This window comes from Xanthomonas phaseoli pv. dieffenbachiae (assembly GCF_008639345.1).
Taxonomy (GTDB): domain Bacteria; phylum Pseudomonadota; class Gammaproteobacteria; order Xanthomonadales; family Xanthomonadaceae; genus Xanthomonas; species Xanthomonas phaseoli.
On record NZ_CP041380.1, the window covers coordinates 2,124,646 to 2,239,988 of the forward strand.

Sequence of the window (115,343 nt, forward strand, 5' to 3'; positions counted from 1 at the left end):
GTGCTGGAGTCCTGGGAGGGAACGGCGCGTGGGGCTTGCACGCCGGGCGGGCGTACGGCGGTGATCTTGACGGCGTTGTTGCCATTGGAAACGCCGAATTCGCCGGTGAATAACGGGATGTCTTCCACGCACAGCGGCACCTGGGCGGGCAGGTCGATCGGCAGGATGTCGCCGACCTTCAAACCGGTGAGCTGGCGCAGGCTCATGCGCTTGCTGGCCAGCACACTGGAGAGGGTGACCTCGGCGGTATCCAGCTGCTCGCGCAGCATCACGTTCCAGGAGTCGTCGCGGTCGTTGCGGTCGCTCTGGATGCCGGCATCGAGCAGTTCGCGGATCGGCTCCAGCATCGAATACGGCAGGGTGATGTGGATCTCGCCGCCGCCGCCTTCCAGCTCTACATGGAACCGGCACACCACCACGTACTCGCGCGGGGTGACGATGTTGGCGAAGTGCGGGTTGATCTCCGAGTTGATGTACTCGAAGTCCACGTCCATCACCGGCGCCCAGGCTTCCTTCAGGTCGGCGAAGGTCTGCTTGAGCATCAGCTGGATCACGCGCATCTCGGTGGCGGTGAATTCGCGGCCTTCGATGCGGGTGTGGAAGCGGCCGTCGCCACCGAAGAAGTTGTCCACCACGGTGAACACCAGGGTCGGTTCGAACACGATCAGGCCGGTGCCGCGCAGCGGCTTGAAACGGATCAGGTTGAGGTTGGTCGGCACATACAGCGAGTGCATGTACTCGTTGAACTTGACCAGGTCGATGCCGCGCACCGACAGGTCGGCCGAGCGCCGGATCAGGTTGAACAGGCCGATCCGCCACAGCCGCGCGAAGCGTTCGTTGACCATCTCCAGGGTCGGCATGCGCCCACGGATGATGCGGTCCTGGCTGGACAGATCGTATTGGCGCGCCTCGCCGGGCAGCGGCTCCGGCTCGGTGTTGACCGCGCCCGAATCCACGCCATGCAGCAGGGCATCGATCTCGTCTTGGGAAAGCAGATCACTGACGCTCATCGGGCAGGCCTTACTGGGTCACGAAACTGGTGAACAGCAATTCTTCGACGCACTTCTTGCCGGTCTCGCTGGTCATGACCTTCTGCGCTTCGGCCAGGGCGGACTTCTGCAGCTTCTGCTTGCCGGCCAGGTCGGCCACGTCGGTGGCCTTGACCTGCGACAGCAGCATCAACAGGTGCGCGCGGATGGCCGGCGCGTTCTCGGTGATGAGCTTGAGCTCTTCGGGGTCGCGGGTGACCAGCTGCACTTCGACCTGCAGGTACTGCGGGCCATCGCCGGGGTCGGCCAGGTTGACCACGATCGCCGGGTCCATCGGGAAGTACTGCGCCGGCTTGGGCACTTCGGCCACCTTGGGGGCGTCGTGCTTGCCGCCCTTTTCCTCGCCCGTGTGGCCCAGGAAGAACCAGGCGCCGCCGCCAGCGGCGGCCAGCACCACCACGCCGATGGCGATGAGCAGGATGGGCTTCTTGCCGCCCTTCTTCTTCTCGCCCTTGTCGTCTTTGTCGTCGGTCTTCTTGGATTTTTCAGCCGCTGCCACGTTCTGCTCCAGGGGAATGCTCACCCTGTCGATGCAACTGGCATGCCAAAACCGCGTCGGTTTCCTGGCGCGGGCTGCGTGAGAACCAAAAAACCCCCGCAGGCCTTGCGCTGCAGGGGTGGAAGGGGCGTCATCGGCCCCCGGCCGGGGGGCGAGGATCAGCGGTGCCGGGGTGTGCCGGCGGGTCGTCTCAGGCGTAGGCGTCCAGCAATCCACGCTGGCGTAACACCACCGACGGAATTCCGACGGGCGGAGCGTCGTCCAGGGTCAGGCCGTTGCCGCTGTCGTTGCCGCCATTGCGATTGCCCGAGGAGTTGCGCTGTTGCTGGCCGACATCGGCCTGGCCAAGCTGGAAGCCGTTCTGGCCGAGCATTTCGCGCAGCCGCGGCAGGCTCTGTTCCAGTGCCTGGCGGGTGTCGGCATTGGCGGCGGTGAAGCTGGCGTTGACCTTGTCGCCCTCCAGATGCAGGCGCACCTCGACCGGGCCCATCTCGTTCGGGGTCACCTTGATGTGGGCATGGCCGATCTTCTGGTCGGCCAGCCAGCTCATGCGCGCACCGATGGCGTCGTCGAACGTGTCGCTGCCCAGCTCCGGAGTGGGGGTGGGCGAGGCGCTGAAGATCGGGGCGGGGTCCTGCAGGCGGGAGAGTGCCGGCGCAGTGGTGGTCGGCAGCACGAACGCCGGGGCGTCCGGCGCTGCCGCGGCGGCGCTGTCGTCGGCGGCCGGTTCCAGCGCCTTGGCGGCCATGCTCATCAACGCGGCGGTCTGCGCATCGCCGCTTACGGCGGTGGTCGAGGTGGGTTTGGCGCCTGCGGCGGCGGCCGGCACCAGCGCTCCCAACGCGGGCAGGGTGGTGCCCGCGTTGGCAGTGGCGGCGGCTGCGGTTGCATCGGTAGGCGTTGCGGTAGCCGTGCCCGCGGCAGTGGCTGCGCCGGCCATGCTGGCCGTCAGCGCCGCTGCTGCGGCTGCCAGCACGTCGCCGCCCGGCAGCGCCTGCGCCAGCAGGCCCATGCCGAAGCCACCCAGGCCAGCCGGCGGCCAGCCGGCATCGGTTGCGGTGGTCGTTTCTGCGGGCGCCTCTTCACTGCTCGCGGCGGCCTTGGCGGGGGTGCCCGTCTTGCCGGCAGTGGCCGCTGTGCTCTTGTCGGTGGTTGCCGCGTCCTTGGCGGTACTTGGCTTGGCCTGCTTGGCATCGCCGTCCTGCGCCCGCGGCCGGGCAGTGGCATCGCCGGCCGCGTCGTCGTGGGCGTCCTCGTCGCTGCGGTTCCTGTCGGACTGGTTGGGCTTGGGCGCGGCCTGCTTGGCAGGCACGCGCTCGGGTGCCTGCGGCGGGGCCTGGTTCGGCGTGTTGGCCGGATTGAGCATGCGCGCAAACTGGTCCTGGCCCGCGTCCGGTTCGGAGGAGGGGTCGCTGTAGCTGGATTTCTTGCCAGTGCCGGCAAGCGCACCAAGGCCGGCGGCGAAGGCGGACAAGGGGTTCATGCGGATTCTCCGTGGGTGTCTTGGCTGCGGGCCAGGCGCGCACGACGCGCGCCGAGGTCGTCCATCTCACGCTGGTCGCGGCGTTCGATCACTTTGTTTTCCTGGGCACGGTAGCTGGCGGCCAATTGCTCCAGCACCTGCTTCTCGCGGCTGGCCAGCAGCAGCCGGGTGCGTTCGGCTTCGACCTTGGCGATGTTGCTTTGCACGGTCTGCGCCTGCTGCAGCACGGCGCTGTCCAGGCGGTCCAGGAAGGCGCGGCGGTTGCTCAGCGCCACGGCGCTAGTGCCGGCCATCTGGCTGTTGGCGTATTCCTCGGCGTAGCGGCGCAATTCTTCCAGGCGCGACTGGTGGGTCTCCAGGACGCGCTGGCGCTCGGCCAGGTCGCGGGCGACCTTGTCTTCCTGTTCCTGCGCGCGGCGCAGCAGTGGGTCGATCCGTTTGGACTGCATCATGGATTAGTTCTCGGGTTCGACCAGTTGTTGCAGGGCGGACAGGCTGTCGCTCAGCAGCGAGGCCTTGTGCACGTCCTGGCCGAGGAATTCGACGATTTCCGGCCAGCGTGCCAGCGCCTCGTCGGTGGCCGGGTCGCTGCCGCGCTGGTAGGCGCCGATGGCGATCAGGTCGCGGTTGGCGGTGTAGGCCGACAGCAGCCGCTTGAGCTTGCGGATGCGCAGGCGCCAGGTGTCGTCGGCGATGTCCTGCACCACGCGGCTGACCGAGGATTCCAGGTCGATGGCCGGATACAGGCCGCTGTCGGCGACCCGGCGCGAGAGCAGGATGTGGCCGTCCAGGATGGCGCGGGCGGCGTCGGCAATCGGGTCCTGCGGGTCGTCGCCTTCGGTCAGCACGGTGTAGAAGGCGGTGATCGAGCCGCGGCCCTTGGCGCCGTTGCCGGCACGCTCCACCAGCGCCGGCAATTTGGCGAACACCGACGGCGGGTAGCCGCGGGTGGTCGGCGGCTCGCCGACCGACAGGCCGATCTCGCGCTGCGCCTGCGCAAAGCGGGTCAGCGAGTCCATCAGCAGCAATACGTTCAAGCCCTGGTCGCGGAACCATTCGGCAATGGCGGTGGCGCGGTAGGCGCCATGCAGGCGTGCCAGCGGCGGGCGGTCGGCCGGTGCGGCCACCACCACGGCGCGGCGCAGGCCTTCTTCGCCCAGGGTGGTTTCGACGAAATCGCGCACTTCGCGGCCACGTTCGCCGATCAGCCCGACCACGATGACGTCGGCCGAGGTGAAGCGGGTCATCATGCCCAGCAGGGTCGACTTGCCGACGCCGGAGCCTGCGAACAGGCCCACGCGCTGGCCGCGGCCGATCGGCAGCATGGCGTTGATGGCGCGCACGCCGACGTCCAGCGAGGTGGTGATGGGTTCGCGCGCCAGCGGGTTGATCGACACGCCGGCCATGCCGATGCTGCCTTCGGCGCGGATCGGGCCCTTGCCGTCCAGCGGGGTGCCGTCGCTGTCGATGACGCGGCCGAGCAGGCCTTCGCCCACTTCCACGCCGCCGCGGCGCCGCGAAGGCACCACCCGCGCATTCGGCAACAGGCCATGCAGTTCGGCGCTGGGCATCAGGTAGGTGCGTTCGCCGGCGAAGCCGACCACTTCGGCGTCGACCCAGCCGCCATCGACCTCGACCTTGCAGGTCGCGCCCATTGGCGCTTCGCAGCCGGTGGCTTCCAGGGTCAGGCCGACCGCGCGGCGCAGGATGCCTTCGCGGATCAGGGTGCGGCCGGCGGTGGGTTCCAGACCCAGCGTGCCCAGGCGGGTAGCCAGGCGCAGATTGCGTGCATCCAGCCAATCGGCCGGGGTGGCACCGAACAGGGCGCTCACAGGCCCGCTCCGGATTTGCGCATGACCGTCTCCAGCGCAGCCCGCAGGCGCGCGTCCAGGGTGCCGTCGATGCGCACGCTTTCGGCGTGCACACGCAGGTCGCCGCGGCTCAGGCTCATGTCCGGGGCCACGCGGGTGGTACTGCTGGGCGCCAGATGCGGCAGCAGCGCGGTGATGTCGTCCGGATGCAGGCGCACTTCGACTTCGCGGCCGGCGCCGCCCACCGCATCGACCGCCTCGCCGACCAGGTCGGCCAGCAGCTGCGGGTCGGCCTGGTAGGCACGGCCGACCAGCTGGCCGGCGATGCGCACGGCCAATTCGCCGAGCGCACCGACCACTTCGTTTTCCAGCCGCGCCAGCGGGCGGGTGAAGTTGTCCAGGATGCCGTCGATCTGCGCGGTGAGCCGACGCACTTCCGACTGGCCCTGGGCGAAGCCTTCGGCATGCCCGCGCGCGAAACCTTCGTGCTGGGCAGCGTCTTCGATGGCCTGGATCTCTTCCAGGGTCGGCGGGCGCAGCACCGGCTCGAGCATGGCCGGTTCTTCGTAGTCCGGTTCGGGCAGGGCCGGGACAAGCTGCAGGTCCGGGGCCAGCCAGCGGGTGACCACCTCGTTCATACCATGGCCTCCGCACCGGCGCCGCCCAGGCTGATGGCGCCTTCGTCAGCCAGGCGGCGGACGATGGTGAGGATTTCCTTCTGCGCCGCTTCCACGTCGGCAAGGCGCACCGGGCCGCGCGCTTCCATGTCCTCGAGCAGGATTTCGGCCGCGCGCTGGGACATGTTGCGGGTGATCTTTTCGCGCACCTTGACGTCGGCGCCGCGCAGGGCCAGGCCCAGTCGCTCGCCGGAGACTTCGCGCAGCAGCGTCTGCAGGCCGCGGTCGTCCAGGTCCACCAGGTTGTCGAACACGAACATCAGGTCCTGGATCTTGCCGGCCAGGTCGGCATCGATCTTGCCGATCTCGCCCAGCACGCCCTGGTCGGAGCCGGTGTCCAGGAAGTTGAGGATGTTGGCCGCCACCTTGATGCCGCCCACGTTGGACGACTTCAGGTTCTGGTTGCCGGCAAATTGACGCTCCATGATGTCGTTGAGCTCGCTCAGCGCGTTCGGCGGAATGCCGTCCAGGGTGGCGATGCGCAGCAGCACGTCGGCGCGGGTGCGCTCGGGCAGCAGCTTCAGCGCCTCGGCGGCCTGGTCGCTGTCCAGATGCGCCATGACGATGGCGATGATCTGCGGGTGTTCGTTGCGCACCAGGTCGGCGACCGCGCGCGGGTCCATCCACTTCAACGTATCCAGGCCGGTGGTGTTGCGGCCCAGCAGGATGCGGTCGATCAGCCCACCGGCCTTGTCGGCGCCCAGCGCCTGGATCAGCACGTTGCGGATGTAGTCGTCGGCGCCCACGCCCAGCGAAGTCTTGCCCGCCAGTTCGCCGTTGAACTCGTCCATCACCTTTTCGACCTGGTCGCGCGAGATGCCGGTCATGGTGGCCATGGCGATGCCGATCTTCTGCACCTCCTTGGGGTCCATGTGCTTGAGCACTTCGGCGGCGTCGCTTTCGCCCAGCGACAGCAACAGCACCGCGGCGCGCTGTACTCCGGTCATCGGTTGTGTATCAGGCTTCACTGGCGACCCATCCCTTCACGACTTGTGCGACACGTTTTGAATCGGCTTTGACTGCCTCGCGCGCCAGGCGCATGCGCTCTTCGTAGGCGTCTGGCAGAGCGATCGGGGTCTTCTTGTCCTGACCGATCTGCGCGGTGTCTTCTTCCAGGCGGGGCATCAGGTCGTCATCGTCCTCGACCATCCGCACGTCGGCGCTCTGTGGAGTGCCATCCTTGCCAGCCTTGCCTTGCTTGTCCTTGACCGCGGTCACGCCGGTGAGTTGACGCAGGGTGGGGCGCACCACGCCGAACAGCAGCGCCAGCACCACCACCGCACCGACCAGCAGGCGCAGACCGTTCTGCACGCGCGGGTCTTCCCACCACTTCGGGCCTTCCTCGCCCGCCACCGCTTCGCGCACGAACGGGGCATTCATCACCGACACCGTGTCGCCGCGTGCCGCGTCGAAACCCACTGCCTGCTTGACCAGGCCTTCGATACGGGTGAGCTCGGCAGCGGTGAGCGGCTGTTCGACCATCTTGCCCTTGGCGCCCGGGCGCGGGACGTTGTCCAGCAGCACCGCCACCGAGACGCGCTTGATGCGACCGGCCGGCTGGCGGGTGTGTTGCAAGGTTCGGTCCAATTCGTAGTTCCGGGTGGCGCTCTTGGAACTTTCGGTCGGCGTGGCCGGTGCGGCGGCCTGACCATTGGCGGCGGCCGGGGTGCCCGGCGCGCCGGCCACGGCCGGTGCCGGCGGCTGGCCGGGGCTATTGCTGGTGGCGCCCGGAGGGCCCTGCGGGCCGGTGGCGCTGGTGCTGGTGTCGCTGACCTGCTCGCTGCGCAGCTTGGCCGGCTCGCCGTTGTAGAGCTCGCGGGCTTCTTCGACCACCGAGAAATCCATGTCCACGCTGGTTTCCGGATTGACCCGGCCCGGGCCGGTCATCGGCTCGAGCAGTTCGCGGATGCGCTGGTTGTAGGAGCTCTCCTGGCGGCGCACCTGTTCGAACTGGGCGGCGTGCTGCGCCGCGTCGCTGTTCGGGTCGGCGATGGAGAGCATGCGCCCGCTCTGGTCGACCACGGTGACGCGTTCGGGGGTCATGTCCGGAATGCTGGACGCCACCAGATTGACGATGGCATCGACCTGGTTGCGCTCCAGGCCCTGGCCGCCGCGCAGTTCCAGCACCACCGAGGCGCTGGCCACATCGCGCTGGCGGGTGAAGGCGCTGGGCTTGGGAATGGCCAGGTGCACACGCGCCTCGCGCACCGGGCGCAGGGTGCCGATGGTGCGCGAGAGTTCGGTTTCCAGCGCGTGCTGGTAGCGGGCGCTTTCCACGAACTGGCTGACGCCAAAGCCCGGGTCCTTTTCCATCAGCTCGAAGCCGCCGCCGGTTTCCTTGCCGGTCAGGCCGGAGCCGGCCAGCTTGAGGCGGGCGTCGTACAGACGGTCCTGCGGCACCGAAATGGCGCCGGTGCCCTGGTCGATCTTGTAGGGGATCTGCGCGGTGCGCAGCAGGTCGGCCGCTTCGGCATTGCCCTTTTCATCCAGGCCGGTGTACAGCGATTGATAGCCGGGCTTCTGCGACCAGAAGAACACTGCCAGACCGGCTGCGACCGCCAGGGCGATCATCGCCATCATGGTCAGCTTGCGGGTGATCTGCAGGCTGCGGACACGGTCGAACCATTGCCCCGCCTTTTCGGCGTTCTGGTTCATGTTTTCTTTGCTGATCGCGAGTGCCATGTGTCGTCAACCTTTACAGCGGCATGTTCATGACGTCCTGGTAAGCCTGGACGAGACGGTTGCGGACTTCCACGGTGGCGCGGAAGGCCACCTGGGACTGCTGGGAGGCGACCATGACCCGTGCCAGATCGGCATTGGGGTCGCCCATTTCGAATGCCTTGGACAGCGCGCCGGCTTTCTGCTGGGCCTCGTTGACGCCGCCGATGGCGCCGCGCAAGGTCTCGCTGAAGCTCGGTGCCTGGGTCGCCGGTGTTCCCTGTGCGCCGGCCAGCCCCTGGATCTGGTTGCCACGCGCCGCATCGCCCACCGCGCCCATCGAGCCTTGGCCCATCTGCGTCTGGTAGCTGCGGATCTGCGAGAGGATGGAGGTAACGGAGTCGCTCATGGGTGCGGTCAGCCAGGGAGGCAGTGACACCAATGCAAGCGGCGTGCCGAAATGGCGCCGGGATTCCGGCGCGCTGTATCAAAGCACCCAGACTGTCCTTCTCCCGCCTACGGGAGAAGGTGGCGCGCAGCGCCGGATGAGGGCACGACCGTCGGTGCCACGCGCTGCAGGCATGGCAACCCGCGGGCGAAGGACTGGCGCGCGCGCCCATCCGCCCTTCGGGCACCTTCCCCCGCAAGCGGGAGAAGGGAACAGAAGGCCGCCAATTGCAGTGCGACCGACAGATTGCAGTGCGACCGCCAGTTTGCAGTGCAATCGCCAGATCAAACGCACCCAGGCTGTCCTTCTCCCGCCTGCGGGAGAAGGTGGCGCGCAGCGCCGGATAAGGGCACGACCGTCGGTGCCACGCGCTGCAGGCATGGCAACCCGCGGGCGAAGGACTGGCGCGCGCCCCCATCCGCCCTTCGGGCACCTTCCCCCGCAAGCGGGAGAAGGGAGCCAGAAGGCCGCCAATTGCAGTGCGACCGCCAGTTTGCAGTGCCACCGTCAGATCAAAGCACCCAGACTGTCCTTCTCCCGCCTGCGGGAGAAGGTGGCGCGCAGCGCCGGATGAGGGCAACCCGGTGGGTGGTCAGCTGAAGCAGCGCATCCGCATCAGTCCGGCAACCACGCGGCTCGCCAGGTGTCCAGGTTGCTACCGCTCAACATCCAGTCGCGGCGCACTGCCTCGCGCAACGCTGCGCCTTGCGCGCGCGCTGCGCCCAGGTCGGCCAGGTGCTCGCGGATGGCGCCGATCCAGTCGCGGTAGCGGTTCTTCACCAGCGTCACCGGCAGGCTGCCCTGGTAACAACGTACATCGCTGGCGATCACTGGATAACCACAGGCGCCGTACTCCAACAGCCGCAGATTGCTCTTGCATTCGTTGAACAGGTTTTGCTCCACCGGCGCCAGCGCCAGATCCAGGTCCAGCGCCGCCAGCGCGGCCGGGTACTGGTCGATCGGCACGCCCGGCTGGAACTGGTGGATATGCTGGCGCAGCGCGAACGGGTACATCCCCAAGAACACCCATTCCACTTCGTCAGCCAGCTCCTTCACCACATCGGCAATCAGCTCCAGGTCGCCGGTATGGCTGGCGCCGCCAGCCCAGCCGATCCGCGGCTTGCCACCCTGGCGTTCGGCCTGCACGGGCAGCTGTTCCCACCAATGCGGCGGCAGGCGATTTTCGGCCACGCGAATATCGCTGTGCAGCCCTGCGAACGCCTCGGCCAGGGCAGGGGTGGAGACCACGAAGCGGTCCACCATGCCCAGCCCGCGCCGCAAGGTCTTGAGGATGTCCTTGGGCATATGCTCGCGGTGGGCGTTCTTCAGTGGCAGATTGGGCAGGTAGTCGTCCAGCTCGTAGACCTTGAAGGCGCGCGACAACGCCTTCATCCGCCGCATCGCCTCCAGCCGCGCTTCGCCGACCTGGCGTTGCAGGATCACCACGTCGGGATCCTGGCGCGCCAGCTCGCTGATCTCCAGATAGCCGTTGAACAACACCCCTTCGGCCATTCCGGCCTCGCGCAAGGCGCGCAGTGGCTGGATCACCCGGTAGTGGCCGCAGCCTTCGATGTCGGCCGGCAGCGCGATCACGCTCGGCAGCGGACGCCACGACTGCAACGGCCGCCAACTGGCGCGCGGGTCGGCCAGCTGGAAGCCGGCGCCGGGGTCCAGCGAGAAGCCCGGGTTGTAGGCCGGGTCGTTGGCCATCACCGGCAGCCACCGCGCATACATCGCTTCTTCGTCCAGCGCGGCGGCGGGCGCGTCCAGCGGGTCGATCAGTAGCTGCGCACGTGCCGCGTAGACATTGAGGTAGCCGGCCTGCTGCAGGCGCAGGCAAAGGTCGACATCGCTCCATTGCGCCAGCGCCGGCTCCTGCGCAAAGCCGCCGGCGTCCACAAACAGCTGGCGCGGCAGCATCAGGCATTCGCCACTCAACGCGCTGTAGTTTTGGTCCAGTTGCAGGCGCTGCAGATAGCCCGATTCGTCGAATGCCGCACCTTCGAACGCGCGCGCTGCAGGTGCCCCCAGGCCGAGCAGCATGCCGGCGTGATGCACGGTGCCATCGCCGCGCAGCAGCTTGCCCGAAACCGCGCCGACCTCCGGGCGCAGCGCGTGGTTGAGCAATTGCTCCAGCCAATCGGCCTTCATCACCGCCGCGCCTGCAGCCAGCCACAACACCATCTCCCCGCGTGCGTGCTCCACCGCGGCATTGCACACCGCCTCACGCGGTGGTTCGGCGGCAAAGCGCAGCACGCGAATCTGTTGCATACCCAGGGTCTCGATGCCACCCAGCCAGCCATGCAGATCCGGCTCGGTGGTGCCGCGATCCAGCAGCAACACCTCGTAATGCGGGTAGCTCGTATTGGCAAGAATGCTTTCCAGGCAGCGCTGTACCTGCGGCAGCCGGCCATCGACCAGCACCAGAATGCTCACCAGCGGTTGCTGCGCATGGCGGTAGTCCACCGCATGCCGGCCGGGACCGGCACTGTGCACCACGGCGTCCACGTAACCGCGTTCGGCAAGATGACGCGCAATCGCCTGGCGTTCGTCTTCGTCGTCGTGCTGCGGCCTGGCCGATGCCATCAACAGCGGTTCGGCGAGATGACGGATGCAGGCCAACCCGTAACGCTCGATCAGGCCGAGCTGGTAATCCAGTTCGAATGCCGCGCTGGGCCCGGTGGGGAAGCCGCCATCGGCCAACAGCGTGCGGTGACGGAACGCCCAGTGCCGCGAAAGGGTCGCCGGTGCGCTCAACAGCATGTCCAGATACAGCGCCGGCCGCAGCGCCAGCCCCAACTGGTCGTTGTCCAGCGCCATCACTTCATCGGCATAGACGGCCTGGCAGTGGTCGGGTAACGCCAGCATTTCCAGCGCCAGCATCATCAGGCCGCTGGTAGTGAACAGGCTGCCGGCCTCGACCAGCAGCACCCAATCGACGGCGTCCTGTGCGGCGATCACCCGGTTGAGCGTTGTTGCCAGGCCGTGCGCGTCGATCAGCACGCCACGTTCGCCGTGCGCGGCAACCTGCTGCGGCGTGCTGCTGATGACCCAGGTCTGATGCTGTTGATAGCACGCGACCGCGTCCAGGCTGTCGCGTGTTGCAGCGACAGCTGCGGTATCGCCATGGCGGTCGATCAGCAGCACCGCGATGCGTGGCCCGCCCGCATGCGCCTGCAGGCGCGCCTGGATCAATGCGCGTTGCACCGTGCTCGGATGGCGCACGCCCAGCCAGGTCGCCGGCGACACGCGCTCGGCCATGCCGGCGCTTTGCATCAACGCATTGACCAGATCCACCGACTTGAACACCCGCGCCTTGTGCGGGCTGAGCGGCGCCACGCGCACCTGCCGGTTGTCGCCGTGCTCGCGCCGCCAACCGAGCTGGCGGATGCCTTGGCGCAAGTCCTCATGGCCCTGATCGCCGACCCCGACCTGATCGCGGCCGGCCTGGCTGAACTGCGCGCTGGAGACACGGAAGTGCGTGAGTGGGCTGGCCAGAAACGCCAGGTTGCCGTGGCGTAGCAGCTTGACGTAGATCGCCAGATCGCCGACCCAGTGGATCGGCTTGCCGTTCAACATCATCAGCGTGTCGCCCAATGCCACCAGGTCGGCGCGCCGGCACAGCACGCAGCTGGGCTCGCCGATGAAGTTGATGGCGTGGTCGGACAGGAACGACACCAGCTCCGGCCCATCGATCAGCACATCCTCGGCAAACGGGAAGCTGGTGGCCAGGATGTCCGGCAATGGCACGCCATCGTCGTCGATGCGCCGACGCCGCGAGCTAGCCATCGCCGTGCCCGGATTACGTTCGATCGCTTCCACCAACTGCGCAATGCAATCGGGCTCCAGTACATCGTCGTCGTGCAGAAACTTGACGTACTCGCCCTGCGCCAGCCCGATGCCCTTCAGCGTGCTGCCCAGCTCGCCCAGCCGCGTCGGGTTGCGGTGGTAGCGGATCGGGGAGGGGGCGTCGGCCAGCCTGGACGCCAACAGCGCTTCGATGGCGCCATCGCCGTTGTCGTCGCAGATCACCAGCTCCAGCGCCGGGTAGGTCTGCGCCAGCACGCTGTCCAGCGCCTGCCCAAAGAAGCGCGGCTTGTAGGTCGGCATGACGATGCTGACCAAGGTGGCGGAAGTCATGCAGGGCGGACCGTGTTCGAGGGTTGGGGAACTGGGATTCATAGCATTGTCGGGGCTGCGGCAACCAAACGTATACAGGCATCGTCGCGAGCGCGAGCTTCCACTTGGAACATGCCTATTTCGGTTGTCTGGCGTGAGGGGCCGACTTCAGCCAAGCCTGAAATGCGCGGGTGCGCGAGTGGCCGCTCCGATGCCGACCTTCAAATGAGGGCTGGCTCTCAAAAATCGATCGATCCCAATGCTAATTTGACGAGGCCGCTAGCCGTTGCTGGAGTGTTCAAGGTCAAGACAATATCCGCCACTGGAAGGATTGTTGATTCAAAAGTTCCAGATTCACACCAATAATTTTCACGCAATCTTAAATTAATGTAGAAATTAATGTAGCTATGAACTAACTATTTAAGGAGTTTCATGTTATGTCGGATGCAATCTCGGGCGCCAGTATTTATGTGAAGCGCGGGACGCGCGCACAGTTTGATGCTGCTGCGACAGCCGGTGAACTCGCTGCAAGCGAGCCGTATTTCATCAGCGATGAAGGTCGGTTCGCGATGGGTACTAGCGCGAATAGCTACGTCACTTACGCAATTGCCTTGACTCAGGATTTGTCTTTGTACGTTTCCAGCACGGGTAGCGATTCCAATGATGGATTAAGCGCTGCGACGGCATTTCAGACCATCCAGCGTGCTGTCAATGTGGTGAGAGCACGCTATTCGCTATGTGGCTATACAGTATCTATTAATGTCGCAGACGGGACTTATGTAGAAAATGTTTCGATGGGCAACGTGACAGGTGGCGTCGTGCGGCTTGTAGGTAGCTCATCTGCTATTTGGCGCAACACCACGGGGTGGGTGCTCGTGGTGGATGCTGGCAGTACAGTTCAGATCTCTGGCTTCGCTTTTGGGGGAGGTTCCACAGCAAACGACATAGTGATTAGTTATAGGGCGTCGTGTACTTTCCAGGGTGGGCATGTGTTCGCGGCGATGACGGGTTCCCAAATAGTTGTCACAGGGAATGGCGTCTGCTACGTCGCAGGCAACTACAGTATCACGGGAGGTGGTGTTTGCCATTATGGGGTATTCGACGGCGGTCAACTCGTTCTCCGTAGCATCACCGTTACCTTGATAAGTACGCCTGCCTTCGCTAACGCTGGCCGCGTGGGTAGTATAAATGGTGGTGACGCAACATTTACGTTTTCCGGAGCAGCCACAGGTGCGCGGTATGGAATCAATGCAAATGGTGTGATCTGGGTGAATGGGAAGGGTCCGAGTGCTTTTCCAGGAAATGTGGCTGGATACGTGAATACTGGCGGGAGTTATTCTTGATAATGGATCTTATGAAAGCTACTAACTCCTGAGGGCCGGCATTGCTCCTTCAGCCCGGTGATTTGCGAAGCTGATCCGCTGCCAGCCTATTTTTCATACTTCCTTCTGGAAATCGATATAACCCTAATAGCCAGTGCTCGGCTGGTTGCTGGTAGCGAACGGAGAAGGGCGTTACCAGCAACTTGGACTCCAGCACCGCCTCAGTGGCGCCATTGGCATTGGCATCAAGATCACCAGCTGCAGTGCTGCATAGGCACGCTGTCCAGCGCCTGCGCGAAATGGCGCAGCTTGAAGGTCGGCATGACGAAGCTAACCAGGGCGTTCGAAGTCAGCGGTTATTGAGCGTCTTGAACAGTCAAAGGTGCATCCACGGCGCGCGGCGACAGGAGAGTGAAAAGAGGGGGGGAGGCTCCACATTGCGCCGATGGGTGGCGAACCTGGGCGTGCTCAGCCTAGCCGAAGATGCAACAAGCGCGCCGTTGGTGCAGAAGGCAGCTGACCCGGCGGCGGCACTCCGTTGCGCGCATTGCCATGGAGAATCTTGCAGCTATATGGAGTCCTTGCGATACACCACCTCGATCCAGTCAGTGCGCAAGCTCTTCGGGTTCTTAGACAGCTTGGCGATGTCCCATAGCGAAAATCCGGCCGCGTGCATTAAGTTGACGACTTCGACGAAGCTGGTCGTCCTGCCATAGAAGTCGTACAGTCCGATTTCGATCACTGCGCAGTCGGTGTGCCGCAGGAGCGCCGTCGCGCCCTCGAGCACTTGACGCTCGAACCCCTGCACATCGATCTTTAGGATATGCACATGGGAAATCCCCAGTTCGGCGCATGCGTTGTCGAGGGTGGTCTTGCTGACTGCAATCTGCTCATTCGACGCTTGGCGCGCATACCCAAGCGAGTCGGTGGAATCCGCGTTGATCGGCAGTAGTCCACCCAGGTGCGAGATGCCTTGCCGGTAGTATGGACTGATCTCTTCGTTCTCGCCTAGCGCCACGCACACGGCTTTGCTGCCAAATTGCGCGGCCACGTCTTCTAGCGCGGCAAAGTTCTGCGGATCCGGCTCGAACGAATACAGCTGGGAATTCGGATAGATCGATTTGAAATACCGGATCGACTCGCCGCGATGCGCGCCCACGTCCAGCACGACCGGTGCATCCGTTGCCAGTAATTGGTCGAAGAACCGGCGAGGCGAATACGTCTGTGCATGCTCTTCATTTCTGAGATCGGAAGTGCCACAGATGGGCGAATGCATGCCGGGCTGTGTGTGGGGCATTGTATCCTGGGTCATGGCGCGTTCTGCTCGCTGAGCTGCATCATGCGCAGCGCCGCTTCCACCCGCACGACATCAGCCGGGGTATCTACCGCGATCGATTGGTTGCTCATCTGCACCATACGCACCTCGAAGCCCAATTCCAGAAAACGCAGGATCTCGATGTCTTCGATCTCTTCCAGCGTGGTCTTGGACGTCACAGAAGCAAACGCTTGCAATGCCCGCTTCGGAAATGCATACGCGCAGACCTGCCGCCATGCGCGCCGGAATTCGCCTTGCTTGGTGATCGGGATCGCCGCGCGCGACATGTACAGTAGACGCCCGTCCGGACGCACGACCACCTTGGGGACGCTCGGATTACGGAACTCGTCGATGTTAGTCACCGGGCAGTAACCGTTGATCACATCATTCGGCGCCGCTAATGCAGCGTCGATCAGCAAGCGCACGTCTTGCGGATTGAATAGCGGGTCATCGCCTTGCACATTGATGTAGCTGTCCACATCGAGCTGCTGCGCGACCTCGGCGACACGATCGGTGCCGGTCAGACAGTCACTGGAGGTCATCAAGGTGCGGATGCCAGCCTTTGCGCAGGTACGTTGAATCACATCGCAATCGGTGGCGACCAGAATGTGCTCGGCCGGCGCCGCCTTGGCGCACTGTTGATAGGTGCGCACGATCATGGGCACGTCGCCCAGTTCGATCAACGGTTTTCCGGGCAGTCGCGAAGAGTCGCGCCGCGCGGGGATGATGATGGCGTAAGTCATACAAGCCTCCTGGCAACCGATGGCGTTGAGCAGCGAGGGCGGCTCAGCCGACTCTGCCTTGCCAAAAATCGGTGGAGTTAAGATTCAGCCGGCTGACTGCCTCGGCAGCCTCCAGCACTGCATCGCTGTCGGTAAATAGCCGCTTCCATAAGTCCATCGAGAAACCGTAGCTAGTGTCACGAGCCACATTGAATAAAGGGGTGAACTTCAACGACGACCAGCTCAGGTGAGGCTCTAGCGCGAGCAGTCTCGACTGCGCAAAACGATAGCTATCCACCAGGGTTTCTGACGGGAAGCCAAGCCGGCGCGCGTAGTTCTCCCACAAAAAGGATTCGAATGTGTATTGGCTTATTTCTTGAAAATGACGATTGGGTGTAAGTTCGTTCATTGGAGAGAATTCGGCGTCCGCATAATTTGCTGGTCGCGGATCCTCTGGGATCGACCACAATGCCAGCATGTCTTGCGTCCTACCAAGCATAGTTTTCTCGGTGAAATGGAACGGGATGTTTCGACACCCCCCTACCAAAGAAATTGCGATCTTTCCTTGATTACGTTTGCCTCTAAAATGGACATTGATTGCGTCGTGGGTTGAGCCGGTCAGCACGTTGTCGCTACGGCAACGCACCGCAAAGTCGATACCTTGCTCAGCCAGATGCTCCACGCCCAGGCGTGCGGAGCGCAGCACCGCATTGCGGTATTGCAGACCCAGGTTGTCCGGCTGAGGCACCAAGATCAGCTCATCCAGCCAGGGCCTGCAGCGGTCCAGAAGCGCACTTGGTTGGTGATCCCAGGTCACCATGCACTGATACGTCCAAGGAAAACGCAGGCGATTCCAGGCCAGCACCAAGGGCGTAAAGTCGAACGCGAGTCCTTGCACGAAGATTCCGGTATCCGCCTTAGTTAGTTGGCGCGACAGGTGCAGTTGGGGCAACAAGCGCGAGAAATCCTGCAATTCTTGCAGCAGTGCAATGCTGCTCTCGTCGCAATCGACGGCACGCACCGTGCGGAAGCGGCCATGTGCCTTTGCAATCTGGTTCATTACCTCCGCCGCGTGATTGGAGAAGATGACGATCAGCACATCATCGACCAATTCGTCCTCCAGCGCCGAAGGTGATCTGACCGAAAGGCCATGGACAGTCGTGCCCTGATTTTCAGGCCGTGGGCAGATGGTGTAATGCAAATTCAACTGCTGAGCAATCGCTGGATAGAAATCGCGAAAAAACTGTCCCGCACCCCAACCGATCAACTTAGTGTTGCGCGGATTCAGTCATGGATATTTGATGGTGGCTCGCTCGATCGAGCCGATTGCTAACGCCATAAAAGGGCTTCCTTGTGTGCTTGCTAAGAAGGCGTGACCATGCCATCGCTACCTACGCAATAAAATTGCGTGATTTTATTGCTGTGATCCATAAAGGATATTAATTATGTGTCTAGAAGTAATATAGAACCATCGCATCGGGGCATAACCGGTTGTGTTGCCGGAAGCCAATTTGATAATCCTTTTCTATTTCTTTAACGAATTTCGTTAGTGTTAACAGATCCTCCGGCTTATGATAGGCTGAGATCGCTATTTTGGGGCGGTTTTTCTCGATTGTTTCCCTTGCGCCGTGTAACGCCTTGAGCTCGGATCCTTCGATCTCTAATTTGATGAATGTCGCCGTCCTTTCCGTAGCCTCGTCAATAGTTGTGACCGGAACGGTTATCGCCACGTCTTCTTCGCGCGATTTTTCATATATATGGCCGATGATGTTGGATTCTACTAGGTGCGCAGACTGGGTTTGAACAAGGCCGGGAATTTCGAAATCTGGAACAATTTGCCCTGGGTTGAATTTCAATGTTGTGTTGCTGTCCCACAACCCTTTCTCGTGCAAAGTGATAGCTGGCGCCAACGGTTTCAGGTATTGATCCTGTATTAAATTGAGGCGCGAGCGGATTAAATTATTGTTGTGAATGGATGGTTCGAAAGAATGAATTCTTTTGAAATCCCCCTTGCATGCGCGCAAAAAGCCCTCGATGGTGTCGCCATTGAAGGCGCCACCATCAACATAAACTTCTTCGTCATTAAACTTGAAAAATTGGCGGTTGGTGGAGTATGAGTTGAGGTCGAAATTATCCGCTCCATGCCCGACAGCACATGCTTCAAGATAAAATGGATTTAGTGTCAGTCTATAAAGCAGAATGCACAGCCATGAAATTTGCGAATATTCATCATTAAGATCGTTGGCAAATTCAATTAGGTAATCAACATTGTTAAGGGTGGCATTGAAGAATTCGTAACCGTACCAGAAAAAGCGGCCGGTCTCCCCGCTATGGTCGACACCGCATTTCTCCAATAAATGCAAAAACTGCAACGGAAGTAGTGTTGGCAAGTTCCATTGATTGGCTGTCTTGGTGAAGTGCTGAAAAGCAGTTCCGCCTGGAGTCAGAATGCAAGATGTCACATCGGCCTGGCCTACGGCCAGCTCGACCCAAGTATCCGAGCTGATGACAGGGATTCCGAATATGTGCCTTTGACGCTAGCGCAGGAAGTCGTCAACAATGGCAATAACATTGGCTGATTTTGCCAGTACTCGAATCTCGGATCTGCACACCGATCCGCAAATAATAAAATTTTGTTTTTTAAGGAAATCCGATGGCGCCCGATCGAGCAAGGCGGGGAAGACTCCGTGTGGTTGCGCAAGCGCATCACGTAGTTCAAAGACATCCCTAATAAGCTGTTGTTTGGAAAGAAATGGGTACATAAATATTAGCTCAGTCTGGATGACGGGAAATCTAAGAGTCGATTAAATGGAGGCTGCGATATGCTTTTAGGGATAAGCGCAGGGAGTGAGCTTTTCATTTTTTAGTAAAGGATGCGCGCGCCGTCCGGCATCAGGGAGTCGTAGAAACATCGGTCAGGCAGTACATCGGGCAACACGGAGTGCAGCAGCCATTCACAGCGCCGACCGATGCGTGCTTGGCGAGGTGCCACACTGCCACTGCCTAGGGTGCTGCCCTGTCCGATTTGCGCCCCTTGCCCTAGTTGTACGCCGGCATGCAATGTCACACTGGAGCCTACGCGGACATCCGCCTCGACGATGATCTGGCGATCCAGCCAGCTACCTGCACCGATGCGGCTACGCGGTGCCAGATTGCAGCCTGGGCCGATGTATACATTGCCCATCAGTTCCACTCCATCAGCAATGATGGTCTGCGGCGAAATCAGATTAATCGTGCGATAGCCAGCCAATCTAACCTCGGCGAGCAGCTTATGCCGGGCATAGTTCACCGCGCGCTCGTCCAGCGCTACGAACACTTCGGTCTGTGCCGCAGGAAAACGGGCGAACAATTCCCCCAGATCGAAGGTGTAGCGATCCGCGGTCGGCAGTTCGAGCGTGGTGTGTGCCAGGCTACAGGCCTGCGCAGTAGCTTGGGCTTTTGCGAGCGCCGCGCCATGGCCTAACAACACCAGCGCTTTCAAGCAGTCTCTCCCAGCACGTTTTCCCGATACCAAAGATGCTGCTGCACAAGATGCGCTTCGTAGTCACCATGCATGAACGAACCGGAATAGGGCCCAATTCCCTGCTGTAGGCGTTCCAGTACCAGCGTGTCTTCGGCGATAACGGTTCGTTCGCCGCGAATCAGCGTACTCAGCAGCGCGGTAAAGTCGGTGCTCGCGCTCTTGCGACGGGCGGTCATCATCCACAGGTGGTAGTTGGTCACGCCTGGAGACACCGGTTCGTATTGCTGCAGCAAGAAGTACTCACCGCGGACGCTACAGAAGTTGACGTTCGGATAGATGAACCAGTTGTAATAGATATGATCAGCGCCATAGGTGTCGCACAGCGCGTTGAACCACGATACATAAGGTTGCAGGGGCGCTTTCGTCGGGTAGCTGAGCGTGCTCAGTGCTGGCGCCTGGCCATGTTGAATCAATTGCTTCACGATCGATGGCGCATCTGTGGCAGTGCCTGTCGATTTGACCTGTGTCGTCAGGGCAGGCAGGAAGGTCTTCGGATGCACGAATGGGACATGGTTGTAGTCCTTCACGTTCTCCATATTGAGCTTCCAGTTGTAGTGAACCCGGTGCCGGCTATGGATCACCTGCGTGTCCAGGTGCGAGGACGCTTCGCGCAACTGCTGCAGGAAAGGACCGGTGAACTGCGTCTCCAGCGGCAACGGTTGCTCAGCAAGGTTGACGAACAACAACCCGCCAACTTCCTCCAGCGCCAATTTGCGCAGGCAGATGCCCGCACGTTCGTGCTCATCGAAGCGATAGAGCTCGGCGTTGGGCATGGCACGCAGCTCGCCTTCCGGGCCAAACGACCAGGCGTGGTAGGGGCACACGAGCGGGCGCTGGCCGACATCGCTGATCTGGATCGCCGACAACCGGTGCGGACATTGGTTAACGAAGGCACGCACACCTGCGCTGGTTCGCTGCACCAGCACCGGGACACCGGCGATCGTGCGGGTGAAGAATTGGTTGCGCTCGCGCACCATCGTGCTGAAACCAACAAAGTTCCATAGCTGTCCGAACAGGCGCTCGCGTTCCAGCGCGAAGGTCTTTTCGCTGGTGTAGTGCCGCGCGTCCAGCGCGTGGCGCGTCATCGGCCGCACCGGCGCGGGCAGTCTGGCGTCCTCATGCTCATGAGCTGGAGACCGGTTTGTTGAAGATCGCGCGTGCCGGGTTGCCGACCACAGTCTGGCCCGGCGCGACATCGTGAAACACTACAGCTCCCATGCCCACTACCGATCGTTCGCCGATGGTGATGCCTCGTGCTATCAGGGCTCCGGAATTGATCACCGCTCCATGGCCGACGGTGACGTGGCCGGCGAGCACGCAGCGCGGCGCGATGTGTGCGTAATCGCTGACCACCACGTCGTGGCCCAGCAGCACTTCCTGGTCGATGAAGGCGTAGCTGCCGATGCGACAATCGACGCCACAGTTCACGTCATAGCCGAAATAAGTCGGCCCGTACACGGTGCGTGTGCCGAGGCTGCAGCGGGTGCGGATCGAGACGAACTCGGCTCCCGCTGCCACCAGTGGTGTGACCTGACGTTCGCGTGAAAGCGGGTCGCCGATCGCGGCAACGAACAATTGATCCGAACGCGGAGCGAACTCGGCCGGGTGACCCAGCCAGGGGTAGTACAGCGCGGCTGGCACAGTGTCTGGGCCACGCTCGTCCAAGAAGCCGGCAATGACCCAGTCGATGCCGTGGCTATGGTCCACCTGCAGTTGTGCCAACACTTGGCGTCCCAATCCGCCGGCTCCGAGGATGACGATCTGCTTCATGCGTGCTCCTCAGCTAATTGTCAGGCCGCCGTCCATCACCAGGCTCGTGCCGGTGATCCAGCGGCTGGCACCGGATAGCAGGAAGATGGCGGCATTGGCCACGTCGTCGGGTCGCCCGAAACCAAGCGGATAATTGCTGCGTTCGGTCTCAAGCGAGCCCACCACCTGGGCAGTGGCGTCTAGCAACGGGGTATCGACCAGCGCCGGCGACAGGCAGTTGACGCGGATGTGTCGCTTGACTACTTCCATCGCCAGGCAGCGGGCGTAAGCAATCAGCGCAGCCTTGGAAGCGGAATAGGCACCTACCCCTGCCACACCGATATGCGCGGCGATCGATGCGATGAACACGATGGCGCCATCGGCGGCGATCAGATTGCGTTTGAGCAGACCCTGGGTCAGCAGAATGGGCGCATCGACGTTGGTCGCCTGGACCTCGCGCAGGTGCGCCTCACCGACCATCCGTGCTGGACATAGCCGCGAGATGCCGGCGCTATGGACCACGCCATGCAGCGGCGCCGAAAGCGCGGCGACGAGCGAAGCGCGCTCGGTGGCCACCGTCAGGTCAGCACGCAGCGCCTGGTGGGGCCGCTCGCTGATGGCCCGCAGATCAGCCAGGGTGGCGTCCAGGCGTTGCGGATCGCGTCCACTGACGATCAACTCGCCGCCCATGCGTGCGCAGCCCAGGGCGATCGCCCGGCCCAGCCCTGAGCTGGCGCCGCTGACCAGGATGCGCTTATCGGCAAGGCTGAAAGGATTGAAGGATAGGGAGTCGTTCACGGGATCTCGTTTTCTGCAGCGGCGACCGGAGAGCTCAAGATTCGATCAAATCGGGGAAGACTGCACCTTCGATCTCCACCAGGCAGCTGCCCCACGAAAGGCCGATGCCGAAGCCGCACAGCAACACGCGCTTGGGTCCTGACTCGAGTTCCTTGTTGATCCGCGCAGTCATCGTGACCGGCAACGAGGCACCGCTGGTGTTGCCGAAGTCGCGCAGAGTGCTGGGCACCTTTTCCACCGGCAGGCCAAGCTTCTTGCGGATGGTCTCGTTGATCATGCGGTTGGCCTGGTGGAAGACGAAGTAATCCACCTCGTCCTTAGACGCGCCGGTGTAGTCAAGCAGCTTCTGTACCGCAGGCGGAATGCGTTGGGTAGAAAAGCTCAGCACTGCCACGCCATCCAGTTGCAGGTCCACGCCACGCTTCCACGCACCTTCCGGCTCCTCTCGATAGGGCACCAAGTGCTGGATGCCGACCGGCTCGCGATGCCCACCCACCGGCAGGATGATGGCTTTGTAGCCGCTGCCATCGCTGTTGAGGTCGAAATACATCGGCGGCGCGTCAGCACTGAATTCCAGCGCGGTGGCGGTGCCGGAGTCGGAGAAGATCGGGTCTTCCAGGTTGGCGCTGCGGTCGCCGACCAGCAGCAGGCCCTTCTTGACGCCGCCGGCGGCGATCATCGAACCGAGCAGGTTGATGCCGAACGGGTAGGCCGAGCAGCCCAGATTGACGTCGAATGCGACGGTGGCATGCGACAGCCCCAGCCGGTCCTGCAGGATGATGGCAGTGGCTGGGATCGGGTAATCCGGTGACTGGGTCACCACGATCAATGCATCGATCTCCTCGCGCTTCCATTGCAGCCGCTCCAGCAGCACTTCGGTCGCATCGAAGGCCAGGTCGGAAAAGCACTGCCACTCCGACGCCATGCGGCGTGTCTCGATGCCGATGTTGCGCACCAGACGCTCTCGTTCGGAGCGGATCTGCGGCCGGCAATCGGTGAGATTGGACACGACCCGCTTCGGCACGCAGGTCGCCATGCCGGCAAAGCGAACATTGTGCAGCGTGGAGGTCGGCATGGTGCTTAGGCCTCGGTCAGTTTGTAGAGATCGCCCACGGTGACGGCGGCAGACAGATCTTCGCCGGTGATGGTCTTGCTGTACTCCATGTCGAACATGACGATCACGCCCAGCGCGGCCAGCGAATCCCACTCCGGCAATTCCAACAGCACCGTGTCCATGGTGACCTCCACCGGTTCCTGAAAGTCGGTGGCGGAGAGGAAGTTCTCGATAAATGTTGCCTGGGTCATGCGAGCTCGCCTGGTTGCCTGTTGTAGAGATGTGAGGTTGAAATGCAGGTGCAGCGTGATACGGTCATGTCGCCCGTTGGCCAGCAATCAGATCGGCGATGGTATCCACCTGGTCGCTGCTCAAGCCAGGAAAGATCGGCAGGCACAGCACCTGCGCGGCGACTGAGCGCGCCACCGGCAACCATGCCGGCGCCGACGAGGGTAGGGCACGATACATCGGGAAGTCGCTGATCAACGGATAGAAGTAGCGCCGCACCAGGATGCCGTGCTCGCGCATCAATTGGTATAGCGCATCGCGCGACAGCGGGTAGTCGTCCTGCACCAGGATCGGAAAGTACGCGTAGTTGGGCGTGGAGTGATCGAGCCGTGCAACGCAGTGGATGCCGCGAATGTCGCTCAATCGTTGCCGGTACTGCGCATCGATGGTGCTGCGTTGCGCAATGGCCTCATCAATGTGCTTGAGCTGCAGCAGGCCGAATGCCGCGCTGATTTCGTTCATCTTGCCGTTGATGCCCGGTGCCACCACCGTGGTTTCGTCGACGAAGCCGAAGTTCTTCAGGTGCCCGATGCGCTGGTAGGTCCTTTCGTCGGGACAGACAATCGCGCCGCCTTCGAAGGTATTGAAGACCTTGGTCGCATGGAAGCTCAACACGCTCAGGTCGCCATGGCGCAGGATCGATCCGCCATCGTCGCGCACGCCGAACGCGTGCGCCGCGTCGTAGATCACCTTGAGGTTGTAGATGTCGGCGATGCGCGTGATCGCGCTGGTGTCGCAGGCAGTGCCATAGCAGTGCACCGGCATGATCGCGGTGGTTTGCGGGGTGATGGCCGCTTCGATCTTCGAAGGGTCCATGTTGAGCGTCACCGGGTCGATGTCCACGAACACCGGGGTGATGCTTTTCCATAACAGCGAATGCGCAGTGGCAACGAACGAATAGGGTGTGGTGATCACTTCACCGGTGATGCGCAGCGCCTGCAGCGCGGTGATCAGCGCGGTGGTGCCGTTGGTCAGCAATGCCAGGTGCGGTACGCCCAGGTAATCGCAGAGCGCGCGTTCGAGGGCATGGTGCATCTCGCCGCCGTTGCTGACGATGCGACTGGTCCAGATCCGCTCTAGATAAGGCAGGAACTCTTCCAGCGGCGGCAGCAGCGGACTGGTGACGGGGATGGGCATCAATGCCTCGCTGGTGCGGGTGGATGTCGGGATTCCGTCGCAGCCGGCAGCTGCGAACGGAGTGATCCTGCTGAAGCAAGCGCTATGCCAGCGAGCGGAACCTGGGCGTGTGTTGGCTCAGTTGGCCAGCTCGGTCTGCTCGCGATCGATGCCGTACTTGCGCAGCTTCTCCACCAACGTGGTGCGGCGCAGGCCCAGCAGCTGAGCGGCATGCGCCACCACGCCCTGCGTACGTTCCAATGCTTCGTTGATCAACGCCAACTCGATGTTGGCCATATGCCCACGCAGATCGATGCCGTCGTCCGGCAGGCTGGACGTGGCGGACGGTTCGGCATCGGCAGTCTTTGGTTGCAGCGTCACCACATTGCTCGGCAGTGCGCTGACCTCGACCGGTGCGGTCACCAACTCCGGCTCCGGCGGCAGCTCGACCGGAATGGCTGAAGCGAAATCGCCGCGATAACGCGCCGGCAGATCCTGCACCCGCACCAGCCCGCCGGGATGCAGCACCGCCAGGCGCTCGACCAGGTTGGTCAGCTCGCGCACATTGCCCGGCCAATCGTAGCCGCGCAGCGCCTGCAGGGCCTCGTCGGCAAAGCGCACTTCGCCGCGACCGGTGCGTGCCAGCTGGCCTGCAATGGTCTGCACCAGCATGGCCAGATCGTCCACACGCTCGCGCAGTGCCGGCATTTCGATCGGAAACACATTGAGGCGATAGAACAGGTCCTCGCGGAACTGGCCATCGCTGATGCGCGATTCCAGATTGCGGTGGGTCGCGGCGATCACGCGCACGTTGCAGCGGATGGTCTGCCCGCCGCCAACGCGCTCGAAGCTGCGCTCCTGCAGCACGCGCAGCAGCTTGACCTGCATCGGCAGACTCATGTCGCCGATTTCGTCCAGCAGCAGCGTGCCGCCCTCGGCCATCTCGAAGCGACCCTTGCGGGTGGTCAGCGCACCGGTGAAGGCGCCTTTTTCGTGGCCGAACAGTTCGCTTTCCAGCAGATCCGGCGGGATCGCGCCGCAGTTGATCGCCACGAACGGCCCGTCGCGCCGCGGCGAGTGCTGGTGGATGGCGCGCGCCACCACTTCCTTGCCGGTCCCGGATTCGCCCAGGACCAGCACTGTGGTATCGAATGCAGCCACTTGGTCGATCAGCCGGCGCAGGCGGGTCACCGCCTCGCTGTTGCCGGTCGGGCCGGAGTCTTGCTGCACGCCGGCCTGATGCTCTGCGTCGAGCCGTTTGAGGCTTGCGCGGCGCAACAAGGCTTCCAGCTGCGCATGACGCAGGGGAGTGTCCAAGGCCCACACATTGGCTTCGTGCAGGCCGTGGGTCTGCGCAAACGCGCTCGGGCTGCCCTCCATCAGCAGCACCGGTGGCGGCAGCTTGGCATCGGCCAGCCAGTCGAAGAATTTGTCGGCCTGTGCCGCGTCCTGCGCCGAGCCCACCATCACCGCCATCCACTCATCGTGGCGGTGACGGCCAGGATTGATGTCGGCGCCGTCGGTGACCCAGCGGGGATTGAAGTCCATGAACTCGAGCAGCGACACCGTGCGCTCGGCGCGTACGGCGTCACTGTCGATCAACAGAATGCGGGACTCACTCATTCCTGGCTCCTTCCGTCAGGCCCTCCAGGATTGGCATGACTTCCTGGATATAGGACAGCTTGCTGACAAAATTGTCAGCACCCGCGCGAAGAGCGTGTTCACGATGCTCGGCATCATCGAAGTGGCTCGCGATGACAATATACGGCGGATCGTCCTGCGTCTTGATCAGACGCGTGGCCTGCAGCCCGCCCATCTCCGGCATGGCCAGGTCCATCAGCACGACATTGGGGCGCAGCGACTCAGAGCGCTCGATCGCTTCCAGCCCATTGGCGGCGCTGCCCACGATATCGAGCCACTCGACCTTGCGAAAATGACGCATCGCAGCGTTGATGAAGCCCTCGTGGTCGTCGACCAGCAGCACGGTGAGTTTGCTCATAGTAGTCCTTATCCTGCCCGGGCAAGCAGCGGTTTAGTGGTGCGGCGGCGCTCGCGTGCCGGTGCGATATCAAGTTGTTCGCGGTACTTGGCCACGGTGCGGCGCGCAATGTTAACGCCTTGCCGCGACAGCAATCCGGCAATCGCCTCGTCGGCCAGCGGCCGGCCGGCCGGCTCGCTTTCGATCAAGCGGCGCACCATCGCCTTGACGGCCTGGCCGGAGACGCTGGCGCCTTCCAGCCGCACGGCGAAGAAGTGCTTGAGCTCGAAGGTGCCGCGCGGGGTCTGGATGTATTTGCCGGTGGTGATGCGCGAAATGGTCGATTCGTGCATGCCGATCTCGTCGGCGATTTCCTTCAGCGTCAGCGGTGCCATCGCTTCTTCGCCACGCGCCAGGAAGGCGGCCTGGCGTTCGACGATGGCGCGCGTGGCGCGCAGCAGAGTCTCATAGCGCATCGACAGGCCGCGGGTCAGCCAGCGCGCTTCCTGCAGCATGTCGCGCAGCGGCTGCGCGGCCTCGCCGGCGTCGGCCAGTGCGCGTTCGTGCACCGGGTTGATGCTGACGCGATGGGTGGTGGCCGGGTTGAGTGCGACGCGCCAGCTGTCGTCGGCATGCCAGGCGAGCACATCCGGGATCACGCTGGCATTGCTTTCCTGCAGCAGGTCGTCGCCCGGGCGCGGTTGCAGCGACAGGATCAGCCGCACCGCTTCACGGACATCGTCCACTTCGGCATCGTGCGCGCGCGCCAGCAGCGTGTAGTCGTGCGCGGCCAGCAGCTCCAGATCGCCGTCGAGGATGCGCGCAGCCAGGTGGCGTGCCGGCACGCGGCCGGGCAGGGCGCTCAACTGGGCCTGCAGGCACTCGCGCAGATCGCAGGCGGCCAGACCGGCCGGGTCGCCGTGCAGCAACCGCTGCCGGATCGCTTCGACCGCCTGCACGGTCATGCCCAGACGGGTGGCGCCCAGCTGTTGCAGCGTCGACAGCGCTTCGGTCAGATAACCGGCGTCGTCGGTCTGTTCCAGCCAGAACGCAGCGGCCCCCAATGCCGCCTCGTCCAGGTCCAGCGCCAGCTCGCGCAGGATGCGCACATGCGGGTCGGTCGACTCGCCGGCGGCCACGCGCTGCATGCGATCGTCGTCGCCGTCGTTCCAACTGCCGCCCTGCACGTCCCACATCGTGCTTTCCGGTAGCTCGTCGAACGCGGCGATATCGCTGGCGCCATCGTTGTTGGTGGCGGCCTCGTCCCCGTTATCGGCCAGCTCTTCCAACTCCAGCAACGGATTGGTTTCCAGGGCACGACGGACTTCCAGTTCCAATTGCATGCCGTCCAGTTGCAACAGACGGATCGACTGCAGCAACTGCGGGGTGAGGTGCAGTTGCTGGCCAAGCTGGGCGGAAATGGTCGTCTTCATGGAAGCGCTTCCGATGGGCGCTGCACGCAGCAGCGATGGAATGCATCTTGCAGGACAACGCGACGGGTTTCTAATCAGGGAGTCAGGTGAGGCGACTCATGATTTTCCCGACAGTTTGTCGGGAGCCTCCTGACGTTGCAGGCAGGCTCAAGCGTGCCCGCCGGAATTCCGTCACTGTTTTAACCCTCGCTGGCCCACGCGTGCCCGGCTGGCGGGTCAGACCAACTCGTTGTGATGCTTGGCGGCCAGCAGCACCAGATCGTTGGCGCGACGGCAGCCGAGCGATTCCATCATGCGGGCGCGATGGGTTTCCACGGTCTTGACGCTGATGCCCAAATCGGCGGCGATTTCCTTGTTGCTCTGGCCGCGGCCGATTTCGCGCAGGATCTCGCGCTGACGCGGCGACAGCGCAGCAATGCCGACCGGCTTTTCGCGGCCCAGCATCGGCGCAATCATTTTGGACGAGATCTGCGGGCTCAGGAACACCTGGCCGGCGGCGGCAGCACGCAACGCCAATTCCAGCTCCAACGGCGCGGCATCCTTGACCACGAAGCCAACCGCGCCGCGATCGAGCGCATCGCGCACATGCACCGGGTCGTCGTGCATCGACATCATCACCACGTGCGTGCGCGGCGCGGCGCGCAGCACGTCGGTCATGGCATCCAGGCCGCTGCGACCGGGCAAGGACAGGTCCATCAGCACCAGGTCGGGTCGGTGCAGGGACGTCATGTCCAGGGCTTGTTGCGCATTGCTGGCTTCGCCCACGACATCGATGCCAGCGAAGGTTTGCAGCAGCCTGGACAGGCCGGCACGGACAAGGGTGTGATCGTCGACGATGATGACTCGCACGGCGCAGAAGAGACCTTTTTCAGTAAAGGGCACCTTAGCTGACCCGGCGCCCGGCGCCAACTATTGGATCAACGCTGGCGGCGGGCGTCGGCGATCTGACGGCGATGCAAGCGAAACAGGTGGCGTTCCAGGGCGTCCTGCAGGCCCGGGGCGAGCGGGGCAAAGCGCAGCCATAGCCAGACATCATGGCCATCGCTCGCGTTCGCCAGCACGGTGGCGGGAAGCTGTACAAGTTCAGGAAGCCAGTCGGACGGCTGTAGGCAAACGCTGCCGGCCGTGCCTGGCGGGTGGCTGGTTGCGCAACTCAGCCGGATCCCACGCACCGACCAGTGCACCAATCCCTGGCTCAGGCCGCTGTCGCCGTGGCGCACCAGGCGGCCGATCAGCGCCAGCATCAAATCCAGTTTGGCGTCCATGCGCTGCACCAGCAGCGGCAGTTCGCCGCGATCTTCGCTGGTTTCTTCGCTACGCAGGTCTTCGACCTGGCCGAGACTGCGCAACAGGGTTTCTGCGGCGCTGTGTGCGCCGGCATCGCTTCCGGCCCGGAAGCCGGCCGGCAACTGCAATTGGCAACTGAGCGTATCGGCAAACAGCTCGGCATCGGCCGATGGTGCGAGTGTGCCGATCGCGCTCATCAGATGCGTCCGACCCGCGCGTAGGCGCGGCTGGCCGACGATGAGGTGCGTTGTGCGCGGATCAGCTCCAGCAGCTTGCGCTGCCGCTCGCGCATCATCCGCATCAGGTCCTGGTGCATGCCCAGCAAGGCCTGCAGCGCGTCGCGGTCCTGCTGGATGTCCACCTGCTGCGCGTATTCGCGCAGGTGCAGGTCGTGGGTGTCCAGCATTTGCGGCATCGCCTCGAATTCCTCTTGCGCCATGGCCAGGCGAAGGTCGGCGATTTCTGCTTGAAGGCTTTGCACGCTATGCATGGCAGGACTCACGAAACGGCGGAAAGGCCGCGTTGTTCGAGGGGGATGGAGTTCCACGCCGAGTCGATTTCGCTGAGCAACCCCAGCGCTTCGGTCAACGCGGTCTCGTCGTTGTGCAGGTTGGCTGCGGTCAGCCGCTGCATCACGTAGTCGTACAGGGCCGAGAGATTACCAGCGATCTCGCCACCGGCTTCGTGATCGAGCGAGCCGTTCAAGTGACCGACGATCGCGCACGCCTCGCCAATGGCCTTGCCCTTGCGCGCCTGGTCGCCCTGCGCCAAGCAGGCCTGGGCCAGACGAATGCGCTGGCAAGCGCCGGCAAACAGCAACGAGACCAGCTTGTGCGGATCGGCTTCGGTCACGCTGGTGGACACGCCGACCTTGCGATATTGCTCGGCATACTGACGATTGGAACCGTACATGGATGACTCCTCAATGGGCTGACCTTCGCTGGTCCCGGAGCGCTGCGCTCCTGCGACGACGCTCCTGCCGGAAGGCAAGGCCGAAATCACGATAGGCCTTACTTGTATCGGCAATACCCTGACAGGACTTGAGGATCGTCATCACGGAAATCAGCTTGTCAGCAGGCTGCTGAGCGAGCTGGTGCTGCTCTGCAACCGGGTGATCATGGTTTCCATTGCGGTGAATTGCGCGGTGTAGCGGTCGCTGAGTTTTTCCATGCGCGCATCGAGATCGTCCAGCTCCGACTCATAGCCCTTGATGGTCTTGTTCAAGCTGTCCGAGCGCAGGGTCAGCGTGCCGTTGGTGACATTGACGTTGCTGTCGAGAATTTTGCTCAGCGTGCCGCTGAACTTGCTGTCCTTGCCGAACACCTCGGCCGCGGCGCCACCGTCCGAGGCGATCGCGGTGTCGAACTTGGCGCCGTCGAAACTCATCACGCCATCCTTGTCGATGGTCAGGCCCAGGGCCTTGAGTTCGTTGACGTTGCCGCTGACCTGGCCGCGCAGCTGCTGCTGCAGATTGCGCACCAGCGAATCGCCGGTCAGCGCCGAAGCGGTCTTGGTGGTGGCGTCGTAGCTGCTGCTCTTGGCCAGCAGCGTGTTGGCGGTGTTGTAGGCCGCGGCGAACGCGGTGAGGTTGCCCTTGAGGCCGCTGGTGTCGGCTGTCACGCCCAGATTGAACTTGGTGCCTTCAGCGGCCTTGGTCAGCGTAAGCACCACGCCGGGCACGATGTCGCTGACGGTGTTGGAGCTGGACGTGCGCTCGAAACCGTCCACGCGGACCAACGCGTCGGCGGCGGCGACGGTCTGGTTCAGCCCGCCGGTGACGCCGGGGCCGTAGGTCAGGCTGCTCAGGCTGGGGTCGCTGGCGCTGATGGTCAGTGCGCCCTTGGTGCCGGAATCGACCGCATTGAAGACCAGGTGCTGGCCATCGTTGGCGGTGACCACGCTGGCAGTCACGCCCTTGCCGCCGGCAGCCTTGTTGATGGCCGCGGCGATGTCGGTGAGCTTGTCGGTGCCGCTGATGTCCACGGTGACGCTCTGATCGCCATAGCCGATCGTCAGCGTGCCGCTGCCCACCGTGGCGTCGGCAGCGAACGCACCGGAGGCCAGTTTCTGCGAGGTCGCCAGCGAGACCACTTCCACCGAATAGTTGCCCGGCGCCGCCGAGCTGGTGGTGGTGGCGGTGAAGCCGGCATCGGTTGGCACCGTGGCCTTGTAGGCGTTTGTGTCGGCACTGCTGATCACCTTGTCCAGCGCAGACTTGAGCGTGGTCATGCTGCTCTTGATCTGGCTGATCGCCGACAACTGCGTGGTCGCGGCGGTGCCGGCCTTGTTGATGCGCGCCTGCTCGGGGTCTTTCTGCCGGGACACCAGGGTGGACACCACGGTGGGGATGTCCAATCCGGAGCCAGAAGTGCTGATCACCGATGCCATGTTGCATTCCTCGTCTGGGCGTCCGAAACACACGGACGCATGGGATTACGTGACGGGTATCGGCCGCATCCGCGAGGACTTTAGCGGCAGCGATGGGGTACGTGCACGATGGCTATCGATGCAAATTCCGTGCCTGCCGAATCGGCGGCGCGCGCCAACAATCCGTCCAAGGCTGGCGTAGCCGGGGCTGCGGCCACAAAAAAGCCCCTCCGAAGAGGGGCTTTGGGTTTGCTGCGGAGCGCTGCCGCGTTACGGCGGCAGCTAGCTGCCAGTTACTGCAGCAGGCTCAGCACGTTCTGCGGAACCGACTTGGCCTGGGCCAGCATCGCGGTACCGGCCTGCTGCAGGATCTGCGTGCGGGTCAGTTCGGCGGTTTCCTTGGCATAGTCGGTGTCGCGGATACGGCTACGCGAGGCCGACAGGTTTTCCGAGGTTGCGCTCAGGTTGGCGATGGTGGAGGTGAAGCGGTTCTGCACCGCACCCATGTCGGCGCGCGAGGAGTTGACCGCGGTCAGCGCCTTGTCGACGATTTCCAGGGCCTTCTGCGAGCCGGAGAACGTGGAGATATCCAGGCTGCTCAGGGTCGAAGCGGTGGAGCCGGAAGCGGCCGATGCGGTGGTGATGCCGGCGCCGACGGTGATGCCAGCGGCGCTGGAGGTGCCAGCCGACAGCGAGGTGAAGTCCTGGCCAGCCTTCAGCGATTCGATCTGCAGCGAACCGTCGCTCTTGATCGAGGCATACATGCCGGTCTGGTCGAGCTTGTCGTTGATTGCCGAGGCAACCTTCTTGTTGACATCGGCAGCGGTGTCGCCGGCAGCGATCTTGACGTCGGCGATGGTGACGCTCTTGGCCGAGCCGCTGGCGTCATTGAACGACAGGCTGATGCCACTGACCGAACCAGAAGCGGTGGCGGTGCCGGTGACGCCAGCGCCGGAGACGGCGGCAGCGAAGTTGGCCTTGCCCAGCGAATCGACGTTGGCGTCGACGATGCTGTTGATGCCGATGGTCTGGCCGGCGTCGGCGCCGACCTGGAACAGCGCGCCGGAGAACGAGCCGTCCAGCAGCTTGGTGCCGTTGAAGTTGGTCTGGTTGGCAACGCGGTCGATTTCCGCGGTCAGCTGCTTGACTTCCGAGTTCAGCGCGTCACGGTCGGTCGAGGAGTTGGTGGCGTTGGACGACTGCACCGACAGCTCGCGGATACGCTGCAGGTTGCTGCCGATTTCCACCATCGCGCCTTCGGCGGTCTGGGCCAGCGAGATGCCGTCGTTGGCGTTGCGCGAGGCAACGTCCAGGCCGCGGATCTGCGTGGTGAAACGCTCGGAGATCGCCAGACCTGCGGCGTCGTCCTTGGCGCTGTTGATGCGCAGACCAGACGACAGACGCTGGATGCTCGTCGACATGCTGGCGCTGCTGGTGTTGAGGTTCCGCTGAGCGTTCAGCGACATTACGTTGGTGTTGATTACCTGTGCCATTTTGATTTCTCCTAAGCGATTTTTCCGGCAAGGGGGACTTGCCTGGAGCCTCCGCAGGGGGGCCATCAAGTTGGCCGTTGCCGCTGCTGAGATGAATAACGGCGTTGCGTCGGGAACCTTTAGCGAAATTCAGTATTTTTTACTGTCTTTCTGCGTCGGGACGAAATACGTAAGCGTTGTGTATCAAGGGGTTTGGTTTATTCGGCAGCACCCCGTCAATCTTTAGCGTTGGTATAACTCTTCGAAAAATAAACTCCGTCCGCCTGCGCAAGTGCTCACGTGCAGGAGCGAAGAAACCCCGGTTTTCTGCGGCAAAATCAGCGGATGATGTTGAACAACGACGACGACTGCATCTGCTGAAAAATCGTTTGAGCGGCCTGCAATGAGGCCTTCTCGAGTTGGTACTGCCCAATCGCCGAGGCGTAGTCCAGGTCGCGGATCGACGACAGGCTGGTCTTGAGCGTGACTTCGTTGGATTCGAGCAACGCGTTGGCATTGTCGATGGCCGACAACTGCGCGCCACCGGAGGCGCGCGCATCGATCATCTTCGAGGACGCCTGGGTGATGTCGCGCATCGACGTCTGCAGCGTGTTGATCATCGCTGCCTTCTGCGGCGCGGTCAGCGTGTCGGAATTGAGCGCGCCGACCAGGTCGTCGATGGTGGAGAACACGTCCTTGGTGCCGGAGGCGCCAATCTGGAAACTGTCGCCCACCGCCGGGGCGCCGCTGATGCGCATGCGCACGCCGGCGGCGTTGATGTCTTCGCCCTCCTTGTAGGTGCCGGTGCCGACCACCGTATTGGTGCTGTCGCGCACTTCATAGGTGTCGGCGGCGGTGAACTGCACGCTGTAACTTCCACCGTTCCAGCTGCCGGTGCTGGCATCGCGGCTGAAATCCAGCAGCAAGCCGGTCCCGGTGTTGCCGGCATTGGCGTGCGCATCCACGGTGCCGTCGCCGGTGCGGATGCGCATGAAGATTTCGCTGCCGGGCAGGGTGTCGCTGACGAAGGTGTCCGGCGCCACTTCGACCTGCTTCTGGGTCTGGTCGCCGTTGTAGGTGACGCTGCCATTACTCTTGATGAAGGGCGCACTGCCATCGGCGGTGCCGCCGAACAGGTAGCGCCCGGTGCCGTCGGTACTGTTGGCCAGGCTCACCATGCTCTCGCGCAGCGCTGTCAGTTCCGAGGCGATCGCCTTACGGTCATCGGGGCTGAGCGAAGAATTGCTGGCCTGCACCGCCAATTCGGTGACGCGCGCCATTTTGTCGCCGGCTTGCGAGAGCGCGTTTTCCTGCAGCCCGAGCCGGTTCTGCACGTTGTTGGCGTTTTCGCCGAAGCGCGTGATCGCCGCCAGGGCGCGGTCCAGACCGACCGCCGTGCCTGCAGCCACCGGGTCGTCCTTGGCGGTGACCAGGCGCTGCCCACTGGAGAGCTGCGATTCGAACTGGTTCAGCCGCGATTGCTTGGCGCCCATCGAGGCGACCGACTGGCTGTACATCATGCTGGTGGAGATACGGTCGGTCATCAGCGTACGGCACCCAGGATGGCTTGGAAGATGGTGTCGGCGGTCGAGATCATCTGTGCAGCGGCCTGGTAGGCCTGCTGCAGTTTCAACATGTTGGCGGCTTCCTCATCGAGGTTGACGCCGGAAATCGAATCGCGGCTGGCCTGCGCCTGGTCGTTGATGACCTTCTGCGCATCGGCCGAATAGCTGGCCGCACGCGCGGCCGAACCCACCGAGGTGGTCAGGCCGGAGAGCGCGCCGTTGAGGGTGACCGTGCCACCGCTGAGCGCCTTGGCATCGTCGATGTTGGCCAGCAATTTGGCATTGCCGTTGTCGCTGGAGCCGGCGCCCATCGGGCCGACGCCGAAGGTGTCGCCGGCCTTGGGTGCGCCGTCCAGCGCGAAGCTCCAGCCGTTGGCGCTGATGGTCTGGCCGGCGGTGTAGGCGAACGGGCCGGCGCCATCGATGGTGTACTGGTTGGCGTCGATGAACTCGATCGAGGAGGGGGTCAGCAGCGCAGGGTTCTGCGCATTGGTGACCTTGACGTCGCTGATCTTGCCGGTGCCCAGGTTGGCGACCGTGGCAGTGGCCTTGACCGGGGTGGCGGCGGCAATCCGCGAAGGATCGGTAATGGCCACCGACAAGCTGCCAGCCAGCCCGGCGGTGGGCTGCAGCAGGAACTTGTCGCCGCTGGCTGGCGTGCCGCCCACCACCATGCTGACGCCATTGAGCACCAGCGGGTCGGCGGCGGTGCCGGTACCGGTCATCGGCACGGCAGAGCCGGTACTGGCGTTGATGGCCTTCCAGTTGGTGCCGTCGAAGCTGAGCGTGACGTTCTGGCCGTCGACGGCACTGACGTTGCTGAAACTGGCGCTCAGCGATGCGCTGCCGGTATTGCTCGGATTGGCGGCAACGGCGGGCGAACCGATATTGAAGAAGTTCCCGCCCATCGCGCCATACAAGTCCATCCCCTGGCTATGGCCGGCATTGAAGGTGCTGGCCATGCCCACGGCCAGGCGGCCGAGTTCGGCCTGGGTCGGCTCGAGCACGCTGCTGCGGAATTCCAGCAGACCGCCGATCTGCCCGCCCAGCGAACTTGCGCTGAGGCTGACGTTCTGGCCTTGGGTCTGCATCGCCACCTGCAGCTTGGTCGGCTCATACGGGTCGGCAGCGGTGACGAGTTTGGAAGAGGTGGTACCGACCACAAGCGGCTGGCCGCCGGCGGTGAAAACGTTCATGAAGCCGCCGTCCTGGATCACCGCAGTACCGCCGGTAAAACCGACCAGCTTGCTCACCAGCGCGTCGCGCTGGTCCAGCATGTCCGGCGCTGCCGCCTGGGCACTGCTGCCGATGGTGCCGTTGAGCTTGGCGATCTGTTGCGTCAAGCGGTTGACTTCGTCCACCGAGGAGGTCAGCCCGCTGTTGACTTCGTTGCTCAGGCTGTCCATCTGCCCGTTGAGCTGCTTGAAGCGCGTCGCCAGCGAATTGCCGCTGTCGAGCATGCTCTGGCGCTCGGCGGTGGAAGAGGCGTTGGACGACACTGCACTGGTGGAATCGAAGAAATTCGACCACAGCCCGGCCACGTTGGTGGCGGTATTGGAGTACAGCGCGTCGACGCGGTTGGACAGCGAGGACAGCTGCTGCAGGCGCGACAGTTCGCCGCCGCTGTCTAGCAGGCGCGAGATGGCCAGCTGATCGGCGACCCGGCCCACATCGGTGATCTTGGCGCCATTGCCCACGAACGCGTAGCCCATGTCGGTGGGCGTGCGCGTTGCAAATTCCACACGTTGGCGGCTATAGCCTTCGGTATTGATGTTGGCGACGTTATGGCTAACGGTCGACAACGCCCGTTGGAAGGCGATGAGCGCGCTGGTCCCGGTGGACATGATGGACATGAGCGTTTACCTCAGCGACGAATGGTGCCGAGCCCGGCCGGCTCGGCGGTACTGGCATAGCGGTTGGACAGATCGGCCGCCGCGTTGCCGATGGCGGCCACCGCACGGTCGATGGTCGGGCCGTTGGCGATCGCCGCGATCTTGGCCGCATAGCCCGGATCGGTGGCGTAGCCTGCTTGTTGCAAGCCGCGTGCAAAACCCTTGATATCGGTGCCGGCCTGCAGCGCGGTCTGGTAACGGCTGTTGTTCTTCAGCAGCCGCACGTAGTCGGCAAAGCTCTCCTCGGCCGAGCCATAGGCGCGGAAATCGGCGGTTTCGGTGGTTTTGACGCCGTTGACGTATTCGTGGGTGCCGGTGGTGACCTTGTCGCCGCTCCAGCCGGTGGCCTTGATGCCGAACAGGTTGTTGGAGTCGCCACCGTTGCCGATGCCGCGACGGCCCCAACCGGTTTCCAAGGCGGCCTGGGCCACCAGCGCGCGCGGGTCCACGCCCAGTTCGCGCGCGGCTTTTTGCGCATGCGTCCAGATCTTGGCGACAAAGCCTTCCGGGGTGCGCTCGCCCAGGCTGGCAGCGGCGCTGCTGGCGGCACTTGCATTGACCGCAGCATTGGCATCGGCGGCATCGCTGGCGGCCACATCGGCCCAGCGATCGTTGGCCGACGGCCAGCTCAGCGCTGAAGCATCGTCGCTGCCGGATTCGCCAGCGCCGGTACGTCCGGCGATCAGATCCAGCACCTGGCTCATGCCGATGCCGCTCAAGTTGCCTGCACCCAGGGCCGCCTTGGCCACGCTGCTGGTCGTGACGCCGGTGGCCGCGCCGTCGCGGGCGGGCAGCGGCAACGAGGCGTCGCGCTTGCCGGCAACCAGGGCGTACGCCTTGGCCGCTTCGGCGGTGTTCAACGAGGTATTCAGCGCCGGGCCGCCGGTGTCGCCGCTCAGCTGCTTGGAGATCATCGCCGACAGGCCCAGGCCCTTGCCGTCGGTCAACGCCTTGGCCATCTGCTGGTCGTACATCTCGCGGAACATCTGGTTTTGGCCCGGAAAAATCGGGTCGCCGCCGCTCGCATCGCGCATGCTCTTGACCAGCATCTGCGCGAACTGACCTTCGAGCTGACGGGAGACCTTGTCGATCTTTGCCGGATCGGCCTTGGTGCTCGGGTTGAGATCAATGGGCGAGGCTGCGATACGCATGTCAGATCACCTCTAGCTCCGCCGTGAGCGCACCGGCTTGCTTGAGCGCTTCCAGGATGGCCACCAGGTCGCCGGGGGCGGCGCCCACTTCGTTGACCGCACGTACGATCTGGTCGAGCGTGGTGCCGCCTTCGAACTTGAACATGCGGCTGCCTTCGGAGGTGGCCGTGATCGTCGACTGCTGGGTCACCGCGGTGCGGCCGCCACTGAAGGCGCCCGGCTGGCTGACGTTGGTGTTTTCGCTGATGGTCACGGTGAGCGAGCCATGCGCGATGGCGGCCGGCATTACCCGCACCAGCTGGCCGATGACCACGGTGCCGGTACGTGCATTGACCACCACCTTGGCCGGCGCATCGCCAGGGGAAAGTTCGACGTTTTCCAGTCGCGACAACAGGCCGATCCGCGCACCCGGGTCGGTCGGCGAGCGTACTGCCACGGTCACGCCGTCGACCGCACGTGCGGTGCCGGCGCCGAAGCTGCTGTCGATGGCCGCGACCATGCGCGAGACGGTGGTGAAATCGTTCTGGTGCAGGTTCAGGGTGATCTCGCCGGTGCCGGCGAACACGTCCGGCAACGCACGTTCGACGGTGGCGCCATTGGGAATGCGCCCGACGCTGGGTACATTGACCGAAACGCGCGAGCCGTCCTTGCCTTGCGCACCGAAGCCGCCGACCACCAGGTTGCCCTGGGCCATCGCATAGACCTGGCCATCGGCGCCTTTCAGCGGTGCCATCAGCAGCGAGCCGCCGCGCAACGACACGGCGTTGGCGATCGAGGAGACGGTGATGTCGATCGGCTGGCCGGGCTTGGCGAACGGCGGCAATTCGGCGTGGATGGCCACCGCCGCGACGTTTTTCAGCTGCGGGTTGACGTTCGCCGGAACATTGACGCCCAGTTCGCCAAGTAGGTTTTTCAGGCTCTGCACAGTGAAGGGCGCCTGGCTGGTGCGGTCGCCGCTGCCGTCCAGGCCAACCACCAGGCCGTAGCCGACCAGCGCGTTGCCGCGCACGCCGCCGACCTGGGCAAGATCCTTGATGCGCTCGGCGCTGGCCGGTGCGGCCAGCGCGCACAGCGCGACGGCGGCAGCCAGCAGACGGAAGGGCAGGGAAGACAGGTTCATGGTCGCAGGCTCAGTAGGGCGACAGACGGGAATTGAAGAAGCGGCTCAGCCAGCCCATCGCATTGGACTGTGCAATCGCACCGCGGCCGCCGTAGGCGATGCGGGCATCGGCCACCTTGCTGGAGGGCACGGTGTTGTCCGGGGCGATGTCGGCCGCGCGCACGATGCCTTGCACCTGCACCAATTCGTCGCCCTGGGTCAGGCGGAGCTGCTTCTGCCCCTGGATCACCAGGTTGCCGTTGGGCAGGCGTTGCATCACGGTGACGGTGACGCTGCCCTGCATGCGGTTGCTCTGCGCGGTATTGCCCTTGCCGGCAAAGCTGCGGTCGCCGCTGGTGCTGTTCTCAAGCACGTTCAAGCCACCGACGGTGAGCGGCGCGCCCAGCAGGGTTGGCGCGGCCATGGTGGTGGCGTCCTTCTTGCTGATGCTGGTGTTGGCGGTGGACGAAGCGGTGGTGCTTTCGACCAGGTTGACCGTCAGCAGATCGCCGACATCGCGGGCACGGCGATCGCCGTACAGATTCAGGCTGGGGCCGGCGGCGTAGATCGCACCGGCCGTCGGCTGCGCCACCGGTGCCACCACCGGCACGATCGGTGCCATTTCGGCGAACGGACGGACATCGCCGGCGGCCACGCAGCCACCCAGCAGCGCGCTGCAGGCGATGGCGAGGCACAGGCGGGAGAGAGAAGGCAGGCGTGACATGGCGTTGATTCCTGAGAGGGCGAGGAGCGGCGAGCCGATCAGACGTTGTTGTTCAAGTAACCGAGCATCGAGTCGGTGGTGGAGATCGCCTTGGCATTCATTTCGTAGGCGCGCTGCGTCTCGATCATGCTCACCAGCTCTTCCACCGTATTGACGTTGCTGCCTTCCAGCGCGCCCTGCACGGTGGTGCCAAGGCCATTGAGGCCAGGCGTGCCGTTTTGCGCGGGGCCCGAAGCGGTGGTTTCCACGAACAGGTTTTCACCCTTGGCCTGCAGGCCCGAGGGGTTGATGAAGTCGGTCAGCGTCAGTGCGCCGATTTCCTGCGCGGCGGCCTGGCCGGCCAGCGTCACGCTGATGGTGCCGTCGTTGCCGATGGTCAGCGACTGCGCGCCTTCCGGCACCTGGATGCCCGGCTGCAGCGGGTAGCCGCTGTTGGTGACCAGTTCGCCCTGCGCGTTGATCTGGAAGGTGCCGTCGCGGGTGTAGGCGGAGGTACCGTCGGGCATCTGCACTTCGAAGAAACCGCGGCCGTTGACCATCACGTCCAGCGCGCGGCCGGTCTGCTGCTGGCTGCCCTGGTCGAAACCCTTGAAGGTGGACACCACGCGCACGCCGGTCCCCAGTTGCAGGCCGGTCGGCAGCTGCGTCTGCGCGGAGGTCGAGCCGCCGGGCGCACGCACCTGTTGGTACAACAGGTCTTCGAACGCGGCACGATCGCGCTTGAAGCCGGTGGTATTGGTATTGGCCAGGTTGTTGGAAATGACCGACATGCGCGTCTGCTGCGCATCCAGTCCGGTTTTGGCGACCCACAAAGCCTGATTCATGACCCGATTCCTCGTTAGACCCGGGGATGTGTTCCGGGTACGGGTGGGTATATGCACGTGGCGTGCCAAAGCGGTGTCGGATTTCTGCCGGGTGTGCGCCGTATCACGCCGCCTGGGTGCGCGACGACCTACTCAGGGCAGGAGGGGCGGCGGCAGGCAAGTCGCCAAGCCGCCGGCGGTTGCGTTTGCGTGGCTGATCACCTCGTGGTCGGTTGCCGGTTAGTGCAGCTGATCACTTGGCGCGAACTCGTTTGATTGCAGGCGTTGCAGGCGTTGCAGGCTCGTTGGCCACGTGTCGGCGTCAGAATCCAGGGCAGAAGCTGAGTCGGTCGAGGGCGCGGTGCCCTCACCGCTCGCGGGACACGCCGTGAACCCGTCCATGGGGGCTCCTTGGCGGCATCCATGCCGCCAAGGGTCCCGCAATCGGTGAGGGCACCGCGCCAGACAGTTGGCTGGTGGTCAACCGGAAGCAAGTCATCGCATGCATCGGGCAGTTTGCTGCTCAGGATTGCTTGCTTGGGCATTGGACATGCGATAGGCGCGATGAAGGGATAAGCGAGTGGCGGTCAACCAGCACGTCGAGCACTGCTTTCGCAAAGACACCGACCATCTTCACTGGTCCTTGCCCGCTCACCCTCCCGGGACCTTACGCGGCATGGATGCCGCGTAAGAGCCTCCATGGACGGATTCACGGCGTGTCCCGGGAGGGTGAGCGGGCAAGGGCCCTCCAGCCAGGTCACGGACTAGCCGCTCTGCAGCCATGCCGCAGACCAGTCACTCTGTAATGAAGCCCCGGATTTTTCGGTATGCCCAATGCGGGCGCCAACCACGCCTTACGGTTGGCGGCGGCGTTAGCAAAAAATTGGCGAGTTGGCCGGCGGCCTGCGCCGCGTTTAGCCACTCACCCGCAGCAGCGAATTGGCCGATTGCGCGTTGTCGTCGCCATTCTTGATGATCTTGACCTGCATTTCGAACTGCCGTTGCAGCTGGATCATTTCCACCAGCGCGCCGGCTGCGTCCACGTTGCTGCCTTCCAGCATGCCGCTGTTGATGGTCTTGCCGGTGGCCACCGCAAATGCCTGTGCCGGGTCGGTGCTGGTGTTGCGCATCAGTCCGTCGGGGCGCCGCGTCAAACGGTCGGCGGGCGCATCCACCACCTTCATCTTGCCGACGATGGCCATGGTCTGCGGGCCTTCGCCCTGCGGAATGATCGAAATACTGCCGTCGCTGCCGATCTCCATCGCCTGGTGCGGCGGGATCGTCATCGGGTTGCCGCCTTCGTCCAGCACCGCATGTCCGTTGGCGGTGACCAGCTGGCCATTGGCGGTGAGCGCCAATTCGCCGTTGCGGGTGTAGGCCTCGCTGCCGTCGGGCGACTGCACCGCCAGCCAGCGGTCCTGCTGCAGCGACACGTCCAGCGGGTTGCCGGTCACCTTCTGATGGCCCTGGCTACGATCGAAGCCCTGGTCCACATGCAGCGCATCGATCCGCGACGGATAGCCCTTGCCCTGGATCTTGAACGCCTCGGTATTGGCCAACGCAGCCTTGAATCCCACCGTATCGACGTTGGCAAGATTGTGCGACACGGTGCTCTGCGCCTGCAGGGAGGCACGGGCACCGGTCATCGCGACGTAGAGGGCTTTATCCATGGGACACCGGGAATCGGGAATGGAGAATCGGGAATCGGGAATCGGGAATCGGGAATCGGGAATCGGGAATCGCAAAAGCGGGTCGCGGGAAGCTGGGAGAGTAGGGTGCAAGGCTGGCATCTAATACACGCGATGCCAGCTCTTACGATTCCCTACTCCCGATTCCCCATTCCCGGCTTTTAACGGATATTGATGATCGTCTGCGTGACCTGATCCTGGGTCGAGATCATCTGCGAGTTGGCCTGGAAGTTGCGCTGGGCCACGATCATGTTCACCAGCTGCTCGGTCAGGTCCACCGTGGAGGCTTCCAGCGAGCCGGATTCGATCTGGCCCAGGTCCGAGGTGTCCGGCGCGCCGGTGCGGGCGGCACCGGAGGTGTAGCTCTCGGCCCACATGTTGTTGCCCTGCGACTGCAGGCCCTGCGGATTGACGAAGCTGCTCAGCGCGACCTGGCCCAGCGGCTTGTCCGCGCCATTGGAATAGCGTGCGAACACCACGCCGCTGGTGTCGATGCTGATCTCGTTGAGCTTGCCGCTGGCGTAGCCGTCCTGGCGCGTATCGCGCAGGGCGAAGGCTTCGCCGTACTGGGTGGAGCCAGTGACGTTGAGCTGCATGTTCAGCACGCCCGCGCCGGTGCTCGGGGTGAACGGGTCCATCGCGATGATGCCGTTGGCCGGGGTGGTCAGCGCGCCGGTATCGGAGAACTGCAGGGTGGTCGGGGCACCGACCGCAGCGCCGTCCACGTAGTTGTAGACCTGCCACTCGTTGGGGTTGGCGGTCTTGACGAAGTAGGAGGTCTGCACATGGCTGACGCCCAGCGAGTCGTAGACATTGATGCCGCCGGTGGAGTGGCTATAGGTCTTGTCGTCGGCCGGGTTGAACGGGGTCACCGTCGGCGCGGTGGCATTGCCGGGCAGGGTGAAGGCCAGGTTGACCGTCGAGGTGGATTTGGGCGGGCTGTCGGTGGTCAGCAACTGCAGGTCCGACAGGCGGCCCACGTCGAACCCGTTGCCGCTGGGGTTGGGCGCAAATACCTGCAGGCGTGCGCCCTGCGGGTTGACCACATAGCCGTTGGCGTCGGTCTGGAAATTGCCGGCGCGGGTATACATCTTGGCGCCGTTGGAAGAGACGGTGAAGAAGCCTTCGCCGGAGACCGCCAGGTCCAGGCTGCGTCCGGTCGGGTCGATATTGCCCTGCGAGAACTGCTGCGCCACGTTGCTGACGCGCACGCCCGAACCGACCGCATTGCGCGACAGGCCATAGCTGGTGCTCTGGAACATGTCGGCAAACTCGGCGCGCGATTCTTTGAACCCGGTCGTGTTGACGTTGGCGATGTTGTTGGAGGTGACGTTCAGATCGGCATTGGCTGCGTTGATGCCGGACAACGAGGTATTGAAGCCCATGGATGAGTTCCTTTAGATATTGGTTGCCGGCTCAGCTGACGCGGAGCACGTTGGCGAGCGGGGAAGTGCCCAGCCCGGTCAGGTTGAGATACAAACCGTCCGAGCCGATCGTGACGCTGTCCACCGGTGCCTGGACATAGGTAGACAACTTGCTTTTGGAGCCGGCGGTGTCGGTCTGGGTGGCCGTCACCCCGTATTTGCCGGCCGCCATGCGATTGCCGTTGGCGTCGGTGCCATCCCAGTCAAACGACACCTCACCGGCGGCGCTGGCCGGCACGCTGATCTGCTTGACGAAGGTGCCGTTGGCATCGGTGATTTCGAAATTGACGAAACCGGCCGAGGTCGCGGCGACCACGCCCTTGGCCGAGCCGGTGGCATCGATCGCCACCTGCGCCGAGGGCACCAGCACATTGTGGCCAACCAGTGCCGCGCCCTTGAGTACCTGGTCGCTGTTCATCGAATCGGAAAAGTTGCTGACCTTGGTATTGAGGTCGCCAATGCCCTGCACGGTGGAAAACTGCGCCAATTGCCCAAGAAACGCGCTGTTTTCCATCGGCTTGAGCGGGTCTTGATGCTGCAGCTGTTCGGTCATCAATTTGAGGAAGTCGGCCTGGCCGAGCGCTTCTTCCTTCTTGGCGACGGTGCTGCTGCTGGTCAGGCCTAGACTTTTGTAGAGATCGCTGCCGATCGTGCTCATGTGGAGTATTCCGTTGGTAAGGGTCAGCTAGGAAGGGTCAGCGACCCATGGTCAGGGTTGCGAGCGCCAGTTCCTTGGCGGTATTGAGCATTTCCACGCCTGCCTGGTAATTGCGCGAGGCGGAAATCATGTTGACCATCTGCGAAACCGGATCCACGTCGGGCGAGAACACATAGCCGTCGGCGTCAGCCAGCGGGTGGCCGGGTTCGTAGCGGCGGATCGGCGGCGCATTGGTGGTGGTGATCTCCTTGACGTTCACCGAGGTTAGGCTGGGGTCCTGGCGGCTTTGCTGGGCCTGGAAGATCGGCTCGATCGGCTTGTAGGTCGCCTCGGCCGAACCGGCGACCGAATCGGCATTGGCCAGGTTGGACGCGATGGTGCTCAGCCGCACCGACTGCGCGTGCAGGGCCGAGCCGGCCACATCGAAGATGGGAAGATTGCTCATGACTTATTGGCCCGTGATCGCGGTGAGCATCGAGCGCACCTTGGATTCGAGGAAGCTCAGCGACGCGCGGTATTCCAGCGCGGCGCGGCCGTAGGCGGCGCGTTCGGCGTCGGGATCGACGGTATTGCCGTCAAGGCTGGGCTGATCGGCTTCGCGGGTGAACTGGAAGGGGTTGAGCCCGGCACCGCCGCCGACTTCGTAATGCTTGGCGTCGGTGGTCTGCAGCAGACCGCCGTCCTGCTCGCCCTGCGCCGACTTCAGCGCCGCCTCGAAGTTCAGGTCCTTGGCCTTGTACCCAGGCGTGTCCACATTGCTCAGGTTGCTGGCAATGAGCTTCATGCGCTGCTCGCGCAGCGTCAACGCGTCGCCATGGACGCCGAGGAACGAAGAGAAGGGGCTGGACACGGTGCTCTCCCGCGAAGTGTTGCCAGGGAGGAAGCAATGTTTGTGCCAAATCGAAGTGGGGAGGAACCGCGCCGGGAGAGCACCCGGAGCAACGGAAAACGGGCTTGCCGGGCAGAGATCGCGACATAGTCGCCCGCTGGCAGCTGCAGGTATTAGCTATGCAATGTGCAGGCCGGCCAGCCTGCCTGGCAGGAATCAGGACCTAGCGAGGGGAAGCTCACGCCGCTGCAATTCCACCACCGGGCGCCTTTGTGCGGGAACAGGCGCGGGAGAGCGCCGCCTGCGTCTCAGCGACTGCACGGCCCAAAGGTGTGATCAGGCCGCTTCAGCGACCACTTTCAGGCGGGCCAGCACATAGTCGGCCAGTTCGTGGGCGCTGTACTTGGCCACGAAGGCGTTCGCGCCCACCTGCTCGACCATCGCGTTGTTGAACACGCCCGACAAAGAGGTGTGCAACAGCACGTACAGGCCTTGCAGGCCCGGGGTGCGCCGGATTTCCGTCGTCAGCGTATAGCCGTCCATTGCCGGCATTTCGATGTCGGAGATCACCATGGCGTAGCGGTCGGCCGGGTTTTCGCCCGAGGCGGCCACCTGCAGCAGATGGTCCAGCGCCTGGCGTCCGTCGGACAGCAGGGTGGCCGAAACGCCCAACTGGTCGAGCACGCTGCGGATCTGCTGGCGCGCCACCCGTGAATCGTCCACCACCAGTACCTGGAACTGGCGGTCGTAGGCCACCAGCTGCAGCGAGGGATCCAATTGCACGTCCTTGCTGACCTTGGCGATATCGGCCAGCACGCTCTCCACGTCGATGACCTGGATCAGCTCGCCCTGGAAGCGCGTCACCGCCGTCAAATAAGTGGCTTCGGCACCGAGTTCCGGCGGCGGGTGGATATCTTCCACCGCAATATTGACGATGCGCTCCACGCCACTGACCAAAAAGCCCTGGACCGAGCGGTTGAACTCGGCAACGACCAAGTAGCCGGGACCGTTGTCCGAATGCGAGTCGCGTTCCGGGTGGCCGATGGCCAGGCCCAGATCCAGCACCGGCACCGAACGCCCACGCACGTCGGCCACGCCGGCGAACTCGGTCGGCAAGCCAGGCACCTGGAACAATTCCGGCCGGCGCAGCACTTCCTGCACCTTGAAGACGTTGACGCCAAAAAGCTGGCGTCCGCCCAGCCGGAACAGCAGCAGGGCCAGTCGATTGTGGCCAGCCAGTCGCGTGCGCTGGTCGATGCGATTGAGCAGATCGTGGGTCATGGGGCAGATATCGACAGCGCCCTCGGGAAACTTGAGGGCTTTGTGGGTGGTTGGGGGCGCTGTCGGGAATGGGGAGTCGGGAATGGGGAATCGTAAAAGCGAGGGGTGGGCTTTCCGCAGCAAGCCCGAGGCGAAGGGCAGTGACTTTGCTTGCTGATAACTTTCACCTAGTAAATCGCACGGCGGCAACGAAGGCCGACCACCTCTCACGCCACCAACCGATTCCCCATTCCCGATTCCCGATTCCCGATTCGAAAACAGGCACGCCGCTTGCACTGCCTGTCCCGTCTTCCTCCGGATCTGGTCCCATGCGCCTGCTCCTGCTTGTCATCTTGTTGGCTGCCGCTCCGGCCTGGGCCCAGAGCTATCAGTCTGTCGATTCCATCCGTGCGGCGGCGCTGGCCACCGTCGGCCCGGACGCCGAGGCCGAGGCCACGCTCGATCCGGGCCTGCGCATGCCGGCTTGCCCGATCGCGCTGCAGGCGCAGCCCACCGGCACCAATACGGTGGAAGTGGCGTGCCCGCAGCCGGCCGGCTGGCGCCTGTTCGTGCCGTTGAAGGTGCGTCGCAACCAGGACGTGCTGGTCTTGCGCCGCGGCATCAGCGCTGGAGAAACCATCTCGCTGGCCGATATCAGTATCGAGAAGCGTGACGCCGCCCGCATCGTCGGCGCGGTGCTGGCCGATCCGGTGGCTGCGGTGGGCAAGACCGCCCGGCGCGTCCTGCCGGCCGGCTCACTGCTCTCTGCCAACGATCTGGTGACGCAGCGGTTGGTCCGGCGCGGCGACACCGTCCCGCTGGTCTCGCGCAATGGCGGGCTGGAGGTGCGCATGAGTGGTCGCGCCCTGTCGGACGCCGGCGAAAACGAGCGCGTGTCGGTGGAAAATTCGTCCTCGCGCCGGGTGGTGCAGGGCATCGTTGAAGCGAGCGGAACCGTTGTGGTCTCCAGGTAAAAAATTTCTATAAAGTTTTTTTTCTGGGTGCCGTTATCCCCTACGACCTGTAGAGGAGTTCCTGACATGACCCAGAAAATCGAAGGCAATCTACCGACCGCTGCCACCCTTCGCACCACGGCCACCAGCAGCAAGATCGCTTCGGCCGGCGAAGATCGCGCGTCCCCGGTTGCCGCAACCCCGCCGACCGACAGCGTCAAGTTGACCGGCGAAGCCACCAACCTGCAGAACCTGCAGCGCGAGCTTTCGCAGTCCTCGGCGATCGACACCGGTCGCGTCCAGGCGGTGAAGGATGCATTGCAGAACGGCAGCTATTCCATCAACCCGGACGCCATCGCCAGCCGCATGATGGATCTGAATCAGCAACTGGCGGGTTGATCCCCGACTGAAAGGATGAACGTGAACGAGTTCCTGCAACGTCTCAGCGATGCGCTGGCCGGCGAACGCCAGGCATTACTCGAGAACGACATCGATGGGCTGATGCGACATACGCAGGACAAGCTGTCGGCGCTGCAAGCGCTGGAAGCGGCGATGCCTGCAGGCGAAGAAAAGCGGCTGCGTGAGCTGGCCGAAGCCAATCGCGCCAATGGCGCGCTGCTGGCACGCCGGCGCCGTGAAGTGAACTGGGCGCTGCGTCACCTGGGCCGCACCGAAAGTGCGCCGTCCTACGATGCCAAGGGGCAATCGAGCGTGTTGCGCGGCGGGCGTTCGTTGGCAGTGGCCTGAGTTGCAGGCTGTCTTGCAGCGCACCGGGCTGCAGATGGCGCCGCAGGCCTGGGCGAGCAGGCAGGTGCCGTTCGTTCTGCGTCGCATCGCCGGGTAATGCACGACGACGATACGGAGCGTCAATGGTTCGGCGTATATTGAGGCATCCTCTACGCCGCCTGCTCCCGTGACCGCCAAGTTTTTTCTCAATCAAGCCTTATTGCCGTCCCCGGATATCCTGCGCGCCTTCGGCGACCAGATGATGGAGGGGCTGCTGCTGTTCCGCGCAGACGGAAAGCTGATTCTGGCCAATGCCATTGCACGCCAGAGCCTGTGCAAGGAAGACCCCACCGACGATCGCAACCTGGGCGAGCGCATCTCGCAGGTATTGCCATCGGACGCACTCAATCAAGCGCGCAGCAAGGGCAGCTGGACCGGCAGCCTGCCGGTCGCCGACCGGGTGGTCATCGCGCACCTGTATTACAACGAAGAGTGCGGGCCCGGGCATTTTCTGGCGCTGTTCCACAACATCGAAGGCCAGCAGGATTACGAGCGCGAGCTGCAACAGCGCCATGCCGAATTGCGCCAGGCCTATCTGCGCTTGAACGGGGCGCAGGACAAATTGCTGCAATCGGAAAAGATAGCCTCCATCGGCCAGCTGGCTGCAGGTGTGGCGCATGAAATCAACAATCCGATCGGTTATGTGCACTCCAATCTGGGCAGCCTGCAGGAATATCTGCGCAGCTTGTTCACCCTGATTGAAGCCTACGAGCGCGCGCTGCAGGCACCGGATCCCAAGGCGCTGATTCCGGAAATCGACGAGATCCGCAATCGCGCCGACATCGACTTCATCAGCCGCGATCTGCCGCAATTGATGGCCGAATCGCGCGAAGGCATCGAGCGGGTGACGCGCATCGTGCGCGACCTCAAGGACTTCTCGTACTCGGACCGATCCGAGTCGTGGAAGATGGTCGACCTGCATGCGGGCCTGGAATCCACCATCAACATCATCTGGAACGAGCTCAAGTACAAGGTCACACTGGAGCGCAACTACGCCGAGCTGCCGCTGGTGGAGTGCCTGCCATCCGAGCTCAACCAGGTCTACATGAACATGCTGCTCAACGCCGGCCAGGCCATCGTCGAGCGCGGCACGATCACCGTGACCACCGGTCGCGACGAAGCAGAAAACGTCTGGATCCAGTTCCAGGACAGCGGCGCCGGCATCGCCCCGGATCTGTTGCAGCGCATCTTCGACCCATTCTTCACCACCAAGCCGGTCGGCAGCGGCACCGGCTTGGGCCTGTCGATTTCCTACGGCATCATCAACAAGCACCACGGCCGCATCGACGTGGAAAGCACGCCGGGGCAGGGCGCCAGTTTCAGGATCACGCTACCGATCCGGCAGCCGCGGTAGCGCTGACGCGCTGGGAATGGGGAGTTGGGAATCGGGAATCGGTAAGGTAGCTTTTCGCTCGCTTGATCTGGCTGCGTGTCTGAGAAGCAACAACACGCGGAGGTCTGCTCTACCGATTCCCACTCCCGATTCCCTATTCCCGGCCGTTCCGCAACTCATCATGCGTGCGGAACGCCTGGCGAATATGTTCGCGCAGCTCGTCGTCGTTCCAGGGCTTGGTCAGGAATCGGTAGATCGCGCCGCGGTTGATCGCCTCGGTGACGGTGGCCAGGTCGGTGTAGCCGGACAGCACCAGGCGCACCGTGTCCGGGTAGAGCATCTTGACCCGGCCCAGGAATTCGGTGCCGCTCATGTCGCTCATGCGCTGGTCCGAAAGGATCACCTGCACATCGTTGGTGGCGAGCAGGTCGAAGGCGTCGCGCACGTTGCCGGTGGCCAGGATGCGGTAACCGTCGCGACGGAACAGGCGCACCAGCGAGCGCAGCACGTTTTCTTCGTCGTCCAGCAGCAAGAGCGTGCGGTCGGGGCGGCTTTCGGCGAACGATTCCGGGCGCAGATAGCGCCGGCGCAGTGCCATGCCGGCCGACTCGGCCGACATCGGCTCGCCGAACAGGTAGCCCTGGAAGATGTCGCAATCGTTGCGGCGCAAAAAGCCCAGCTGCGCCTGCGATTCCACGCCATTGGCAATCACCGTCATGCCGAGCTGGTGGCCCATGGCGATGATGGCGCGCGCAATCGCCGCCTCGCGGCTGCCGGCCGGTGCGCTCTTGATGAAGCTGCGGTCGATCTTGAGCCGGTCCACCGGGTAGCGCACCAGTGCGCTCAGGCTGGAATCGCCGGTGCCGAAGTTGTCCAGGCTCAGACTGATGCCTTCATTGCGCAGGTTGGCCATCGTCTCGTGGACGAAGTTGACGTTGTTGGTCAACGCGCTTTCGTTGATCTCCAGCGTGACGAACTGCGCCGGCACGCCGGCGGTCTGCAGCATCGCCATCACTTCGTTGAAGAAGCCCGGGCGCAGCAGCTGCAGCGTGGAAACATTCACTGCAATGCTGAAATCGTCGAAACCTTGGTCGCGCCACAGCCGCGCCTGGCGTACTGCGTTCTGCAATACCCATTCGCCGATCTGCACGATCACGCCCAGGCGCTCGGCGGTACGCATGAAGCGTTCCGGCACCAGCATGCCCAGGGTGGGCGATTGCCAGCGCAGCAGCGCTTCCATGCCGACGATGCGGCCATCGCGCGCGCTCACCAGCGGTTGATAGCGCAGGCGCAGCTCGCCATGCGGAATGGCATCGACGATCTGTCGCGCAATGATGCTTTCGCTATGCGCGTTGGTGGCCGAGTTGCGCGTGTACAGCCGCACCGTGTTGCCGCCTTCGCGCGCGGCCTGGTAGCTGGCTTCTTCGGCGTAATCCAGCAGCGTGGACAATGAGGTGGAATGTTCGGGACACAGGCTGATGCCGACCTTGCCGGTCATGAACAAGGTGTACGGCAGCACCGACAGCGGCAGTTCCAGTTGCTGACGGATCTCCTCGGCAAAATCTTCCGGCAGCGGAGTGTCGTCGCGACGCACTGCCACGATCACCATTTCGTCGCTGCCGTGGCGCCACAGCTTGCCGCGCGTGCCGAGAAATTCCTGCAGCCTGCGCGCCGCCAGCGTCAACGCCTGGTCGCCGACCTCGCCACTCATGTTCTCGTTGATCGAGGCGAAGTGATCGATATCGACATGGAAGATCATCAGCGGCGGGCCGCCGGAGGCGGCCGCGTCCACCAGGTGCAGCAACTCGGGATTGCCCGCGCCAAGCCGGGTGGGCTTGACGATTTCCAGTCCGGGCGGGATTACGGGGCTCCACATGACTCAACGTCCACCATCGTCGTGGACGGACTCGCCGACCGGGTGATAGGGCAGGCGCAACGTCACGCGCGTGCCTGCTCCGGGAGCCGATTCTATCGCGAGCGTGCCGCCGACGGTTTGCGCACGCTCACGCATCACGATCAGTCCCAGCCCACGCGGACCCTCCGGCTCGAAGCCATCGCCGTCATCGCTGACTTCCAGACGGAAACTATCGGCATCGATCGAATGCAGACGCAGGTGCACTTCGCCGGCGCAGGCGTGTCGCAATGCATTGGTCAGGCTTTCCTGCGCGATCCGGAAGCAGGCCTGTTCGATCTCGTTGCCCGGCCTTTCTTCAAGCGCCTGAATATCGAGCTCCAGGCGCACTTGCGAGGCACGAAACAGCATCGAGGCCTGCCAGCGCAGCGCTGCCTCCAGGCCCAGGGCATCGAGTTGTGGCGGACGCAACAGCATCGACAGGTTGCGCAGCTTGGTCACCGTGGTGTCGGCCAGCGACACGACTTCCAGCAAGTCCTCACGGCGCGCGTCCGCGTCCGGTTCATCCAGGGCCGCGTGCGCGGACAGCTTCATCGCAGTGATCGCTTGCCCGATGTCGTCATGCAGGTCGCGCGAGATGGCACGCCGCTCATCTTCCTGCAACGAAAACAGACGCTTGGCCATCGCCTGCAGTTCGGCATTGCTCTCGGCCAGGGCGTCGCGCATGCGCTCGGGTTCGCTCAGATCGCGCACCACCAGCAACTTGCAGCTGCGTCCGCCATAGCGGATGTCGCCGGCCGACAGACCTGCATAGAAGGTGCTGCCGTCGCGACGACGCATCGCGCGTGCGCTGGACACCGGCTCATTGCGGTCGCTGCCTGCGCGCAGGTATTCGCGCACCACCGGCAGGTCGGTGTCGCCCACCAGGGTCTGCAGCGGTTCTCCCAGGATGGTTTCGCCCTGAAAGCCGAACTGGGCCGAGCCGGCCGCGTTGGCGTACATCACATGCTCGTCGGCGAGAATCAGCACACCGTCGGGCAGCACGCGCACCAACTCGCGAAATTGCTCCTCGCGTTCGCGCAGCAGCCGGCGCGATTGCTCGCGTTCGCTCACATCCTGCAAGGTGCCGTGCACATGGCGCACGCCGCTGGGGCTGGTCACGCTTTCGGCGCGCAGATGCACCGTGCGCGGTTGCGAATCGCCGCCGGTCAGCGGCAGCAGCACATCGATCTGCACCTCGCCACCGGTACACATGTCTTCGATCATGCGTTCGATGCGCACCTGGGTCGCGCTGTCGGAGGCGGTCAGCAATTCTTCCAGCCGATGCTCACGACGGTGCATCGGCACGCTGCGCCCCAGCAGGCGGTAGACCGCCGGCGAATAGCGTCCCAGGCCGGTCGTGCGATCCAGTTGCCAGGAGCCCAGCCGCGCGATGCTCTGCGCCTCCTCCAGACGCTCGAGCGCCTCGTCGCGCAGATCTTGCGCCCGGCGCTCCTCGCTGCGGTCTACGGTGACGACCAGGCGGGCAGGGCCGCTGGCCAGGTGCAGCTGGTTGCTGCGCACCTCGACATGTCGCGGGCCGCTGCGCGTCATCAGGTCTTCGTTCAACACGCACGTTGCATCTCCCTTGCCACGGATCTGCGCAATGATTTCTTCCAGCCGCTCGCCATCGGCATTGGGCCAGATCGCCTGCAGCGTCTGTTGCAGGAACTCGTCGCGCTCCCAGCCGAAGAATTCCAGCGCCGCCGGATTGGCGTCGAGGATGCGCATGGTGGCCAGGTCGTAAATGAAGGCCGGGCTGGGCAGAGCCAGGAACTTGGCCTGCAGCAACGCCTCGGACTGCGCCAGCTTGGCGTACTCGTCCACGATCAAGCCGGTGAAGCGGCGCAGCACCAGGTGGATGACGATGCTGGAGAGCACCAGAAAGCTCGCGTCCGACCAGCGCTCCGGCATGGCGGCGCCGGCCAGGTTGAGCAGCCGGTTGCCCAGCAGCAGCCAGATCACGCCAACCAGCAGGTACAGGCCGGTCAGTGTCCACAGGCCTTGCTGCAGGCGCTCGGCGAGACGGAGGCAGGAGACGGGGGCAGACGAAAATGCGGGCGCGGCGACGGGCTGTTGCATGGATCCGCGGACGACCTTGAGTGCTGGCGATGCGGCCATCTTATCCGTAACTCGGGCCGGTACGGTCCAGCTCGCATCAGGCCGCTCAACTATTCGCCGGCACGGCCGTTATCCATTGCGACTCCGAAGGCCGGGGTCGATTCTTCGGAGTGTTCCAGAGTGGACTCAGGCGTCATTGCAAGCATGCTGCAGCACCCGCTGACCTCGGCGGTGGTGTTGTTGGATGCGCATGGCCAGCCTCTGGCGGCCAACCGCGTTGCGCAATCCCTCGGATTGCCGGCAACCCTTGGCGCATACGCCGATGTGTTGGAAAGCAGCCGTGCCCAACTGGCCGAGAGCGGGGGCATGGCGCCCTGCGTCTTGCCGGGCACCGGCGGCGGCCGGCTGGAAGGCTGGCTGCGTGCGGTCTGCGACGAGCACGGCCAGATCATGGCATTCACCCTGAGCATTCCCGAACCCAAGGGTGCCGATGGCACCAGTCGCTGGGAGATAGGCCTGGACAGCGCCGATCACGGTTTGTGGGATTGGGATATTCCGGCCGATGTGGTGTATCGCTCCGAGCGCTGGACACGCATGCTCGGGTATTCCGAGCAGCCGCTGCCGAACAATCTCACTGCCTTGTCCGGACTGATTCATCCGGAAGACCACGCGCATGTCAGCGCGGCGGTGCAGGCGCATCTGGAAGGCCGCACCGATACCTATGTGGCCGAATTTCGGCTACGCCAGCACGACGGCCAGTGGCGCTGGATCTTGGATCGCGGCCGCGTGGTCTCGCGCACTGCCGACGGACGTCCGTTGCGCATGGTCGGCACGCATACCGACGTGCACCATCACAAATTGCTCGAGCAGCAGCTGCGCGATCAGCAGGCACAGCTCGAAGAAGCCCAGCGCATCGCCAGCATGGGAAGCTGGAGCTGGGATTCGCATCACGATGCGCTGTGGGTGTCGCAGGATTTCCTGCAACAACTCGGCATGACCCAGGTTCGTCTGCAAGGCATCCGCGACATCCTGCGCCTGCTGACCGGGCCTTCGGTTGCGCAGCTACGCAGCGCCTGGCGCAAGATCAAGCACGAAGGCATGCCGGTGCATTTCGAACTGGAAATCAACGGCCTGCTCGGCGCCAACCCGCATCATCTGCGCGTGTGGGCACAGCCGGTGTTCGATGGCGACGGCAGCATGGTGCGCGTGCTCGGCCAGCTGCAGAACGTCACCGAACAACGCCAGACCGACGCGCTGATCCGTTGGCGCACCGAGCTGCTCAACCGCGTGTCCGCGTTGGGCAAGATCGGCGGCTGCGAGATCGAGGTCGACACCCGGCGCATGCAATGGACCGAGGAGTGCTATCGCATTCACGGCCTGCGCAAGGAAACCATCACCCTGGAGCAGGCGCTGTCGCTGTACACGCAGGATTCGCGCGACGCTTTCGAGGCGGCGCTGCTGCGTATCTCCGATGGCGGCCTGCCCGAGCAGCTGGAGCTGTGTTTCTATCGCAACTCCGGCCAGCGTGTCTGGGTGCAGGTGCTGATCGAGCTGGATCGTCGCGAGGGCTTGCCGCCGCGGTTTGTTGCCTTGTTCCGCGATATCACCCGCGAGCGCGAAGCCAACGAGCGCATCGAGCTGCTTGCCCACTACGACCGTCTGACCGGTTTGCCGAACCGCTTTTTGTTGCGCGAGCAGGCAGAAAACGCCATTCGCGAAGCGAACGAGCGCGGCCAGACATTGGCAATGCTGTTGATCGATCTGGATGGCTTCAAGAGCATCAACGATTCGTTTGGCCACGCCACCGGCGACAACCTGCTCAAGCTGGCCTCCTCGCGCCTGCATCAACATCTGCGTAATAGCGACCTGTTCGGCCGCTTCAGCGACGACGAATTCATCGTGCTGCTGCGCGATATGTCCGAGCCCGAAGATGCCGGCCACGTGGCGCGTAAATTGATTGCCGCGCTCGGCGAGCCGCTGCGCAAGGAGCATGTCACCCTCAAGCTCGGCGCCAGCATCGGCATCGCGCTGCAGGGCGAAGGGCTATCGGATTTCGACAGCCTGCTGCGCGCCGCCGATGCGGCGATGTATGCAGCCAAGGAATCTGGGCGCAATACGTACCATTACTACAGCCAGGACGTGCTGCTGCGGGCGCAGCGCCGCCTGGAGCTGGAGCATGCGCTGCAAGGCGCGCTCGAGCGCGAAGAATTCACGCTGGTCTACCAGCCGCTGGTCAACACCGTGGACGATGCATCGCCGGCCATCGAAGCGCTGATGCGCTGGAATCGCCCTGGCCACGGACCCTGCAGCCCGGTCGAATTCATCCCGATCGCCGAAGAATGCGGCGAGATCGTGCGTCTGGGCGAGTGGGTCATCGGCGAGGCGTGTCGTCAGGCCGTGGTTTGGGATCGAGCCGGGCTGCATTTCAGCCGCGTTGCGGTGAATGTGTCTGCGGTGCAATTGCGTGAACGCGGCTTTGCCGAGCGCGTGCTGGAAATCTGCCGCGACAACGGCTGGCCGCCTTCGCGCCTGGAGCTGGAGCTGACCGAATCTGCCTTGATTCGCGACTCCGATTCGCTGCGCCGCTGCTTCGAATTGTTCGAACAGAACGGCGTGCTGCTGGCGGTGGACGACTTCGGCACCGGGTTCTCGAACCTGCATTACCTCAATCGCTTCCCGGTGCAGCGCCTGAAGATCGACCGCAGCTTCGTGCAAGGCATGCTCGACGACGCCAATACGGCCGAAGTCACCCAGGCCATCGTCCATCTGGGCCACGCCCTCGGCATGCAGGTAGTCGCAGAAGGCGTGGAAACCGTGCAGGAAGACGCACTGCTGCGCCAGCAGGGCTGCGACGAAATCCAGGGCTATTTTTACTCACGCCCGCTCTCGCCGCGCGACATGGCGCAGTGGTTGCGCGAAGCCGACGCCGGCATGCGGTTGGGCGCGCGTCTGGTCATTGCCAACTGACCCAGTGTGCGGCATTGCGTGGGTTTGAGCCGCAGCAGCCGTCTTACGAGTAGCCGGTGTGTATTGCCCACTGGCTTGAAGACATCAGAGATGGCAGGCCGTCGCGGCGTTCGAACGCCGCTGATCACTTGTTAGGTCGGGCATGCCGCGCCTCGCCAGCCACAGGGCAACCTATGAGGGCGTCCACACAGACGTTGTGGCGGCATCAACGACGCTCAAGCTGACGTAAGCTGCAAGACCACCACAACGTCCCAGCGTCGAAGTTGGCGCGATGCCTCACTGCTCGCAGGACAAGCTGCGGGTCCATCGATTGAAGTTCGATGGCGACCTCCATGCCGGTCCAACGCTTCCGCACTCGGCGAGGACATCGCACCCGGGACTTGCCTGGTTGGCAAGTGAAGAGCAAAGATTGATGCACTCGCAGATCGCGCAGCGACCATCTCGATGGTCATTGCCCGCCCGCCATTGCAGGAACTCGAACGGAATGGATGCCCTGCAAGCTCTTCAGGCTGTAGTTGCATCTGTCCTGCGATGAGGCGCGCGCAAGGATCCCGCAGCCAGGCGACACATCAGCATCGCCGCAACTGACGGGTCGATTTCCACTGCTGAAATGACTTGGGTTGCTTAGGCGACAAGGACGTAGTTGGGTTTGCCCTTGTAGCGACCCAAGGCGCACGTTCGGTCACAAGAATGGCTGAGCAGACGGGCAGGGGAGAGCTCACCCTGATGCTGCGCGCGATCAGTACCGCGTACGCAGAGTATTGCGAGTCGGCACGGGGTGATGCGGAAGCACCCTGGCGGCAATGCATGTGCAAAAAGCGTCGATCTCGGGCAGTAGAAACAACCAGCGGAGCGCCTGCCGAGGCACGCCCCGCTGTACGGCGCTGGGCTTACCGCGCCGATCCGCTGACCGCGGCACCATCCAGACCCAGATCCCAGGCCACCGTGGCGAACAACAGCTCTTCTTCGCTGCATACGCGGCGCGGGTTGATCAGGGCCAGCAGCTCCGCGCGTGCGCTGTTTTCCAGCCGTTCCAGCGCGGCCGGCATGCGGACACGCCGCAGTGCAGGCCTGGCGGCATCGCTTTGCGCGATGCGCTCGGCATGTGCGGCTGCCAGCGCAGCGGCCTGCAGTGCGGCGGTAGGGGCATCGATGCTCGGGGCAACAAGTGTCATGGGCGAAACACCAGGTCGTGACGGAACGACAAATCCCCGGAAGGCCGGGGAATGTCGGAATCAGCAGCTGCGTGGCGACATCAGTCTTAGAACAACTCGACCGTGCCGGCACCCATGCCTTGCTGTGCCACCGGCTTGTGCGGCGGGCGTTCCCACTCCACGCGCATGTCGCGCAGGCGGTTGGACACCTTGGCCAGCGCGGCGACCAGGTCGCTGTCGTACACGCCGCCATTGCGATGCAGCAGTTCCTGCAGCGCCACCGCTTCGCGGTTGATCGCGGTCAGGCGGTCCAGGTGGGTGTGGATGCCGCTCAGCGTCTGCGTGGCGATGTCCTCGAACTGCAGGGCACGCACCGCTTCGGCCACGCTGCCATCGATCGAGCGTGCGCACTCGGAGATCTCGCGCATGCCATCGCCCAATGAAGCATTGATCTGGGCGACGTTCTCCAGCATAGCGGCCGATTCGTGGCGCGCCTCGCGGGAGCGGTCCATGTGGCGCGAGGCCAGCTGCGAGACCGTTTCACGCACCTTGGCGATCGATTCCTTGGAGCTGTGCGCCAGCTTGCGGATCTGCTCGTTGAAGGTGGTGGAGCGCTCGGACAGGTTGCGCACCTCGTCGGCGACCACCGCGAAGCCGCGACCGGCTTCACCGGCACGTGCTGCTTCGATGGCGGCGTTCAAGGCCAGCAGGTTGGTCTGGTCGGCGATCGACTTGACGTCTTCCAGCAGCGCGAAGATGCCGTCCAGGTGCTGCGCCATCTCATCGATGTGATGGACGGTGTTGGTGCTTTGGCCGCTCACCTGTTCCAGCGCTTCCACCAACTGCTCCATGCGGGAGCTGGCATGCTGGGCGAAGCGGGCGACGTCGACGCCGGCACTGCCGTCGTCACCGGCACGGTCGACGATGCGGGCCAGTGCCTGGCTTTGCTGACGCGATTTACGATTCATCGCTTCGAAGCTGCCACCCAGGCCGGACACGGCCTGGCGGATCAGTTCGCGGGCACGCTCGACTTCCGAGCGCGATCCGTCGACTTCGTTGCTGACGAACGTGCGCAGTTCGTTGAGCAGTTGATCCTGCTCGCGCAGGATACGGGCCTGGTCCGGATTAGGCCGGAACTGGGAATACGTCACCCAGGCAGCGAAACCCAACCAACTGAGGGTCATGGTCGCCAGGATCGCCCAGCGCACCGAAGCGGGCCAGTCGAATCCGACAGCGAAAGGAAACAGCAAGGTCAGAGCCAAAGGGGCGGCTAGACGGATGAGTGGACGTGAATACATGGGCGTTCTCGGCAGAGTCACGGTTGCTGTATCGGCACTGCCCCCGTTGTCTTTAGCGACGATCGCCACATCGCCTGGCCCGTTCAACCGCCGTTGACGCTGCTCAGCGGCCGCTAGCGCGCAGATGTAGGCGGTTTTTCGCGCCCGTTAGCGCAACGCGCGGTCTACCGCTTCGATCATTGCGCGTTTGGCGAACAGGAAATCCCACAGGCTGCCGCCCATCTGCCGCCACAGCACCGCCGAGCGCACTGCCGCCAGCAACAGCGCGCGGATCTCCGCGACCACACCCGCCTGGCCCAGGTAGTGCGGGTTGCCTTGCACCATGACCTTGGGCCGCAGGTGGCTGATGGTCTGCGCGTACAGCCCGCCGAGCGCGCTCAACACATCGGGGTGGCTGCTGTCGCCCAGTTGCTGGGCCTGGCGCGCTGCCGCGTCGATTCCGCTGGCGACAGTGGCGACGGTGCTGGCATCGCGTACGAACCGACGCTCCAGCTGCAGCACGGCCAGTGCCAGGCGCGGCAGCACTTCGTCCTGGCCCTGGTTGCGGAAGTAGTTGTGCAACAGGCGCAGGCCAGGTGCCAGCGCCGCTGCCGAGCCGTACACGGCCTCCGGCGAGGCAGCGTCCACACGGAACACGCTGTCCATGGCGGTGCGTACCGTCGCCGCTTCCGAATGCCCGGTCTCGGCGATCCGCCGCACTTGTTGCAGGGCCTGAGCAACCCCGGCAAGCGCCAGCACACGGTGATCCATGGAAGCACTCATCAAGCCACTACCTCAGAGGAAAAAGAAGATCCCGCCAACTGGCGTTCCAGCGGTGCGTCGGTCGCCGCGATGACCGCGCCGCCCAGGCATTCCTGCCCGTCGTACAGCACCAGCGACTGCCCCGGCGTCACCGCCCGTTGCGGCCGTTCGAAGCGCACCTGCACGCTGCCATCGTCCTGCACATCCACCGTGCAGGGCTCGTCGGGCTGACGGTAGCGCGTCTGCGCAGTGCAGTTGAACCGGCGTGCCGGCGGCGCCCCGGTCACCCAGTGGGCTTGTTCGGACCGGAGCCAGTGCGATTGCAGCAGCGGGCTGTCGCGGTGCTGGTCCACATACAGCACATTGCTGGCCACATCCTTGCCAACCACGTACCACGGCGCGGCCGCCCGCCCGCGCACGCCGCCGATGTTCAGCCCCTCGCGCTGGCCCAGGGTGAAGTAGAACACCCCCGGATGTTCGGCGATGCGCTGCCCCTGCGGATCGCGGATCTCGCCGGCGCGCGCGGGCAGATAGCGGCCCAGGAACTCGCGGAAATCGCGCTCGCCGATGAAACAGATGCCAGTGGAATCCTTCTTGGCATGGGTCGGCAAGCCGGCATCCTGGGCAATACGGCGCAACCTGCTTTTTTCCAGATCGCCGATCGGGAACAGGGTGGCGGCCAACTGCGTCTGCCCCAGCTGATGCAGGAAATAGCTCTGGTCCTTGCCGCGGTCGGCGCCACGCAGCAGCCGCCACCGCCCACCGCGATGCGCCACCTGCGCGTAGTGGCCGGTGGCGATGCGCTCGGCACCCAGCGCCTGTGCCGCATCCAGAAAATGCTTGAACTTCACTTCGCGATTGCACAACACGTCGGGGTTGGGCGTGCGTCCGGCCGCGTACTCGGCCAGGAAATGCTCGAACACGCCGCTCCAGTATTCGCCGGAGAAGTCGCGAAAATGAAACGGGATGCCCAGCACGCCACACACCGCCACCGCATCGCGACGGTCGTCTTCGGCGCGGCAATCGCCGCTGCCGTCGTCGGCCCAGTTCTGCATGAACAGCCCGGCGATTGGTTCGCCTTGCTGCGCCAGCTTCCACGCCGCCACGGACGAATCCACGCCGCCTGACACCCCCACCACAATGCGCGGCGTACTCATGCGATGTGCCGCACCAGGGAGAGTGGATGGCGCTGCCCGGCCAGGTAATCGGCGACCACCTCCCACACCAGCGGGCTGCGCAGGCGCTCGGTGGAGGCGCGCAGTTCGTCCGGGGTCATCCACAACGCGCGCACCACGCCGGTGTCCAGACTGCGTTCGGGGTGATGGGTCAGCGCATCGGCAACGAACGCAAAGCGCAAGAAGCACTGCCCGTTGGCCGCAACCCACTGGTAGGTCCCGATGAACTGGGTCAGGCGCACGTCCCAGCCAGTCTCCTCCAGGGTCTCGCGTACGGCGGCATCCTGCAGGCTTTCGTCCGGCTCCAGATGCCCGGCAGGCTGGTTCAGCAGCAAGCGGCCGCCGATGGCTTCTTCTACCTGCAACAAGCGTCCATCGCGCACCACGACTGTGGCCACTGTCACATCGGGATGCCAACGTTGCTCTGGTGTACTCATCGAATCTGCTCCAGCGCGGTGGGCCACCAGGGCGCCGCTCGTGCGACGTAACCGGCACTGCGGTGCCACCCCGGCACGGCTGCGCCGTCGTGAACGGTGCGCATCAGGGCATCTGCGGTCGACGACGGCGCCAGCAACTGCGCGGTCATGGGATCGGTCATCAAGGGCCAGCCAAGGAATTGGAGACAAATTGTGCGGGCCACAGCGTAAATCGTCCAATGCGCGCAAGGTTGAACCGTATAATGGCCGGATGCCTCGGAATACCTCACACGAACACGACCACGGCCTGATGGTCGAAGCCGGCAAGCCGGAAGTGGCGCCACCGCCGCGCTACCAGGTGCTGTTGCTGAACGACGACTACACCCCGATGGACTTCGTGGTGACCGTCCTGGAGCAGTTTTTCAACCTGAATCTGGAGCAAGCCACCCAGATCATGTTGCACGTCCACACCCGCGGGCGTGGCGTGTGCGGGGTCTACAGCCGTGAGGTCGCCGAGTCGAAAGTGGCCCAGGTCAACGAGTTTTCGCGCATGAACCAGCACCCGCTGCTGTGCATGATGGAACAGGCCTGAGGCGCCCGCTAGATCATTCCAGCAGCGCAACAGTGTGGCTGCGATCACGTGCTAACGCTGTCTGAACATGCCTATCCGATAGGGTTGTGGAAAATCCCAACAAAAGCCGCATATTGTTGGCAACAGCCGTTCGGAGTTACCAATGTTCAGCAAAGACCTAGAGCAAACCATCGGCCAGTGCTACAAGCGAGCACGCGAGGCGCGTCATGAGTTCATGACCGTCGAGCACCTGCTGCTCTCGCTGCTGGACAATCCTTCCGCCCAGGCCGTGCTCAAGGCCTGCGGGGCAGACCAGGTGCGCCTGCACAACGACCTGGAGCAGGCAATCGAAGCCTCGGTCTCGCGCCTGGCCGAAGACGACGGGCGCGACACGCAGCCCACCCTGGGATTCCAGCGCGTGTTGCAGCGCGCGGTCTACCACGTCCAGTCTTCGGGCAAGAAGGAAGTCACCGGTGCCAACGTGCTGGTCGCGATCTTCGGTGAGAAGGACTCGCACGCGGTGTACTTCCTGAACCAACAGGACATCACCCGCCTCGATATCGTCAATTATCTCTCGCACGGCATCGCCAAGCTGGGCGAGGACGGCGAGCAGCCGTCCGCGCCGGATGGCGAGTCCAAGAGTGAGGGCGGGGAGGGCGAGGCCAAGGGCGATGCGCTGGCCGAGTTCGCCACCAATCTCAACGATCAGGCACGCAACGGGAAGATCGACCCGCTGGTCGGCCGTAGCGACGAGATCGAGCGCACCATCCAGGTCCTGTGCCGCCGGCGCAAGAACAACCCGCTGTACGTAGGCGAGGCTGGCGTGGGCAAGACCGCGATTGCCGAGGGCCTGGCCAAGCGCATCGTCGACAACGACGTGCCGGAAGTGCTGGCCGATGCGGTGATCTACTCGCTGGATCTGGGCGCGCTGGTGGCCGGCACCAAATACCGCGGCGATTTCGAAAAGCGTCTCAAGGGCGTGCTGGCCGCGTTGAAGAAGGTGCCCAATGCGGTGCTGTTCATCGACGAGATCCACACCATCATCGGTGCCGGCTCGGCGTCGGGCGGCACCATGGACGCTTCCAACCTGATCAAGCCTGCGCTGTCGTCGGGCGAGCTGCGCTGCATCGGCTCGACCACGTTCCAGGAATATCGCGGTATTTTCGAGAAGGATCGTGCGCTGGCGCGTCGGTTCCAGAAGATCGATATCGTCGAGCCGACCGTGGGCGAGACGTTCGAGATCCTGCAGGGCCTCAAGCCCAAGTACGAGGCGCATCACGGCGTGACCTACGCCGACGACGCGCTGCAGGCGGCCGTCGACCTGTCGGTGAAGCATATCGGCGACCGCTTGCTGCCGGACAAGGCGATCGATGTGATCGACGAGGCCGGTGCGCGGCAGCGTCTGCTGCCAGAAGGCAAGCGCAAGGAACTGATCGATATCGAAGAAATCGAAACCATCGTCGCCAAGATGGCGCGGATTCCGGCCAAGCAAGTCAGCGCAACCGACAAGGATGTGCTGCAGCACCTGGAGCGCAACCTGAAGATGGTGATCTTCGGGCAGAATCCGGCGATCGAAACGCTGGCTGGCTCGATCAAGCTGGCGCGCTCGGGTCTGGCCAATCCGGAAAAGCCGATCGGCAACTTCCTGTTCGCCGGCCCTACCGGTGTCGGCAAGACCGAGGTCACCAAGCAGCTCGCGCTGCAGCTGGGCATCGAGCTGGTGCGTTTCGATATGTCCGAGTACATGGAAGCGCATTCGATCAGCCGTCTCATCGGTGCGCCCCCGGGCTATGTCGGTTTCGATCAGGGTGGCTTGCTGACCGAGAAGATCGTCAAGACACCGCACTGCGTGCTGCTGCTGGACGAGGTGGAAAAGGCGCATCCGGACATCTTCAACATCCTGTTGCAGGTCATGGACCGCGGCATCCTGACCGACACCAACGGGCGCGAGGCCAACTTCAAGAACGTGATCCTGGTGATGACGACCAATGCCGGCGCTACCCAGGCGTCGCGCCGGTCGATCGGTTTCACCAAGCAGGATCATTCCACCGATGCGATGGAGTCGATCCGTCGCGGTTTCACGCCCGAGTTCCGCAACCGTCTGGATGCGATCGTGCAGTTCCAGCCGCTGGCGTTCGACCACATCCTGCGGGTGGTGGACAAGTTCATTATCGAGCTGGAAATGCTGTTGCAGGAAAAGCACGTCTCCCTGTCGGCGACCCCGACCGCGCGCGACTGGCTGGCTCAGCACGGCTTCGATCCGCTGATGGGCGCGCGGCCGATGTCGCGGGTGATCCAGGAGAAGATCAAGCGCCCGCTCGCCGACGAACTGCTGTTCGGCAAGTTGGTGGACGGTGGCCGGGTCAACATCGACGTCAAGGACGGCGAACTGGTGGTCGAGGCGCATCCGGAACCGGAGCGTCTGCTGCCCGCGACTGTGGATTGATCGTCTTTAAGGTGTTTGGCAGGTAACGAAAAGCCGCTCGAAAGAGCGGCTTTTCTGCGTCTTCAGCGCGTATTGCAATCACGCGCCCTGGCGATGGCCCGCCTGGCGGGAATGCCTGATGGCCGACGCGTCAGTGATGCGCTCCTACGTTGCCGGCACGTTGCCGAGCAGCCGGTGCGGAGCAGGGCCGTGCCTCTCGGTTGGCGCCTTTTACCGTGCGCTCAAATTGCAGACACGACAAAAAGCGGCCAATGGCCGCCTCGCGTCTGACGTACCAGGACCGCTTACTTCATGCGGTAGGTAATACGACCCTTGGTCAGGTCGTAGGGAGTCATCTCAACTTTGACCCGGTCGCCGGTCAGGATGCGGATGTAGTTCTTGCGCATACGTCCGGAGATGTGGGCGATGATTTCATGCCCGTTCTCCAGCTTGACCCGGAACGTGGTGTTGGGAAGCGTCTCGCTGACGCTGCCTTCGAATTCAATGGAGTCGTCTTTCGACATGTAATCCTGTGCAATCACGGCTGGCCCGGCAGGGCCGTAAGGGACGACATTTTACGCGCCATCTCCCCGCGGTGCAAATTTTATGTTAAGCGGGTCTCACACAGGTCGCTGGCGGCATGCTCGCCGTAACGTTGAGACCAACTACCCGGCGGTTCCGCCTGGGCAACCTGGCGTTGCACCTCGTGCAAAAAGTCAGCGCGCTGCCAGCGTTCGGCGCCCAGGCTCAGCAGGTGCGGATTTTCCACCTGCGCATCGATCAGTGGCCACCCTCGGCCATGCAGATTGGCGGACAAGGCGGCCAGCGCCACCTTGGAGCCGCCGCTTTCCCCGCTGAACATGCTTTCGCCGAAAAACATCCGGCCAATCGCGACGCCGTAGATCCCTCCAACCAGGCGCGCGCCGTCGAACACCTCGATCGAATGCGCGTGGCCTAGACGGTGCAGGGCGATATAGGCCTGCTGCATTTCCGCGCTGATCCAGGTGCCGTCCTGGCCTGGGCGCGGACTGGCGGCACAGGCGGCGATCACCTGCTCGAACGCAGTATCGGCCCGAACCGTCCAGGTGCTTGCGCGAAGCTGGCGCTTGAAGCGGGAGGACAGGCGCACGCCGTCAGTACGAAAGACCATGCGCGGATCCGGGCTCCACCACAGGATCGGTTGACCGTCCGAGTACCACGGGAAAATGCCATGCGCGTACGCGTTGAGCAGGCGCTGGGGCGACAGGTCGCCGCCGATGGCGAGCAGGCCGTCTGGGTCGCGCAGGGCCTTGCCTGCCGCCGGAAACGGCGCCGCCGGGTCGGCATCGAGCAAAAAGGGGAAGTGGCGCGCCATCCATGCAGTGTAGGGCAGCTGGCAAACCGATAGCGTGGACCACGATGCGTGCTGTGCCCCATGGTGAGTCTGCGAGCGCTGCCCGGAATTAGCGCGACCAGATGCAGGCTACGGTTCCTGCGCACAGCTCGCGTCCACCTGACGACTGCTCATGACATTTGTCGGCCGATCCAGCGTGCGTGCTGCTGGCGGGATGCGCCGCGCAGCAGGAACTACCCCGCAACGCTGCGCATTCAATCCGCCTCGCTCGTGCGCCCTGACTGGATCAACCGCGAAACGGGCTGTGCTCGGACAGTTCCCGTGCGTGCCCGGCGACTGCCTCGCGCTCGTCCGCACACCACTGTGCCAGCGGCTCGCGAAAGCCCGGGTCGGCGATCCAGTGCCTGCTGCGCACCAGGGTGGGCAGAAAGCCGCGCGCGATCTTGTGCTGGCCTTGGGCGCCAGGCTCGAAGCGGGTCAGGCCTTCGCGCAGGCAATATTCAATGCCCTGGTAGTAGCAGGTCTCGAAATGCAGTCCGGGCAGGGCTTCACCGCCCCAGTAGCGGCCGTACAACGTGTCGTGGCCGCGCAGGCAGAGTGCCCCGGCAATGGGATGGCCATCGAGGTCGGCCAGGAACATCACCAGCTGGCGCGGCATGGCCGTGGCCAGGTGCTGCAGGAACTGCGGCGTCAGCGCAGGCGAATTTCCGTATTCGTTGAAGGTCTTGAGATAGAAGCCGTACATCGCGGCCAGATCCGCATCGCTGGCCTCATCGCCGTGCACCACGCGCAGTTGCACACCGGCACGCTGCACCTTGGCGCGTTCCTGGCGAATGTTCTTGCGGTGCTTGTGATCCATCGCCGCCAGGAACGTCTCGAAATCGCTCCAGCCGCTGGCGTTGTGCCAGTGGTACTGCAGGTCGTTGCGCTCCAGCCAATCGGCATCGAAGGCGGCGTCTTCATTGGCGGGATAAAAGTTCACATGCGCCGACGACAGTCCACTGCGCTCCACCAGCTCGCGCATCGCCTTCAGCAGGTGGCCGCGCCACGTGGGCGCACCAAGCAGGCGCGGGCCGGTGACGGGCGAGTAGGGCACCCCGCACAGCCACTTGGGGAAGTATTCCTGGCCATAGCGCGCGTATGCATGCGCCCAGGCGTGGTCGAACACGAACTCGCCGTGCGAGTTGTTCTTGAGGTAGCCGGGAGCCGCGGCCACCAGGGAGTCGCCTTCCCACAAGGTCAGGTGCAGCGGGTTCCAGCCCCAGTCCGGGCGCAGGCAGCCCTCGCGTTCAAGGCCTTGCAGAAATGCATAGCTGATAAAGGGATGGGTGCCATCGTGCAGCGCATCCCAGGCGCCGGCTGGCAGCTCGTCCAGCTGACGACACCAGCGTGCGGTCATACCCACGCGGGGAGCCCTTTGGCGATGCTGGCCGCGTGGCGCGGCCGGCAATCAGGCGCCATCTCAAGCGCTCTTGTCGAGATAACGCTCGGCATCCAGCGCGGCCATGCAGCCGAAGCCGGCCGAGGTGATGGCCTGGCGGTAATGCTGGTCGGCCACGTCGCCGGCGGCGAACACGCCGGCCACCGAGGTTTCGGTCGCTGCACCGTTCAGGCCGGAACGGATCTCCAGGTAGCCGTTGTTCATTGCCAGCTGGCCATCGAACAACTGCGTGTTGGGGTGATGGCCGATCGCCACGAAGAAACCATGCGCATCGATGTCGCGGGTGCTGCCGTCGATGGTGGACTTGACCCGCACGCCGGTCACGCCGGCATCGTTGCCCAGCACTTCGTCCACCGCATGGTGCCAGACGGTCTCGATCTTGCCGGCGGCCACCTTGGCGAACAGCTTGTCCTGCATGATCTTTTCTGCGCGCAGCGTATCGCGGCGATGCACCAGGTAGACCTTGCGGGCGATGTTAGACAGGTACAGCGCCTCTTCGACCGCGGTGTTGCCGCCGCCGACGACGACCACGTCCTGGTCCTTGTAGAAGAAGCCGTCGCAAGTGGCGCAGGCGGAGACGCCACGGCCCTTGAAGGCTTCTTCGGTGGGGATGCCCAGGTACTTGGCGGTCGCGCCGGTGGCGATGATGAGTGCGTCGCAGGTGTACTCGGCGCCATCACCGATCAGCCGGAACGGGCGCTGCGACAGGTCTGCCGTGTGGATGTGGTCGAAGATGACCTCGGTCTCGAAGCGCTCGGCATGCGCCTGCATGCGGCTCATCAGGTCCGGACCCATCAGGCCATGGGGGTCGCCCGGCCAGTTGTCCACTTCGGTCGTGGTCATCAGCTGGCCGCCTTGTTGCAGCCCGGTGATGACCACCGGCTTGAGATTGGCGCGGGCGGCGTAGACCGCGGCGGTCCAGCCGGCCGGGCCGGAGCCCAGGATCAACAGGCGGGAGTGCTTGGCGGGGCTGGCAGAAGAGGCGCTCATGTATACTCGCGATCTAGGAATTGGGAGGGCAGGCGAAGTCATTCGCGCCCCCGTGGCAGCATAGAGTGGCGGTCCCCACCCGGTGAATCAAGGCGGCGCGATGGAACTGCTTGAACCGCAGATGGCATGCTCCGCTCAAACCACGTGCTCGACGCCGCCTTGTGCGGCGTTTTTCGTTGCGCGGCGCCTGGCTGGACGGGCAGGGCGCATGCAACTGCTGAAACCGTGGCTTCAGTCGTTTATTATCAAACACTAACAGCATTTTTCTAAGGTCTGGCTACAGGTGGCAAAGCAGGTTCCCGAACGCAGCAGCAAGCCCGCAGAGGGCAAATCGTCGTCGCGCAAGACGGCGGCGGCGGACAATCCGCGGCGGCAGAAGCTCTGGCGCGATCTGGCCTTGATCGCGGTGGCGCCGTTGCTGCTGTATCTGCTGGCCAGCCTGTTCACTTACTCGGCGACCGATCCGGGGTGGTCGCGCACCGGCAATCTGGTTGCGCCGATCCATAACATGGGCGGCCGATTCGGCGCCCTGGCGGCCGACGTGTTGCTGCAGCTGTTCGGGTATGTGGCCTTCCTGCTGCCGGTGCTGTTGGGGGCGGTGGCCTGGATCGCCTTGATCGGCGAGCGCGAAGAGCAAACCCAAAGCGATCTGGGGCCGGCGCTGCGCCTGGTCGGCATGGTGGGGTTCCTGATTTCCTCGACCGGCTTCCTGCATCTGCGCCTGTTCCAGGGCGAGGTGGCCGAGGCCGGCGGCATCCTGGGCAAATTGGTTGCCGGCTCGCTCAGCTCCGGCTTCGGTGCCTTGGGCGCAAACCTGTTCGTGCTGGTGCTGCTGTTGGTGTCGATCACCCTGGCGACCGGTTTGTCGTGGTTTGCGGTGATGGAGCGCATCGGCAAGTGGGTGCTGGCGCTGGGGCCGCTGATGCAGCGCAAGACCCACCAGGCCACCGAGTGGCAGCAGACCCGGGTGATGCGCGAAGAGCGCGAGGAAGTGCGCAAGGTCGATGCGGTCAAGCAGGCCAAGCGCGAGCCAGTGAAGATCGAGCCGCCGCCAGCGCCGGTGGTGGAAAAAAGCGAGCGCGCCAAACGCGACACCCAGATTCCGATGTTCCAGGGCGTCAGCACCGATGGCTCGGACCTGCCGCCGCTGGCGCTGCTGGACGACCCCAAGCCGCAGACCAAGGGCTATTCGGAAGAGACGCTGGAAACGCTGTCGCGGCAGATCGAGTTCAAGCTCAAGGATTTCCGCATCGAGGCGCAGGTGGTCGGGGCCTATCCGGGCCCGGTGATCACCCGCTTCGAGATCGAGCCGGCGCCAGGCATCAAGGTCAGCCAGATCAGCTCGCTGGACAAGGACATCGCGCGTGGGTTGTCGGTCAAGTCGGTGCGCGTGGTGGACGTGATCCCGGGCAAGTCGGTGATCGGCCTGGAAATTCCCAACGTCAGCCGGGAGATGATCTTCCTCTCCGAATTGCTGCGCTCCAAGGAATACGACAAGTCGGCCAGTCCGCTGACGCTTGCGCTGGGCAAGGACATTGCCGGCCGGCCGACCGTGGCCGACCTGGCGCGCATGCCGCACTTGCTGGTGGCCGGTACCACCGGCTCGGGCAAGTCGGTGGCGGTCAATGCGATGGTGCTGAGCCTGCTGTTCAAGGCCTCGCACAAGGAACTGCGGATGCTGATGATCGACCCGAAGATGCTCGAACTGAGCGTCTACCAGGGCATCCCGCACCTGCTGGCGCCAGTGGTCACCGACATGAAGGAGGCCGCCAACGGCCTGCGTTGGTGCGTGGCCGAGATGGAGCGCCGCTACAAGCTGATGAGCGCGGTGGGCGTGCGCAACCTGGCCGGCTTCAACAAGAAGGTCAAGGACGCCATCGACGCCGGTCAGCCGATGATGGACCCGCTGTTCAAGCCGAACCCGGAACTGGGCGAAGCGCCGCGGCCGCTGGAGACGCTGCCGTTCATCGTCATCTTCATCGACGAATTCGCCGACATGATGATGATCGTCGGCAAGAAGGTCGAAGAGCTCATCGCGCGCCTGGCGCAGAAGGCGCGTGCGGCCGGCATCCACTTGATCCTGGCCACGCAGCGGCCGTCGGTGGACGTGATCACCGGCCTGATCAAGGCCAATATCCCGACCCGCGTGGCGTTCCAGGTCAGCTCCAAGATCGACTCGCGCACCATCCTGGACCAGTCCGGTGCCGAAGCGTTGTTGGGCAATGGCGACATGCTGTACCTGCCGCCGGGCACCGCATTGCCGGACCGCGTACACGGGGCTTTCGTCAGCGACGAGGAAGTGCATCGCGTGGTCGAGCATCTCAAGGCCAGCGGGCCGGTGTCCTACGTCGAAGGCGTGCTGGACGAAGTGCAGACCATGGGCGATGGCACCGTGGTCGGTGCCACCGGCCTGCCGGAAAGCAGTGGCGGTGGCGGCGACGAATCGGACCCGTTGTACGACGAGGCTTTGCGCATCGTCACCGAGACCCGGCGTGCCTCGATTTCCGGCGTACAGCGGCGTCTGAAGATCGGCTACAACCGCGCCGCGCGCCTGATCGAGGCGATGGAAGCGGCCGGCGTGGTCAGCCCGCCCGAGCACAATGGCGACCGCACCGTGCTGGCACCGCCGCCGCCGAAGTAGGCCGGCGATGTCGTGGCGCGTTTCAGGTGCAGCTCCCGATCGGGCGCCTGCAGCAATGCCGCATTGTTGGAAGCCCGTGCCTGCCATTGCCGGGCACAGCGGCTACCCTGTGGGTAAGGGCCGCTCCGGCCCGCCGTGATCGAGACCCATGTTGCATCGTCCCTCGTTAGTGCTCCTGCTGCTGCTCTGTCTTCCGCTGCTTGCCCAGGCACAGCAACGTCCTGCACCCGCTGCCAGCGCTGCAACACGCACGCAGGCCGACACCAATTACAGTTTCGTGCGCTACCGCGCCGACTACGAGGTGCGTGCCGACGCCAGCAGCGTGGAAACCGACGAGTACGAGATCCTGCTCAAGACCAAGTCGGCCGTGGAGCAGTTCAGCCAGGTGAGGCTGAGCTATAGCGAGAAGATGGAAACGCTCGATGTGCTGCAGGCGTATACCGTCACGGCCGAAGGGCTGCGCCAGGACGTGGCGGCCGACAAGATCTATACCCAGGAAAGCTATTCCAGCGCCTCGGCAGCGATGTATGCCGACCGCAAGGTGAAAGTGGTGGTGTTCCCGAATCTGGCGCCGGGCGCGCGCATCGTGTACCGCGTGCGGCGGGCACAGAACACGCCATATTTCCCCGGTTACTTCAGCCTGTGGGAAACCTTCAGCGTCTTCGCGCAGTACGACGATGCCGTGATCACGTTGGTCGCGCCGAAGGGGCTGCCGATACATCTTTCCGCACGCGGGCTGCAGGGCAGCACCAAGCCGGTGGTGCGCGGCGACCAGGCACGCTGGGAGTGGCGCTACCAGCGCACCGCGCCGATGAAGAACCAGAACTGGAGCGCGGCGACCTGGGAGTTCAGTCCCACTTTGATGGCCAGCACCTTCGATAGCTGGTCGCAGATGGGCCTGGCGTATCACGTCAAGGGCGGGCGCGCTGCGGCGGTGACGCCGGCGATCCAGGCGCTGGCCGATGAAGTCACGCGCGGTATCGATGCCCCGCGCGCGCAGGCTGCCGCGCTGTATGCGTGGGTGGCGCGCAATATCCGCTATGTGGCGGTGTATCTGGGCAATGGCGGGCTGGAACCCAACAGCGCCGAGAGCATCCTGGCCAACCATTACGGCGATTGCAAAGACCACACCGTGATCCTGGAGGCCCTGCTTGCAGCCAAGGGGATCGCCAGCACCCCGGTGCTGATCGGGGCGGAGGGCGGACCGACCTTGCCGCAGATCCCGGTACTGGGCCGCTTCAACCACGCCATCACCTACATTCCTGCATTCGATCTGTACGTGGACTCGACCAACCCCTACGCGCGCTTCGGCCAGCTGCCAGCAGGCGATCTCGGCGCGCCGGTGGTGCATACGCGCGATGGCAAGGTGACGCAGACGCCGCCGAACGACCGCAAGGTCAATCGCTATGTCGCCCGCACCGAATACCGCTTCACGCCGCAGGGCGACCTGCAGGGCACCACCACGCTCGACAGCGGGCAGACCGGCGAAGTGGGCTTGCGCGCGATGTTCGTGCAGCTCAATGCGCAAAATCGCAACCGGATCGAAGAGTCGATCCTTGCCCAGTCCGGTTTCGACGGCACCGGCGATCTGCTGATCCAGGGCGACCCGCTGGATCTGGATGCACCGTTCAACTACCGCTACACCTTCCAGGCCAAGGACGCGGTGGATTTCTCGGTGGTCGGCGGCATGACCTTGCCGGATATGCCGGGTGCCGAATCGACACGCGCCATCTACACCACCACATCGGCCGAAAACAATCTGACCCCGTTCTACTGCAACGACAGCGTGCGCGAGGAAACCTACGTGGTGAGCTTTCCCGAGACGGTACCGATCATCGCCATTCCGCGCAGCAGCACCTTTCGCAATGCCGCCGGCCAATACGCGGTTGAGTGGACACGGCAGGGGCAGACGGTGACCGCCGTGCATCGCCTGCAGCGTGCCGCCGTGCGCGGGCCACAGGCGTTGTGCCAGCCGCAGGATTACCGCGCCTTTCGCGAGCTCTACCAACAGGTGCGGCGCGGGTTTCGCGGACAGATCGTCTATGGCGATCTGTCCAGGGTGCAGACGGCGCAGTGAGGCGAAGTGCCGCGCACATGCCGCCATCTGAACACGTCGTGCGATAGCGCTCGCCCATTCATCTATGAAGTATCAGAATCCACGCATGTCCTTCTGGAAGACCGCGATGCATCGCCAGCTCCGTTACGCCGTCCTTGCCACTGCTCTGTTCGCCGGCACCGCGTTTGCCGGTGCGCGCCAGGAGCTGGATACCTTCACGCGCGGATTGAAGGGTCTGGATGGGCAGTTCAACCAACGGGTGACCGACGCCAATGGCCGGGTCAAGGAAACCTCGAGCGGGCGGGTCGCACTGGCAACGCCGCGCCAGTTCCGTTGGGAATATGCCAAGCCCTACAAGCAGTTGATCGTGGCCGATGGCAAGAAGGTCTGGGTGTTCGACCCCGATCTGGAGCAGGTCACCGTGCGCGCACAGGGCAGCGAAGAGCAGAACAGCCCGCTGGTCGCATTGATCGACCCGGCGCTTCTGGACAAGAAGTACGACGTCAGCGAAGAAGCCACGCCACGCGACGGCCTGCAATGGTTGTCGCTGACGCCCAAGGTGGACACCGACGCCAGCTTCCAGATCGCCTCGCTGGGGTTCGGCAAGGATGGCCTGGCCCGGATGGAAGTGGTGGACGCGGTCGGCCAGCGCACTGCGATCAGCTTTAACGGCTGGAAGCGCAATCCGGCCTTTGCCGCAGACACCTTCCGCTATACGCCGGCCAAGGGCGTGGATGTGGTGGGCGACGCGCAATAGAAGCGTCTGCGGGCGCGCGCGATGAGGCAGGGGTGAAGCATGGTGCAGCGAGCGGCTGTGCCTGCGAGGGCGCGGCAGTGGTCGTGACCTGAGCGATGCACCCGCACAAGCGCGATGCCGGCGCGCTACGGGACTGGCTCGTACGGGATCCATTGACCAACCGTCCGCATCGCCTCCGCTGCCTGGTTGGTCTGGCGTTTGATGAAGAAATCGATGCCTCGCTCGCGCTGGCGTTTGCCTTTTTCGCGCAGGATCAGGATGGTCGGTTCCCAGATGCTTGGGTGGCTGATCAGCGCATCGAAGGCGCGATCGGCTTCCGCCGCTTGCGCGTCGCATCCGGCGACGCGCAATAGCTGGGCCTGCGCGCGCAATGCGTCCAGGTGCGGTGCAGCCTCTGCCTGCAATACCCAGTCCACGATCAGCGAGGCGAACTTGTTGTCTTGCATGTGGAGGCGGACCCGGTCGATGAAGTCCTGCAACTGGCGCTCGGCCACCATGTAGAGCCGCTGGTCGTCGACCTTGCCCTGCAGTTTGGAGATTCCGTAGTGGGTCCATAACTGCCAGTTGCGCTTCACTTCGCGTTCGAAAGAGGCGAAGTTGAAGAATTCGAAGCCACGATCCGTGCGCACAGGATCGATTTCGTTGTTGAACATCCACAAGGTGGAGAAGGTATTGCTGCCGGCCGAGTGCAGTTCCCTGCTGTAGCCGAGCTCCAGGGTGGCCAGGGACAGCCGCGCCACTGGCGTGGGCGGCGTATTGCCGGTGCTTGGGTGCGTCCACTGCTGGGCGACGACACTGGCCGATGCGCGCCCTGCGATCTCTACCCTGGATTGCGCGCTTGAGTCCTTCAGCACCATCGTCATGTAGCCTTCGATCGGCGTTTGCGAACGGGAGGTTTCCCGCCGCGCTTTCACGCCGAGCGACGCCCCCAGGGTGGCGCGACGCGGTCGGTCGTCCATGTTTCCCACGCGCACGCCGGCTGCGACGCTGAGGCTGGATTCGGTGGCCGAAGCCTGGCGCTCGGCACGGCCGATCAAGCCAACGGTGATGCTGGGGTGGTGCGCCAGCAGCTCCCCCAGAAAGTCGCGCTCGCTCAACTGGCCCGCATCGCCGCCGGATTGCTCGGCCAGTTGCAGCAAGTGTTCGAACATGGCGAGGAATTGCGCGCGCTGTTCCAGCTCCTGGCCCTTGCCCCGCCGTGGTACGCGGATTTGCACGCCATGCTCGATACCCGATTCCTTTTTCATGCGCCACTCGGCTGCGCCTGTGATGCCCACCGGTGCATGTTCGGTGCCCGGCAGCAGCACGCCCGCGCTCATGCCGGTAGTAGCGTTGAACTGCCGCGCCTTTTGCCGCCCGATCTGCAGCGACAGCCCGGTTCGCCCCATGTAGATCTCCACCGAGCGATCGGAACTGGTCTGGCCGCCGGCGGCGAGTTTCAGTCCCAGGCCGCTGGGAATGATCGCAAGCGCGGCCGACAGCGGCGCCGTATTGAGCCCGATCACCCGTTGTTCGGTGAGACGCAGCTTGTCGCGCCATTCCAGCCGTTCCATCAGGTTGCGCAGGCATTCGAACAGCGCACGCGGCGATCTGACGCGGGAGGTGTCGCCCTCGTGCAGAAGACGACTGGCATGACCAATGGCCCGATGAAAGTGGTTGCGCGCGTCCGACGCAAGATCTTCAGCCAAGGGCGCTGCACCCACCGGCAGCTCGCTCGGCTGTCCGGCGTGGTCGAGCAGCCCGCGCTGGATCAGACGCAGCGTTTCCGGCAGACGCAGGCGGCCCGCGCGCACAGCAACCCAGGCGGACGCGATCGCCGGATGGCACGCCGCCGGCTGCAGATCGTCGGTCGCGCTCACCGAGGCCGCCACCGAGCGCTGAAGTTCCTGGGCACGCCGTTCGATCGTGCCCAGCACCTTGGCAGTGAAGGTCAGGTTGGCCGCGTTCTGCTCGTGTGGGAGCCATTGCGCGTATTCCAACAGCGCCTGCATCGCCAACTCGTCCTGCGACGGCATTCGCCCGCCCGCCAGCTGGATCTGGCGGCGCGCGACGAGCCAGCTGGTCAGGTGGCCGGCCGCCTCGCGAAAAGCGTCGTTGGCACGTCGCATGGCGGTGGGAAGCGCTTCTGAGGCGCCGACCTTCATTCCCAGCTCAAGTGCATTGAAGGGATTGAGGGCGCGCTTTCCGCGCCTTCCGCTGCCTGCTGCCGCCCACTGCGCAAACATCTGCAGGCATGCGTTGACGCGGGCATAGGGTGAGCCTGCCGCGGTGGTTTCGTAGCCATTGCGGAATGCGTGGAACGCGCTGCGCTGGGCATCGGTTGCAGACTGCAGGCCCTGCAGCGGCGAATCTCCGTGCACGGCGTGGCGCGCTCCCATTTGCGCATCGCCCAGCCAGGTGCGTTGCGCCTGTTCTGCGTCCGGCGTCAGTGCAAGCCGGTGGCTGGCACGCAGGTGGACCTGCGCCGCCTCCAGCCATTCCCTGGAAGGGGGCGTGGGCTCTTCGCGCAGCATGTGCGAAAGAACCTGCATGCCGCGCGGAACGCTGGCCAATAGGCCGACGCAGGCCGTGACCATCTCCATCGGCGGGACCGCCTCGGCAGCGGTGGAGACCTGTGGCGGCGGAATCAGCGCACGCAAGTGCACCACGCTCAGGCGTTGCAGCACGTCGGCCGCTGCCGTGGCATCGCCCCCGCTGGCGATCGCCAAGACGTGCAGGGCAATGCGCAACGTGTCGACCGGCTGCAAGGCGTCGCTCCCGAACGCAGCGCTGCGGCCATGCAGGCCGTCAGCCCAGGCGCGCAGAACCTGTCGACTCACGGGGTCGATGGTGTCCTCGCGAAAGCCGGGTAGGGCGTCGAGTAGGGCCTCCATGGTGTCGGCGGCGATATCGGCAGCGACGGGCCGGGCCTCATCGGCCGGCGGCTGTGCGGCTGCCTGTTGCACCACGCGTTGCATGTCGTCGTTCGCAGCTTCCAGCGTGCTGACCGTCTGTTCGTGCAGCCACAGCTCCCTGGTGTTGATCCGCGACGAATGCCGCGCCTGCTGCAGTTTTGCGTCGACCTGGGCGAGGCGCTGCTGTAGGCGCTGCGCATGCCGCTGGCAACGCTTGGCATGCTGGCGCTGCAGGTTCAGCATGTTCGCGTTGCGCCCCAGTCGTGTGCGCAGTGCCTCGATTTCTCGCTTCCGCTCCGCAGCAAGGTGCGAGCCGAGCGTGCGAGATGCCGGCTTGTTGGCAGAGCTACTTGCTTGATCTGACTGCAACGCATTGCGTGCTTGCGCATACGCGCTTTGCAATCGATCGATCTGCGCGTTGGCTTTCGCAAGTGCTGGCTCTGCGTGTGCTGCCTGTGCCGAGCCACGGACGAAAAAGACCGTTTTGGCCAGCGCATCGCCGCGCGCGCGCGCCTGTTGCACTGCATGTTCGAGCTGGGTGCAGACGCGCTGCAGCTGTGCGCGATCGATGTCCTGCGGCGCGTTGGCCGAGGATGAGACCGCGTGCGCTGCGACAGCGCGCGACGGCTGATCGCCCGGTGGCGCGTTCAATGCCGCGCGTGCGCCGAGGATGTCCGACTCGAGATCGTGGATCGCGGCAGCCACTGCTTCAGTCTGCACATTGCATCCGTGCAGCTGTTGCAACAGGTCCGCACGTTCGCGCGTCAGCGCGTTGATGCTGTCGCTGAGGTTGGCGGCGCGACGGGCCCTCAGGGCCAACTGCTCGCGTGCAGCCTGTAGCGTTTGTGCATGCGCGTAGGTCAGTTCGTCCTGGCGACGCCGGCAGATGCGTGCGGCCAGGTCGTCGTTGGATTGCTCCAGGCGGGTGATCAGCGCGTCATTGAGATGCTCGGTGGCATTGGGCAGCAGCGCGGATGCGCGCAGGTCACGGGCGACGTTGGCGTTGCGATCCGCTGGGCCGGCTGGTGTGTCCCGCTCGTACTGCACCGAGCAATAGCGCAGCAGGGCCGTGTGTGGTTCTGGCGAGCCGCTACTGAGCCCCAATCGCTCTGCAGCCTTCCTGCAGGCGCGCGGGAGAGCGTGTTTGCGTTTGGGAGCGGCTTTCAATCCGGGTTCGAGGTTGCTTGGCTGTCTTGCTTGCTCAAGCAGCGTCGCGGACCAACCCAGCGGGTCTTGCTGTGCCTGGATCAGTTCCGCCTCGAACGCGCGTGGGTCCGGAGTCGCCAGTTTGTTGTGCGTCTGCCGCCGCGCAGAAGGCTTGGAGGGATGCGAGATGGTCTCGGCCATCCCTGGAAGGCAAGCGGTGATGACGGAGGGGCGAAGCGGAATGCGGGGCATGGTGGAATCCGTGCACTGGACGTGCCGCTTGCGCTGGCGCAGCGCGTGGTTGATGCGGGATGCCGGCACGCGATTGCGGTCACTCGTTACTGAGTAACAGTATGTCGCTGCGCAGTTTATGCATTGCACGCGCGCGAAGTGGTCGCTTGGAAAGAGAACGTCGTTGCCTCTGCCAGCGCTGGCCGGACACTGCGTTGTGGAACGTCCATCAGGCGCAGGCGGTAGAATGAAGGGGTGAGCAAAGCCAAACGTCCCGACTCGATCACACCCGATCTGCTGCATGTCGATCGCAGCGCCATGGGCCCCTTGGCAGAGCGGATGCGGCCGCGCACGCTTGACGAGATGGTGGGCCAGAAGCGATTGCTGGCGCCAGACAGCGCCTTGCGGCGCGCGGTCGAATCCGGGCGTGTGCACTCCATGATCCTGTGGGGACCACCGGGATGCGGCAAGACCACGTTGGCCTTGTTGCTTGCGCACTACGCCGACGCCGAATTCAAGGCGATCTCGGCCGTGCTCTCCGGCTTGCCGGACGTGCGGCAGGTGCTGGCAGAGGCGGCGCAGCGTTTTGCCGGCGGGCGCCGCACCGTGTTGTTCGTCGACGAGGTGCATCGCTTCAACAAGGCGCAGCAGGATGCGTTCTTGCCGCATATCGAACGCGGCACGATTCTGTTCGTCGGTGCGACCACTGAAAACCCGTCCTTCGAGTTGAACTCGGCGTTGCTGTCGCGCTGCCGCGTGCATGTGCTGGAAGGCGTGTCGCCGCAGGATATCGTCGAAGCCCTGCAGCGTGCCTTGCGCGATGCGGTGCGCGGCTTGGGGGCGGAGACGATCCAGGTCAGCGAAGCGTCGCTGCTGGAAATCGCCAGCGCCGCCGACGGCGATGTGCGTCGGGCACTGACGCTGTTGGAAATCGCGGCGGAACTGGCGGCGGGCGAAGGTGGCGAGATCACGCCGCAGACGTTGCTGCAGGTGCTGGCCGACCGCACGCGCCGCTTCGACAAGAACGGCGAGCAGTTCTACGACCAGATTTCGGCGTTGCACAAGTCCGTACGCAGCTCCAACCCGGATGCAGCGCTTTACTGGCTGACGCGCATGCTCGATGGCGGGTGCGACCCGGCGTATCTGGCGCGTCGGTTGACCCGCATGGCGATCGAGGACATCGGCCTGGCCGATCCGCGCGCGCAGAGCATGGCGCTGGAAGCCTGGGACATCTACGAGCGCCTTGGCAGCCCGGAAGGCGAATTGGCATTCGCACAGCTGGTGCTGTACCTGGCCAGCACTGCCAAATCCAACGCCGGCTATGCTGCCTTCAATCAGGCCAAGGCCGAAGTGCGCGCCACCGGCACGCAGGAGGTGCCGCTGCATTTGCGCAACGCACCGACCAAGCTGATGGAGACGCTGGGCTACGGCCAGGATTACCAGTACGACCATGATGCCGAGGGCGGCATTGCGCTGGATCAGACCGGCTTCCCGGATGTGATGGGCGAGCGCGTGTACTACAACCCGGTGCCGCGCGGGATGGAGATCAAGCTGAAGGAAAAGCTCGATCGGCTGCGCGAGGCGCGCGCGCAGGCAAGGGCTGACAAGGCCGGCAAGCCCACGGCATAATCGGCCGCACAGGAGATGGCATTCCTCCTCGAACCGCACGCACCCTGCGCGCTGATGATGCCTGCCCACCCCGCCGGGGCGGCAGGCCTGTGCCCCGGCATCGCTCTTGACTCTGGAAGGATGACGCCGATGTCGCACACTTTTTTTTCGAAGCCACGTTCTGGTCGCGGGGCGCGCGCATGAACGCACCGGTGTGGTGGCAGCAGCTGTTGCTGGCGATGACCGGTGGCGCACTGGGGTCGGGCTTGCGTTTTGCGATCGGTGCCTCGTTGATCCAGCGCTTCGGTACCGGCTTCCCGTGGGGAACGCTGACGGTGAACCTGCTCGGGTCGTTCGTGGCCGGCGTGTTGCTGGTCTGGCTGGATGCACGCGGGCCGTCGAGCTGGCCGCTGCGGGCCTTGTTGATCGTTGGCGTGATCGGTGGGCTGACCACGTTTTCGTCGCTGATGATGGAGTGCCTGGTGTTTGCGCGCAGCGACCGCTCGACGATGATCGGCATCTACCTGGCGGTGACGCTGGTGGCTGGGCTGGCATTGGTGTTTGCCGGTGCGCGCGCCGGACAGTGGCTGGTTGCTCGATAGGCTGCGGCCCGTGTCCTGGCGGCGGTAGCGCGAGGTCGGCAAATGTGCAGCGGTGCCTTGCTGCGTCGGGTCGCCTGGCACCCGTGTGCTGAGTTTGCTGCGTGCCAACAACGCAACCGTCGCTGCAAGGCAGTCTGATTGGCAGTCTGTGGCGGCGGCACGTCGATGCCCCCGCTGCCGATGTGCGCCTGGCGCCTTTGGCCGATACGCAGCACGAATCTTTCGCTGCAGCGCGAATTGGCTGTTCGTCAGCACCGAGCAGAACGGACGAAGGCGTGCTTGCGCACGCCTTCGTTGACCGCTTGATCTGCAGCACGCCAGCGGCAGCGCCGCCGATCCCGCATTGCCAGGCTCAGGCCTTACAGCGCTTCGATGATGCCCGCAGCGCCCATGCCGGTGCCGATGCACATGGTGACCATGCCGTACTTCTGCTGGCGACGGCGCAGGCCATGCACCAGCGTGGCAGCACGGATTGCGCCGGTGGCGCCCAGTGGGTGGCCGAGGGCGATTGCGCCGCCCAACGGATTGACCTTGGAGGGGTCCAGCTCGCTGTCGCGGATCACGGCCAAGGCCTGTGCGGCGAAGGCTTCGTTGAGTTCGATCCAGTCCAGCTGGTCCTTGGTCAGCCCGGCTTGCTTGAGCGCCTTGGGGATGGCGGCGATCGGGCCGATGCCCATGACTTCCGGGCGCACGCCGGCCACCGAGAAGCTGACAAAACGCGCAAGCGGGGTGAGGCCGTAATCCTTGATTGCCTGCTCGGAGGCCAGCAGCACCGCACCGGCGCCATCGCTCATCTGCGAGGAATTGCCGGCGGTGACGCTGCCGCCGAACTGGCCGTTGCGGAACACCGGGCGCAACTTGGCCAGGCCCTCGAGCGAGCTGTCCGGACGCGGGCCTTCGTCGGTGTCGACCAGGCGCTTGCGCAGGGCGATCACATTGCCGGCTAGGTCGGGCTGGTGCGAGTGGATTTCGTACGGGCTGATTTCGTCGCGGAACTCGCCGGCGGCAATCGCCGCGATCGCTTTCTGGTGCGAGGCCAGCGCGAACGCATCCTGGTCTTCGCGCGACACTTTCCACTCTTCTGCGACCTTCTCGGCAGTGATGCCCATGCCGTAGGCAATGGCCACATGGTCGTCGGCGAACACGCTTGGCGACATCGCCACCTTGTTGCCCATCATCGGCACCATCGACATCGACTCGGTGCCGCCGGCCAGCATCAGGTCGGCATTGCCCAGCCGGATCTGGTCGGCGGCCATGGCAATGGCCTGGATGCCGGACGAACAGAAGCGGTTGATGGTCTGGCCGGCCACCGAATTGGGCAGGCCCGCCAGCAACACGCCGATGCGCGCCACGTTCATGCCTTGCTCGCCTTCGGGCATGGCGCAGCCGATGATGGCGTCGTCGATGCGCGAGGTATCGATGCCCGGCGCCTGCGCGACCACGGCGCGCAGCACGTGCGCCAGCATGTCGTCTGGACGGGTATTGCGGAACACGCCCTTCGGCGCCTTGCCGACCGGCGTACGCGTGGCGGCAACGATGTAGGCTTCTTGGATCTGCTTGCTCATTTGGCTATCTCCGATAGCCGGGAATGGGGAGTGGGGAATCGGGAATCGCAAGTGCGGATTCGCCTGAGTTCGCCATCTTCATCACCCGGCAGATAATTGGGAGAAGCGGGGAGTCGGTTGGGCTTTTACCCATTCCCGATTACCCACTCCCGATTCTCAGTTCCTGAGTGGCTTGCCGGTCTTGAGCATGTGCCCAATCCGCGCCTGGGTCTTTTCCTGCTGGGCCAGTTCGACGAAGTGCTTGCGCTCCAGCTTCAGCAGCCACTCTTCGTCGACCAGTGCGCCGCGATCGACTTCGCCACCGCAGACCACCGTGGCGATGCGGCTGGCGATTTCGTAGTCGTATTCGCTGATGAAGCGGCCTTCCAGCATGTTGACCAGCAGCATCTTGAAGGTGGCGATGCCGACGTCGCCGGCGACCTGGATGCGGCGTGCCGGCAGCGGCGCGCGGTAGCCACCCTCTGCCAGTGCGCGCGCTTCGGCCTTGGCGATGTGCAGGCTTTCGTAGCTGTTGAACACCACCTTGTCGGTGGCGCGCAGCAGGCCCAGTTCCTTGGCATTGACGGCCGAGTTGGAGACCTTGGCCATTGCCACGGTCTCGAAGGTCTTCTTCAGCTCGGCAAACACATCGCCGCCCGGACCTGCGGCGATCGAGGCACGCACCGCGATTTCCTTCAAACCACCACCAGCCGGCAGCAGGCCGACGCCGGCTTCGACCAGGCCGATGTAGCTCTCCAGCGAGGCCACGGTCTTGGCACTGTGCATCTGGAATTCGCAGCCGCCGCCCAGCGCCAGGCCACGCACGGCCGAGATCACCGGCACCTGCGCGTACTTGATGCGCTGGCTGGTGGCCTGGAAATTGGCGACCAGGGCTTCGAACGCATCGACCTTGCCGGCCTGCAGCAAGCCCAGCGCGCCGGCCAGATCGGCACCGGCCGAGAAGGGCTCCTTCTGCTGCCAGATCACCAGACCGGCGAAATCCTTCTCCGCGCGGCCCACCACTTCCTGCAGGCCATTGAGCACATGGTCGGAGACGGTGTTCATCTTGGTCTTGAAGCTGACCACCGCGATGTCGTCGCCGTCGTGCCACATGCGCACGCCGTCGTTCTCGAACACCGTCTCGCCCGGCGAGAACTGCTCGCCCAGCAGCGGATCGGGAAAGCGCTGGCGCTTGTACACCGGCAACGCGGAGCGCGGCAGCTTGGCGTCACGCGCCGGGCTGTACGAGCCTTCGGCGCCATGCACGCCATCGCGACCGTCGAACACCCAGTTCGGCAGCGGCGCGCTGCTCATGCTCTTGCCGTTGGAGATGTCTTCGGCAATCCACTGCGCCACCTGCTTCCAGCCCGCGGCCTGCCAGGTTTCGAACGGGCCCAGCGACCAGCCGTAGCCCCAGCGGATTGCCAGGTCGACGTCGCGTGCGGTCTCGGCGATATCGGCCAGGTGGTAGGCGCTGTAGTGGAACAGGTCGCGGAAGGTGGCCCACAGGAACTGCGCCTGCGGGTGCTGGCTTTCGCGCAGCTTGGCGAACTTCTCGGCCGGGTTCTTGATCTTGAGGATCTCGACCACTTCCGGCGCGGCGCTACGATCGGCCGGGCGATAGTCCTGCTTCTCCAGATCGACAACCACGATGTCCTTGCCGACCTTGCGGAAGATGCCGGCACCGACCTTCTGGCCCAGCGCGCCCTTGGCGATCAGCGCATCCAGCCACTTGGGTGATTTGAAGTACTGGTGCCACGGATCGTCGGGCAGGGTGTCGCCCATGGTCTTGATGACGTGCGCCATGGTGTCCAGGCCGACCACATCTGAGGTGCGATAGGTGGCCGACTTGGGCCGGCCAACCAGCGGGCCGGTCAGCGCATCGACTTCGTCGAAGCCCAGGCCGAATTCCTGCGTGTGATGGATGGTGGACAGGATCGAGAACACGCCGATGCGGTTGCCGATGAAGTTCGGCGTGTCTTTGGCATACACCACGCCTTTGCCGAGCGTGGTGACCAGGAACGCTTCCAGGCCTTCCAGTACGGCCTTGTCGGTGCCCTTGGCCGGAATCAGCTCGGCCAGGTGCATGTAGCGCGGCGGGTTGAAGAAGTGCACGCCGCAGAAGCGGTGGCGCAGCTGCTCAGGCAGCACGTCGGAGAGCTTGTTGATGCCCAGGCCGGAGGTGTTGGACGCCAGCACGGCATGATCGGCCACGAACGGGGCGATCTTCTTGTACAGGTCCTGCTTCCAGTCCATGCGTTCGGCGATCGCTTCGATGATCAGGTCGCAGTCGCGCAACTGTTCCAGGCCACTCTCATAGTTGGCCGGCGTAATCGCTTCTGCCAGCGCCTTGCTGGCGAGCGGGGCGGGGCTCAGCTTGCCGAGATTGGCGATCGCCTTGAGTACGATGCCGTCTTGCGGGCCTTCCTTGGCGGGCAGGTCGAACAACACGGTGTCGACACCGGCATTGGTGAGGTGCGCGGCAATCTGCGCACCCATGACGCCGGCACCGAGCACGGCGGCGCGACGGACTAGCAACGGGTTGGACATAGCGGTAGGCCTCTTGTGGAACGTTTACGGTGTGGAATGAGCGCGGAACCCAGGTTCCGCGAAACGAATGAGTTCGCGCGCCGCGCGCGCACGATGGTCGGCCTCGCTGACGCCCGCCGGCCGCTTGATGAGTCCGAAATCGGCCATGGCATAGGTCAATGCGCCGGCCAGGAAGTCCAGCCGCCAGTACAGCTCTTCCTTGCTCAAGCCCGGCACGCAGCCGGCGATGGCCTTGCCGAATTCGCGCAGCACATGCCCGTAGTGATCGGACAGGAACTTGCGCAGGTTGTCGTTCTTTTCTGCGTAGGCGCGCGCAATCACACGTACGAACGCGCCGCCGTTCTGGCGGTCCTGCGCCATGGCCAACGCCGGCTCGACGAAGGCAGCGAGCACGGCCGTGAGCTCGCCGGGCTGCGATTTCTTCGCCAGTTCCAGCTGCTGCAGGCGCGCGGCGGTCATTTCGTCCATGCGCCGACGGAACACCTCGTTGACCAGGTTTTCCTTGGAGCCGAAGTGATAGTTGACCGCTGCGATATTGACGTCGGCCTGCGTGGTGAGCTGGCGCAGCGACGTGCCGGCGAACCCGTGCTGGGCGAACAGCTCCTCGGCCGCACCGAGAATGCGGTCCTTGGTGGAGAAGTGGGCGGGCTTGGGCATGCGCGAAGACAGGACTCAATCAAACGATTGTTTGAGTCTACGGGCTCGCCTGCAAGCTGGTCATGTCGCAACGCAGCACGATTCAGGGGGCGGTGTGCAAACGAATCGTTGACGAGATAGAATTGACCATCGCAAAGAAGCCTAAGCCCGCGTTTTGTCGCGGGTTTTTTCATGATAACCTCGGGCCTTCAGTGGCCCGCCCAACGGAGAACTTCCCATGGCGCTGGAGCGCACCCTGTCCATCATCAAGCCCGACGCCGTTGCCAAGAACGTCATCGGCGAAATCTACAGCCGCTTTGAGAAGGCTGGCCTGAAGGTCGTGGCCGCCAAGTACAAGCAGCTGTCGCGTCGTGAGGCCGAAGGCTTCTACGCCGTGCATCGCGAGCGTCCGTTCTTCAACGCCCTGGTCGAGTTCATGATTTCCGGCCCGGTGATGATCCAGGCGCTGGAAGGCGAGAACGCCGTTGCCGCACACCGTGACCTGCTGGGCGCGACCAATCCCAAGGACGCTGCGCCGGGCACCATCCGCGCCGATTTCGCCGATTCGATCGATGCCAATGCCGCCCATGGCTCGGACTCGGTCGAGAACGCTGCCAACGAAGTCGCGTATTTCTTTGCTGCCACCGAAGTGGTCTCGCGCTGAGGCCGAGTGAGTCGAATCGTGAATGAGGTCGTGATCCCCTCCGTGCTGCAGGACGTTCCCGTCCCCGCATCGCCGGTGCGCAAGCAGAACCTGCTCGACCTCGATCGCGAGGGTTTGGAGCGCTTCTTCGCCGACACGCTCGGCGAGGCGCGCTACCGTGCCCATCAGGTGATGAAGTGGATCCACCATCGCTACGTCACCGATTTCGACCAGATGACCGACCTCGGCAAGGCGCTGCGTGCGAAGTTGCACCAGCATGCCGAGGTCCTGGTCCCGAACGTGGTGTTCGATAAACCCTCGGCCGACGGTACCCACAAATGGCTGTTGGCCATGGGAGCCGACGGCAAGAACGCCATCGAGACCGTGTATATCCCCGACAAGGGCCGCGGCACGCTGTGCGTGTCCTCCCAGGTCGGCTGCGGCTTGAACTGCACCTTTTGTTCGACCGCCACCCAGGGCTTCAACCGCAACCTCACCACGGCCGAAATCATCGGTCAGGTGTGGGTCGCGGCGCGCCACCTGGGTAATGTGCCGCACCAGCAGCGCCGGCTCACCAATGTGGTGATGATGGGCATGGGCGAGCCGCTGATGAATTTCGATAACGTCGTGCGCGCGATGAGCGTGATGCGCGACGATCTTGGCTACGGGCTGGCCAGCAAGCGGGTCACGCTGTCGACCTCCGGTCTGGTGCCGATGATCGACCGACTTTCCACCGAAAGCGACGTCTCGCTGGCGGTCTCGCTGCACGCGGCGAACGACGCGCTGCGCGAGAGCCTGGTGCCATTGAACAAGAAATACCCGATCGCCGAGCTGATGGAGTCGTGCGCGCGCTATCTGCGCGGCAACAAGAAGCGCGACTCGGTGACCTTCGAATATACGTTGATGAAAGGCATCAACGACCAGCCGGAGCATGCGCGCCAGTTGGCCAGGCTGATGCGGCAGTTCGACAACGCGGTGCAGTCCAAGGACGCCGGCAAGGTCAATCTGATTCCGTTCAACCCGTTTCCTGGCACGCGCTATGAGCGCTCGGGCGAGACCGAGATTCGCGCGTTCCAGAAGATACTGCTCGATGCGCAGGTGTTGACGATGGTTCGCCGCACCCGCGGCGACGACATCGACGCCGCATGCGGGCAGCTCAAGGGGCAGGTCATGGACCGTACCCGTCGCCAGGCGGAGTTCCGCCGCACATTGGAAGGGCAGGCCGATCGAGATGCGGCAGCGTGAACTTGCGTTAATGGCGGCCGTGGCGATCGCGCTGAGCGCGGTCGGTTGCGGTGGTCGCAATGCCAAGGCCGGCTCGGCCAAGAGCGTGGAAGAAGTCGCCCCGGTGTACTCGTTCCGCGACGACAAGGCCACCAAGAATCGCCTGGCTGTCCAGGAGAAATTGGGTCTGGCGCGCAATCGGCTGCAGACCGGCGATTACGCCAGCGCCGAAGATCAGGTGCGCGCCGCCTTGAAAAAAGACCCGCAGTCGGTGGATGCCATCGGTCTGCTGGCCTTGATTCAGGGCGCCAGGGGCGATACGGCGGCGGCTGGTGCGTCGTATCGGCAGGCTGCAGACCTCGCGCCGCAACGCGGCGACGTGCTGAATAACTATGGTGCCTGGTTGTGCGCCAATGGCTCGCCTGCCGAAGCGTTGACCTGGTTCGATCGTGCACTGGCCGACCGCACATATGCCTCGCCTGCGTCTGCCTTGGGCAATGCCGGCGGTTGCGCGCTCAAGGCAGGACAGCCTGAGCGCGCAGCGGGCGATCTGCGCAAAGCGCTCGATCTCGATCCAAATAATCCGTATGCGCTCGAGTCGATGGCACGGCTGGAAGCCGGGCGCCGCAATTGTTTCGAAGCCCGCGCTTTTATCGAACGCCGCCTTGCGGCTGCACCGGCAACTGCTTCCGTGTTACAACTCGCCATTCAGATTGAGCAAGGGCTAGGCGACAAGGTAGCTGCCGGCCGTTATCAACAGCGGTTGGTCAAGGAATTCCCTGACGCAGCGACCGCTACTCCCGGGGCCAATGCATTGTGATCAGTGATTCCAATCCGAACCTTTTCGAGCAGGAAAAGGGCTGCGGACAGCACTTGCGCGAAGCGCGCGAGGCAGCAGGTCTGAGTGTGGACGAAGTGGCCGGCAAGCTACGCATGCCGGCACGTGTTGTGCACGCGTTGGAGCAGGAGGACTGGCAGCGGCTGGGCGCGCCGGTGTTCGTGCGCGGGCAGCTGCGCAGCTATGCGCGCCTGTTGCAGGTCGATCTGGAGCCGCTGTTGCGGCAGGCCACCATTGCGCCGATCGAGCCGGTCAAGTTGGTCAGTCATACGCATACGCCGCGTGCGCGGCGCATTCTCGAAAGCACCGCGCGCAAGGCCATGTATGTGGTCATTACCGGCGTGTTTGCGGTACCGGTCTGGTATGCGACGCGCTCGCATCTGGATGGCAAGGCGCCAAGCACGGTGTCCTTGGACAGCATGCCGGAGTCTGCAAAGTCCGCTGCGCCAGGCAATCCAGCAACGCAGCCAGCTGCCGCGCCGCGCGAGCAGCCGGCGCCGTATATCGCGTCGATGACCCCGGTGCCGCGTGCGGCCCAGGCGCCGGCGGCGGCAGTTGCTCCCGGCGGCAGTTTGTCGCTGAGTTTCAGCGGCGACAGTTGGGTGCAGATCCTGGCACCGGATGGCAGTGCGGTCGAAAAAGCCCTGATACGTGCCGGTGAACAACGCACGTATTCGCCCGGTCAGGTGGGGCGTATCGTGCTGGGTAATGCCTCGGCGGTACAGGTTCAGCAAGGCGGCAGTATCGTCGACGTGAAACCGTTCCAGCGCGCTAACGTGGCCCGTTTTGCGGTATCCTCCGACGGCTCCGTGGTACCTGCTTCCGAGTGAAGCGGACTGCGGTTTTTCATTTATCCCTTTTGATGTTCCGCGCCTCCGGGATGACGGAGCGAGAGTACGCATGGCGATCGACGATCTGCTGGACGAACACGAACAAGGCGAACGCGTTCGTTCCTGGTTGAGAAAGAATGGCGCGGGTCTGGTGGGCGGCGTCCTGCTTGGTCTGGCACTGATCCTGGGCTGGCAGTGGTGGCAGACGCGCACCAACACCGCGTTGGTCGAGGCCAATGGCCGCTACGAGGCGGTGGTGAAGTCGATTCAGGCCAAGGACCTAGACAAGGCCGCCAAGGACATCGTGGCCCTGGACGACGGCAAGGGCGGTATTTACGCCGAGCTGGCGGCATTGCGGCTGGCCAAGGCCCAGGTCGATGCCGGCAAGAACGCCGAGGCGATCAAGACCTTGCGTGACGTGCCGGCCGAAGGCGAGCTCAAGCAGATCGTGCAGCAGCGCCTGGCGCGCGTGCTGACTGAAAGCGGCAAGCCCGACGAAGCGATCAAGCTGCTGGCCGATGCGCAGGACCACGCCAGCCTGGAGATTCGTGCAGACGCATTGGTCGCGCAGGGCAAGCCGGATAAGGCGCGAGCGCTGTACACCCGCGCCCTGACCACGGTGGAGGTGGCCTCGCCGCAACGCCGTTTGCTGGAAACCAAGCTGATGGATGTGGGCGGCAAGGTGCCCGATCCGGCGGAGCAGATTTGATGAAGCAGGTTGATATGTACAAGCGCGTTGCGTTGATTGCCGTGATGGGTGTGTCGCTGGCTGGCTGCAGCACCGTCAAGGGCTGGTTCGCCGGGAAGGATGCTGCTGCCAAGAAGGCGCAGGAACCTGCCGAGCTGGTGAAGTTCGAGCCGTCGGTCAAGGTCGAGAAGATTTGGTCTGCCGGCGTCGGCAAGGGTGAAGGGCATATCGGCGTCCGTCAGCGCCCGGCCGTGGCCGATGGCAAGGTGTATGCAGCGGCGATCACCGGTGGCGTGGAGGCGCTCGACCTGCAGACCGGCAAGCGCGTCTGGGAATACAAGCCCAAGAAGGAAGAGCGTAACGACCGCAAGTTCAAGCAGCGCCTGTCCGGTGGTCCCGGTGTAGGCGAAGGCCTGGTGGTGATCGGTAGCCTGTCCGGTGATGTGATCGCCTTGAACCAAGCCGACGGCACTGAGAAGTGGCGCGCCAAGGTACCGAACGAAGTGATTGCTGCGCCGGCCATCGCACAGAACCTGGTGCTGGTGCGTAGCAACGACGGTCGCGTGACCGCGTTCGATGCCGCAACCGGCGAGCGTCGCTGGTTCCATGCCGAAGAAGGCCCGACCTTGTCCGTTCGCGGCAACGCGCCGATCGTGACCGGGCCGGGCGTGGTGTTCGTTGGTAATGACAGCGGGACCTTGAGTGCGCTGGCGCTGCAGGACGGTCGCCCGTTGTGGGAGCAGGCCATCGGCGTGCCGGAAGGCCGTACCGAGCTGGAGCGTATGTCCGATGTGGATGGTGCGCCGGTATTGGATGGCACCACGCTGTACGCGACCAGCTTCAAGAATGAAACCCTCGCGCTGGAAGGTCCGAGCGGCCGTCCGCTGTGGACGCGCGATCACGGCGGCGCCGGTGGCGTTGGAGTGTCGTCGGCCGTGGTGGTGGTGTCCGACAATGCCGGCTCGGTGTGGGGCCTGGACAAGAGCAGCGGTGCGGCGATGTGGTCGCAGGCTGCGTTGGCGCGCCGTTCGCTCACCGGTGTGGCCATCCAGGGCGATTACGCCGTGGTCGGCGACTACAAGGGTTATCTGCACTGGCTGAAACTCAGCGACGGAGCCCTGGCCGCGCGCGCACGTGCTGGACGCGATACGCTGCTGGCGCAGCCGCAGGTGGTCGACGGCATTTTGCTGGTACAAAACACCGACGGCGATCTCACCGCCTTCCGGTTGGCACAATAAGGACCTTGCGATGCTGCCCCTGGTCGCCCTGGTTGGACGGCCCAATGTCGGCAAGTCCACCATCTTCAATGCGCTGACGCGCACCCGTGACGCGCTGGTCCACGACCAGCCCGGCGTCACCCGCGACCGTAACTACGGGGTCTGCCGTCTCGACGAGCAGCAGCCCTTCATCGTCGTCGATACCGGTGGTATCGCCGGTGATGAGGAAGGTCTTGCTGGAGCCACGGCGCGCCAGGCACGCGCCGCCGCCGGCGAAGCCGATCTGGTGCTGTTCGTGGTCGATGGCCGCGAGGGCGCGTCCTCGCTCGATGACGAGATCCTGGCCTGGTTACGCAAATTGGCGCGGCCGACCGTGCTGGTGATCAACAAGATCGACGGCACCGACGAAGAAACCGTGCGCTCGGAATTCGCGCGCTACGGCTTCTCCGACGTGGTGGCGTTGTCTGCCGCGCATCGCCAGGGCATCGACGAGTTGCTCGACGAGGTGGGTGCGCGGCTGCCCGAGGAAGGGGCCGGCGAGCTGCTGGACAACGACCCGGCACGCGTGCGGATCGCCTTCGTGGGCCGCCCGAATGTCGGCAAGTCGACCCTGGTCAATCGCCTGCTGGGCGAAGAACGCATGATCGCCTCGGAAGTGCCGGGCACCACGCGCGATTCGATTGCGGTGGACCTGGAGCGCGATGGCCGTCAGTACCGTCTGATCGATACCGCGGGCCTGCGCCGGCGCGGCAAGGTGGAAGAGGCGGTCGAGAAATTCAGCGCGTTCAAGACGCTGCAGGCGATCGAGCAATGCCAGGTCGCGGTGCTGATGCTGGACGCTACCGAAGGCGTAACCGACCAGGATGCGACGATTCTCGGCGCGATCCTGGATGCCGGCCGTGCGCTGGTGGTGGCGATCAACAAGTGGGACGGGCAAAGCGATTACCAGCGTGCGCAGGCCGAAGATCTGCTGTCGCGCAAGCTGGGTTTCGTCAATTGGGCAGAGGCGGTGCGGATTTCTGCATTGCACGGCTCGGGCATGCGCGAGCTGTTCCAGGCGATTCATCGCGCACATGCATCGGCCACGCATGAGTTCAGCACCAGCGAAGTGAACCAGGCGCTGGAAATCGCTTATGAGACCAACCCGCCGCCGAGCATTCGCGGGCATGTCTCCAAGCTGCGCTATGTGCACCCGGGCGGCGCGAATCCGCCGACCTTCATCGTGCATGGCACGCGCCTGAAGGTGTTGCCGGAGTCGTACAAGCGCTATCTGGAAAACTTCTTCCGCAAGCGTTTCAAGCTGGTTGGTACGCCGGTGCGTTTCATCTTCCGCGAGGGCGCCAACCCGTACGAGGGCAAGAAGAATCCGCTCTCAGATCGCCAGGTGGCCCGCAAGCGGCGCCTGATGCGGCATGTCAAAGGGAAGTAACGGCGCCCAGGCCGCCTGAGGCGTGATGTTCAGGCGGTTGGGAGGCGCGCAGATCTTTGGGCTGTGCGGCTAGCTCGCCGCTTGCAGGCAGGGTTCTAAACGTTCTGTGCATGCTCCCGATCGTTCGATCGACACGTGAGGCAGTTCCTGCGCGTGCAGGTGTTCGTTCTTGGCACGGTGGCGCGCGTGCAGGCGCATTCGAAGTTCGCTCGCGTCGCAGCGCGTTCTCAAGGCCCATCTCCTGTTGCCGACGCGTGGCGCCGCTACCCTTCGCGTTGGCGATGCACTGGTATCCTGCGCGGCATGACCGATTATCCTTCCCGTATTCCGTATGCGCAGGCGCTGCAGATTCTGCGCAGCGTCGCGGCCAGCAATCGTTCGCCCGATGAAAACATCGCCACCTCGCGTGCCGATGGGCGGATCTCTGCCGGCGACCTGATCGCACCGCTGGCGCTGCAGCCGTTTGCCAACAGCGCGATGGATGGCTTTGCACTGCGGCACGCCGATGTTGCTGGCGGCGATGCGTCGTTGCAGCTGGTTGGCGAACAGTTTGCCGGCGAGCGCTGGGCCGGCACATTGGGCGCTGGGCAATGCCTGCGTATCACCACCGGCGCGCCATTGCCCGATGGCGCCGATACCGTGATTGCCAAGGAAGATGCCGACGAACGCGACGGCATGGTGCGGTTTCAGACCACGCCTGCACCGGGCTCCGCGGTGCGCCTGGCCGGCAGCGACGTGCGTGCCGGCGACCTGGTGATCCAGGCCGGGCAGGTGCTGACGCCAGCGCGGATTGGCTTGGCGGCGGCACTTGGCGTGTCGCGCCTGGCGGTGGCGCCGCGCCCGACCATTGCGGTGCTGGCCACCGGCGATGAGCTGATCGAGCCAGGCATGCCGCTCGGCCCCGGACAGATATACAACAGCAACCGCGACATGCTGATGGCGCAGCTGCGTGCGCTTGGCTATGCGCCGACCGCCTGGCCGACCTTGCCGGACGACCCGCAGCGCATCCGCACCATGCTGGAAGATGCGGCCGCCGCGTTCGATGTGGTGATCACCTGCGGCGGCGTGTCTGCTGGTGAAAAGGATTATCTGCCGCGCCTGATCGGCGAACTGGGCCAGATCCACTTCTGGCGCGTGCGGATGCGCCCGGGAATGCCGGCGGTGTTGGGGCAGATTGGGCGCTGCCTGGTCCTGGGCCTGCCGGGCAACCCAGTCTCGGTGCTGGCAACGCTGATTGCCTATGGCGTGCCGTTGCTGGATGGATTGCAGGGGCGCAGCGAGCCGCGCCCGGTCTGGCATGCCGCGTTGGCAAGCCCATGGGACAAGCGCCATGAACGGCTGGAATTCCTGCGTGGGCGCCTGGAATGCGGCGAAGATGGGCGGTTGACCGCGCTGCCGCACCGTGGCGATGCCTCGCATCTGCTGCGTGGCGCGGCCGACAGCAATGCATTGATCGTGCTGCCCGAGCAGGCGCGGCGCTTCGAGGCTGGCGAGATCGTGCGGGTGATTCCGTACGCGTTGTGAGCGTGTGCTCGATCGCTGGCGCCCGGCAGGATGATGCGCGCATTGTTGGAGGGTCTTCGTAATGCGCAGCGTGTGCGACATGCTGGGTGCGGGTGCGACGCTTCAATATGCAGGATGATCGTCGGCTGCTTTTAAGCGTCTGAGCATGGCGTGAAAGCGAATGCCTTAGAAAAGCCAACGCCTCGACATCGAGCGCCAATCGCGCGATAACCGCTCTCTCATGGGAGCGGGATAAGGGTAGGGCGGAAGACCGCGATCCACGCCTGCCTCGCCGAACTGCTGAATGCAGCGATGCCCCTCGTATTGCATCGGTGGCGAAACAACCAGTCAGCCGACCGACACCACACGCCGCTGTGAGCTTCGCTCAACCAACCGCACTGCCGCAGAACGCTGCGTAATCCGCGTAACCGCGAAATACCGCGCCAGGCGCACACACCGGGCAGTGCGGGTCCGGCGGCAGGCGAATGTCGCGGAAGCGCATCGCCAATGCATCGAAACTGAGCAGGCGGCCAGTCAGGCCGTCGCCGATGCCGAGCAGCAACTTGAGCGCTTCGGTGGCTTGCAAGAGTCCGATTACCCCGGGCAGTACGCCGAGCACCCCGGCCTCGGCACAACTGGGCGCAAATTCCGGCGGCGGTGGTTCGGGAAACAGACAGCGGTAGCAGGGCGCGTGACCACGGTGGCGGCCCGCATCAAATACGCTGACCTGTCCTTCGAACTGCTGCACGGCGCCGTAGACCAGTGGTCTAGCGAGTTTGACGCAGGCATCGTTGAGCAAATACCGCGCGGGAAAATTGTCTGCGCCATCCACCACCACATCCACATCCTGCAGCAGCGCTTCGACATTGTCGGCTGTCACGCGCGTTTGTACCGCCTCGATGTGCACCCGCGGGTTGAGCGCGGTGATGCGCTGTGCGGCGGACTCGACCTTTGCAGTGCCGACGCTGTCTTCGGTGTGCAGGATCTGACGTTGCAGGTTGCTGCGGTCCACCACGTCGTCGTCGGCAATGCGCAGATGCCCCACACCGGCTGCGGCGAGATAGAACGCTGCCGGCGAGCCTAGTCCGCCTGCGCCAATCAGCAACACCCGTGCGCGCGCCAGGCGCCGCTGTCCTTCCAGGCCAACCTGGGACAGACGCAGATGACGTGAATAACGCTCAAGAAAGTCCTGCTCGTCCGCCGGCAATGTCGGGCGTACCAACGGCAGGCCGGCGCTGGCCCATGCGCTGGTACCACCGGCCACCGACGCCACGTGCGCATAGCCGTGCGCGCGCAAGATCGAGGCCGTGTGCGCCGAGCGTTTGCCGCTCTGGCAGATCAACACGATTGCGCGGGCTTGCTCCGGCAAATGGACTGCAGGCTCGGTTTCCAGGGAGCTCTGTTCGATCGCCAACGCGCCTTCGGCCTGGCCGCTGGCACGCTCATGCAGTTGCCGGATGTCGACCAGCAGGGCGCCCTGCAGGGCGCGGGCACGGGCGTCGGCGGGAGAGATGTCGTGGCTGCTCATGTGGCTATTGTCGCGCAAACGCAGCAGCTGCGATGTGCAGTTGTGTCCATGACACGCACACACCTCGCTGTTGATGAAAAGCGCGTCATGATCGTGGCGCGATGACGGACGCGATCACGCTGCCCTGCGAGCGGCACGGCTGTAATTTCGGCCTCGTTCAACACCGTCGCGCGGCTCGTGCGGCCCGGTTTGCCTGTCTTGCGCAGCGCGCCCAGCCGCGTCGTCGCAGTGCCTGCCTCAGGAGGCCATCATGCTTGTTCCATCGCAGCGGCGTCTGGCGCGCGGCTTGCCGTTACGTATCGGTCGCTGGGTTTATGCATCGGACTTGCCCTGAATTGCGATGCGGCGGCGCAACAGGCGCGGCCAACGCCGATGGCGCGGCGCCGGCCGCGTCCACTTTGAAGGCGGTGCAGGTCAAAGGCGTGCGCAGCAGCGTGAAAAGCGTTATCGCGATCAAGCAATCGAACGCGGAAATCAGCGATTCCATCGTCGCCGAAGACATCGGCAAGCTGCCCCGACAACAGCGTGGCTGCGGCCTTGCAACGCGTGACCGGCGTGCAGGTGGCGTGCGCTGGTGGCGAAGTGGGGCAGGTGCTGGCGCGCGGCTCGCCAATCGTCATCACTACCCTGGTTTGCCGAGGCCACCAATCTGCTCGGCATCACGGCCAGCGGTTATTTCGGTCAGCGGCCTGGTGATTTCCCGCGCGAGATCGCATCGCCCGAACGGACTTACACACTGGGTTTTCGTTTCCGTTTGTGATGCGGATAACGCGGTCTGCGCGCGGCGTTGGCATCGGGCTCACCGGCGGAGCGTTAGCGTGAGCACAGCAGAGGAGACCGTGATGACAACTGACATCGATGCACAATTGAAGCAGCTTGCCGAGGCCCTGCCGGACATGCGCAGTCGGCACCCGGACGACTTCTGGGATGTGTTCCGGGCCCGCTCCGAGAAAATCACCGGTGCGGCGCAATCGCAGGAGCAGGCGGCGCAGATCGTCAAGCGTATCGACGAGATACTGGCCGTCAATCAGCTGGGGCCGGCTGATCCTGGAGCGTGACGCGGGGCTGCTGGCCGGATGCACTAAGCCTGAGCATATGCCGTGATTTTTCGGCTTCTAAGCGCTGCAGCGCGAGCTTCCCGCGGGGCGGCTGTGCCTTGATGCGGAACAGACCGGCTCGCGGTGCGCGCGCACAGCCGCTGCACTGCCATTTCGGCGATTGCAGCACGGCATGCGCGTGTAGCGGCTGGACAACAACCGCCGCGCCTTTGTCCGCGGCGCGCTGCCGTGCCCCCCGTAAGGCGTGCGACGTGAGGCCAACGTGTGGATCACAAACGCGAAGCTGCATCGATTCAAGCTTGAATACCCTCACACACTGCAGCGTTCCTTGGCATCGGCACCAAGGGCAGCAAATCAGTCGTCACTCTACCTCACAGGCGAGCGTCGAGTTGATGCGGCGCTGTGCTTTGACCAGCGATTTCAAGGTTGCAGAAAAACGCCAGCTAAGTGACCTTCATACAATGTGACGATGCGTTGCGCTGCAGCAGGCGCCCTTCGCCAGCTCTCGACGCTGGCGCGACGATCGAGTCACGCCGTCAGGCCCAGCATCGAGCGACATCATCCAGCTGGAGACTTCCATGAAACCACGTCGCCCGATCATTCTTGTCCTGGCCCTGTGCATTGGCGCCGGCGTATCTGCGCAGGCTCAGGACCAGGCACAGCCTGCAACGCCTGCCGGGCCGCAAACCGCAGGTGCAGCGACCCCGAGCGAGGACGAGCGCGAGGCGCTCGGTATGCTGAGTGCCATCAACACCAGCGAAATCAACGCGGCAAATCTGGCGTTGCAGAAGCAGGTGCAAGCCGGCGCGCGCGACTACGCCACGCGCATGATCAAGGAACACACGGACAACAATCAGAAGATCGCCAAGTGGCAACCGGATACCTCCGCCGCGGGTGCAAAGCTGCAGATGACGAAGGGCAAGGCGGAGTTGGCGAAGCTGCAGAAGCTGGACGGTCCTGCGTTCGAAACGGCCTATATCACCGCGATGGTGAAAGACCACACCGATGCATTGACGGCGCTCGACAACAAGCTGATCCCGCAGGCGAAGACACCGCCGGTGCTCGCACACCTGCAGACAACGCGCCACCATGTCGCAGATCATCTGAGCAGTGCCAAGGCATTGCAGGCCTCCGGCAAGAATGCCGGAGCCCGCTAAGCCATGGCTGCATCACCGATCGATCCGGTACGCACCGACGATGACGGCACGCACATCGTGCGCAGCATGACCATCCGTGCCGAACCTCATCAGATACTGGATGCCTGGTGCGATGCCAATGTGCAGCAACGCGTGTTGGAGGGCGCCGCCGAGCTGGTCTCCGGCGACGGCCACGCGTCCCGCTGGAAGCTGCATGCGCCATTGCATCAGGTGCTGACAGTGAACGTGCGCCGCGCAGAGGCGCGGCCGGGTGAAGCGGTGCGCTACGACGCCGACGGCGAACATGGTCTGCAGCTCACCATCGTCCTGCAGGTGCACCCTGCGCACGGGCGCGAAGCCAGCGAAGCGACGCTCAGCCTGCACTATGCGGTCGACGGCGTGCTGGCGCAGGTGTTGACCAAGCTGGTGAATCCCGCGCCGTATGTGCTGGCTGGCAAAGGGCTGCGGCGACTGCGCGCATGGCTGGAAGCTGGCGAGGTGCCGACTTTGTTGCATACCCCATCGGCGCGGACATCGGCGCACGCGCATTCGTGAGGAGGGCTTTTTGTGCGAGCACTTTGCTGGAATGGCGTCAACGATTTGCGCGTGGAAACCGTGCCCGACCCGGTGCTGGTCAACCCCCGCGATGCGATCCTGAAAGTCGGGCTTACCACCACCTGCGGCTCTGATCTGCACTTTATCGACGGCTATCTGCCGACCATGCGCGAGGGGGATGTCATCGGCCACGAGTTCATGGGCACGGTGGTGGAAGTCGGCACAGGGGTGAAGAACGTGCGTGTGGGCCAGCGCGTGGTGGTGCCGTCGTTTATTTCCTGTGGCGGTTGCTGGCATTGCCAGCGCAAGGAATTTTCGTTGTGCGACAACACCAACCCCAACTGGGAGATGCAGGAGCCGTTGCTTGGGCATGCAACTGCGGGAATTTACGGCTATACGCACGCCTTTGGCGGCTACGCAGGTTCGCACGCAACCTACATCCGCGTGCCGCACGCGGATGTGGGGTGTTTCGAGGTGCCCGATGGTGTGTCCGATGAGGATGCGCTGTTTCTCTCGGATGCCGGGCCGACTGGCTTCATGGGTGCAGATTTTTGCGATATCCAGCCCGGCGACACGGTGGCGGTATGGGGATGCGGTGGCGTGGGGCTGATGGCCCAGCAAAGCGCACGCATCCTGGGCGCAGCGCGCGTGATCGGCATCGACCGCTTGCCAGAGCGGTTGGCAATGGCGCGCGATGTGTTGGGTGTGGAAGTGATCGATTATTCGGCGGTCGACAGCGTGGTGGATGTCCTGCGCGAAATGACCGGTGGGCGTGGCCCCGATGCCTGTCTCGATGCGGTCGGCATGGAGGCGCATGGCACCGGCATCGGCCACACTTACGATCGGGTCAAGCAGGCCTTGCACTTGCACACCGATTGCGGCCAGGCGCTACGCGAGGCGATTCTGGCCTGCCGCAAGGGCGGCATCCTGTCGGTTCTGGGCGTCTACGGGGTGATGGACAAATTTCCGCTCGGTGCGGTGATGAACAAGGGCCTGACGGTGCGGACTGCGCAGCAACATGGGCAACGATACGTGCCCAAGTTGCTGGAACTGGCACAGGCCGGGCGCTTGAAATCCGGCTTTCTGCTGACCCACAAGATGCCGCTGGAAGACGCCGTGCGGGGTTACGACATGTTCAAGCACAAGCACGATGGTTGCGTGCGTGCGGGGTTTGTCCCCTAGCGGCAAGGAGATTGGCAACCCTGAGTTGTGCTGGCCGCGTGCTCGGAATCGCTCGGCATCTGGCGTGTTTAACAGGCCCACGGTTTATACAGACCGGCAACCGTACCTGCAGCCCGGGTGTTTGCCGGCTCCAACCAACGCATTTCCAGGTACGTACGCCACGCCTGACCCTGCTGCACGTTCTGCAGCAGGGTTTTTCCTGGGCTCAGCGGTGCTTGCCGTTTGCGTCGGTCACCCCGGGAATGGGTTGGGCGTTGGGAAAATGTGCACGCAATGCATCCACACCCTCTTGTGGCTTTGCCAGCGGCACAAGATCTTGACGGTTGGCGCGGCGCTCTGCGGTGGGTACCGAGACGGCTTGGTCGCGTTGCGCGATCAACGCTTGCTGCAGCTCGCCATCGCGATTGAACGACCATGCCAGCATCGGCTCGCCCAGCGGCAGGGTGTCGCCAGGCGCGGTGCCCTTGCGCGAATGCCAGGTGTGCCAGGTCTTGCCGTAGCTGTTGATCTTGCTGCGCATCAGTTCCTTCTCTGCGATCTGCGGCAGGTTGGGTGCAGAGAGCTGGCCGGAAAGAATTTCGCCGTTGTGCGGATGCCAAAAGTTGCGCTCGTGTGCCGGCAACTGCGCAAACAAGCTCTCCGAGATGATGTATTCGATGCCGGTGAGGTTGGCGCGGTCGGTGTTGCCGTCGTAGAGCGCGCATTGCGCAAGATCTTCATTGACCTGCTGGCAATAGTGATGCGCCTCCATTTGCTCATCTGGTGCATCCTTCATCGGATGGAAGCCGACCAGATAGATGTCCAGCTTGCCGACCGGGCCGCTGGGCTGCAGGACCTTCGCGCCGGCTTCCAGCACATTGGTCTTGGGAGTTTCCGGTGCGCCGGGCGGGGTGACCGAAGGCGGACTGCGCGAGCAACTGGCGCAGAGCGCAAGGCCGATCAACAGCGCTGAATGTCGCATGGCAATTCCCGTCAATGAGTGTGCTTCAAGCTAAGAGCGCGGATGGTGTGCCAGGCGTGAGCGCGGGCTGGGGCACGTAGTGAAGCTTCACCTCGCTTGAGCATCTGCTTAATGACGCGGCGGTCATGCTGTCGCACCTCGGACGCGGCCGCTCGCACATTCATGTCAGTCACCACACGCAAGATCGCGACGTTCAACGTCAATGGTATTGCCAGCCGTCTGCCGCACCTGCTGGAATGGCTGCAGCGCGAGCAACCGGACATCGTGGGCCTGCAGGAATTGAAATCGACGCAGGCTGCATTTCCGGAGCAGGCGATCCGCGATGCCGGGTACGGTGTGATTTGGCAGGGCGAGAAGTCCTGGAATGGCGTGGCCTTGCTCGCGCGGGGAACCGAGCCAGTGGAGATTCGTCGCGGGTTACCCTGGGATCCACGCGACACGCAAAGCCGCTACCTGGAGGCGGCGATTCATGGCGTGGTGGTGGCCTGCCTGTATTTGCCTAACGGCAACCCGCAGCCCGGGCCGAAGTTCGACTACAAGCTTGCATGGTTCGAGCGCCTGATCCGGCACGCGAAAACGCTGGTGGACCTGCCGCATCCGGTGGCGCTGATCGGCGACTTCAATGTAGTGCCCACCGATGCGGATATCTACGACCCCAAGGGCTGGCGCAAGGATGCCCTGCTGCAGCCGGAGAGCCGGGCGGCCTACCAGACCCTGCTAGCACAGGGCTGGACCGACAGCCTGCTGGCAATCCATGGCCAGACGCCCATCTATACGTTCTGGGATTACTTCCGTCAGCACTTTGCGCGCGACCGTGGGTTGCGCATCGACCATCTGCTGCTCAATCGCACGCTGGCGCCCGGCCTGCAGGACGCCGGCGTCCACAAGTGGGTACGTGCGCTGGAAAAGGCCAGCGACCATGCACCCACCTGGATCAGCGTGCGCGTGCCGGATGCCACCACTGAAGCAGCGGCCGATGCCACGCGCATTGCCAGCGTGCGCAAGCCGGGCGCAGCGAAAAAGGCGGCCTTGCCCAAGGCATCCGCCAAGAAGACGCTCAGTGGAACCGCAAAAAAGGCGGTCAAGAAAGTCGTTGCGAAGAAGGCCACAGCTGGATCGGCAAAACCACGCAAGTCGGTGAAAACACCAGCTGACTAGCTCAGCCGGCCGGCTGGCTGGCTGAAGGTCACGCAGCCTGTCTACGCTGCGCGTTCCAGCTTGCGGCGCTTGATCCGCTGCAATGCGTAGCCGGTCAGGGCCGTCAGCAGAATCAGCACGTTGCTGACGATAAACACCGCGTTGCCAACCAGATAGCTGTAGAGGATGAACAACACCGAGGCACTGATCTGGCCGAGGAACAGCCAGCGCGAGACGCCCTGCGCGGTATCGGAGCGCCATTGTTTGTAGATCTGCCGGATCAAGGTGGCGATCAGGATGATGCTGGCGAGCCAGCCCACGACGTCGACGACTTGCATGTGTGCGGTTGATCAATGACGGCCTGCAACCTTGCAGCGCACACTGTCTGCGTACCGTTCGAGCAGCTTCAAGCGTGGTGCCCCGTGATGCACGCCACGATCGCTAGATCCACGACGGCGCTGCATTAGCCACGCCTGTACCTGCTGCGCCAGGGGCCGGTATCCTAGCCGGGTCATCCATTGGTCGGCACTGTCCTGCACATGATCAGCTATGCCGAAGCAATCGCGCTGGTCCACGCGCACGGCGCAACCCTCGCCAGCGAGTGGGTGGCAAGCGCCGATGCCGAGGGACGTGTGCTCGCCGACGCCTTGTCGAGCCAGGCAGAGCTGCCGCCCTTCGACAACAGCGCAATGGATGGGTTTGCACTGGCGACCGCGCGGATGGGTGCGTTGGCAGACAGCGAGTACGTGGTGAGCGGCACCGTGGCGGCAGGGCAGGACGCCGGTGCGGCCGCGAGCGGTGCGGCCTGGGAAATCATGACCGGCGCTGGCGTGCCGCCGGGTGCCGATGCGGTGGTGCCGATCGAGCAAGTGCAGATCCTCGAACACGACGGCGAGCGCCCCTGCCGCATCCGCCTGCGCCAGCCGGTGCGTGCGGGCCAGCACATCCGTCGTCGCGGCGAAGACGTGCGCTTGCACGATCGCGTGATCGACGCCGGCACCGTGCTGCGCGGTGCGCACCTGATGCTGCTCGCCGGCCTGGGCTGCGCGCGAGTACACGTGGTGCGGCAGCCGCGCGTGGCCTTGATCGCCACTGGACGCGAGTTGATCGGCGACCCCGCACAACCCCTGCTGCCGGGCCAGATCCGCGATGGCACCAGCAGCTATCTGTTGGCTCAGTTGCATGCCGCCGGTGCCGAGGTCGTGTGGCACGGGCAGGTGAGCGACGACGATGTTGCGTTCGATGCGGCACTGGCACAGGCCCGCCATGCCGGTGCCGATCTCATCCTGAGTACCGGCGCGGTTTCGCGTGGTCGCTACGATTTCATCCCGGATGCGTTGGCACGTCATGCTGCCGACGTGCTGTTTCATAAGGTTGCGGTGCGACCGGGCAAACCGATACTGCTTGCACGCTTTGGTGATGGCGCGCTGTATGTGGGCTTGCCCGGCAACCCGATGGCCAGTGCGGCCGGGCTGCGATTTTTCGTCGAGCCCGCATTGCGCGGTCTGTTGGGCATGCCGGTTGAGCATGGCTTGCGCGTCGCATTAGAAGCGCCGATGCAGGCCCGGCCGATCTGGCGGCAGCATCTGCGGGCACGCCTGCTGTGCAGCGCGGCCGGGCAGTTGTCGGTGCAGATCCTGCCGCAGCAGGAGTCCTTTCGCGTGGCACCGTTGCTGCAGGCCAACGTCTGGGCAGTGCTGGAGCCGCAGGAGGAAGGAGCAGCAGCGAGCACGCATGCCGAGGTGTTCGGCTTGGGCCATCTGCAACCGGCCGCGCCGGCCATCGCGCCATGAACCTGCCGGTGCGTGCCATCCATCCTGGGGCTGTTGCATGACGCTGCAGCAGCCGTGGACGGGCGTGGTGCTGGCCGGTGGACGTTCCTCACGCATGGGGCAGGACAAGGCGTTGCTGCCCTGGCATGGGCGTCCGTTGCTGGAACAGATGCAGGCGCTGCTGCGACAGGCCGGTGCGCAACACGTGGTGGTCAGCGGCAACCGGCCCGAATACGCCGGCATTGCCGATGTCCAGCCCGAGCTCGGCCCGCTCGGCGGGCTGGCAAGCGTGATCGCAGGCGTGGCCGATGCGACCACGCTGGTGGTGGTGCCGGTGGATATGCCGCTGTTGTCGGCTGCGTTGCTGGCCAAGCTGCTGAGGCCTACGCAGTTCCGCTGTGTGGCCTTCGAGGACCAGATGCTGCCGATGTGCCTGCGCCTGGATGCCAGCGTGCGCGAGGCGTTGACGGTGTTGATGGCAGGCGCTGCATCGTCACGCTCGCTGCGCGCCTTGCAGCATTCACTGCAGTGCCATCGCGTGACTGTCACCGCCAGCGAACGCGCTGAGTTCGTCAATTGCAATACGCCCGAGCAATGGAGCCGGCTGATCCATGAAAATCCAGATTGAAGGCCAACATCTGCGGTTTCGTATCGACGAGGACGAGCTGGCCAGCCTGCTGGCCGGCCGCAGCGTCGACAATCTCAGTCGCTTGCCCAGCGGGCAGGGCGCACGGCTGGTCCGTCATAGCGTCAGCCTCACCGGTGGCCATGCGGCCTGCAATTGCGCCACCGATCATTGGCAGTTGGCGATCCCGCGCGATGCGCTGGAGGAACATGCACGGCAGTTACCGCGCCGCGATGGTCTTAAGTTCAGTTTCGATGCGGGCGCCGGGCACGCCGAGGCGATGGCCTTGCAAGTCACCTTCGACGTGGATGTGCGCGATAGCGCGCGCAAGCGCCTGCCGCGCGACTGAGTCCGCTGTCGATGGCGGTGCGCGTTCAGAGCAGGCTCGCGCGGCACTGGGTGCGCTAAGCTGCTGCCGAGCGGTCGAGCCCGCATTGCCGCGAGGAGATAGCGCATGCAGGACGTTCAAACCCGGCCGGCCTCTGCATCCGCCAGGCGCGTGTCTGGTGCCGATCTTGCCGGCAGCACTGCGCCGCGCGGCCGCGTTGGCTGTCGTCACGCGTTGGCAGGTGGCTGAGCATGCCGCGTGCAGTGGATTCGGCAATACGCAGGCAGGCGTCCTTGGCCAGCCGCCAGGCAGATCAGGCGCCGGCCAATGATCGCCGCATCGCCAATATCGTTCCCAACACGGTGCGCTCGCTGCTGGGCCTGGTCGAAGATCGCGGGCATCCGCCGGGGCGGCTGTGCAAGGGGCTGGGATTCACCGACCGCGACCTGCACGAGCGCGACCTGCTGCTGTCCTACCAGCAGGTGCGTGCGCTGATCCTGCGCGCGCGCCGGCTGCTGGACGAGCCGGCGATGGGCTTGGCGGCCGGCATGCGGCAACGGCCGGTGTCCTGGGGCCTGACCGGGCTGGCCATGCTCACCTGCGAAACCTTCGGCGAAGCGATCGGCTATGGGCTGAGCCATCAGCACGAAGCCGGGGCGATGATGCAGCACGTATTTGCGCAACAGGGGCGCGAAGCGTCCATCGAACTGGTGCCGCATGTGTTCGATCTGGAGATCGAGCCCTATCTCATCGAGGAAGCCTTTGCCGGCGCCCTCAATGTCAGTCGCTGCATGCTGGGTCCGGACATCCGACCGCGCGCGGTGGAACTGGCCTTCGCGCGATCGGCCCCGCTGGAGATCTACACGCGCTTTTTCCGCTGCCCGGTGCGTTTTGCTGCCGGCAGGAACCGGATGACGCTCGATGCCAAGTGGTTGGCCGCGCGGCTGCCGGGCTACGACCGCACCACCTGCGGGCTGTTGCGGCAACAATTGGAGACGCTGATCCAGCGGCCGCCGTCGCGCAATGAATTGGTCGAATCGATCGCATTGCGGCTGCGCAGCGATGCCGAGCGTGCGCCGCGGCAGCCGGAGCTTGCGCGCCAGGCCAATTGCAGCGAGCGCACGCTGCGGCGCCGGCTCGGCGCGCAGCAGGTCGGCTACCGGGCGCTGCGCGATGCCGCCCGCTACGAACGCGCGCAGGATCTGCTGCGCAATTCGCAGATGACCGTGGCCGAGGTGGCGCATGCGGTGGGATACGCCGATGCACGGGCGTTTCGGCGCGCCTTTCAACGCTGGGCTGGTCAAGCGCCCGGACAGGCGCGCGGGTCGCGATGAGCTGATCAAGGCGGGCGGGGAGTCGGGACGACATGCGTGCCGGCGTCCTATGGGAGCTTCGGAATCCGCCAGCAGTGCTCCGCCACATGCCGGCAACGGAAGTGGTGACAATCAGATGCGTCGCGCGTTCGCTTGCACCGGAATGGGCGGGTCTGCGCATTGATCAGGCGGCACCACTTCCCAGCCATCCTGGCATGGGCGAATCAGGCCGCGTTGCTGCAGCGATGCAAGATAGGTGCGATGCCCGCGCTCGGCGCTGCGCGCGAACAGCGGCAGGGCGCGCGTCAGCAGGTTGGGCAGCAACATGGCCAGCCGCACCGTCCACGACTCGCTGGGGCGCACGAAGCGCTCCAGGCACGGCGCATCCAGGCAGCGCAGCACCTGCAGTGCGACTTCGTCAGGCTGTTGCGGCCGATCCATGAACTGTAGCTTGTTGCCGCCGTGGAGGGCCTCGCGCATCAGCATCGGGGTGTCGGTGGCCGACGGGTTGACGATGGAGACGCGAATGCCCAGGCGTACGCCATCCAGTCCCAGGCAGAGCATGGCACCGCGCAGGCCGAACTTGCTGGCCGAATAGACCGTCGACTCGGGCAACGGGAACATGCCGCCCAGCGAGACGATGTTCACCACGCGCCCGTCGCCAGCGCGCTGCAGTAGCGGCAGTAACCGGTGCGTCAGCAACAACGGCGCCAGCAGGTTCAACTCCAGTTCGCCGCGGATCGACTCGGGCGTGCGCTTTTCGAACGGCGTGGTGCCGACGATGCCGGCGTTGTTCACCAGTATCTGCAATTGCCCCCAGTCCGTGTCGAGTCGCTCTGCGAGCCGGTCGCGCGAAGCGGAGTCGGTCAGGTCGGCGACCTGCGCGCATGCCAATGGACCCAGCGCCTGCACCGCACGTGCCAGTGCATCGGCATCGATATCCACCAACAGGCAACGTACGCCGCGCTGTATCAGGCGCGCGGCGATCGCGCGTCCCAGTCCGCCGGCGCCGCCGGTGATCACCGCATGCCAGCCGCGCAGATCCTGCGGCCTAGCCATGGGCAACCTCGCTGTCGGCCAGCCGTGCGGTGGAGGTAGTGCGCATGCGTGGATCGCCACTGGCGTCGAGCTTGAGCGCGTCGTACATGTGTTCGCCCAGCTCGCCCCAGCCCAGTTGTCTGCGCAGCTGCTGCAGATAGCGTTTGAATGCATGCGCCTCGATGTAGACGGCGTGGCGCTGCGATGCCACGAAACGGATGCCGCCGGACAGGTCCGGCGTATCGTTTTCGATCAACGCATCGAATCGGCGTGCGCTGGCCGGATCGCGGCGTTGCGCGGTCAGGTAGGACGCGATCATGTGGGCCTGGGTGTCGAACAGCTTGTACGCGCTGGAATTGGTTTCCAGGTAGCCGATCCCGAACAGGTTGCGATGCGTGCGGTTGAACATCGACAGGTACATCTGCGGGCGTCCGCCGTTCCAGAGGAAATACGCGCTGGCGTACGGGCAGCTCCAGCGGTAGCCAGTGGCGCAGAGCAGCAGGTCGATCTGCTCGCGGCTGCCGTCCTTGAACACCACGTGCCTGCCGTCCAGTCGCTCGATATCGGGTTTGACAGCGATGTTGCCGTGCTGCAGATGGTGCAGCAGCTGGGCGTTGAGCAACGGGTGACTCTCGAACAAACGGTGGTCCGGCTTGGGCAACCCCAGCTTGGTCAGATCGCCGTTGACCAGGCGCAGCAGCGCCGAGAAGATCGGGCGCGCCAGCCATAACGGCAGGTGCGGGCCGGTCTCGGCGATCTGGTCGACCGGAATCCCCATCAAGTGCTTGGGAATGAAGTGATAGCCACGGCGCACGCTGAGAAAGGCGCGCTGCGCATGCATGGCCGCCTCGCAGGCGATGTCCGCGCCGGAGTTGCCGGCGCCCAGCACCAGCACGCGCTTGCCACGAAATTCGTCGCCATGCCGGAAACTTACCGAGTGGCGGAGTTCGCCATCGAAGTGGCCGGGCAACTGCGGCATGCTGGGGTCCCAGTTGACGCCCGATGCACAGATCACTGCAGCGTAGATGCGCTGCGAGCCATCGGCCAAGTCCACCTGCCAGCGCTCGTCCGCCTGTTTGTGGATGCGCAGCACTGCCGTGTCGAACTGGATCTTCTCGCGCAGCCCAAATATCTCGGCGAAGCTGCGCAGGTAGGCCAGGATCTGCCGATGCGACGGGTAGTCGGGGTAATGGCGCGGCATGGGATGGCCGATGAAGGCCGATAGATCGCGCGATGAAATGAAATGGGTGGAGTCGTAGATCGGCGAGCCGGGGTTGCTGGCGTCCCATATCCCGCCCAGGTCGCCGTGGCGTTCGAACTGGTCGTAGTCCAGCCCCTGCGCCTTGAGCGCACGTGCCGCACTGAGCCCACCCGGGCCGGCACCGATGATGCAGACCGCATCGCTGCGGTCGAGCGGGAACGTCTGGGACGGCGAAGGCGTCTGCATGGCGTGGCGATGTCCGAACCGGGATGACGTGCTCGACTGTAGGCGGACCAGCGCGCCATGCTGGGGACGTTTTCGGCCAGGCGGGGGGTGAAACCGGCCAAGCTGGGCAGCTGTTGCCTGCCTTCCTACGCGCCGTGATGCGGTGCCGATGACATGCGCTGGCGGGTGGCAGTCGAGCGCTATTGCGCGGCAGCCGGCATCATTTCCCGCCGATGCTAGGGGCGGGCACTCCGGCAATCGGTATGGCGAACGCACGCCTTGGCAGCAGGACACCGCGCGCCGAGCGTTGCTGGCATGCGGTGCGCAGTGGCGCGCGTCGAACCCGGCAACGCGCTTGGAAAAACCTAATGGAGCGGCAACCCCGGAACCCGCACCGACAGGATGCCCTGCGCGTGCAGGGCAGCTTCCAGCTCCGCCGGGATGGCATCGCCGCTGCCCACGCGCAAGACCACGACCTGCAGACCGGCGCCGACCAGCTCCACTACGATGGCCTGCTGCGCGCCCGGCGTCTCCGGCCAGCCGCACCGTTGCGCATCCCGGCGCGCCAGTTCCACCACCTCGGCGGGCACGTCCGACGCCAGCAGCAGTACGTCGGCCAGGTTCAGGGCACGCAAGGCATTGAGCGTGAGCAGGCCCGGATCGCCCGGACCGGCACCAACCCATTGCACGCTGCCGCGCGCCGGAACGCTGTCCACCGCATCCAACGCGGCGGCAAAGGCGGCTTCGGCGGCGACGGTATCGCCGGCCTGCAGCAATTGCGGCACCTTCCCGTCGATCACCTGGTCGAACCACCGCCGCCGCCGGTTCATGTCCGGCAACTGCTGACGAATGCGCTCGCGGTGCCGGGCGAACAAGGCCGCCAGCGTACCCACCGACGCATGCAGTTCGCGCTCCAGTCGCTCGCGTAGTCGGCGCGCCAGCATCGGCGCCGCGCCCGCCGACGAAATCGCAATCACCAGCGGATCGCGGTCGACAATGGCCGGCACTTGGTAGGTGGAGAGCTCGGCATCGTCCACGACATTGACCAGACGCTGGCGTGCGCCGGCCGCTGCGGCGACGCGTCGATTCAAATCCACATCATCGGTGGCGGCGACGACCAGCCACACGGTGTCGATCCAGCCGGGATCGAACTCGCCTGTCATCTGCTCGAAGCGCCCGGCTTGCAGCAACTGGGCAAGTTCGGGCGAAAGCGCATGCGCATACAGCCGGATGTGCGCCTGCGCCTTCAGCAGCGCCAGCACCTTGCGTGTGGCGACTTCGCCGCCACCGATGACCAGCACGGCACGCCCCTGCAGGTTGGCGAACAGCGGAAACAACGGCATTGGACACACTCCGAAAAGATGGCTCGCACCAACGCCATGTTGCATGGCACCATCAGGCCACGTCCATGCCTCGCAGCTGTCAATGCGTGTCTTGCTGGTCAACGATACCGAAAAGCCCATCGGCGAACTGCGCCAGGCCCTGACGCGCGCCGGCTACACGGTGCTCGATGACGTGGCCTCGGTCAGCGCGTTGCTGCATGCCGTGCAACGCCAGCAGCCGGATGTGGTGGTGATCGACGTGGATTCGCCTTCCCGCGACACCTTGGAGCAGCTGTCGATGTTGCATGCGCACGCGCCGCGGCCGGTGGTGATGTTTTCCGGCGACGGCGACGATGCGTTGATCCATGCCGCGGTCGGCGCGGGCGTGACGGCGTATGTGGTGGATGGCTTGGCGCCCGCGCGGTTGGCGCCGATCGTGCAGGTGGCGCTGGCCCGTTTTGCGCAGGAAAGCAGCATGCGCAAGCGCCTGGATGAGGTCCAGCAGGCGCTGCAGGACCGCAAGCAGATCGACCGCGCGAAGGGCTTGCTGATGGAAAAACGTGGCCTGAGCGAGGCCGATGCCTATGCGGCATTATGCCAGCAGGCAATGAAGCAGGGCGTCAAGCTGGCCGAAGTGGCGCGCCGCATCGTGGCAATGGCCGAGTTGTTGGGGTGAATCTATGAGTCAAGCCGAATATCCCGTCGTGCGCGTGGCCTATCTGCCATTGATCGACTGCGCGCCCCTGGTCGCTGCGCAACGCCTGGGTCTGGACCATCAACATGGCCTGCAGCTGGACTTGCAACGACAAGCATCCTGGGCCGGCGTGCGCGACCGCTTGTTGGCCGGTGAGGTGGAAGCCGCGCACGCCCTGGCCAGTCTGGTGTATGCGATCGAGCTGGGCATCGCCGGGCCGCAATGCCCGATGGCGTTGCTGATGACGCTCAATCACAACGGCCAGGCGATCACGCTGGCGCCTGCACTCGCGCACGCGTTGGCGGCTGGCCGCACGCTGCCACAGGCATTGGCAGGATTGGGGCGGCGTGCGGTGTTCGCGCAGACCTTTCCGACCGGTACGCATGCCCTGTGGCTGTATTACTGGCTGGCTGCAGGCGGGGTAGACCCGATCGGCGATGTGGATGTGCTCAGCATTCCGCCACCGCAGATGCCAGAGGCGCTGGCCAGCGGATTGGTCGACGGCTATTGCTCTGGCGAGCCGTGGGCGGCGGTGGCCGACGCGCAGGGCACGGGGCGGCGTGTGATCCGCAGCGGCGAGTTGTGGCCCGGTCATCCGGAAAAAGTGCTCGCCTGCCGCCGTGAATTCGCAGCGCTGCAGCCGGAATTGAGCGAGCGCTTGACCGCTTGCATGCTGGAGGCCTGTCGTTGGCTGGACGCGGCGCCAGCCAATCGCGCGCAATGCGCACAGTGGCTGGCCGAGCCGCAGCATATCGGGGTGCCGGCGACGCATCTGGCGGTGTGTCTGGGGGCGCATCCCGAGGCTGAGTCGCATGTTGGTCACGACGCTGCCGCCGTTGATGCGACTGCGCTGGCTTTCCACCGCGGCGGGGTGGTGAATATGCCGTGGCTATCGGACGGCGAGTGGTTCCTGGGCCAGTTCCAGCGCTGGGGGTGGCATGACGTTCAGGACGAGGACATCGCCCGGCTCGGCGATATCCACCGACTCGACAACTATCGGCGTGCCGCCGCATCTGTGGGGGTCGCCGCGCCGGACAGCGATCATCGCAGCAATCGGTTGTTCGATACGCCGTAAAGCGATGGATCAGGCGTGTTGCACTCTGCGTTGAGGGTCGGAGGGCCTATGGGACTGCTTAGAGAGCGGTTGGTGTGCGGTGTGGCTGGCAGGGCTCTTGCCAGACCATCATCACGGAACACGCTGCGAAGCTCTCACGCGGCATCCATGCCGCATAAGGTCCCGCCACGGTGGGCGGGGAAGGGCCAGTCGAGATGGTCGGTGCGCTAGGTGCAAACAGAGCAAACAGCAAGCCGCGCGACGCGGTTTCCTCGCTCTTCGACAAACTGCCAGCCAATTGTCTGGTTCGGTGCCCTCGCAGCTTGCGGGACCGTTGGCGGCATGGATTCCGACTTCGAGCCTGCACGGGCGTACTTGCGGCGTGTCCTGCGAGCGGTGCGGGCACCGTTCGCTCCGTCGGGCAGGCATTTGATCCAGGCATTCGTGCCAATGCCTTCGACTGCACCCAGTAACGCCATCTAGGTTGCTGACGCGCAATGCGCCGGCCTGGCGTCATGGATCGCGCGTGGAGGGATGGCGTGTCGCAGGACTGTCTGTCGATCGCGCCCGCGAGTAACGCACGTTGTTGGTGCAATGCTGCACGAAAGCCGGGAATGGTGAGCTGCGCCAGCGGCGACCAAGTATCGCGCACGATGCCCGCAGTCAGCCGCCAACCCTTGATTTCTCAAGCACTTGCAGCGCGACGAGGGTGCGGTGAACAAGTTGGCACGGTGATTGCATAGGACGCACATGCAGGTACAACGGCGTGCCTGCAACAACATGCAGACGATGCCAGCGGCTCAACGGCGAGCCGCACGCATCCAGGACAACGGCGTCCTTCCGGTTTACCGGAGGGCGCCGTTTTTTTTGGCCATCGCACTCGAAGAGGTCTCTATGCAGCGCTCGTTCTGGCGATCAGGGCATACGCCCACGTTGTTCGCATCTTTCCTGTATTTCGACCTGAGCTTCATGGTGTGGTATCTGCTCGGTCCGCTGCAGGTGCCGATCGCGCAATCGCTGGGGCTGGATACGCAGCAGCGTGCCTTGATGGTGGCAGTGCCTATCCTGTGCGGCGCCGTGTTGCGCCTGGTACTGGGCATGTTCGCCGACCGTATCGGCGCCAAGCGCGCCGGCATGGTCGCGCAGCTGGCGGTGATCGCAGCACTGTTCGGTGCATGGCAACTGGGCGTGCACAGCATGGGGCAGGTGCTGTTGCTGGGCGTGCTGTTGGGGATTGCCGGCGCCTCCTTCGCGGTGGCATTGCCGCTGGCATCGCGCTGGTATCCGCCCGAACATCAGGGCACCGCGATGGGCATTGCCGGTGCGGGTAATTCCGGCACGGTGCTGGCGGCGTTGTTCGCCCCGATGCTGGCGGCCGCTTTCGGCTATCAGAACGTGTTCGGGCTGGCGTGCATTCCTTTGGTGCTGACGCTGATCGTGTTCGCAACCATCGCCAAGGAGGCGCCGGCGCCGGTGGCGCGCAAGCAGTGGTCCGACTACGGCCGGGTGCTGGTGGGCAACCGCGATGCGTGGCGCTTCATGTGTTTCTACGCGATCACCTTCGGTGGTTTCTCCGGCTTTGCCAGCGCACTGCCTGGTTACTTCCACGACCAGTTCGATTTCGATGCGCGTACCGCGGGCTGGGCGACCGCAGCGTGCGTACTGGCGGGCTCGGTGATGCGCCCGCTCGGTGGCGTGATTGCCGACCGCCTCGGCGGTACGCGCGCCTTGCTGGCGGTGTATCTGCTGGTCGCCGCGCTGGTGGGCATCGCCGGATTTGGTGCGGGCGGCGCCACGATCACGTTGGCGCTGTTCGTGCTGACCTTGTTGTGCCTGGGCGCCGGCAATGGCGCGGTCTTCCAACTGGTGCCGCAGCGCTTCGGTCAGGACATCGGCGTGATGACCGGCCTGATCGGCATGGCAGGCGGCATCGGTGGATTTGCGCTTGCCGCAGGGCTGGGCGTGCTCAAGCAGCACACCGGCAGCTACGCGATCGGCATGTGGTTGTTCGCTGCATTCGCGCTTGGCGGTTGGGCGTTGCTGGCCGGCGTGAAGGCGCAGTGGCGCAGCGAATGGACCGCCGCTGGCGCGGCGCGCGTCTGATATGTCGACAGGAGCCCAGGCAATGAAGCAACCCAGACTCGTCGTCATCGGCAATGGCATGGCCGGTATCCGCACCGTGGAAGAACTGCTCAAGCTGATGCCGGGCATGTACCACATCACCGTGTTCGGCGCCGAGCCGCACCCCAACTACAACCGCATCCTGCTCTCGCCGGTATTGGCCGGCGAGCAGGACTTCGACGACATCGTGCTCAATCCGTTGCAGTGGTATCACGACAACGGCATCCACCTGCATGTGAACAAGGAGGTCACGCGCATCGACCGCGTGCGCCGCCGCGTGATTGCGGCCGACGGTACCGAAGCCGAGTACGACCGCCTGTTGATCGCCACCGGCTCGGTGCCGTTCGTGCTGCCGATTCCCGGTAACGATTTGAAAGGGGTGATTGGGTATCGCGATATCCAGGACACGCGCACCATGATCGATACCGCGCGTACCAAGCAACACGCGGTGGTGATCGGTGGTGGGCTGCTCGGCCTGGAGGCGGCCAATGGCCTGAAGCTACGCGGCATGGAGGTCACCGTGGTGCACCTGGCCGGCTGGCTGCTGGAACGCCAGCTCGACCCGGTGGCCGGCAACCTGCTGCAACAAGCCCTGCGCGCGCGTGGCCTGCACTTCAAGCTGAGTACCGCCACCAGTGCGCTGCTGGGCAATGCGCAGGGCGAGGTGATCGGGGTGAAGTTTGCCGACGGCAGCGAGATTCCGGCCGATCTGGTGGTAATGGCGGCCGGCATTCGCCCGAACACGCGTCTTGCCGAAGAGGCGGGGATTCATTGCGCGCGCGGCATCGTGGTCAACGACAGCCTGCAAAGCTTCGACCCACGCGTGTATGCGGTGGGCGAGTGTGCAAACCATCGCGGCATTGCCTACGGTCTGGTGGCGCCGTTGTTTGAGCAGGCCAAAGTGTGTGCGAACCATCTGGCGCAGTTCGGTATCGGCATTTATCGCGGTTCGGTGGCATCGACCAAACTCAAGGTCACCGGCATCGACCTGTTTTCTGCCGGTGATTTCATGGGCGGCGATGGCTGCGAAGAAATCGTGCTGTCCGACCCGGCCGGTGGCGTCTACAAGAAGCTGGTCATCCGCGACGATGTCCTGGTGGGCGCGTGCCTGTATGGCGACACCAGCGACGGTGGGTGGTACTTCAAGTTGCTCAAGGACGGCACACCCATCCAGGCGCAGCGCGATCAACTGATCTTCGGCGAAAGCGCGCTGGGCGATGCCGGCACCGGTGGCCAGGACCGCGCCAGTGCGATGGCCGACAGCGATGAAGTGTGCGGCTGCAATGGCGTCTGCAAGGGCACGATCGTCAAGGCGATCAGCGAGCAAGGCCTGTTCACCGTGGATGAGGTGAAAAAGCACACCAAGGCGGCCAGTTCCTGCGGCTCGTGCACCGGCCTGGTCGAGCAGATCCTGATGAATTGCCTGGGCTCCAACTTTCAGGAAACCCCCAAAACCAAGGCGGTATGCGCCTGCACCGACCTCAGCCACGGCGAGGTGCGCCGCGCCATCCGCGAGCACAAGCTGCTCACCCATGCACAGGCGTATGCCTTCATGGAATGGCGCACGCCCAACGGTTGCGCCACCTGCCGTCCGGCAATCAACTACTACATGCTGTCGACCTGGCCGCGTGAGGCCATCGACGACCCGCAGTCGCGTTTCATCAACGAGCGTGCGCACGCCAATATCCAGAAAGACGGCACGTTTTCGGTGATTCCGCAGATGAAGGGCGGGGTGACCAACGCCAGCGAGCTGCGCCGGATTGCCGATGTCGCCGACAAGTATGCGGTGCCCATGGTCAAGGTGACCGGCGGCCAACGCATCGATCTGCTTGGGGTCAAGAAAGAAGACCTGGTCGATGTGTGGCGCGATCTGGGCATGCCCTCCGGCCATGCGTACGGCAAATCGATCCGCACGGTGAAGACCTGCGTCGGTAGCGAATTCTGCCGCTTCGGTACGCAGAACAGCACGCAGATGGGGATCGACCTGGAAACCATGCTCGCCAACATGTGGAGCCCGCACAAGGTGAAGCTCGCGGTGTCCGGATGCCCGCGCAATTGCGCCGAATCCGGCATCAAGGACGTGGGCATCATCGCGGTGGATTCCGGTTGGGAAATCCATATCGGCGGCAATGGCGGCATCAAGACCGAGGTGGCGCGCTTCCTGGTCAAGGTGACCACCGCCGACGAAGTGCGCGAATACACCGGCGCGTTCCTGCAGCTCTACCGCGAGCAGGCCTATTACCTGGATCGCACTGTGCACTACATCGCGCGGGTGGGGCTGGATTACATCCGTGCACACGTGGTGGACGATGCCGCCAACCGGCGTGCGCTATACGAGCGCCTGCTGTATTCGCTAGAGGGTCTGGTCGATCCGTGGAAGGCGCGTATCGCCGGCGAGCGCCGGCAGGAATACCAACCGCTGCGCGTTGCTGCGCCGACCGCCACGGTGGAGCAATGAGCATGCCGCACGACGCATGGGTGCACGTGTGCGCCTTGCAGGACTTGCCGACACTGGGCGCGCGCGTGCTGGAGGTTGAGGGCCTGCCGCCGATTGCCATCTTCCGCACCACCAGCGACCAGGTGTTCGCGCTACGCGACCGCTGCCCGCACAAGGGTGGGCCGCTGTCGCAAGGCCTCGTGGCCGGCGACACCGTGACCTGCCCGTTGCATGGCTGGGCCATCGGGCTGCAGAGCGGGCAGGCGTGCGCACCGGATGTGGGCTGTGCGCCGCGTTACCCGGTAAAGGTGGAAGCCGATGCGGTATGGATCGTGTTGCAGCCGGTGATCGAGCCGGATGCCGTTGCCGAGCCCGCCGTATGAGCGAAGGCCTGCAGCATCTGTCGACCCACGAAGCCGCGCAGCCGCAGGCCGCGTTACCGATGCACCGCATCACGCGGTCGACCTGCTGCTACTGCGGGGTGGGGTGCGGTGTGCTGATCCACAGCGAACACGACGCCGATGGCGAACGCATCGTCGGCATCGAAGGCGACCCGCTGCACCCGGCCAATTTCGGGCGCCTGTGCAGCAAGGGGCTGGCATTGCCGCAGACGGTGGCCAGCACGCAAGGGCGTGTGCTCGAACCGCAGCTACGCCGTCATCGCCAGGCGCCGCGTGCCGTAGTGAGTTGGGAGCAGGCACTGGACCATGTGACCCACAAGCTGGCCGCGATCATCCGGGAGCATGGCCCGGACGCGGTGGCGTTCTATCTCTCCGGGCAGCTGTTGACCGAAGACTATTACGTCTTCAACAAGCTGGCCAAA

General features: G+C 64.3%; 100 protein-coding genes, 1 pseudogene and 1 riboswitch (2 of these 102 only partly in view). Of the genes and pseudogenes, 37 read left to right on the forward strand and 64 right to left on the reverse strand.

Features of this window, described 5'->3' with window-relative positions:
- The 10 genes from fliM to FLG15_RS09745 form a co-directional block, all read right to left on the reverse strand.
- Positions 1-1,010 carry the 5' portion of a flagellar motor switch protein FliM gene (fliM, locus tag FLG15_RS09700; RefSeq protein WP_039575621.1) on the reverse strand. It extends 4 nt beyond the left edge of the window, so 1,010 of the gene's 1,014 nt are visible here — the first part of the coding sequence; it begins with the start codon at positions 1,008-1,010; its stop codon lies beyond the left edge, outside the window.
- A 10-nt stretch (positions 1,011-1,020) separates the two neighbouring features.
- Positions 1,021-1,572, reverse strand: coding sequence for a flagellar basal body-associated FliL family protein (locus FLG15_RS09705; protein ID WP_170922319.1), 552 nt, complete (start codon positions 1,570-1,572; stop codon positions 1,021-1,023).
- 166 nt (positions 1,573-1,738) lie between these two features.
- Positions 1,739-3,031, reverse strand: coding sequence for a flagellar hook-length control protein FliK (locus tag FLG15_RS09710; RefSeq protein ID WP_057687091.1), 1,293 nt, complete (start codon positions 3,029-3,031; stop codon positions 1,739-1,741).
- Positions 3,028-3,483 carry a flagellar export protein FliJ gene (gene fliJ, locus FLG15_RS09715; protein ID WP_017158028.1) on the reverse strand — a complete coding sequence of 152 codons (456 nt, stop codon included), beginning with the start codon at positions 3,481-3,483 and terminating at the stop codon, positions 3,028-3,030. The genes FLG15_RS09710 and fliJ overlap by 4 nt, the downstream gene beginning before the upstream one ends.
- Before the next feature lie 3 nt (positions 3,484-3,486).
- A complete protein-coding gene (locus FLG15_RS09720) occupies positions 3,487-4,863 on the reverse strand; it encodes a FliI/YscN family ATPase (protein ID WP_005918170.1) in 1,377 nt (458 codons plus the stop codon).
- The gene (locus FLG15_RS09725) at positions 4,860-5,480 is read right to left on the reverse strand and encodes a FliH/SctL family protein (RefSeq protein ID WP_011347268.1); all 621 of its coding nucleotides are present in this window, start codon (positions 5,478-5,480) and stop codon (positions 4,860-4,862) included. Before FLG15_RS09725 ends, FLG15_RS09720 begins: the two co-directional genes overlap by 4 nt.
- Positions 5,477-6,466 carry a flagellar motor switch protein FliG gene (gene fliG, locus FLG15_RS09730; protein ID WP_017158030.1) on the reverse strand — a complete coding sequence of 330 codons (990 nt, stop codon included), beginning with the start codon at positions 6,464-6,466 and terminating at the stop codon, positions 5,477-5,479. The genes FLG15_RS09725 and fliG overlap by 4 nt, the downstream gene beginning before the upstream one ends.
- A 10-nt stretch (positions 6,467-6,476) precedes the next feature.
- Positions 6,477-8,201 carry a flagellar basal-body MS-ring/collar protein FliF gene (fliF, locus tag FLG15_RS09735; RefSeq protein ID WP_057677820.1) on the reverse strand — a complete coding sequence of 575 codons (1,725 nt, stop codon included), beginning with the start codon at positions 8,199-8,201 and terminating at the stop codon, positions 6,477-6,479.
- A gap of 13 nt (positions 8,202-8,214) precedes the next feature.
- On the reverse strand, positions 8,215-8,586 hold the full coding sequence (fliE, locus tag FLG15_RS09740) for a flagellar hook-basal body complex protein FliE (protein WP_017159591.1): 372 nt from the start codon (positions 8,584-8,586) through the stop codon (positions 8,215-8,217).
- Between the two features lie 654 nt (positions 8,587-9,240).
- A complete protein-coding gene (locus tag FLG15_RS09745; RefSeq protein ID WP_057679905.1) occupies positions 9,241-12,735 on the reverse strand; it encodes a glycosyltransferase in 3,495 nt (1,164 codons plus the stop codon).
- A gap of 446 nt (positions 12,736-13,181) precedes the next feature.
- On the opposite strand from FLG15_RS09745, the gene FLG15_RS09750 reads away from it, so the two are divergent.
- Positions 13,182-14,087 (forward strand): hypothetical protein, encoded by a 906-nt coding sequence (locus FLG15_RS09750; protein WP_150145971.1) that lies wholly within the window; start codon positions 13,182-13,184, stop codon positions 14,085-14,087.
- 547 nt (positions 14,088-14,634) lie between these two features.
- On the opposite strand, the gene FLG15_RS09755 is transcribed toward FLG15_RS09750, so the two are convergent.
- From FLG15_RS09755 to FLG15_RS09920, 32 genes are all read right to left on the reverse strand, one after another.
- On the reverse strand, positions 14,635-15,342 hold the full coding sequence (locus tag FLG15_RS09755; protein ID WP_240476618.1) for an FkbM family methyltransferase: 708 nt from the start codon (positions 15,340-15,342) through the stop codon (positions 14,635-14,637).
- Between the two features lie 32 nt (positions 15,343-15,374).
- Positions 15,375-16,124, reverse strand: a complete 750-nt coding sequence (locus FLG15_RS09760) for a 3-deoxy-manno-octulosonate cytidylyltransferase (RefSeq protein WP_150145974.1) — start codon at positions 16,122-16,124, stop codon at positions 15,375-15,377.
- A 43-nt stretch (positions 16,125-16,167) separates the two neighbouring features.
- Complete coding sequence (locus FLG15_RS09765) at positions 16,168-17,370, reverse strand: WavE lipopolysaccharide synthesis family protein (RefSeq protein ID WP_244665562.1); 1,203 nt, start codon at positions 17,368-17,370, stop codon at positions 16,168-16,170.
- A gap of 184 nt (positions 17,371-17,554) precedes the next feature.
- Positions 17,555-18,493: an FkbM family methyltransferase gene (locus tag FLG15_RS09770; protein ID WP_370512618.1), complete on the reverse strand. Its 939-nt coding sequence runs from the start codon at positions 18,491-18,493 to the stop codon at positions 17,555-17,557.
- A 473-nt stretch (positions 18,494-18,966) separates the two neighbouring features.
- Complete coding sequence (locus tag FLG15_RS09775; protein WP_057679131.1) at positions 18,967-19,584, reverse strand: LbetaH domain-containing protein; 618 nt, start codon at positions 19,582-19,584, stop codon at positions 18,967-18,969.
- On the reverse strand, positions 19,581-20,711 hold the full coding sequence (locus FLG15_RS09780) for an aromatic ring-hydroxylating oxygenase subunit alpha (RefSeq protein ID WP_057679130.1): 1,131 nt from the start codon (positions 20,709-20,711) through the stop codon (positions 19,581-19,583). Before FLG15_RS09780 ends, FLG15_RS09775 begins: the two co-directional genes overlap by 4 nt.
- Before the next feature lie 37 nt (positions 20,712-20,748).
- Positions 20,749-21,396 carry an acetyltransferase gene (locus FLG15_RS09785; protein ID WP_057679129.1) on the reverse strand — a complete coding sequence of 216 codons (648 nt, stop codon included), beginning with the start codon at positions 21,394-21,396 and terminating at the stop codon, positions 20,749-20,751.
- 9 nt (positions 21,397-21,405) lie between these two features.
- Positions 21,406-22,173 (reverse strand): SDR family NAD(P)-dependent oxidoreductase, encoded by a 768-nt coding sequence (locus FLG15_RS09790; protein WP_057679128.1) that lies wholly within the window; start codon positions 22,171-22,173, stop codon positions 21,406-21,408.
- Positions 22,174-22,207: 34 nt separating this feature from the next.
- Positions 22,208-23,248: a ketoacyl-ACP synthase III gene (locus tag FLG15_RS09795; RefSeq protein ID WP_057679127.1), complete on the reverse strand. Its 1,041-nt coding sequence runs from the start codon at positions 23,246-23,248 to the stop codon at positions 22,208-22,210.
- Positions 23,249-23,253: 5 nt separating this feature from the next.
- A complete protein-coding gene (locus tag FLG15_RS09800) occupies positions 23,254-23,478 on the reverse strand; it encodes an acyl carrier protein (protein WP_039575455.1) in 225 nt (74 codons plus the stop codon).
- 64 nt (positions 23,479-23,542) lie between these two features.
- Positions 23,543-24,652: a DegT/DnrJ/EryC1/StrS family aminotransferase gene (locus FLG15_RS09805; protein WP_057679126.1), complete on the reverse strand. Its 1,110-nt coding sequence runs from the start codon at positions 24,650-24,652 to the stop codon at positions 23,543-23,545.
- A 117-nt stretch (positions 24,653-24,769) separates the two neighbouring features.
- Positions 24,770-26,254 (reverse strand): sigma-54 dependent transcriptional regulator, encoded by a 1,485-nt coding sequence (locus FLG15_RS09810; protein WP_057679125.1) that lies wholly within the window; start codon positions 26,252-26,254, stop codon positions 24,770-24,772.
- Entirely contained in the window at positions 26,247-26,630 is a 384-nt protein-coding gene (locus FLG15_RS09815) for a response regulator (protein ID WP_016904817.1), read from the reverse strand. The genes FLG15_RS09810 and FLG15_RS09815 overlap by 8 nt, the downstream gene beginning before the upstream one ends.
- 8 nt (positions 26,631-26,638) lie before the next feature.
- A complete protein-coding gene (gene rpoN, locus FLG15_RS09820) occupies positions 26,639-28,042 on the reverse strand; it encodes an RNA polymerase factor sigma-54 (protein ID WP_150145981.1) in 1,404 nt (467 codons plus the stop codon).
- Between the two features lie 216 nt (positions 28,043-28,258).
- Positions 28,259-28,891, reverse strand: coding sequence for a response regulator transcription factor (locus FLG15_RS09825; protein WP_003482986.1), 633 nt, complete (start codon positions 28,889-28,891; stop codon positions 28,259-28,261).
- 68 nt (positions 28,892-28,959) lie between these two features.
- Positions 28,960-29,526, reverse strand: a complete 567-nt coding sequence (locus tag FLG15_RS09830) for a PilZ domain-containing protein (protein WP_057679123.1) — start codon at positions 29,524-29,526, stop codon at positions 28,960-28,962.
- The gene (locus FLG15_RS09835) at positions 29,526-29,819 is read right to left on the reverse strand and encodes a hypothetical protein (RefSeq protein ID WP_057679122.1); all 294 of its coding nucleotides are present in this window, start codon (positions 29,817-29,819) and stop codon (positions 29,526-29,528) included. The genes FLG15_RS09830 and FLG15_RS09835 overlap by 1 nt, the downstream gene beginning before the upstream one ends.
- A gap of 8 nt (positions 29,820-29,827) precedes the next feature.
- Positions 29,828-30,241 (reverse strand): flagellar export chaperone FliS, encoded by a 414-nt coding sequence (gene fliS / locus FLG15_RS09840; protein ID WP_014090121.1) that lies wholly within the window; start codon positions 30,239-30,241, stop codon positions 29,828-29,830.
- 150 nt (positions 30,242-30,391) lie between these two features.
- Entirely contained in the window at positions 30,392-31,717 is a 1,326-nt protein-coding gene (fliD, locus tag FLG15_RS09845) for a flagellar filament capping protein FliD (protein WP_150145984.1), read from the reverse strand.
- A gap of 272 nt (positions 31,718-31,989) precedes the next feature.
- Entirely contained in the window at positions 31,990-33,189 is a 1,200-nt protein-coding gene (locus FLG15_RS09850) for a flagellin (protein ID WP_007962409.1), read from the reverse strand.
- A gap of 317 nt (positions 33,190-33,506) precedes the next feature.
- Complete coding sequence (gene flgL / locus FLG15_RS09855; RefSeq protein ID WP_150145986.1) at positions 33,507-34,712, reverse strand: flagellar hook-associated protein FlgL; 1,206 nt, start codon at positions 34,710-34,712, stop codon at positions 33,507-33,509.
- Entirely contained in the window at positions 34,712-36,586 is a 1,875-nt protein-coding gene (flgK, locus tag FLG15_RS09860; protein WP_057679119.1) for a flagellar hook-associated protein FlgK, read from the reverse strand. Before flgK ends, flgL begins: the two co-directional genes overlap by 1 nt.
- 11 nt (positions 36,587-36,597) lie before the next feature.
- On the reverse strand, positions 36,598-37,776 hold the full coding sequence (flgJ, locus tag FLG15_RS09865) for a flagellar assembly peptidoglycan hydrolase FlgJ (RefSeq protein WP_150145989.1): 1,179 nt from the start codon (positions 37,774-37,776) through the stop codon (positions 36,598-36,600).
- A 1-nt stretch (position 37,777) separates the two neighbouring features.
- Positions 37,778-38,896 (reverse strand): flagellar basal body P-ring protein FlgI, encoded by a 1,119-nt coding sequence (locus FLG15_RS09870; protein ID WP_017154650.1) that lies wholly within the window; start codon positions 38,894-38,896, stop codon positions 37,778-37,780.
- Positions 38,897-38,906: 10 nt separating this feature from the next.
- Complete coding sequence (gene flgH, locus FLG15_RS09875; protein WP_017154649.1) at positions 38,907-39,599, reverse strand: flagellar basal body L-ring protein FlgH; 693 nt, start codon at positions 39,597-39,599, stop codon at positions 38,907-38,909.
- 38 nt (positions 39,600-39,637) lie between these two features.
- Positions 39,638-40,423, reverse strand: coding sequence for a flagellar basal-body rod protein FlgG (gene flgG, locus FLG15_RS09880; protein ID WP_003482961.1), 786 nt, complete (start codon positions 40,421-40,423; stop codon positions 39,638-39,640).
- Between the two features lie 893 nt (positions 40,424-41,316).
- Entirely contained in the window at positions 41,317-42,072 is a 756-nt protein-coding gene (gene flgF, locus FLG15_RS09890; protein WP_019300290.1) for a flagellar basal-body rod protein FlgF, read from the reverse strand.
- A gap of 179 nt (positions 42,073-42,251) precedes the next feature.
- Positions 42,252-43,475 carry a flagellar hook protein FlgE gene (flgE, locus tag FLG15_RS09900; RefSeq protein WP_003482957.1) on the reverse strand — a complete coding sequence of 408 codons (1,224 nt, stop codon included), beginning with the start codon at positions 43,473-43,475 and terminating at the stop codon, positions 42,252-42,254.
- Between the two features lie 31 nt (positions 43,476-43,506).
- Positions 43,507-44,172 (reverse strand): flagellar hook assembly protein FlgD, encoded by a 666-nt coding sequence (locus FLG15_RS09905; protein ID WP_057679117.1) that lies wholly within the window; start codon positions 44,170-44,172, stop codon positions 43,507-43,509.
- Between the two features lie 37 nt (positions 44,173-44,209).
- Positions 44,210-44,617: a flagellar basal body rod protein FlgC gene (flgC, locus tag FLG15_RS09910; RefSeq protein WP_005914451.1), complete on the reverse strand. Its 408-nt coding sequence runs from the start codon at positions 44,615-44,617 to the stop codon at positions 44,210-44,212.
- Positions 44,618-44,620: 3 nt separating this feature from the next.
- Entirely contained in the window at positions 44,621-45,022 is a 402-nt protein-coding gene (gene flgB / locus FLG15_RS09915; protein ID WP_003482950.1) for a flagellar basal body rod protein FlgB, read from the reverse strand.
- Positions 45,023-45,337: 315 nt separating this feature from the next.
- Positions 45,338-46,282, reverse strand: a complete 945-nt coding sequence (locus FLG15_RS09920) for a chemotaxis protein (RefSeq protein WP_017154647.1) — start codon at positions 46,280-46,282, stop codon at positions 45,338-45,340.
- A 308-nt stretch (positions 46,283-46,590) separates the two neighbouring features.
- Here FLG15_RS09920 and flgA point away from each other — a divergent pair, with 308 nt between their 5' ends.
- The 4 genes from flgA to FLG15_RS09940 all read left to right on the forward strand — a co-directional run bounded on the left by flgA (position 46,591) and on the right by FLG15_RS09940 (position 49,354).
- Positions 46,591-47,235 (forward strand): flagellar basal body P-ring formation chaperone FlgA, encoded by a 645-nt coding sequence (gene flgA / locus FLG15_RS09925; RefSeq protein WP_008575794.1) that lies wholly within the window; start codon positions 46,591-46,593, stop codon positions 47,233-47,235.
- 66 nt (positions 47,236-47,301) lie between these two features.
- The gene (flgM, locus tag FLG15_RS09930; RefSeq protein ID WP_003482943.1) at positions 47,302-47,613 is read left to right on the forward strand and encodes a flagellar biosynthesis anti-sigma factor FlgM; all 312 of its coding nucleotides are present in this window, start codon (positions 47,302-47,304) and stop codon (positions 47,611-47,613) included.
- A 15-nt stretch (positions 47,614-47,628) separates the two neighbouring features.
- The gene (locus FLG15_RS09935) at positions 47,629-47,961 is read left to right on the forward strand and encodes a flagellar protein FlgN (protein WP_150145994.1); all 333 of its coding nucleotides are present in this window, start codon (positions 47,629-47,631) and stop codon (positions 47,959-47,961) included.
- A gap of 166 nt (positions 47,962-48,127) precedes the next feature.
- Positions 48,128-49,354, forward strand: coding sequence for an ATP-binding protein (locus tag FLG15_RS09940; RefSeq protein WP_150145997.1), 1,227 nt, complete (start codon positions 48,128-48,130; stop codon positions 49,352-49,354).
- Positions 49,355-49,487: 133 nt separating this feature from the next.
- On the opposite strand, the gene FLG15_RS09945 is transcribed toward FLG15_RS09940, so the two are convergent.
- On the reverse strand, positions 49,488-51,209 hold the full coding sequence (locus FLG15_RS09945) for an EAL domain-containing protein (protein ID WP_150146000.1): 1,722 nt from the start codon (positions 51,207-51,209) through the stop codon (positions 49,488-49,490).
- 3 nt (positions 51,210-51,212) lie between these two features.
- Entirely contained in the window at positions 51,213-53,345 is a 2,133-nt protein-coding gene (locus tag FLG15_RS09950; protein ID WP_039569868.1) for a sensor histidine kinase, read from the reverse strand.
- 120 nt (positions 53,346-53,465) lie between these two features.
- On the opposite strand from FLG15_RS09950, the gene FLG15_RS09955 reads away from it, so the two are divergent.
- Positions 53,466-56,252, forward strand: coding sequence for a sensor domain-containing protein (locus FLG15_RS09955; RefSeq protein WP_170922329.1), 2,787 nt, complete (start codon positions 53,466-53,468; stop codon positions 56,250-56,252).
- Positions 56,253-57,142: 890 nt separating this feature from the next.
- Here the strand turns inward: FLG15_RS09955 and FLG15_RS09960 are convergent.
- The 6 genes from FLG15_RS09960 to FLG15_RS23410 all read right to left on the reverse strand — a co-directional run bounded on the left by FLG15_RS09960 (position 57,143) and on the right by FLG15_RS23410 (position 61,218).
- Positions 57,143-57,427 carry a hypothetical protein gene (locus tag FLG15_RS09960; protein WP_039569866.1) on the reverse strand — a complete coding sequence of 95 codons (285 nt, stop codon included), beginning with the start codon at positions 57,425-57,427 and terminating at the stop codon, positions 57,143-57,145.
- Positions 57,428-57,513: 86 nt separating this feature from the next.
- Entirely contained in the window at positions 57,514-58,791 is a 1,278-nt protein-coding gene (locus FLG15_RS09965; protein ID WP_014090132.1) for a methyl-accepting chemotaxis protein, read from the reverse strand.
- 60 nt (positions 58,792-58,851) lie between these two features.
- Positions 58,852-59,466 (reverse strand): high frequency lysogenization protein HflD, encoded by a 615-nt coding sequence (gene hflD, locus FLG15_RS09970; protein WP_057678139.1) that lies wholly within the window; start codon positions 59,464-59,466, stop codon positions 58,852-58,854.
- Positions 59,466-60,602: a tRNA 2-thiouridine(34) synthase MnmA gene (mnmA, locus tag FLG15_RS09975; RefSeq protein ID WP_150146003.1), complete on the reverse strand. Its 1,137-nt coding sequence runs from the start codon at positions 60,600-60,602 to the stop codon at positions 59,466-59,468. The genes hflD and mnmA overlap by 1 nt, the downstream gene beginning before the upstream one ends.
- Positions 60,599-61,057, reverse strand: coding sequence for an NUDIX hydrolase (locus FLG15_RS09980; protein WP_057678137.1), 459 nt, complete (start codon positions 61,055-61,057; stop codon positions 60,599-60,601). Before FLG15_RS09980 ends, mnmA begins: the two co-directional genes overlap by 4 nt.
- Positions 61,054-61,218: a hypothetical protein gene (locus FLG15_RS23410; protein ID WP_209226946.1), complete on the reverse strand. Its 165-nt coding sequence runs from the start codon at positions 61,216-61,218 to the stop codon at positions 61,054-61,056. The genes FLG15_RS09980 and FLG15_RS23410 overlap by 4 nt, the downstream gene beginning before the upstream one ends.
- Positions 61,219-61,307: 89 nt before the next feature.
- Between FLG15_RS23410 and clpS the strand changes: the two genes are divergently transcribed.
- Together clpS and clpA are read left to right on the forward strand one after the other, a co-directional pair.
- Positions 61,308-61,628: an ATP-dependent Clp protease adapter ClpS gene (gene clpS / locus FLG15_RS09985; protein WP_057678136.1), complete on the forward strand. Its 321-nt coding sequence runs from the start codon at positions 61,308-61,310 to the stop codon at positions 61,626-61,628.
- A 142-nt stretch (positions 61,629-61,770) separates the two neighbouring features.
- Positions 61,771-64,053, forward strand: a complete 2,283-nt coding sequence (clpA, locus tag FLG15_RS09990; RefSeq protein ID WP_039569859.1) for an ATP-dependent Clp protease ATP-binding subunit ClpA — start codon at positions 61,771-61,773, stop codon at positions 64,051-64,053.
- Between the two features lie 284 nt (positions 64,054-64,337).
- Here the strand turns inward: clpA and infA are convergent, their stop codons facing one another.
- From infA to trxB, 4 genes are all read right to left on the reverse strand, one after another.
- A complete protein-coding gene (gene infA, locus FLG15_RS09995) occupies positions 64,338-64,556 on the reverse strand; it encodes a translation initiation factor IF-1 (protein WP_002813418.1) in 219 nt (72 codons plus the stop codon).
- Positions 64,557-64,636: 80 nt separating this feature from the next.
- On the reverse strand, positions 64,637-65,386 hold the full coding sequence (gene aat, locus FLG15_RS10000; RefSeq protein WP_057678135.1) for a leucyl/phenylalanyl-tRNA--protein transferase: 750 nt from the start codon (positions 65,384-65,386) through the stop codon (positions 64,637-64,639).
- Positions 65,387-65,651: 265 nt separating this feature from the next.
- A complete protein-coding gene (locus FLG15_RS10005) occupies positions 65,652-66,770 on the reverse strand; it encodes a GNAT family N-acetyltransferase (RefSeq protein WP_039588113.1) in 1,119 nt (372 codons plus the stop codon).
- A gap of 57 nt (positions 66,771-66,827) precedes the next feature.
- Positions 66,828-67,796, reverse strand: a complete 969-nt coding sequence (gene trxB, locus FLG15_RS10010) for a thioredoxin-disulfide reductase (protein WP_039569853.1) — start codon at positions 67,794-67,796, stop codon at positions 66,828-66,830.
- Positions 67,797-68,079: 283 nt separating this feature from the next.
- Between trxB and FLG15_RS10015 the strand changes: the two genes are divergently transcribed.
- The 3 genes from FLG15_RS10015 to lolA all read left to right on the forward strand — a co-directional run bounded on the left by FLG15_RS10015 (position 68,080) and on the right by lolA (position 73,250).
- Positions 68,080-70,437 (forward strand): DNA translocase FtsK, encoded by a 2,358-nt coding sequence (locus FLG15_RS10015; protein ID WP_017158316.1) that lies wholly within the window; start codon positions 68,080-68,082, stop codon positions 70,435-70,437.
- 148 nt (positions 70,438-70,585) lie between these two features.
- Positions 70,586-72,514 (forward strand): DUF3857 domain-containing transglutaminase family protein, encoded by a 1,929-nt coding sequence (locus FLG15_RS10020; protein WP_057678134.1) that lies wholly within the window; start codon positions 70,586-70,588, stop codon positions 72,512-72,514.
- Positions 72,515-72,578: 64 nt separating this feature from the next.
- Positions 72,579-73,250, forward strand: coding sequence for an outer membrane lipoprotein periplasmic chaperone LolA (gene lolA, locus FLG15_RS10025; RefSeq protein ID WP_057678133.1), 672 nt, complete (start codon positions 72,579-72,581; stop codon positions 73,248-73,250).
- A gap of 125 nt (positions 73,251-73,375) precedes the next feature.
- On the opposite strand, the gene xopZ is transcribed toward lolA, so the two are convergent.
- Positions 73,376-77,611 (reverse strand): XopZ family type III secretion system effector, encoded by a 4,236-nt coding sequence (xopZ, locus tag FLG15_RS10030; RefSeq protein ID WP_057678132.1) that lies wholly within the window; start codon positions 77,609-77,611, stop codon positions 73,376-73,378.
- A gap of 165 nt (positions 77,612-77,776) precedes the next feature.
- On the opposite strand from xopZ, the gene FLG15_RS10035 reads away from it, so the two are divergent.
- Positions 77,777-79,150, forward strand: coding sequence for a replication-associated recombination protein A (locus FLG15_RS10035; protein ID WP_150146006.1), 1,374 nt, complete (start codon positions 77,777-77,779; stop codon positions 79,148-79,150).
- 2 nt (positions 79,151-79,152) lie between these two features.
- Positions 79,153-79,221: riboswitch (Fluoride riboswitch) on the forward strand.
- A 108-nt stretch (positions 79,222-79,329) separates the two neighbouring features.
- Positions 79,330-79,731, forward strand: a complete 402-nt coding sequence (gene crcB / locus FLG15_RS10040) for a fluoride efflux transporter CrcB (protein WP_039569841.1) — start codon at positions 79,330-79,332, stop codon at positions 79,729-79,731.
- Between the two features lie 359 nt (positions 79,732-80,090).
- Here crcB and FLG15_RS10045 read toward each other — a convergent pair whose 3' ends face one another.
- From FLG15_RS10045 to FLG15_RS10055, 3 genes are all read right to left on the reverse strand, one after another.
- Positions 80,091-81,296, reverse strand: a complete 1,206-nt coding sequence (locus tag FLG15_RS10045; RefSeq protein WP_003482893.1) for an acetyl-CoA C-acyltransferase — start codon at positions 81,294-81,296, stop codon at positions 80,091-80,093.
- Between the two features lie 156 nt (positions 81,297-81,452).
- Entirely contained in the window at positions 81,453-83,825 is a 2,373-nt protein-coding gene (locus tag FLG15_RS10050; protein ID WP_150146009.1) for a 3-hydroxyacyl-CoA dehydrogenase/enoyl-CoA hydratase family protein, read from the reverse strand.
- A gap of 24 nt (positions 83,826-83,849) precedes the next feature.
- A complete protein-coding gene (locus FLG15_RS10055; protein ID WP_039569836.1) occupies positions 83,850-84,482 on the reverse strand; it encodes a TetR/AcrR family transcriptional regulator in 633 nt (210 codons plus the stop codon).
- 217 nt (positions 84,483-84,699) lie between these two features.
- Between FLG15_RS10055 and ndk the strand changes: the two genes are divergently transcribed.
- The 8 genes from ndk to FLG15_RS10095 all read left to right on the forward strand — a co-directional run bounded on the left by ndk (position 84,700) and on the right by FLG15_RS10095 (position 92,854).
- A complete protein-coding gene (ndk, locus tag FLG15_RS10060; RefSeq protein WP_002812972.1) occupies positions 84,700-85,125 on the forward strand; it encodes a nucleoside-diphosphate kinase in 426 nt (141 codons plus the stop codon).
- 18 nt (positions 85,126-85,143) lie between these two features.
- Positions 85,144-86,349: a dual-specificity RNA methyltransferase RlmN gene (rlmN, locus tag FLG15_RS10065; RefSeq protein ID WP_057678143.1), complete on the forward strand. Its 1,206-nt coding sequence runs from the start codon at positions 85,144-85,146 to the stop codon at positions 86,347-86,349.
- A gap of 10 nt (positions 86,350-86,359) precedes the next feature.
- Positions 86,360-87,148, forward strand: a complete 789-nt coding sequence (gene pilW, locus FLG15_RS10070; protein WP_057678129.1) for a type IV pilus biogenesis/stability protein PilW — start codon at positions 86,360-86,362, stop codon at positions 87,146-87,148.
- A complete protein-coding gene (locus FLG15_RS10075) occupies positions 87,145-87,996 on the forward strand; it encodes a helix-turn-helix domain-containing protein (protein WP_057678128.1) in 852 nt (283 codons plus the stop codon). The genes pilW and FLG15_RS10075 overlap by 4 nt, the downstream gene beginning before the upstream one ends.
- A 70-nt stretch (positions 87,997-88,066) precedes the next feature.
- On the forward strand, positions 88,067-88,705 hold the full coding sequence (locus FLG15_RS10080) for a YfgM family protein (protein ID WP_150146011.1): 639 nt from the start codon (positions 88,067-88,069) through the stop codon (positions 88,703-88,705).
- Complete coding sequence (gene bamB / locus FLG15_RS10085; protein WP_017158303.1) at positions 88,705-89,922, forward strand: outer membrane protein assembly factor BamB; 1,218 nt, start codon at positions 88,705-88,707, stop codon at positions 89,920-89,922. Before FLG15_RS10080 ends, bamB begins: the two co-directional genes overlap by 1 nt.
- 10 nt (positions 89,923-89,932) lie before the next feature.
- The gene (gene der / locus FLG15_RS10090) at positions 89,933-91,330 is read left to right on the forward strand and encodes a ribosome biogenesis GTPase Der (RefSeq protein WP_003482878.1); all 1,398 of its coding nucleotides are present in this window, start codon (positions 89,933-89,935) and stop codon (positions 91,328-91,330) included.
- Between the two features lie 303 nt (positions 91,331-91,633).
- Complete coding sequence (locus FLG15_RS10095; RefSeq protein ID WP_057678126.1) at positions 91,634-92,854, forward strand: molybdopterin molybdotransferase MoeA; 1,221 nt, start codon at positions 91,634-91,636, stop codon at positions 92,852-92,854.
- 364 nt (positions 92,855-93,218) lie between these two features.
- Here the strand turns inward: FLG15_RS10095 and moeB are convergent, their stop codons facing one another.
- Entirely contained in the window at positions 93,219-94,424 is a 1,206-nt protein-coding gene (moeB, locus tag FLG15_RS10100) for a molybdopterin-synthase adenylyltransferase MoeB (protein ID WP_209226928.1), read from the reverse strand.
- A 187-nt stretch (positions 94,425-94,611) separates the two neighbouring features.
- On the opposite strand from moeB, the pseudogene FLG15_RS10105 reads away from it, so the two are divergent.
- The 5 genes and pseudogenes from FLG15_RS10105 to FLG15_RS10125 all read left to right on the forward strand — a co-directional run.
- Positions 94,612-94,991 (forward strand): annotated as a pseudogene (locus FLG15_RS10105) (TonB-dependent receptor); the annotation flags it as partial.
- Between the two features lie 212 nt (positions 94,992-95,203).
- Positions 95,204-95,419 carry a hypothetical protein gene (locus FLG15_RS10110; RefSeq protein WP_150146017.1) on the forward strand — a complete coding sequence of 72 codons (216 nt, stop codon included), beginning with the start codon at positions 95,204-95,206 and terminating at the stop codon, positions 95,417-95,419.
- Positions 95,420-95,997: 578 nt separating this feature from the next.
- Positions 95,998-96,576 carry a DUF4142 domain-containing protein gene (locus tag FLG15_RS10115; RefSeq protein ID WP_057678124.1) on the forward strand — a complete coding sequence of 193 codons (579 nt, stop codon included), beginning with the start codon at positions 95,998-96,000 and terminating at the stop codon, positions 96,574-96,576.
- Between the two features lie 3 nt (positions 96,577-96,579).
- Positions 96,580-97,110, forward strand: a complete 531-nt coding sequence (locus FLG15_RS10120) for an SRPBCC family protein (protein ID WP_057678123.1) — start codon at positions 96,580-96,582, stop codon at positions 97,108-97,110.
- Between the two features lie 12 nt (positions 97,111-97,122).
- Positions 97,123-98,292 (forward strand): zinc-dependent alcohol dehydrogenase, encoded by a 1,170-nt coding sequence (locus tag FLG15_RS10125; RefSeq protein ID WP_150146020.1) that lies wholly within the window; start codon positions 97,123-97,125, stop codon positions 98,290-98,292.
- A 205-nt stretch (positions 98,293-98,497) separates the two neighbouring features.
- Here the strand turns inward: FLG15_RS10125 and FLG15_RS10130 are convergent, their stop codons facing one another.
- Positions 98,498-99,268, reverse strand: a complete 771-nt coding sequence (locus FLG15_RS10130; protein WP_057678121.1) for an OBAP family protein — start codon at positions 99,266-99,268, stop codon at positions 98,498-98,500.
- 147 nt (positions 99,269-99,415) lie between these two features.
- On the opposite strand from FLG15_RS10130, the gene xth reads away from it, so the two are divergent.
- Positions 99,416-100,411, forward strand: coding sequence for an exodeoxyribonuclease III (gene xth, locus FLG15_RS10135; protein ID WP_150146023.1), 996 nt, complete (start codon positions 99,416-99,418; stop codon positions 100,409-100,411).
- Positions 100,412-100,452: 41 nt separating this feature from the next.
- Here the strand turns inward: xth and FLG15_RS10140 are convergent, their stop codons facing one another.
- Entirely contained in the window at positions 100,453-100,728 is a 276-nt protein-coding gene (locus FLG15_RS10140; RefSeq protein WP_057678119.1) for a PQ-loop domain-containing transporter, read from the reverse strand.
- Between the two features lie 180 nt (positions 100,729-100,908).
- On the opposite strand from FLG15_RS10140, the gene FLG15_RS10145 reads away from it, so the two are divergent.
- From FLG15_RS10145 to FLG15_RS10160, 4 genes are all read left to right on the forward strand, one after another.
- The gene (locus FLG15_RS10145) at positions 100,909-102,183 is read left to right on the forward strand and encodes a molybdopterin molybdotransferase MoeA (protein ID WP_139790936.1); all 1,275 of its coding nucleotides are present in this window, start codon (positions 100,909-100,911) and stop codon (positions 102,181-102,183) included.
- Between the two features lie 37 nt (positions 102,184-102,220).
- Positions 102,221-102,790: a molybdenum cofactor guanylyltransferase gene (gene mobA, locus FLG15_RS10150; protein WP_057678117.1), complete on the forward strand. Its 570-nt coding sequence runs from the start codon at positions 102,221-102,223 to the stop codon at positions 102,788-102,790.
- Positions 102,774-103,136, forward strand: a complete 363-nt coding sequence (locus tag FLG15_RS10155) for a hypothetical protein (RefSeq protein WP_057678116.1) — start codon at positions 102,774-102,776, stop codon at positions 103,134-103,136. Before mobA ends, FLG15_RS10155 begins: the two co-directional genes overlap by 17 nt.
- A 230-nt stretch (positions 103,137-103,366) precedes the next feature.
- Positions 103,367-104,449, forward strand: coding sequence for an AraC family transcriptional regulator (locus tag FLG15_RS10160; protein ID WP_150146026.1), 1,083 nt, complete (start codon positions 103,367-103,369; stop codon positions 104,447-104,449).
- Positions 104,450-104,560: 111 nt separating this feature from the next.
- On the opposite strand, the gene FLG15_RS10165 is transcribed toward FLG15_RS10160, so the two are convergent.
- The 3 genes from FLG15_RS10165 to FLG15_RS10175 all read right to left on the reverse strand — a co-directional run bounded on the left by FLG15_RS10165 (position 104,561) and on the right by FLG15_RS10175 (position 108,235).
- On the reverse strand, positions 104,561-105,487 hold the full coding sequence (locus FLG15_RS10165) for an SDR family NAD(P)-dependent oxidoreductase (RefSeq protein WP_057678114.1): 927 nt from the start codon (positions 105,485-105,487) through the stop codon (positions 104,561-104,563).
- On the reverse strand, positions 105,480-106,913 hold the full coding sequence (locus FLG15_RS10170) for a flavin-containing monooxygenase (protein ID WP_057678113.1): 1,434 nt from the start codon (positions 106,911-106,913) through the stop codon (positions 105,480-105,482). The genes FLG15_RS10165 and FLG15_RS10170 overlap by 8 nt, the downstream gene beginning before the upstream one ends.
- 344 nt (positions 106,914-107,257) lie before the next feature.
- On the reverse strand, positions 107,258-108,235 hold the full coding sequence (locus tag FLG15_RS10175; RefSeq protein WP_057687129.1) for an NAD(P)-dependent oxidoreductase: 978 nt from the start codon (positions 108,233-108,235) through the stop codon (positions 107,258-107,260).
- A gap of 82 nt (positions 108,236-108,317) precedes the next feature.
- Between FLG15_RS10175 and FLG15_RS10180 the strand changes: the two genes are divergently transcribed.
- The 6 genes from FLG15_RS10180 to FLG15_RS10210 all read left to right on the forward strand — a co-directional run.
- The gene (locus FLG15_RS10180; protein WP_057679987.1) at positions 108,318-108,890 is read left to right on the forward strand and encodes an ANTAR domain-containing response regulator; all 573 of its coding nucleotides are present in this window, start codon (positions 108,318-108,320) and stop codon (positions 108,888-108,890) included.
- Between the two features lie 4 nt (positions 108,891-108,894).
- On the forward strand, positions 108,895-109,983 hold the full coding sequence (locus FLG15_RS10185) for a CmpA/NrtA family ABC transporter substrate-binding protein (protein ID WP_057679986.1): 1,089 nt from the start codon (positions 108,895-108,897) through the stop codon (positions 109,981-109,983).
- Positions 109,984-110,895: 912 nt separating this feature from the next.
- The gene (locus FLG15_RS10195; protein ID WP_170922331.1) at positions 110,896-112,065 is read left to right on the forward strand and encodes a nitrate/nitrite transporter; all 1,170 of its coding nucleotides are present in this window, start codon (positions 110,896-110,898) and stop codon (positions 112,063-112,065) included.
- A gap of 58 nt (positions 112,066-112,123) precedes the next feature.
- Positions 112,124-114,541, forward strand: a complete 2,418-nt coding sequence (nirB, locus tag FLG15_RS10200; RefSeq protein ID WP_244665566.1) for a nitrite reductase large subunit NirB — start codon at positions 112,124-112,126, stop codon at positions 114,539-114,541.
- Positions 114,538-114,903, forward strand: a complete 366-nt coding sequence (gene nirD / locus FLG15_RS10205; RefSeq protein ID WP_209226908.1) for a nitrite reductase small subunit NirD — start codon at positions 114,538-114,540, stop codon at positions 114,901-114,903. Before nirB ends, nirD begins: the two co-directional genes overlap by 4 nt.
- 59 nt (positions 114,904-114,962) lie before the next feature.
- Positions 114,963-115,343, forward strand: the 5' end (the start) of a protein-coding gene (locus FLG15_RS10210; RefSeq protein WP_150147618.1) for a nitrate reductase. Its footprint extends 2,367 nt past the window's final position; only the first 381 of its 2,748 coding nucleotides appear in the window; the start codon lies at positions 114,963-114,965; its stop codon lies off the right edge, out of view.

What these genes read in the sequence shown, in the direction of transcription:
- FLG15_RS09710 (WP_057687091.1), bottom strand. Translation starts at nt 3,031, where the DNA reads ATGAACCCCTTGTCCGCCTTCGCCGCCGGCCTTGGTGCGCTTGCCGGC.
- fliJ (WP_017158028.1), bottom strand. Translation starts at nt 3,483, where the DNA reads ATGATGCAGTCCAAACGGATCGACCCACTGCTGCGCCGCGCGCAGGAA.
- FLG15_RS09725 (WP_011347268.1), bottom strand. Translation starts at nt 5,480, where the DNA reads ATGAACGAGGTGGTCACCCGCTGGCTGGCCCCGGACCTGCAGCTTGTC.
- fliG (WP_017158030.1), bottom strand. Translation starts at nt 6,466, where the DNA reads ATGACCGGAGTACAGCGCGCCGCGGTGCTGTTGCTGTCGCTGGGCGAA.
- fliF (WP_057677820.1), bottom strand. Translation starts at nt 8,201, where the DNA reads ATGGCACTCGCGATCAGCAAAGAAAACATGAACCAGAACGCCGAAAAG.
- fliE (WP_017159591.1), bottom strand. Translation starts at nt 8,586, where the DNA reads ATGAGCGACTCCGTTACCTCCATCCTCTCGCAGATCCGCAGCTACCAG.
- FLG15_RS09745 (WP_057679905.1), bottom strand. Translation starts at nt 12,735, where the DNA reads ATGCCGACCTACAAGCCGCGCTTCTTTGGGCAGGCGCTGGACAGCGTG.
- FLG15_RS09750 (WP_150145971.1), top strand. Translation starts at nt 13,182, where the DNA reads ATGTCGGATGCAATCTCGGGCGCCAGTATTTATGTGAAGCGCGGGACG.
- FLG15_RS09755 (WP_240476618.1), bottom strand. Translation starts at nt 15,342, where the DNA reads ATGCATTCGCCCATCTGTGGCACTTCCGATCTCAGAAATGAAGAGCAT.
- FLG15_RS09760 (WP_150145974.1), bottom strand. Translation starts at nt 16,124, where the DNA reads ATGACTTACGCCATCATCATCCCCGCGCGGCGCGACTCTTCGCGACTG.
- FLG15_RS09780 (WP_057679130.1), bottom strand. Translation starts at nt 20,711, where the DNA reads ATGACGCGCCACGCGCTGGACGCGCGGCACTACACCAGCGAAAAGACC.
- FLG15_RS09785 (WP_057679129.1), bottom strand. Translation starts at nt 21,396, where the DNA reads ATGAAGCAGATCGTCATCCTCGGAGCCGGCGGATTGGGACGCCAAGTG.
- FLG15_RS09795 (WP_057679127.1), bottom strand. Translation starts at nt 23,248, where the DNA reads ATGCCGACCTCCACGCTGCACAATGTTCGCTTTGCCGGCATGGCGACC.
- FLG15_RS09800 (WP_039575455.1), bottom strand. Translation starts at nt 23,478, where the DNA reads ATGACCCAGGCAACATTTATCGAGAACTTCCTCTCCGCCACCGACTTT.
- FLG15_RS09805 (WP_057679126.1), bottom strand. Translation starts at nt 24,652, where the DNA reads ATGCCCATCCCCGTCACCAGTCCGCTGCTGCCGCCGCTGGAAGAGTTC.
- FLG15_RS09810 (WP_057679125.1), bottom strand. Translation starts at nt 26,254, where the DNA reads ATGAGTGAGTCCCGCATTCTGTTGATCGACAGTGACGCCGTACGCGCC.
- FLG15_RS09815 (WP_016904817.1), bottom strand. Translation starts at nt 26,630, where the DNA reads ATGAGCAAACTCACCGTGCTGCTGGTCGACGACCACGAGGGCTTCATC.
- rpoN (WP_150145981.1), bottom strand. Translation starts at nt 28,042, where the DNA reads ATGAAGACGACCATTTCCGCCCAGCTTGGCCAGCAACTGCACCTCACC.
- FLG15_RS09830 (WP_057679123.1), bottom strand. Translation starts at nt 29,526, where the DNA reads ATGAGCGCGATCGGCACACTCGCACCATCGGCCGATGCCGAGCTGTTT.
- FLG15_RS09835 (WP_057679122.1), bottom strand. Translation starts at nt 29,819, where the DNA reads ATGCATAGCGTGCAAAGCCTTCAAGCAGAAATCGCCGACCTTCGCCTG.
- fliS (WP_014090121.1), bottom strand. Translation starts at nt 30,241, where the DNA reads ATGTACGGTTCCAATCGTCAGTATGCCGAGCAATATCGCAAGGTCGGC.
- fliD (WP_150145984.1), bottom strand. Translation starts at nt 31,717, where the DNA reads ATGGCATCGGTGATCAGCACTTCTGGCTCCGGATTGGACATCCCCACC.
- FLG15_RS09850 (WP_007962409.1), bottom strand. Translation starts at nt 33,189, where the DNA reads ATGGCACAGGTAATCAACACCAACGTAATGTCGCTGAACGCTCAGCGG.
- flgL (WP_150145986.1), bottom strand. Translation starts at nt 34,712, where the DNA reads ATGACCGACCGTATCTCCACCAGCATGATGTACAGCCAGTCGGTCGCC.
- flgK (WP_057679119.1), bottom strand. Translation starts at nt 36,586, where the DNA reads ATGTCCATCATGTCCACCGGGACCAGCGCGCTCATCGCCTTCCAACGG.
- flgJ (WP_150145989.1), bottom strand. Translation starts at nt 37,776, where the DNA reads ATGCGTATCGCAGCCTCGCCCATTGATCTCAACCCGAGCACCAAGGCC.
- FLG15_RS09870 (WP_017154650.1), bottom strand. Translation starts at nt 38,896, where the DNA reads ATGAACCTGTCTTCCCTGCCCTTCCGTCTGCTGGCTGCCGCCGTCGCG.
- flgH (WP_017154649.1), bottom strand. Translation starts at nt 39,599, where the DNA reads ATGTCACGCCTGCCTTCTCTCTCCCGCCTGTGCCTCGCCATCGCCTGC.
- flgG (WP_003482961.1), bottom strand. Translation starts at nt 40,423, where the DNA reads ATGAATCAGGCTTTGTGGGTCGCCAAAACCGGACTGGATGCGCAGCAG.
- flgF (WP_019300290.1), bottom strand. Translation starts at nt 42,072, where the DNA reads ATGGATAAAGCCCTCTACGTCGCGATGACCGGTGCCCGTGCCTCCCTG.
- flgE (WP_003482957.1), bottom strand. Translation starts at nt 43,475, where the DNA reads ATGGGCTTCAATACCTCGTTGTCCGGCATCAACGCAGCCAATGCCGAT.
- FLG15_RS09905 (WP_057679117.1), bottom strand. Translation starts at nt 44,172, where the DNA reads ATGAGCACGATCGGCAGCGATCTCTACAAAAGTCTAGGCCTGACCAGC.
- flgC (WP_005914451.1), bottom strand. Translation starts at nt 44,617, where the DNA reads ATGAGCAATCTTCCCATCTTCGATGTGGCCGGCTCGGCCCTGCACGCG.
- FLG15_RS09920 (WP_017154647.1), bottom strand. Translation starts at nt 46,282, where the DNA reads ATGACCCACGATCTGCTCAATCGCATCGACCAGCGCACGCGACTGGCT.
- flgA (WP_008575794.1), top strand. Translation starts at nt 46,591, where the DNA reads ATGCGCCTGCTCCTGCTTGTCATCTTGTTGGCTGCCGCTCCGGCCTGG.
- flgM (WP_003482943.1), top strand. Translation starts at nt 47,302, where the DNA reads ATGACCCAGAAAATCGAAGGCAATCTACCGACCGCTGCCACCCTTCGC.
- FLG15_RS09935 (WP_150145994.1), top strand. Translation starts at nt 47,629, where the DNA reads ATGAACGTGAACGAGTTCCTGCAACGTCTCAGCGATGCGCTGGCCGGC.
- FLG15_RS09945 (WP_150146000.1), bottom strand. Translation starts at nt 51,209, where the DNA reads ATGTGGAGCCCCGTAATCCCGCCCGGACTGGAAATCGTCAAGCCCACC.
- FLG15_RS09950 (WP_039569868.1), bottom strand. Translation starts at nt 53,345, where the DNA reads ATGGCCGCATCGCCAGCACTCAAGGTCGTCCGCGGATCCATGCAACAG.
- FLG15_RS09960 (WP_039569866.1), bottom strand. Translation starts at nt 57,427, where the DNA reads ATGACACTTGTTGCCCCGAGCATCGATGCCCCTACCGCCGCACTGCAG.
- hflD (WP_057678139.1), bottom strand. Translation starts at nt 59,466, where the DNA reads ATGAGTGCTTCCATGGATCACCGTGTGCTGGCGCTTGCCGGGGTTGCT.
- mnmA (WP_150146003.1), bottom strand. Translation starts at nt 60,602, where the DNA reads ATGAGTACGCCGCGCATTGTGGTGGGGGTGTCAGGCGGCGTGGATTCG.
- FLG15_RS09980 (WP_057678137.1), bottom strand. Translation starts at nt 61,057, where the DNA reads ATGAGTACACCAGAGCAACGTTGGCATCCCGATGTGACAGTGGCCACA.
- FLG15_RS23410 (WP_209226946.1), bottom strand. Translation starts at nt 61,218, where the DNA reads ATGACCGATCCCATGACCGCGCAGTTGCTGGCGCCGTCGTCGACCGCA.
- clpS (WP_057678136.1), top strand. Translation starts at nt 61,308, where the DNA reads ATGCCTCGGAATACCTCACACGAACACGACCACGGCCTGATGGTCGAA.
- clpA (WP_039569859.1), top strand. Translation starts at nt 61,771, where the DNA reads ATGTTCAGCAAAGACCTAGAGCAAACCATCGGCCAGTGCTACAAGCGA.
- infA (WP_002813418.1), bottom strand. Translation starts at nt 64,556, where the DNA reads ATGTCGAAAGACGACTCCATTGAATTCGAAGGCAGCGTCAGCGAGACG.
- aat (WP_057678135.1), bottom strand. Translation starts at nt 65,386, where the DNA reads ATGGCGCGCCACTTCCCCTTTTTGCTCGATGCCGACCCGGCGGCGCCG.
- trxB (WP_039569853.1), bottom strand. Translation starts at nt 67,796, where the DNA reads ATGAGCGCCTCTTCTGCCAGCCCCGCCAAGCACTCCCGCCTGTTGATC.
- FLG15_RS10020 (WP_057678134.1), top strand. Translation starts at nt 70,586, where the DNA reads ATGTTGCATCGTCCCTCGTTAGTGCTCCTGCTGCTGCTCTGTCTTCCG.
- lolA (WP_057678133.1), top strand. Translation starts at nt 72,579, where the DNA reads ATGAAGTATCAGAATCCACGCATGTCCTTCTGGAAGACCGCGATGCAT.
- crcB (WP_039569841.1), top strand. Translation starts at nt 79,330, where the DNA reads ATGAACGCACCGGTGTGGTGGCAGCAGCTGTTGCTGGCGATGACCGGT.
- FLG15_RS10045 (WP_003482893.1), bottom strand. Translation starts at nt 81,296, where the DNA reads ATGAGCAAGCAGATCCAAGAAGCCTACATCGTTGCCGCCACGCGTACG.
- FLG15_RS10050 (WP_150146009.1), bottom strand. Translation starts at nt 83,825, where the DNA reads ATGTCCAACCCGTTGCTAGTCCGTCGCGCCGCCGTGCTCGGTGCCGGC.
- FLG15_RS10055 (WP_039569836.1), bottom strand. Translation starts at nt 84,482, where the DNA reads ATGCCCAAGCCCGCCCACTTCTCCACCAAGGACCGCATTCTCGGTGCG.
- ndk (WP_002812972.1), top strand. Translation starts at nt 84,700, where the DNA reads ATGGCGCTGGAGCGCACCCTGTCCATCATCAAGCCCGACGCCGTTGCC.
- pilW (WP_057678129.1), top strand. Translation starts at nt 86,360, where the DNA reads ATGGCGGCCGTGGCGATCGCGCTGAGCGCGGTCGGTTGCGGTGGTCGC.
- FLG15_RS10080 (WP_150146011.1), top strand. Translation starts at nt 88,067, where the DNA reads ATGGCGATCGACGATCTGCTGGACGAACACGAACAAGGCGAACGCGTT.
- bamB (WP_017158303.1), top strand. Translation starts at nt 88,705, where the DNA reads ATGAAGCAGGTTGATATGTACAAGCGCGTTGCGTTGATTGCCGTGATG.
- der (WP_003482878.1), top strand. Translation starts at nt 89,933, where the DNA reads ATGCTGCCCCTGGTCGCCCTGGTTGGACGGCCCAATGTCGGCAAGTCC.
- FLG15_RS10095 (WP_057678126.1), top strand. Translation starts at nt 91,634, where the DNA reads ATGACCGATTATCCTTCCCGTATTCCGTATGCGCAGGCGCTGCAGATT.
- FLG15_RS10110 (WP_150146017.1), top strand. Translation starts at nt 95,204, where the DNA reads ATGACAACTGACATCGATGCACAATTGAAGCAGCTTGCCGAGGCCCTG.
- FLG15_RS10115 (WP_057678124.1), top strand. Translation starts at nt 95,998, where the DNA reads ATGAAACCACGTCGCCCGATCATTCTTGTCCTGGCCCTGTGCATTGGC.
- FLG15_RS10120 (WP_057678123.1), top strand. Translation starts at nt 96,580, where the DNA reads ATGGCTGCATCACCGATCGATCCGGTACGCACCGACGATGACGGCACG.
- xth (WP_150146023.1), top strand. Translation starts at nt 99,416, where the DNA reads ATGTCAGTCACCACACGCAAGATCGCGACGTTCAACGTCAATGGTATT.
- FLG15_RS10140 (WP_057678119.1), bottom strand. Translation starts at nt 100,728, where the DNA reads ATGCAAGTCGTCGACGTCGTGGGCTGGCTCGCCAGCATCATCCTGATC.
- mobA (WP_057678117.1), top strand. Translation starts at nt 102,221, where the DNA reads ATGACGCTGCAGCAGCCGTGGACGGGCGTGGTGCTGGCCGGTGGACGT.
- FLG15_RS10155 (WP_057678116.1), top strand. Translation starts at nt 102,774, where the DNA reads ATGAAAATCCAGATTGAAGGCCAACATCTGCGGTTTCGTATCGACGAG.
- FLG15_RS10160 (WP_150146026.1), top strand. Translation starts at nt 103,367, where the DNA reads ATGCCGCGTGCAGTGGATTCGGCAATACGCAGGCAGGCGTCCTTGGCC.
- FLG15_RS10165 (WP_057678114.1), bottom strand. Translation starts at nt 105,487, where the DNA reads ATGGCTAGGCCGCAGGATCTGCGCGGCTGGCATGCGGTGATCACCGGC.
- FLG15_RS10170 (WP_057678113.1), bottom strand. Translation starts at nt 106,913, where the DNA reads ATGCAGACGCCTTCGCCGTCCCAGACGTTCCCGCTCGACCGCAGCGAT.
- FLG15_RS10175 (WP_057687129.1), bottom strand. Translation starts at nt 108,235, where the DNA reads ATGCCGTTGTTTCCGCTGTTCGCCAACCTGCAGGGGCGTGCCGTGCTG.
- FLG15_RS10180 (WP_057679987.1), top strand. Translation starts at nt 108,318, where the DNA reads ATGCGTGTCTTGCTGGTCAACGATACCGAAAAGCCCATCGGCGAACTG.
- FLG15_RS10185 (WP_057679986.1), top strand. Translation starts at nt 108,895, where the DNA reads ATGAGTCAAGCCGAATATCCCGTCGTGCGCGTGGCCTATCTGCCATTG.
- nirB (WP_244665566.1), top strand. Translation starts at nt 112,124, where the DNA reads ATGGCCGGTATCCGCACCGTGGAAGAACTGCTCAAGCTGATGCCGGGC.
- nirD (WP_209226908.1), top strand. Translation starts at nt 114,538, where the DNA reads ATGAGCATGCCGCACGACGCATGGGTGCACGTGTGCGCCTTGCAGGAC.